Origin of the sequence: Serpentinimonas raichei, assembly GCF_000828895.1 — a bacterium.
In the GTDB taxonomy this organism is placed as follows: Bacteria; Pseudomonadota; Gammaproteobacteria; order Burkholderiales; family Burkholderiaceae_C; genus Serpentinimonas; species Serpentinimonas raichei.
Map to the genome: position 1 here is coordinate 1 of NZ_AP014568.1, position 110,434 is coordinate 110,434.

Sequence of the window (110,434 nt, forward strand, 5' to 3'; positions counted from 1 at the left end):
ATGTCCCTAGTCTTGATTCCGCCCGAAGTCTCGGAGCCTGCGGAGGCTTTGTGGTCGGCCTGTGTGCAGCGCCTGGCGCTCGAACTGCCGGCGCAGCAGTTCAACACCTGGATCCGCCCCTTGGCGGCCCAGGTGTCGCAGACGGCCGACTCGGTCACGCTGCTGTTGCCAAGCCGCTTCAAGCTCGACTGCATCCGCACCCAGTACGCTGCCCGCATCGCCGCTGCCTTGCAGGCGGTGGCCGGGCGGCCGGTGGCGCTCGAGCTGGTGCTGGCCAGCCGCCCAAGCGCGCGCGCCACCCTTGGCAAACCAGCGCCGGCCCGTGCCACACCGGCCGACGCGGCGGCGGATGCGCTCGGGCACGATGCCGAGGCTTGGACCATGGAGCCGGCTTCCAGTCCCGTAGCCGCCAGCGCCGCCACGGCCAAGCGGGTTGAGCCGCTGCATCGGCTCAACAGCGGGCTGACTTTTGCCACCTTGGTCGAGGGCACGGCCAACCGCATGGCGCGCGCGGCCGCCATGCACGTGGCGCACCATCCGGGCCAGCTCTACAACCCCTTGTTTATCTATGGTGGCGTGGGCTTGGGCAAAACGCACCTGATGCACGCCATCGGCAACCAGTTGCTGGCGGGGCGCTCAGCGGCCAAGGTGCTCTACGTCCACGCCGAACAGTTTGTGACGGACGTGGTCAAGTCGTACCAGCGCAAAACTTTTGATGAGTTCAAGGCGCGCTACCACTCGTTGGACTTGCTGCTGATCGACGATGTGCAGTTCTTTGCCAACAAAGAGCGCACGCAGGAGGAGTTTTTCAACGCCTTCGAGGCGCTGCTGGCCAAAAAAAGCCACATCGTCATGACCAGCGACACCTACCCCAAGGGGCTGGCCGACATCCACGAGCGGCTGGTGTCGCGCTTCGATGCCGGCCTGACGGTGGCCATCGAGCCGCCCGAGCTCGAAATGCGGGTGGCCATTCTGATCAGCAAGGCCGAGGCCGAAGCGGCGGCGTTGCCCGAGGATGTGGCCTTTTTCGTGGCCAAGAACGTGCGCTCCAACGTGCGCGAGCTCGAAGGGGCGCTGCGCAAAATTCTGGCCTACTCGCGCTTCAACCACAAAGAGATTTCGATCGCGTTGGCGCGCGAGGCGCTGCGCGACTTGCTCAGCATCCAGAACCGCCAGATCTCGGTCGAGAACATTCAGAAAACGGTGGCCGACTTTTACAAGATCAAGGTCGCCGACATGTACTCGCGCAAGCGGCCTGCCAACATCGCACGGCCACGCCAGATCGCCATGTTTCTGGCCAAGGAGCTGACGCAAAAGAGCCTGCCCGAAATCGGTGAGCTGTTTGGCGGGCGCGACCACACCACGGTGCTGCACGCGGTGCGCAAGATCGCCGCCGAGCGCCAGACCCTGAGCGAGCTCAACCAGCAGTTGCACGTGCTGGAGCAAACCCTCAAGGGCTAAACCCTTACCAAGGCCCACCGATGCCCAGCGCCGTGCCCTTTAAACCTGCAACAATTCAGCCGATGGCCTGTGGCCGGCTGCCTGAGCCGCCGCACGGCTTCACCCTTTAACTGAACTCGAACCGAAAGCCCGCCCATGATCGTTGTGCAATCGACCCAAGACAAGCTGTTGGCCGCCCTGCAGGCGGTGTCGGGCATTGTGGAGCGCCGCCACACCATGCCGGTGCTGGCCAATGTGCTGCTGCGCAAAGTCGGGGGCTTGGTGGAGCTGACCACCAGCGACCTCGAAATCCAGATTCGCACCCAGGCCGAGCTTGGGGGCGACGAGGGCGCCTTTGCCACCACGGTGGGCGCGCGCAAGCTGATCGACATTTTGCGCACCCTGCCGGCCGAACAAAAAGTCACGCTGGAGGCGCAGCAGTCCAAACTCATCCTAAAGGGCGGCAAATCACGCTTCACGCTGCAAACCCTGCCCGCCGAAGATTTTCCGCTGGTGCAGCAGGCCCCCAGCTTCGGCCCAACCTTCAGCGTGCCGCAAAAGGTGTTCAAGAGCTTGCTGGGCCAAGTCTCCTTTGCCATGGCGGTGCAAGACATCCGCTTCTACTTGAATGGCATTTTGTTCGTCGCCGAAGGCAAGACCCTGAGTCTGGTGGCCACCGACGGGCACCGGTTGGCCTTCTCCAGCGCCGCGCTCGAGGTCGAGGTGCCCAAACAAGAGGTGATCCTCCCACGCAAGACGGTGCTGGAGTTGCAGCGGCTGCTGTCGCAGGCCGAGGGCGAAGTCGAACTGCAATTTGCCTCCAACCAAGCCCGCTTCAGCTTTGGCGGCCTAGAGTTCATCAGCAAGCTGGTGGAGGGCAAGTTCCCGGACTACCACCGCGTCATCCCGCGCCAGCACCCGCACGTGCTGTTGCTGGGTCGCCAGCCGCTGCTGGCCGCGCTGCAACGCGCCGCCCTCATGACCAGCGACAAGTTCAAGGGTGTGCGCCTAAGCCTGGAGCCCGGTGTGTTGCGGCTGGTGGCGCACAACGCCGAGCAGGAAGAGGCGCTGGACGAGCTCGACATCGAGTACCAGGGGCCCATGATCGAGATGGGCTTCAACGTCACCTACCTGATCGAGGGCTTGAGCAACATGGGCCAGGAGATGGTGCGCTTGGAGCTGGCCGATAACAACGCCTCGGCGCTGTTGACCATTCCCGAACACGAGAGCTACAAATACGTGGTGATGCCGATGCGCATCTGAGCCCCACGCCGCCGGCTGCGCTTGCTGCGCCTTTTGACCCCCAGCGCCCGCCTTTGTGCGGGCGGTGCGTTTGATGAGAGTTGTGATCCATGAATTCCGAATTCCCCGCCTCCCTGCCGGATTCCGCTGAGCCGCCGTCGGTCGCCAGTGCCGCCGCCAGCGCCGCTGCCGCCAGTGCCGCCGTCAGTGCAGCCTATGGCGAGGGCTCGATCCAGATCCTCGAAGGGCTGGAGGCGGTGCGCAAGCGCCCGGGCATGTACATTGGCGACACCTCGGATGGCACCGGGCTGCACCACCTGGTGTTCGAGGTGGTGGACAACTCGATCGACGAGGCGCTGGCGGGTTATTGCGACGACATCGTCGTCACCATCCACAGCGACAACTCCATCAGCGTGACCGACAACGGGCGCGGCATCCCGACCGGGGTGAAGATGGACGACAAGCACGAGCCCAAGCGCAGCGCGGCCGAGATTGCGCTCACCGAATTGCACGCCGGCGGCAAGTTCAACCAAAACAGCTACAAGGTCTCGGGCGGCTTGCACGGAGTGGGGGTGAGCTGCGTCAACGCCCTGTCGCGCTGGCTGCGCCTGACGGTGCGCCGCGACGGCCGCGTACACCAGCTCGAATTTGCCCGCGGCGAGGTGCAGCAGCGCCTGGTCGAGCGCGTCGATGGGGTGGAGGTGTCGCCGATGCGCCTGGGTGGGGCCACAGAAAAGCGCGGCACCGAGGTGCACTTTTTGCCCGACTCCGAGATTTTTCAGCAAAACGCCGATTTTCACTACGAGATTTTGGCCAAGCGGCTGCGCGAGCTGAGCTTTCTCAACCACGGGGTGCGCATCCGCCTGCACGACGAGCGCAGCGGCAAGCAAGATGATTTTTCCGGCACCGGTGGCGTCAAGGGCTTTGTGGAGTTCATCAACGCCGGCAAAAAAGTGCTGCACCCCAACCCCTTTTACGCCACCGGCGCGCGCCCGGCCGAGAGCTACGGCGGCATCCCCGGCACCGAGATCGGGGTCGAGGTGGCGATGCAGTGGAACGAGAGCTACAACGAAAACGTGCTCTGCTTCACCAACAACATCCCACAGCGCGACGGCGGCGCGCACCTGACCGGGCTGCGCGCGGCCATGACGCGCGTGATCGGCAAGTACCTCGAACAAAACGAGGTGGCCAAAAAGGCCAAGGTCGAAGTCAGCGGCGACGACATGCGCGAGGGCCTGTGCTGCGTGCTCTCGGTCAAGGTGCCCGAGCCCAAGTTCAGCAGCCAGACCAAAGACAAGCTGGTGTCGAGCGAGGTGCGCGCCCCGGTCGAAGACATCGTCGCCAAGGCGCTGGCCGAGTACCTGGAAGAGCGCCCGCAAGACGCCAAGCTGCTGTGCGGCAAGATCGTGGATGCGGCGCGGGCGCGCGAGGCGGCGCGCAAGGCACGCGAACTCACAAGGCGCAAAGGCGTGCTCGACGGCCTGGGGCTGCCCGGCAAGCTGGCTGACTGCCAGGAAAAAGACCCGGCGCTGTGCGAAATCTACATCGTCGAGGGCGACAGCGCCGGCGGCAGCGCCAAGCAGGGGCGCGACCGCAAGTTTCAGGCCATTTTGCCCCTGCGCGGCAAAATCCTCAACGTCGAAAAAGCGCGCTACGAAAAGCTGCTTTCCAGCAACGAAATCCTCACGCTCATCACCGCGCTGGGCACCGGCATCGGCAAATCCAGCGCCGCCGACGAGTTCAATCCCAAGGCAAAGAGCGGATCCGACGATTTCAACATAGCCAAACTGCGCTACCACCGCGTCATCATCATGACCGACGCCGACGTCGATGGCGCGCACATCCGCACCCTGCTGCTGACCTTCTTTTACCGCCAGATGCCGGAGCTGGTCGAGCGCGGCCACATCTACATCGCGCAGCCGCCGCTGTACAAGGTCAAGTCGGGCAAGGAAGAGCTGTACCTGAAAGACGCCGCCGCGCTCGACGCCTTCCTGTTGCGCATCGCGCTGCGCGACGCAGCCATCCACACTGGCGGCGAGCAAGGGCGCACCCTAGAGGGCGACACGCTGGCCGAGCTGGCGCGCCGGCACCAGGTGGCCGAAGCGGTGATCGCGCGCCTGAGCGCCTTCATGGACGCCGAGGCCCTGCGCGCCATGGCCGACGGCGTGGCGCTGGCGCTCGACGACATGGAGCAAGCCAGCGCCAGCGCCGCCGCCCTGCAGACCGCTTTGCGCACCTTGAGCAGCACCGGGGTGCCGGCCGAAGTCACGGCCGAGTTCGATCTGCGCAGCGACAAACCGCTGCTGCGCATCAGCCGCCGCCACCACGGCAACGTGCGCAGCAGCGTGATCACGCAAGATTTTGTGCACGGAGCCGATTACGCCGCGCTGGCCGAAGCGGCGCAGACCTTTGCCGGCTTGCTGGCCGACGGGGCCACGGTGCGGCGCGGCGAAGGCGAGCGGCGCAAGGAAGAAAAAGTGACGGACTTTCGCATTGCCATGAGCTGGCTGCTGGCCGAGGCCGAGCGCGGCAGCGCGCGCCAGCGCTACAAAGGCCTGGGCGAGATGAACCCCGAGCAACTGTGGGAAACCACCATGGACCCGGCGGTGCGCCGCCTGCTGCAAGTGCGCATCGAAGACGCGATCGAAGCCGACCGCGTCTTTACCACCCTGATGGGCGACGAAGTCGAGCCGCGGCGCCAGTTCATCGAAAACAACGCCTTGCGCGCCAGCAACATCGACGTGTGAGGCAATTCAGTCTCCTGTGACGCCGGGCCCGGTGGCGCCGTCGAAGCCCAATTGGGCCAGCAGCGGCAGGTCGTCGGCGCTCTCGACCCCTTGGGCAATGACCGTGATGCCCAGCGCATGCGCCATGGTGCACAGCCCGCGCAAAAATTCTTGGTTGCCTGGGTTTTGGCCTATGCCGCGCACGAAGCTGGGGTGCACCTTGATGTAGTCCAGCCCCAAGCCGGCCAGTTTGCCGTTGCTGGCAAACTGCTGGCCAAAGTATTCGATCCCAACCCGGCAGCCCAGCACCTTGAGGCTGCGCACGAGGTCGCAAAAGGCATCGAACTGCTTGTACACCCCGTACTCCGGCACTTCAAACAAGAGCCGCGGGCACAGTGGTGCAAAGCCCTGCAGCAGTTGCACCAATTGGTTGCGAAAGCCAAAATCGGCAATTGTTTCGGCCGACAGGTTGACCGCCACATCGCCGCTGACTTGGCGCAGGTGTTCCAGCGCCAGTTGCACCACGCCCAAGTCGATGGGGGCGGTGAGGTTGAGGCTGGCGGCCATGGGCATGAAGTCGCCCGCGCTGAGCAACTGCCCTTCGCTGCCCAGCCGCAGGCGGATCATCCCCTCTTGGTGCAGGGGCTGCTTCGGGTCGCGTTGCACCACCGGGTAGAAAGCCAGGCTCAGCCGCCCGCCGTGCACCGCTTCGGTGAGCAGGGTGCGCCAGCGTTCGGCCGGCAGACTGAATTGACCCGCGTCTTCGCGTTCGTCGGCGTGCCAGCGGTTGGGGCCTTTGGTGCGCGCCAGCGCCAGCGCCTGATCGGCCCGCGTGAGCAAGTCGGGCAGGCTTTGCGGGCGCACATATCCCACCGCCGCCAAGTGGAACAGATCGGGGAACTCGGGTTCCCAGTCGGGCAGCCAGTTGCGCCACAGGCGCTCGTAGAGCAGTTGCGCGGCTTCGGTCGGTGAGGCCAGTGTCGGGCAGACGATGGCGAACTCGCCCCCCTTGATGCGTCCCGAGCGCTGGCCCGGATTTTCCTGGTCGCAGCCCTGCAACACGGAGCCGAGGGCACGCAGCAACTGGTCGGCGCGCTGGTGCCCAAACTTGGCGTTGAGCTCGTTGAGGTGGGCCAGCCGCACCAGCACCAAGGTGCCCGCAGAGCCGAACTGTTCGCCGCTGAGCGCCTCGCGCAGGTAGGACAAAAAGTGCTCCCGGTTCGCCAATCCGGTGACGGGATCGAGGTTGACGCGCTTGCTCAGAGCCTCGAGCCGGGTCGACTCGTCGGCAAACATGGCTTGGATGCGGCCGGCCATGTCGTTCATGGCGCGGCTGACGGCGCGCAGCTCGGGCGTGCGCGGTTCGGGTTGGGTCAGGAAGCGGCGCTCCGAGATGGCCTGCGCCTGCTGCACCACCGCCCCGAGTGGGCGCGTGATGACGCGCAGCGCGTAGCTCCCCAGCAGGCCGGTGAAGAGGGCGCCCAACACAAACCAGAGCAGCAAATCCAGCGTGCCTTGCCACAGATTTTTGTAGGCAAACTGCTCGTTGCTGGCCAGCACCACGGTGCCAAACTGGCGCCAGCCATCTTGCACCTGGGCCCGGCCCGGTTCGGCTTCGAGCGGAATCAGTTGCGCAAACCAGCTTGGCGCCCCCACCACCTCGCCTTCAAACACCCGTTCCACCAGGGTTTCGCCGGTGGGGCTGACGATGCGGATGAAGCGGTAGTGACCGGCGTCGAACTGGGCCGAGACCAGCAGCTCCACCGTCATCGGGTCTTTGTCGAGCTGCGTCAGGGCCAGCGCCAGCGAGGTGGCGTTGTCGATGTTCTTGATCTGCAACTGCTGCTGCAAGTAGGCGCGCGCCGACAGCACGTTGACGATCAGGCTGCCGCCAAAGGCGATCGCCATCACCACGATGATGGCCAACCAGAGTTGCTTGACTAATGACATGACGGTTCCCCTTGGGATGTAAACAGGAGCAGGCGGTGCTTCACAGCCCCTCCCTGGACATGCGCTCGAGCACATCGCGCCAGCGCGACAGGCGCGCCGTCGAACTGGCGACTTGTTGCGTCTGCCCGGCCACCCACAGCCCTTCGCTGTTGAAGCTAAACAAGGGCGTGAGATCGGGGCGGCTCGAAGCGGGCCGAACGCTGGTGATGAGATTGTCCAAGATCAGTGGCTCGGCGAGCGGCGTTTCAAAAAAGCCCAGCACCATGTGTGCCTCGGTCAGGGCGCCAGCGGTGCGCGCGCGCACGTAGATCAGGCGCATCTGCTCGTTGGGCACACCCAGCAGCAGCAACGTAACGTATTTGGCAATCGAGTAGTCTTCGCAGTCGCCGCTGGCACGGCCCATGAATTCCAGCGGTGTGGCCCAGTAATCGGCTTGGCCCCAGACCGTGGGGTCGAGCGCAAAAACGATGCGGCGATTAAAGAAATTGTTCACCATTTGCAACTGGCGCTCGACCGGTTGCGTGCGCGCTTGCTCCATCATGCTGCGCCAAGCGGCCACGGTTTGCGCGGCCTGCGGGCCGAAGCGCTCTTGAGCCAGGCGCTGCTTGAGATCCAGATTGGGACTGGCCCAGCCCAAGCCCAAGCCTGCCAACACCAGCGCCCACACCAGAGCCAAGAGGGGCAGTCCCAGTGTTAGGGGGGTGCGTGAAAAGCGCATGAGCCAGATGGGCACGGGTGGTGGTGGGCGGAAAGAAGGAGGGCAGTATGTGGTTTTTGTGCGGCAGTCTAAAATGATCGAAGCAATACTTGAGCGCGTCGGGCGAGAATTGCTTTAAGATGCGCCCCTAGCATAGCTCAAGTTGAGCTGGCTACCTTTGTTCAAGTAAGTCTTGTGTCCCGGAAAGTCCGGTGTACCAAAGAAAGGTCCCATCATGCAAACGTTCTCTCTCTCTGTGGTGGCGCTGGCCGCCTTGTTTGGTGTAGGCGGCCTGCAGGCCCAAGTGACGCCAGCTCAGCCTGCTCCCGCAGCACCGGCTGCTGCACCGGCCCCAGCGGCCACAGCCGCGGCGGCCCTGCCCGCACCCATGATCGAGGCCGTGCGCCAAGCCATCCTGAGCAACCCCGAGGTGCAGGCGCGCTGGTACAACTTCACCGCCTCCCAAGCCGAGCGCGACGCCGGCATGGCCGGCTGGCGGCCACAGGTGGATTTGAATTACGGCGTGGGCCGCGAAACCAACCGCGCACCAGGCAACAACACCGGCTGGTACACCCGGCACGGCGGCTCGCTCACGCTCAACCAGATGCTGTTCGACGGCGGCTTTACCCGCAACGAGGTGCAGCGGCTCGAATACGCCGAGTTGGTGCGCTACTACGAGCTGATGGAGGTGGTCGAGAGCGTGGCGCTGGAAGCGGCGCGCGCCTACGTCGATGTGGCGCGCTACTCGGCCCTGACCGAGGAGGCCAAGCAAAACTACGTCGAGCACCGCATTTTGTCGGGCCAGATCGAGGAGCGCGTCGGCGCGGGCGTGGGGCGGCGCGTCGATGCCGACCAATCGACTGGGCGCTTGGCGCTGGCCGAATCCAACCTGCTGACCGAAATCAGCAACCTGCACGATGTGAGCGCACGCTTCCAGCGCATCATGGGCACGCTGGCGCCCACAACCTTGCCACCGCTGCGCGAAGGGTTGCGTCTGCCGGGGGTGCCCGCCACCATGACCGACGCGCTGCGCCAGGGTCTACCCAACAGCCCGACCATCAATGCGGCGTTTGAGAATGTGCGCTCCAGTCGCAGCCAGATCGAAGCGCGTCAGTCCGCCTTCTGGCCGCGGGTGGATTTCCGCGTGCGCCAAAGCTGGGGCCGCGACCTCAACAACGTCCCCGGCCGCACCCGCGACACCGTGGCCGAGGTGGTGCTCAACTACAACCTGTACCGCGGTGGGGCCGATCAAGCGCGCGAACGCCAGGCGGTGGAGCAAAACGCCCAAGCGCGCCAGTTGCAAGAACTGGCCTGCCGCAACGTGCGTCAGACGCTCACCATCGCTTTCAACGATGTGCAGCGCCTGAACGAGCAACTGGGCTTTTTGAACCAGCACCGGCTCTCGACTGAGGTGGCGCGCGACGCCTACCGGCAGCAGTTCGACATCGGCCAGCGCACCCTGCTCGATTTGCTGGACTCACAAAACGAGTACTTCGAAGCCAGCCGCGCCTTCCTCAATGCGCAGTACAACCAGTTCTTGGCGCAGGCGCGCACGTTGGCGGCGATGGGCCAATTGACGGCCGCGCTGGGCGTGAACCGGCCCGACCAGCCGACGCTGGAGCAGCTCGGCCAAGACCGCGGTGCCCTGCCGCCCGAAGAACTCTGCCCCTTCGAGGCCCCGGCGCTGCTGGTGGTGGACAAGGCGCGCGCGGTGGCCGAGGCCCCGGTGCGGGCGCGGCCGGTGCTGCCGGCGGCTGCCCCGGCCGCCGCTGTCGCCCCCGCCGCGGTTCAGGCCCCAGCACCGGCTCCGGTTGCCGCACCAGCCCCGCAGCAAATCACGTTTGCCGCCGATGCGCTGTTCGACTTTGACCGCGCCGTGCTGCGCCCCGATGGCCGCCAGCGCCTCGACGAGGTGGTCGCGCGCATCCGCGCCATCAACCTCGACGTGGTGATCGCGGTTGGCCACACCGACAGCATGGGCAGCGAGGCGCACAACCAGCGCCTGTCGCTGCGCCGCGCCGAGGCGGTCAAAGCCTATCTGGTGAACCAGGGCGTGTCGGCCGAGCGCATTCGCACCGAAGGGCGCGGCGAGGCCCAGCCGGTGGCCAGCAACGACACGGCTCAAGGTCGGGCGCAAAACCGCCGGGTCGACATCACGGTGGTGGAGCAGCCGCGGCGCTGATTCTTGCTGTCTCAAACCCCGGCCGCGCTGGCCTGCAAGTCGGCGTGGTAGGAGCTGCGCACCAGCGGGCCGACGGCAGCGTGGTCAAAGCCCATGGCTTGGGCCTGCTGCTCGAACATTTTGAAGGTGTCGGGGTGCACGTAGCGGCGCACCGGCAGGTGGTGGCTGCTGGGCGCAAGGTACTGGCCGATGGTGAGCATGCTCACGCCGTGGGCGCGCAGGTCTTGCATCACGGCCAAAATTTCTTCATCGGTTTCGCCCAAACCCAGCATCAGCCCGCTTTTGGTGGGGATGTGCGGCTGGCGCGCCTTGAACTTTTGCAGCAACTGCAGGCTAAAGGCGTAGTCGCTGCCGGGGCGGGCTTCTTTGTAGAGGCGCGGCACGGTTTCCAGGTTGTGGTTCATCACATCGGGCGGGGCGGCGCACAAAATATCCAAGGCGCGCTCATCGCGACCGCGAAAATCGGGTACCAGCACCTCGATCTGGGTCTGGGGCGACAAGGCGCGCGTGCGCGCTATGCAGGCCACGAAATGCGCCGCGCCGCCATCGCGCAAGTCGTCGCGGTCCACGCTGGTGATCACCACGTATTTGAGCCCCAGCGCGGCGATGGTGCGCGCCAGCTTGTCGGGCTCCTCGGCGTCGAGGGGGTCTGGTCGGCCATGCCCGACGTCGCAAAAGGGGCAGCGCCGGGTGCACTTGTCGCCCATGATCATGAAGGTCGCGGTGCCCTTGCCAAAGCACTCGCCGATGTTGGGGCAGGAGGCCTCCTCGCACACCGTGACCAGCTTCTGGCTGCGCAACACCTCTTTGATTTCATAAAAGCGGCTGCCCGGCGCGGCGGCCTTGACGCGTATCCAGTCGGGTTTTTTCAGCACCTCGGCGGGCACGATTTTGATCGGGATGCGCGCCGTTTTGGCCTGGCTCTTTTGCTTGGCGCTGGCGTCGTAGGCGGCCGGGCTGGCGGCGGCGGGGTCGGTGCTGAGGGGGGTGGAGGTGTTCATGGGCGCATGTGAGGGGGTGCGGCGGAAAAGTGGGGCGGGGGGCTTTATTTGTACCCGAGCAAGTCCACCAGGTGGCGCAGCAGCAGCGGCTCCACCTCGGCCACCTCAACCGCTACCCCGATTGTAGATAGATCAACCGTTTGCAGCCCAGCGTAGCCGCAGGGGTTGATGCGGGCAAAGGGTTCCAGGTCCATCGCCACGTTCAAGGCCAGCCCGTGGTAGCTGCAGTGGCGGTGCACCTTGATGCCCAAGGCGGCGATCTTGCCCAAGCCCGCAAAGGGGTCGGAAGCCGGGCGTGGCCCGGTCAGGGCGGCGTGGTCAAAGGGGTCGGCTAGGCGCACATAAATACCCGGTGCGCCAGCGATGCGGTGCCCCGTGACACCCAACTGCGCCAGCGTGCGCAGCAGCGCCTCTTCGAGCCGGTGCACATACTGCTTCACGTACAAACCGGCGCGGCGCAAGTCCAGCAGCGGGTAGGCCACGAGCTGCCCCGGGCCGTGGTAGGTCACCTGGCCGCCGCGGTCGGACTGAAACACCGGGATGGCGCCCGGCTGCAGCAGGTGCGCGGCTTGGCCGGCCAGGCCTTGGGAGTAAACGGGGTGGTGCTGGCAGAGCCAGATTTCGTCGGCGCTATCGTGGCCGCGCTGCTGCGTGTAGGCGCGCATGGCCTCAAAGGTGGGCCCATAATCCACCTGCCCCAAGGGGCGCAGCAGCAAGCCGGGAAGTGCATCGGGCATTTAGAGCACCACTTTAACGAGTGGGTGTGCGCTCAGGGCGCGGTAGAGCGCGTCAAGCTGCTCGCGGTTGTGCACCTGCACCGTGAGCGTCAAACCGAGGTAGTTGCCAGCCTTGCTCGGGCGTTGCTCCAAGGTGGCCGGGTCTAGCGCTGGGTCGAACTGCTGTGCCAGTTGCAGCATGGCCTCGACGAAGCCGGGCACGTTGTGCCCCATCACCTTGATCGGGAACTGGCAGGGGTATTCAATCAGCGAGTCGGATGGGGTGGGCATGGCGGTATTATCGCGGCGCAGGACGGTGGGTGTGATGCGGGCGGGTGTGACTCAAACATGACGCTTGCGTGAAATGCGTGCAAAAAACGGGAAGGGCTGCGGGTTTCTACGTATAATGCGTTGGTTTTGAGGTTTCACCTGCGCGCAGCAATGCGGTGTTTTGGCGCCCCAAGTTTGTGCGCTGGCAGCTCGTCATCAATCAGTCGTTCGAGGTGTAGACCATGCCCCACTCTTTGCGCGAGCCCGCAAGTGAGCGTGAGCGCTCCAAGGGCCCTGATGCAGAAGCTGCGGCCGAGTCTGAAGATTTCAAGCCCCTCACGGCCGAACAGGCGCGTGAGTGGCGGTCGCGCCAGCCGCAGACTTCGGTCTGGAGCGTGGTGCGCTGGCAGGTGGTGTTGTTGTTGCTGGCGACTGCGCTGACGGTGCCGCTGGCCTTTGTTTTGGGACAGCCGGTTTGGGTGGCGTCGGTGTTTTACGGCGGGCTGTGTGTGCTGCTGCCCACGGCGCTGATGGCGTATGGCGTGACGGCCAGCCGCGGTGCGCGCAAGCGCGCCGCCCAGCCGGGGCAGGGGTCGGCTTTGTTGGCCGGAATGTTTTTTTGGGAGGGGGTCAAGCTCGCGCTAGCCATCGCCATGTTGGTGTTGGCGCCGCGCCTGATCCCTGATTTGAGCTGGCTCGGCTTGCTGCTGGGTTTGGTGTTAGTGCTGAAGGCGTATTGGGTGGCGCATTGGCTGAGAAATCAGCCGTCTGCCCAGTAAGAAAGTCGAACTTTTTGATCTAACGATTCAAACATGACAACAGAAATCCCTGGCCCAACGCCAAGTGAATACATAGTGCACCACTTGGGGCACTTGACCAGCGACAAGCAGACCGAGCTGGTCGATTTTTCGGTCGTCAATATCGACTTGGTGGGTGTGAGCATTTTGCTCGGTGCTTTGGTGTGTTGGGTCTTGCAACGCGTTGCCAAGCATGCCACCGCTGGTGTACCGGGGCGTTTCCAGGCCTTTTTCGAGCTGCTGGTTGAGATGGTGGACAATCAAGTCAAGGCCTTGATTCACAACCCGCAAAGCCGCAAAGTCATCGCTCCCATGGGGCTGGTGGTGTTTTGCTGGGTCTTCATGATGAACTTCATGGATCTGATCCCGGTTGATTTGTTTCCCTTCATCTGGGCTTACGGTATCCCATTTGTTCACGACCATACCGACGACGGCTTGCATGCTTTCTTTGGTATGCCTGATTACTTCAGTATTGTGCCTACGGCCGATATTTCAACAACCTTAGGTATCGCGTGCGCAGTTTTGCTCATGTGTTTGTATTACAATATCAAAATCAAGGGTTTGGGCGGATGGGCGCATGAGCTTGTTTCGGCACCATTTGGCACCAGCAAAAACCCTGTCGTTGCTGTGCTGATGGCGCTGATTAACTTTCCCATGCAGATTGTCGAATACATTGCCAAAACCGTTTCACACGGCATGCGGTTGTTCGGCAACCTCTTTGCCGGCGAGTTGATATTCATGTTGATTGCGCTACTGGGTGGCTACGCGGCACTGACTTTATTTGGCGGTGGGCTGTTCATTGCGCATTTGATTGCCGGATCTGCTTGGGCTATTTTCCACATTTTGATCATCACTTTGCAGGCATTCATTTTCATGACGTTGGCTATCATCTACCTTGGCCAGGCGCATGAGGCGCATTGAGCCTAGGGATGACAAGCACTTTTTTCTCCTCTCCTCTCCTCTCCTCTCCTCTCCTCTCCTCTCCTCTCCTCAACCTCGTTCTCAAATAAAGGAATCAACATGGAACTCACTCTTGGACTCGTCGCATTGGCTTGTGGCTTGATTGTCAGCGTTGGTGCAATTGGTGCATCAATTGGAATTGCTATTATGGGCGGCAAGTTTTTTGAGGCTGTGGCGCGACAACCCGAGTTGATGGGCGAACTGCAAACCAAGATGTTCGTTTTGGCTGGCATGATTGATGCCGCCTTTATTATTGGCGTTGCCATTGCCTTGCTGTTTGCATTCGCCAACCCCTTTGTGTTGGCTTAACGGTTGGCATTTGTGGGTGTGGAACCGCAGGCCACGGGACTGCGGTGAAAATAATGCAGTGCGCGCAAGCGCTTTCAACCCGGTAAACCACTGAAAGGCGTTGCAATGAATCTCAATGCAACCATGTTTGCTCAGGCGATCGTCTTTGCGATCTTGGTCTGGTTCACAATGAAGTACGTTTGGCCGCCTTTGGCCAAGGTGCTTGATGACCGTGCGCTTAAAATCGGCGAGGGCTTGGCCGCTGCCGAAAAAGCAAAGATCGAACTGACCATGGCCAGCAGGCGCGTCGAAGAAGAGCTGGGCAAGTCGCGCAGCGAGTCGGCCTCACGGCTGGCCGATGCCGAACGACGGGCGCAGCAGATCATCGAAGAGGCCAAGGCCCGAGCGACGGAGGAGGCGGTCAAAATTCGCGTCTCAGCCGAAACCGAGGCCGAGCAGTTTATCTTGAGGGCGCGTGAGCAGTTGCGCGAACAAGTGGCTGTGCTGGCGGTGCAGGGCGCGGAGCAAATCCTGCGCCGTGAAGTCAATGCCGGGGTGCACGCCGATTTGTTGGCACGCCTCAAGACCGAGCTTTGATCCGCTCTTAGAGGACAACATGGCCGAACTCGCTACCATTGCCCGCCCTTATTCATTGGCGCTGTACCAAGCTGCAGGGAATCAGGCCGAGAGCGCTGCGCAGTGGCTCGACGACCTGGCAGCCGTGGCTGCCAACCCGCTGTTGCTGGAGTGGGCCTCCAGCCCCAAAGTCACGGCCGAGCAGGTACTCGACTTAATCGTGGGCTTATTCGAAGAGCCATTACCGGAGCTGGGGCGCAACTTTTTGCGCACCGTGATCGACAACGGCCGTCTGGCTGTGTTGCCCGAAATGGCGCTGCAGTTGCGCCAGCGCATCCACGCAGAGCGCGGCCGAGCCGATGCCTTGGTGCGCAGCGCTTACCCGCTCGATGCCGTTGCCTTGGCCGAGTTGGGGCAGGCGTTGGAGCAACGATTTGGGCGTCCGCTGCAGCTGAAGGTTGAATTGCAGCCAGAACTGATTGGTGGGGTGCGGGTGTCGGTGGGAGACGAAGTGCTCGACCTCTCCGTCCGAGCCCGTCTGGATCAAATGAAGGTGGCGCTGACGGCCTGAAAGCCGCCCCTGCGCCCGCACACACATAAAAGGATAGCGTCATGCAGCTCAACCCCGCAGAGATTTCTGAACTGATCAAGTCGCGCATCGAAGGGCTGGTGGCCAGCACCGATGTGCGCAACCAAGGCACCGTGGTCTCGGTGACCGACGGCATTTGCCGCGTCCATGGCCTCTCGGACGTGATGCAAGGCGAAATGCTCGAATTCCCGCTCAATTCCGAAGGGCAGCCCACTTACGGTCTGGCACTCAACCTCGAGCGCGACTCGGTCGGTGCCGTGATTCTGGGTGCCTACGAACACCTGTGCGAAGGCGACACGGTCAAGTGCACCGGGCGCATTCTGGAGGTGCCGGTGGGTCCCGAGCTGATCGGCCGCGTGGTCAACACCTTGGGCGCCCCGATCGACGGCAAAGGCCCGATCAACGCCAAAATGACCGACGTGATCGAAAAAGTCGCTCCCGGCGTGATCGCGCGCAAATCAGTGGACCAGCCGGTGCAGACCGGGCTCAAGTCCATCGACTCGATGGTGCCCGTCGGCCGTGGCCAGCGCGAGCTGATCATCGGCGACCGCCAGACCGGCAAAACCGCGGTGGCCATCGACGCCATCATCAACCAAAAAGGTCAGAACATGACCTGCGTTTACGTCGCGATTGGCCAGAAGGCCTCGTCGATCAAGAACGTGGTGCGCGCGCTCGAGCAGGCCGGGGCCATGGACTACACCATCGTGGTGGCCGCTTCCGCCTCTGAATCTGCTGCCATGCAGTACCTCGCCCCCTACTCGGGCTGCACCATGGGCGAGTACTTCCGCGACCGCGGCCAAGACGCGCTCATCATTTACGACGACCTCTCCAAGCAAGCCGTGGCCTATCGCCAGGTTTCCTTGTTGCTGCGCCGCCCACCAGGCCGCGAAGCCTACCCCGGCGACGTGTTTTATCTGCACAGCCGCTTGCTCGAGCGCGCCGCGCGCGTCAACGCCGACTACGTGGAAGCCTTCACCAAGGGTGAAGTCAAGGGAAAGACCGGCTCGCTCACCGCGCTGCCGATCATCGAAACCCAGGCTGGCGACGTCTCGGCCTTCGTTCCGACCAACGTGATCTCGATCACCGACGGTCAGATCTTCCTGGAAACCAGCCTGTTCAACGCCGGCGTGCGCCCCGCCATCAACGCCGGTATCTCGGTCTCGCGTGTCGGTGGTGCGGCGCAGACCAAGCTGATCAAGGGCCTCTCGGGCGGTATCCGCACCGACTTGGCGCAGTACCGCGAGCTGGCCGCCTTTGCCCAGTTTGCCTCCGACCTCGACGAAGCCACGCGCAAGCAGCTCGACCGCGGTGCCCGCGTGACCGAACTGCTCAAGCAAAAGCAGTACAGCCCGCTTTCTATCGCGCTCATGGCCGCCACGCTGTACGCGGTCAACAAGGGCTTTGTTGATAACGTGGATGTGAAAAAAGTGTTGTCGTTCGAGGCGGGCCTGCACGGCTACCTGAAAGACAAACACGCTGCCTTGCTGGCCACACTCGAGAGCGAGAAGGCTTTGAGCAAAGAGTCCGAGGCCGAGCTCAGCCAGGCGATTGGCGCGTTCAAGCAGTCCGGCGCCTACTGATGCGCTGCGGCGCAACCCGATAAGGAGCATCAATGGCAGCCGGCAAGGAAATCCGCACCAAGATCAAATCGGTGGAAAACACCAAGAAGATCACCAAAGCCATGGAAATGGTGGCCGCCTCCAAAATGCGCAAGGCGCAAGAGCGCATGCGCATGGCGCGGCCCTACAGCGAGAAGGTGCGCCAGATCGCCGTCAACCTCGGACGTGTCAACCCAGAGTACGAGCACCCGTTCATGCTCACGCACCCCGAAGCCAAGGTGGCTGGCTTGGTTGTCATCACGACCGACAAGGGCCTGTGCGGCGGCATGAACACCAACGTGCTGCGCCTGGTGACCAACCAACTGCGTGAGGCGCAAAACCAAGGTTTGAGCACCGAGGTGGTGGCAATCGGCAACAAGGGGCTGGGTTTTATGAATCGCATCGGTGCCAAGGTGGTGTCGCATGCGACCGCTCTGGGCGACACGCCGCACCTGGAAAAGCTCATCGGCCCGGTCAAGGTGATGCTCGACGCCTATATGCAAGGGCGGCTGAGTTCGGTGCAACTGTGTTACACGCGCTTTATCAACACCATGCGCCAAGAAGCGGTGGTGCAGCAGTTGTTGCCCCTGAAAGCCGAGACGCTCGAAACCGGTGCCCCAGGCTATGACTGGGACTATCTCTACGAGCCCGACGCGCAGACCGTGATCGACGAATTGCTGGTGCGCTACATCGAGTCGCAGGTCTATCAGGCGGTGGCCGAGAACATGGCTTCCGAGCAGTCGGCGCGCATGGTGGCCATGAAGGCCGCGACCGACAACGCGGGCAGCGTGATCAGCGAACTCAAGCTGATATACAACAAAACACGCCAAGCCGGCATCACCAAAGAACTGTCGGAAATTGTTGCGGGTGCGGCGGCCGTTTGAGGCTGCCCTTCAAAGATTCAGAGCATTAAAAGGTATCCAACATGTCTCAAGCCAACGCAGAAGTGAACACCGCGGTACAGGGCAAGATTGTGCAGTGCATCGGCGCCGTGGTTGATGTGGAATTTCCGCGCAACCAAATGCCGCGCGTCTATGACGCACTCAAAATGGAAGGCACGGCGCTGACGCTGGAAGTGCAGCAGCAGCTCGGCGACGGCGTGGTGCGCACCATCGCGCTGGGTTCGTCCGACGGACTGCGCCGCGGCATGCGGGTGAGCAACACCCACGCCAACATCACGGTGCCGGTGGGCAAAGCCACCCTGGGCCGCATCATGGACGTGCTCGGCCAGCCGATCGACGAGCGCGGCCCGGTAGACCAAACCCTAACCGCCCCGATCCACCGCAAGGCCCCGGCCTACGACGAACTCTCGCCCTCGCAAGAGCTGCTGGAAACCGGCATCAAAGTGATCGACTTGGTCTGCCCCTTCGCCAAAGGCGGCAAGGTGGGTCTGTTCGGCGGTGCCGGTGTGGGCAAGACCGTGAACATGATGGAGCTCATCAACAACATCGCCAAGGCGCACAGCGGCCTGTCGGTGTTTGCTGGCGTGGGCGAGCGCACCCGCGAAGGCAACGACTTCTACCATGAGATGGCCGACTCCGGTGTGGTGAATCTCGAGAACCTGCCCGAATCTAAAGTGGCGATGGTCTATGGCCAGATGAACGAGCCGCCGGGCAACCGCCTGCGCGTGGCACTCACCGGCCTGACGATTGCCGAATCGTTCCGTGACGAAGGCCGTGACGTGCTGTTCTTCGTCGACAACATCTACCGCTACACCTTGGCCGGTACCGAGGTGTCGGCGCTGCTGGGCCGTATGCCCTCGGCGGTGGGCTACCAGCCCACGCTGGCCGAGGAAATGGGCCGCCTGCAAGAGCGCATCACCTCCACCAAGGTCGGTTCCATCACCTCGATTCAGGCCGTTTACGTGCCGGCCGACGACTTGACCGACCCCTCGCCCGCGACCACCTTCGCCCACTTGGACTCGACCGTGGTGCTGTCGCGCGACATCGCCTCGCTGGGCATTTACCCGGCCGTGGACCCGCTGGACTCCACCAGCCGCCAGCTCGACCCGCTGGTGGTGGGCGCCGAGCATTATGCGGTGGCGCGCGCCGTGCAGGGCACGCTGCAGCGCTACAAAGAGCTGCGCGACATCATCGCCATTCTGGGCATGGACGAACTGGCCCCGGAGGACAAACTGGCGGTGTCGCGGGCGCGCAAGATTCAGCGCTTCCTGTCGCAGCCTTTCCACGTGGCCGAGGTCTTCACCGGATCGCCCGGCAAGTACGTGCCGCTGTCGGAAACCATCCGCGGCTTCAAGATGATCAGCAGTGGCGAGTGCGACCACCTGCCCGAGCAGGCTTTTTATATGGTCGGCACCATCGACGAAGCCTTCGAAAAAGCCAAGAAAATGGCCTGATGCGCTGCGCTGCATGGCCTGCACCGGGGTCAGCTTGACGGGGTGCAGGCACGCAGCACCAAAGCCTAGACTTTAGCCAAGGAACACAGATGAACACGATACAAGTCGAGGTGGTCAGCGCCGAAGAGTCGATTTTCAGTGGGCCGGCCAAATTCATTTCGATACCGGGCGAAATGGGCGATATGGGCATCCTGCCCGGACATGCACCCTTGATCACGCGCATCAAACCCGGCGCGGTGCGGATCGAAAAGGCCGACGGCGATGAGGAATTCGTTTTCGTCGCCGGCGGCATCCTCGAGGTGCAGCCGCGCTTGGTCACGGTGTTGAGCGATACCGCGATCCGCGGCCACGACCTCGACGAAGCCAAGGCCAACGACGCGCGCAAGCACGCCGAAGAGGCGCTCAAAAACGCCAAGAGCGGCATCGATCTGGCCAAGGCCACGTCGGAGCTGGCCGTGATGGCGGCGCAGATCGCTGCGCTGCGCAAGTTCCGGCAAAAACGCTAAACCCAGCGCGGTCGCTGGCCAGCGGCTCGGTGATGGCTGCGGGCTGGACCTACCGTGCGCCGGTCTGGCTACCCGGCGGCCACGCGCAGACCCTTTGCACCGCCCTGTGGGGCCGCAGCCACCGCATCCCGCCGCTGAGCTTCAAGCGCCAGCGCTGGTTCACGCCCGACGACGATTTCATAGACGCCGACTGGTTGGAGCGATCACCCAGCCTAGGCCTTGGCGCGGTGCAAGAGCGGAATCGCGCAGCAGATGACTTCAAGCCTCCAAGCAGGGCAGACGGCACCACGCTGGTGCTGTTCCATGGCCTTGAGGGCAGTTCGCGCAGCCACTACGCCAAAACCTTTGCTGCCGAGGCGCAGCGCCGTGGTTGGGTCTTTGTGCTGCCGCACTTCCGGGGCTGCTCCGGCCCGATCAACCTGGCCCCGCGCGCCTACCACAGCGGGGACCACGAAGAAATAGCTTGGATGCTGCGGCGCGTACGCGAGCACGTAGGGCCCGATTGCCAGTTGTATGCGGTGGGGGTTTCGCTGGGCGGCAACGCGCTGCTGCGCTGGGCTCAAGAGGCGGACCACTCGGTGGCCGGCGTCGCAGCTCTGGCCACCGTATCGGCTCCGCTCGACTTGACCGCCGCCGGCAATGTGATCGACAGCGGGTTCAACCGCTGGATCTATGCACAGATGTTCCTGCGCACCATGAAACGCAAGGCGCGCAGCAAGGGGCAGCAATTTCCTGGGTTATTCGACTTGCAGCGCGCCTTGGCTGCACGCACTTTGCGTGCGTTTGACGACGCCTTCACCGCGCCATTGCACGGCTTTGCCGGGGTGGACGACTACTGGCAGCGCGCTTCAGCCAAGCCCAGATTGGCTGCCATTGAGTTGCCTACACTGCTGCTCAATGCCCGCAACGACCCCTTGGTGCCAGCAAGCAGCCTGCCCCAAGCGGGCGAGGCGGGCCCTGCCGCGGGCCCTGCCGTAACACTGTGGCAACCCGAATCGGGTGGGCATGTGGGTTTTCCGGGGGGCCTGCGCTGGGGGAACGGCGGTGCCCAATGGGATTTGCAAGCCATGCCTGCGGCCGTGTGCGCGTGGTTGGCGGCGCAGAGTGGCTAAGGTGCTAGTGGCACCGCAGCCGCGCACACCGTGCTGGAGCCGACGCTTATTGTGCTGCGGCTTGCGGAGCCAGCGGCTCGGGGAAATTGCCACCGCTCGCGTTGGCCAGATAGACCACGGCGCGCTTGATCTCAAAGTCGCTAAATGCGCCACCGCCTTGGGCGCCCATGGCCCCCTTGCCTTGCAAAGTGGAGGTGATCAGGCGCTCCAGACCGGCTCCGATGCGGGGTGCCCAAGCGGCAGTGTCGCCAAACTTGGGTGCGCCCACCACACCCGCTGCATGGCAGGCCATGCAGGCCGACATATAAACCTGTTGACCGGTTTGCAATTCTCGCGTGGCCTCACGCAGAGCGACCGTGCCTACGCGCTGAATGCGCTCGGCAAGGGCACGCTCTTGCTCGGCCACGTTGACGGGTGGTGCAAAGGGCTTTTGCAAAACCAGCACCACCAGCAGGGTGGTCACGATCAACGGGATGACCACAGCCAGCAGGATCAACCAGCGCTTGAGGTTGAAAGCAGAAAGGGCGCCAGCGGGGGAGGATTTTGCGTCACTCATGGGGGGCCTTTGGTAGCGGAAAACGGCTCAAAACCACAGGAGTCCATGTGAGTGGGCTCCGACCGGCTCCATTATAAGCGGCGACAAGCAGAAAAATTCACCTCTGTCGGCCGCGTGGCGCGGCAGCGTTATGATGCTGCAAGCGCATCCGCGCACGAAAGCCGCAACATGCCACTGGTCGTATTCAATCAAAAAGGTGGGGTGGGCAAGTCCACCATCGCGTGCAACCTGGCCGCCATCAGCGCCGCGCAGGGGCGGCGCACCTTGTTGATCGACCTCGACGTGCAGGGCAATTCGAGCCGCTACCTGCTCGGTGCCCAGCCCGCGACCCAAGCCGGTGGGGTGGCGGGTTTTTTCGAGCAGACGCTGAGCTACACCTTCAACCCCCTGCCGCCCACGCACTTCGTGCAGCGCACGCCTTTTGATGGGCTGGACCTGTTGGCCGCCAGCCCGACGCTGGATGAGTTGCAGCCCAAGTTGGAGGCGCGCCACAAGATCTACAAGCTGCGCGAGGCGCTGGCGCAACTGGGCCGCGAGTACCAGCAGATCTACCTCGACACCCCACCAGCGCTCAACTTCTACACCCGCTCCGCGCTCATGGGGGCCAGCGGCTGCCTGATTCCTTTCGATTGCGACGACTTCTCGCGCCAGGCGCTCTACACCCTGCTGGCCAATGTAGAAGAAATCCGCGCCGACCACAACGCGGCGTTGCAAGTTAAAGGCATCGTGGTGAACCAGTTCCAGCCGCGTGCCCGCCTGCCGCAGCAACTGGTGCAGGAGCTGATCGACGAAGGACTGCCGGTGTTGCAACCCTATCTGCAGGCTTCGGTCAAGGTGCGCGAGTCGCACCAGTTGGCGCGCCCGCTGATCCACCTAGAGCCCAAACACCCACTCACCCAGGCCCTGCTGGCGCTGCACCAGCGGCTGCTGTAGGCCCGAGCAGCGCGTGGCTGCCCCGCAGCGGGTGAGGCAGCGCCCCGGTTTATTCACGTTTTCCCTGTAACATGTTCAACTTTCGCGGATGAAAGTGCGGTCGCGCGCTTGCTACCATTCGCGCCTTTGCTTCTATAAGGTATTGAATATGTTGCTGCACATGGTTTTTTTCGTCGCCGGTCTGGTGGCGCTGGTCATGGGAGCCAGCGCGCTGGTGCGCGGGGCCTCCAAGCTGGCGCTGTCGGTGGGCATCTCGCCGTTGGTGGTGGGGCTGACCATCGTCGCCTTTGGCACCAGCGCGCCCGAAATGGCGGTCACGGTTGGGGCCACGCTGGAGGGGCAGTACGACATCGCGGTGGGCAACGTGATCGGCAGCAACATCTTCAACGTGCTGTTCATCCTCGGGGCCAGCGCACTGATCGTTCCGCTGGTGGTGCACACGCAGTTGATTCGCCAAGAGGTACCGATCATGATCGGGGCTTCGCTGCTGGTGCTGGCCTTCGGGATGGATGGGGCCATCAGTTGGATCGACGGCGCGATTTTGTTTGGCCTGTTGCTGACCTACACCGCCTTTCTGGTGATTCAGTCGCGCCGCGCCACGGCGGCCGAATCGGCCGAGTTCGACGCCGAACTCAAACCCGCCACGGCCGCCGAATGGGACGGCAAGCTGCCGGTGCAAATCGTGCTGATTGCCATCGGGCTGGTGCTGCTGGTGCTGGGTTCGGGCTGGCTGGTGGATTCGTCCATTGCTTTTGCGCGCTTCTTTGGCGTGAGCGAGCTGATCATTGGCCTGACCATCGTCGCCGCCGGCACTTCGATGCCAGAAGTGGCCACGTCCATCACCGCCGCCCTCAAGGGCGAGCGCGACATCGCGGTGGGCAACGTGGTGGGCAGCAACACCTTCAACCTGCTCGGGGTGGTGGGGCTGGGCGGCATGGTCTCGTTTGGCTCGGCCGGCTTGGTGGTCGCCGATGCCGTGCTGGCCTTCGACATCTGGATCATGCTGGCGGTGGCGCTGGCTTGCCTGCCGGTGTTTATCTCGGGGCGCGAGATCGCGCGCTGGGAAGGTGCGGTATTCCTAGGCTACTACGTGGCTTATGTGGCGTACCTGATTTTGGCGGCGCAACAGCACGCGGCCTTGCAGGGTTTTAGCATGGTGATGCTGGGCTTTGTGGTGCCGCTGACGATCGTCACGATGGTGGTGGTGATGCTGCGCCAGAAACCGCCGGCCAGCGCGGGTTGAGGCGCAAGGGGTGCGCCGCTTTGCGCAGGTTCAGGATAGGCTGAGGGGTGGCTGAACCCGCCCCGCGCCCCAGCGCCCTGAGCGGGCCGCAAAAAGCGCTGCGCAAGCTCGGCCTGCTGCGCGCGATCGACTTGGCGCTGCACCTGCCACTGCGCTACGAAGACCAAACCCGCATCACGCCCTTGGCGCAGGCGCAACCTGGGCAGGCGCTGCAGATCGAGGGCACGGTGTGCAGCACCGAGGTGCGCAGCGGTGGTAGGCGCCAGTTGCAGGTGCTGCTCGATGACGGCAGCGGCCGCTGCACCCTGTTGTTTTTCCATTTCAGCGGCGCGCAGCAAAAGGCGCTGGCTCCGGGTGTGCGCATCCGCGCCCGGGGCGAGCTGCGCAGCGGCCTGTTTGGCCCTACGCTCTTGCACCCGCAGTGGCAGCGCGCCGAAGGCGAGTTGCCGCAGACGCTCACCCCCGTCTATCCGGCCAGTGCCGGGCTGCCGCAAGCCTATCTGCGCCGCGCCGTTGTGGGAGCGCTGGAGCGCGCCGACCTGAGCGAGACCGTGCCCGCCTTGGCTTGGGCCGACTGCCCTGGGCTGCAGCCCGAGCCCGAGCGGCTTGCAGCAGCGCCGCAGGGCAGTTTGCGCGCGGCCTTGCACTGCCTGCACCAGCCGCCGCCCGGGGTGGCGCTGGACAGCCTGGAGCAGCGCACACACCCGGCTTGGGTGCGCCTGAAGGCCGAAGAACTGCTGGCGCAGCAACTGGCGCAGTGGCAGGCGCGGCGCGAGCGCATGTTGCGCCTGGCCCCGGCTTTGCCGCCGCGCCCAGAGGGTTTGGCGGCGCAATTGCAAGCCGCTTTGCCGTTTGCGCTCACAGCGGCCCAAGTCCGGGTGGGTGCCGAAATCGCCGCCGATCTGGCGCGCAGCACCCCCATGCACCGCCTACTGCAAGGCGATGTGGGCAGCGGCAAAACGGTGGTGGCGGCGCTGGCGGCGGCGCATGCCATCGACGCGGGCTGGCAGTGCGCCCTGATGGCGCCGACCGAAATTCTGGCCGAACAGCATTTTGGCAAACTGGTGGGCTGGCTGGCTCCGTTGCTGGCCCCGCAGGGCTTGTGCGTGGCCTGGCTCACCGGCAGCCAAGGCAAGGCAGAGCGCGCCGCCATGCTGGAGGCGGTGCAACGGGGCACGGCGGCGCTGGTGGTGGGGACACACGCCGTGATCGGCGAGCAGGTGCGCTTTGCGCGCCTGGGGCTGGCGCTGATCGACGAGCAACACCGCTTTGGCGTGGCGCAGCGGCTGGCCTTGCGCGAGAAAAACGCCGATTGCGAGCCGCACCTGCTGATGATGAGCGCGACCCCAATCCCGCGCACGCTGGCGATGAGCCATTTCGCCGACCTCGATGTCTCGACCCTAGACGAACTGCCGCCCGGGCGCAGCCCGATCCTGACCAAGCTGCTCGGCGCACATCGCCGCGACGAGTTGCTGGAGCGGCTGCGCGCGCAACTGGTGCAAGGGCGGCAAGCCTACTGGGTCTGCCCCCTGATCGAAGAAAGCGAAGCGCTCGATCTGCGCAACGCCCAGGCCACGGCAGCCGAACTGGAGGCGGCGCTGGCGGGCAGCAAAGGCCCCGACGGCGCGCCGCTGCAAGTCGGGCTGCTGCACGCGCGCCTGCCGGTGGCAGAAAAAAAAGCCGTGATGGCGCGCTTTTGCGCCGGGCAGATCGGGGTGCTGGTGAGCACCACGGTGATCGAGGTGGGGGTGGATGTGCCCAACGCCACGCTGATGGTGATCGAACACGCCGAGCGCTTTGGCCTGAGCCAGTTGCACCAGTTGCGCGGCCGTGTCGGGCGTGGGGCGGCGGCATCGGTGTGTGTGTTGTTGTACGCGCCAGGTGAAAACGGCCGCCTGAGCGAGACGGCGCTCCTGCGCCTGCGCGCACTGGCCGAAACCCACGATGGCTTCGAGATTGCCCGGCGCGACTTGGAGATTCGCGGCCCCGGCGAGTTTTTGGGCGCGCGCCAATCGGGCCTGCCGCTGCTGCGCTTTGCCGACCTGGCCCACGACGCGCCGCTGCTGGAATGGGCGCGCACCTGGGCCCCGCGCCTGCTGGCCGAGCAGCCGCAAGCGGCGCAGGCCCACATCGAGCGCTGGTTGGGGGCAAAATCGGACTTTCACAAGGCTTGAAGCCGGCACCGCCATGACCCTGACCGAACTCAAATACATCGTCGCCGTGGCGCGCGAGCGCCACTTTGGCCGGGCCGCCGAGGCGTGCCACGTCTCCCAACCCACGCTGAGCGTGGCGATCAAAAAACTCGAAGAAGAGCTCGAACTCAAATTGTTCGAGCGCAGCGCCAGCGAAGTGAGCGTGACGCCACTGGGTGCTGAGGTGGTGCGGCAAGCGCAGGTGGTGCTGGAGCAGGCCGCGCTCATCAAAGAAATTGCCCAGCGCGGCCAAGACCCGCTGGCGGGGCCGCTGCGCCTGGGCGTGATCTACACCATCGGGCCCTATCTGCTGCCCGATTTGGTGCGCCGCGTGATCGAGCGCACGCCGCAAATGCCGCTGCTGCTGCAAGAAAACCTCACCGCCAAGCTGCTGGAGCAGTTGCGCATCGGCGAGCTCGACGCCGCCATTCTGGCCGAGCCCTTCCCCGACACCAACCTGGCCATCGCGCCACTGTACGACGAGCCCTTTTGGGTGGCCTTGCCGGTGCAGCACCCGCTGGCGCAGCACAGCAGCGTGAGCGCCGAGCAACTCAAACAAGAGACCATGCTGCTGCTCGGGGCCGGGCACTGCTTTCGCGACCACGTGCTCGAAGTCTGCCCAGAGTTTGCGCGCTACGCCAGCAACGCCGAAGGCATACGGCGCAGCTTTGAGGGCTCCTCGCTGGAAACCATCAAGCACATGGTGGCCGCAGGCATGGGCATCACGCTGGTGCCGCGCCTGAGTGTGCCGGCGGCGGCGCTGGCGGCGCAGGCCGGGGCCCCGTTGCCGCCCGACGGGGCGCCCTATGTGCGCTACCTGCCCTTTGCCGGTGCACCGCCCACCCGGCGCGTGGTGCTGGCTTGGCGGCGCAGCTTCACCCGCTACGAGGCCATCGCTGCCTTGCGCAACGCCATTTACGCCTGTGCCTTGCCCGGGGTGCAGCGCCTGACCCCATGAACGCCGCCGCCCCGGGTGCGCCGGGCCGGCTGGCGCTGTACCTGGACTTGATTCGCTGGGACCGCCCGGCCGGCTGGCTGCTGCTGCTCTGGCCCAGCCTGTCGGCGCTGTGGCTGGCGGCCGAGGGCTGGCCGGGCTGGCACCTGCTGGCGGTGTTCGTGCTGGGCACGATTTTGATGCGCAGCGCGGGTTGTTGCAGCAACGACGTGGCGGACCGCGAATTCGATCGCCACGTGCGGCGCACCGCGCAGCGGCCCGTGACCAGTGGGCGCGTGCAGCCGCGCGAGGCGCTGCTGTTGGGGGCGGGCTTGGCTTTTGCGGCCTTTTTGTTGGTGCTCACGACCACGGCGGCCGCGGTGGCGTGGTCGGTGCCGGCGCTGCTGCTGGCGCTGGCCTACCCCTATGCCAAGCGCTTTTTTGCCATGCCGCAGGCGGTGCTGGGGGTGGCGTTCAGCTTCGGCATCCCGATCGCCTACGCGGCGGCGCAAGGCAGCGTGCCGGCTTTGGCCTGGGCGCTGCTGCTGGCCAACCTGTTCTGGGTGCTGGCCTACGACACCGAGTACGCGATGGTGGACCGCGACGACGACTTGCGCATCGGCATCAAAACCTCGGCCATCACGCTCGGGCGCTACGACGTGGCGGCGGTGGCCGCCTTTTACCTGCTGCACCTGCTGCTCTGGGGTGCGCTGCTGTGGCCGCAGGTGGGCGGGCTCTGGTTTGGGCTGGCGCTGGGCTTGGCGCTGGCGCAGGTGGGCTGGCACCTGGGGCTGATCCGCAAACGCAGCCGCGACGGCTGCTTTCGCGCCTTCAAGCTCAACCACTGGTTGGGCTTTACCCTGTTTGCCGGGGTGGCGCTGGAGTATGCGTTGCGCAGCGGGGGCTGACGCGGTTTCGCCGCAGCCCACTCAACTGGGTCAGACCCAAGCGCCGCCGGGCCGCCCCAAGGCGCTTGGCACCCCCTCGGGGGGCAGCGCAGGCGCAGCGCCAAGCGTGGGGGCTAGTTCCCAAACTCGTCGCCCATTTCGCGCGCGCGCCGGTGCGCCGCAGCGATCGCCGCCACGAAGGAGTCGGCCACTTGGGCCGCTTCCAGCGCACTCAGGGCGGCGTGGGTGGTGCCGCCTTTGGAGGTGACGCGCTGGCGCAGCACCTCGGGCGGCTCGCTGCTGCTTTGCGCCAGTTGCGCCGCGCCGACGAAGGTGCCGATCGCCAGCTCGGTGGCGGCTGCGGGGCTCAGACCCAGCTCGGTGCCGGCGCGGCGCATGGCTTCAAGAAAATAAAACACATAGGCCGGCCCGGAGCCCGACAGCGCCGTGACGGCGTCTAGGTCCGACTCTTGTGGCAGCCAGAGCGTGCGCCCGGTGCCCGCCAGCAGCGCCTGCACCTGCTCGCGCTCGGCCGCACTCACGCCCGCGCGAGCGTACAGGCCGGTCATGCCCAAGCCGACCAGCGCCGGGGTGTTGGGCATGGCGCGCACGATGCGCTCGCTGCCCAGCCAGCGCGCCATGCTCTCGGTGCGTATGCCTGCGGCCACACTCAGGTGCAGGGCATGGTCGGGCAGGTGCGCCGCAGACTCCAGCGCCGCTTGCTTGAAGACTTGGGGCTTGACGGCCCAGACCACCAGTGCCGTGGCTGGGGTGCCTGGCCGATCTGGGCTGGCTTGAGACGCCAAGGCGGCGCTGCGCGCCTCTGGGTAAACCGCCACGCCGGGGAACTGCTGCACCAAGCGCACTCGCTGTTCGTCCCAAGGTTCGACGATCTGCAGCGCGGCTGCGGGGTGGCCTTGGCGCAGCAGGCCGCCGACGATGGCGCTGGCCATGTTGCCGCCGCCGATGAAAGTGATGCGGCCCGGCGCACCGGGGCTGGGTGGCAGGCTGTCCAGGCTGGGTAGAGGGGCTGTGCTGGTGGAGCTTGAGGGGCTGTTCATGCCGCCATTGTCGCGCATGGTTAAAGGTGCAAGCGGGCGCAATCTCGTGTGCCATCCTGGTCGATCCGCCCTCGATTCAGCCCCACCCCCAGCCCCAGCCGCCATCAAGCCGCCATCAAGCCGCCACGGTCTGGCGCACCGCGTGTTCCCAGCGCGCCATTTTGGCGGCCGCCTCGTCGCGCGAAAGCGTGGGCAAGAAGCGGCGCTCACAACGCCACTGCTGCGCCAGATCGTCCAGCCCGTCATAGACCCCGGCATGCAGCCCGGCCAGCCAAGCGGCCCCAAGGGCGGTGGTCTCGGTCACGGCCGGGCGCAGCACCGGGATGCCCAACAGATCGGCCTGCATCTGCATCAGCAAATCGTTGACGCAGGCCCCGCCATCGACGCGCAGATCGCTCAGCGGCACCCCGCCGGCCGCCACCGCGTCGCGGCTCATGGCGTGCAGCAAGGCGGCACTCTGGAACGCGATGCTCTCCAGCGCGGCGCGCGCGATGTGCGCCATCGTGCTGCCGCGCGTCAGGCCGGTGATGCTGCCGCGCGCCTCGGGCTGCCAGTAGGGCGCGCCCAGCCCGGTAAAGGCCGGCACCAGCGTCACGCCGCCGGAATCGGGCACGCTGGCGGCCAGCGCCTGCACCTCGCTGCTGGAGTCGATGGCGCGCAGCCCATCGCGCAGCCACTGCACCACCGCGCCGCCCACAAACACGCTGCCTTCGAGCGCGTACTGAGGCGCGCCCGCCGCTTGGGCCACCGCGGTGCCGATCAGGCCGTGCTGGCTTTGCTGCATGCGCTCGCCCGTGTGCATGAGCAGGAAGCAGCCGGTGCCGTAGGTGTTTTTGGCCATGCCGGGCTGGAAACAGGCCTGGCCAAACAAGGCGCTTTGCTGGTCGCCTGCCACACCGGCGATGCGCACCGGGGCACCCAGCCACTCGGCGCTGGTGCGGCCATAGTCGGCGCTAGAAGGCCGCACTTCGGGCAGCAGCGCGTGCGGGATGTCGAACAGCGCCAGCAACTCCTCATCCCATAAGCGCGTGTGCAGATTCAGCAGCAGCGTGCGGGCGGCGTTGCTGCTGTCGGTGGCGTGCAGCGCGCCGCCCGTGAGTTGCCACAGCAACCACGAGTCGATGGTGCCAAAAGCCAGCTCGCCACGCTCGGCGCGCGCCCGTGCCCCCGGGGTGTGATCGAGCAGCCAGGCGATTTTGCTGGCCGAAAAATACGGGTCCAGCCGCAGCCCGGTCTGGGCCTGCACCCAGGGCTCGTGTCCGGCCGCTCGCAGCGCAGCGCAGGCGGCGCTGGTGCGCCGGTCTTGCCAAACGATGGCGCGCCCCAACGGCGCCCCGCTGCGCCGCTCCCACAGCAGCGTGGTCTCGCGCTGGTTGGTGATGCCGATGGCGGCAATCTGCTGCGCCTGCAAGCCGGCCAGGCTCAGGGCTTGGCGCGCAGTGGCCAGTTGCGTGGCCCAGATCTCGTGCGGGCAATGCTCGACCCAGCCCGGCTGCGGGTAGTGCTGCCGGATTTCCTGCTGCGCCTGCGCCAAGATGCAGCCTTGGCTGTCGAAAACGATGCTGCGCGAACTGGTGGTGCCCTGGTCCAGGGCCAGCAAATAAGCCATGTGTGCCTCTTGGGTGTCGTGTGTGGGCTGTGGGCCGGCATGGCGTTCATCCATTTGACGCAAACACCGGTGACAATCGTGACCATTGTGACCCGCAGGGCCAGGCTTGGCCAGTGGGTGGCCGTGCTGCCCAAAAGGGCACACACCCGCTTGCAGCCTAGCGCGCAGACCGGACGCGGCACTGTAACAGCCCACCTACCCCGCCTCACCCCTTGAACTCCTCTGCCCCTCTGACCCGCCAGCAGTCTCTGGAACAGTTGCAGCGCCCCCACTTGTGGGATTTGCTTGTCGTCGGCGGCGGAGCCACCGGCTTGGGCGTGGCGCTGGAGGCGGCGCAGCGCGGCTGGCGCGTGGCGCTGCTGGAATCGCACGACTTTGCCGGCGGCACCTCCTCGCGCTCGACCAAGCTGCTGCACGGCGGCGTGCGCTATCTGGCGCAAGGCAATCTGGCCCTGGTGCGCGAGGCGCTGGCCGAGCGCCAGGCGGTGCTGCACATCGCGCCGCATCTGGCGCAGCCGCTGCCCTTCGTGATGCCGTGCTACCGCCCCTGGCAAGCGCCTTTTTATGGGGCCGGGCTCAAGCTCTACGACTGGCTGGCGGGCAGCGCCGGCTTGGGCCGCACGCGCTGGCTGGGCCGCGAGCAGGCGCTTGCGGCGCTGCCGGGGGTGCAGGCCCAAGGGCTGCTGGGCGGCATCCAGTACTGGGATGCCCAGTTCGAAGACGCCCGGCTGGCGCTGGCGCTGGCGCGCAGCGCCGAAGCCGCCGGGGCGGTGTTGCTGAACTACGTGGAGGTGCAGCAGGTGCAGCGCGTTGCTGCCGCTGGTGCTGCGCAGGCCAACCAAGTGATGCAGGTGCAGGCGCTTGATCGCCACGGGGGAGGGCGGCTGCAACTGCAGGCGCGCTGCGTCGTCAATGCCACCGGGGTCTGGGTGGATGGGCTGCGCCAGACCCTGCAGCCCGAAGCCGCGCCACTGGTCCGGCCCAGCCAAGGGGTGCACCTGGTGGTGGCGCGCGATTTCCTGCCTAGGCAGCAGGCGCTGCTGGTGCCGCGCACCGCCGATGGCCGGGTCTTGTTCGCCGTGCCGTGGCTGGGCGCACTGGTGCTGGGCAGCACCGACACGCCGCGCGCCGATCTGCCACGCGAACCCGAGCCGTTCGAGGCCGAAATCGAATTCATCTTGCGCGAGGCTTCGTTGGCGCTGGCGCGTCCGGTGCGGCGCACCGATGTGAAGAGCGTCTGGGTCGGATTGCGGCCGCTGGTGGCGGCGGCGTCGGCCGGGGCCAACACCAAAACCCTGTCGCGCGAGCACCGCATCGTCGTCGATCGCTCAGGACTGGTCACAGTCACGGGGGGCAAGTGGACCACTTTCCGCGCCATGGCCAGCGATGTGCTGGCGCACTGCGTGGAGGCTGGCCTGCTGGCCCCGCGCCCCGCCTTGGCCAATCCGACTGCCCCCTTGTGCGGGGCCGTGGTTGCAGGAGCGGGTTCGGCTGCAACGCGGGTGCCGCAGCCCCTGCACCAGGCGCCGGGTTTGCATCTGTATGGCAACCACGCCGCCGCCGTGCAAGCCATGCCCGGTGCCGAGCGCATGCTGGGGCTGGGCCTGACCGAGGCCATGGTGCGCTACGCCGTGCGCCACGAGTGGGCGCTGACGGTAGAAGACGTGCTGGCGCGGCGCTGGCGCGCGCTGTTCCTAGACGCCGCCGCCGCCGAGGGCATGGCCGCAGCCGTGGCGCAAATCGTGCAAGACGAGCTGCAGCGCGCCGCTGCGCCCCACACCGACCCCGAATTGCCCGCCTTTGTGGCGCTGGCGCAACGCTACCAGCTGCAGTAGGGTGATGGCAGGGGGCAGCAAGGGGTGAGTCGAGCCCGGCCCCCAAAGCGCGGGCCCACCACAACAAAGTTCACATATTGCTTGACGGCCCTAGGTTCTTGTGTGACAATACGCGGCTTCGCTAGAAAAAAGCGAAGAATTCTTGCCCAGCGAAGCGGCTGCCTAGGTTTGGAAACTGGGGTGGTTGCAACGACGGGCCCAAGACTGATCGCCGCAGGCCGTTGGGGCCTTCGGGATTCAAGTTGGGACTTAAATCAAATGATCCAAACGCAATCTCGACTCGATGTTGCCGACAACACGGGTGCCAAGTCCGTGATGTGCATCAAGGTGCTCGGCGGCTCCAAGCGCCGTTACGCCAGTGTGGGCGACGTCATCAAAGTCAGCATCAAAGAAGCCGCGCCCCGTGGGCGCGTCAAAAAAGGCGAAATCTACAACGCCGTGGTGGTTCGCACCGCCAAAGGCTTGCGCCGCCCGGACGGGGCCTTGATCAAGTTCGACGGCAATGCCGCCGTGTTGCTCAACGCCAAGCTCGAGCCGATCGGCACCCGCATCTTCGGACCGGTGACGCGCGAGTTGCGCACCGAAAAGTTCATGAAGATCGTTTCGCTGGCCCCGGAAGTCCTGTAAGAGGTGTCGCAATGAACAAGATTCGCAAAGGCGACGAAGTCATCGTCATCGCTGGCCGAGACAAAGGCAAGCGCGGCAAAGTCACCCAGCGCGCGGACGAAACGCGGCTGCTGGTCGAGGGCGTGAACATCGTCAAGAAGCACGCCAAGCCCAACCCAATGAAGGGCATCACGGGCGGCATCATCGCCAAGACGATGTCGATCCATCAGTCCAACGTGGCCATTTTTAACCCAAGCACCGGCAAAGCCGACCGCGTGGGTATCAAGGTGCTCGAAGACGGCAACAAAGTGCGCGTCTTTAAGTCCAGTGGCGCAGAAATCAAGGCGGCCTGAACATGACACGCTTTCAACAAATCTTTCGCGAGAAAATCGCGCCGGCGCTGCAAGAGCAGTTTGGCTTCGAGTCCGTGATGCAGGTTCCGCGCATCACCAAGATCACCCTCAACATGGGTGTGGGCGAGGCCGTGGCCGACAAAAAGGTGCTGGAAAACGCCGTCGGCGACCTGACCAAGATCTCTGGCCAAAAGCCGGTTGTGACCCGGGCCCGCAAGGCCATCGCCGGCTTCAAAATCCGCGAAGGCCAGCCGATCGGCTGCATGGTCACGCTGCGCGGCGCCCGCATGTACGAATTCCTCGACCGCTTCGTCACCGTGGCGCTGCCACGGGTGCGCGACTTTCGTGGCATTTCGGGCAAGGCGTTCGACGGCCGGGGTAACTACAACATCGGCGTCAAAGAGCAGATCATTTTCCCGGAAATCGAATACGACAAGGTCGATGCCTTGCGTGGGCTGAACATCAGCATCACCACCACCGCCAAGAACGACGCCGAATGCAAGGCGTTGCTGGCCGGTTTCCGTTTCCCGTTCAAGAACTGAGGTGCTGCGTGGCCAAACAAGCTTTGCTCCAGCGTGAACTCAAGCGCGACCAATTGGTTGCCAAGTTTGCCAACAAGTACAACGAATTGAAGGCGATCTCCAAAGACGCCAAGCGCAGCGACGAAGAGCGCGACGCGGCCCGTCTGGCGCTGCAAAAACTGCCGCGCAATGCCAACCCAACGCGCCAGCGCAACCGCTGCGAAATCACCGGTCGTGCCCGTGGAACCTTCAAGCAGTTCGGCCTCGGCCGCATGAAGGTGCGCGAAATGGCGTTTGCCGGTGAAATCCCCGGCATCACCAAAGCCAGCTGGTAAGGCGTGAAGGAGTAAACATTATGAGCATGAGTGACCCGATCGCCGATATGCTGACGCGCATTCGCAATGCGCAGATGGTGGAAAAGCCCACCGTGGCCATGCCAGCCTCCAAAGTCAAGGCCGCCATTGCGCAGGTCTTGAAAGACGAAGGCTACATCGACGGCTTCCAAATCAAGAGCCAAGACGGTAAGAACGAGCTCGTCATCGGCCTCAAGTACTACGCCGGGCGCCCGGTGATCGAGCGCATCGAGCGCGTCAGCCGCCCAGGCTTGCGCATCTACAAAGGCAGCAAAGCCATACCACAAGTCATGAACGGGCTGGGTGTGGCGATCGTCACCACCCCGCAAGGCGTGATGACCGATCGCAAGGCGCGCGCTGTCGGTGTGGGTGGCGAAGTGTTGTGTTACGTCGCCTGATGCGAGAACGAAGGAGTATCTGAGATGTCTCGTGTAGGTAAATCACCGATCGCCATTCCGGCCGGGGTCGAAGTGGCGCTGCAGCCCGACGCCATCCGCGTCAAGGGCGCGCTGGGCGCACTGGCGTTGGCCCCCAACACCCAAGTCACGGTGCAGCAAGCCGATGGCAAGCTGACATTCGCTGCCGTGGGCGACAGCGCACAGGCCAAAGCCCTGTGCGGCACCATGCGCCAGTTGGTCAACAACATGGTGCTGGGCGTGAGCAAGGGTTTCGAGAAGAAGCTCTCGCTGGTGGGCGTGGGCTACAAAGCCGCCGCCAGCGGCAACAAGCTCAACCTGGCCGTGGGTTATTCGCACCCGGTCGATTTCGTGATGCCCGAAGGCGTTAGCGTGGCCACGCCGGCCGCAACCGAAATCGTCATCAAGGGCGCGGATCGCCAACGCGTGGGCCAGATCGCCGCCGAAATTCGCGCCGTGCGTCCGCCTGAGCCCTACAAAGGCAAGGGAATCCGCTACGCTGGCGAGAAGGTCGTCATCAAAGAGACCAAGAAGAAATAAGGACAGCGATCATGTTGACCAAAAAAGAACAGCGTTTGCGCCGTGCCCGCCAGACCCGCATCCGCATTGCCCAGCAAGGCGCCCTGCGCCTGAGCGTGAACCGCAGCAACCTGCACATCTATGCCAACGTCATCTCCGAGGACGGCGCACGTGTGCTGGTTTCGGCCTCGACGCTGGAAGCCGAAGTGCGGGCTCAACTCGCCGCAGCCAGCGGCAACGGGGGCAACAAGGCGGCGGCCGAACTGGTCGGCCAGCGCATTGCGGCCAAGGCCAAAGCCGCCGGGATCGAGAAAGTCGCTTTCGACCGCTCCGGTTTTGCCTACCACGGCCGTGTCAAAGCCCTTGCAGAAGCCGCGCGTGCCGCCGGCCTGCAATTCTGATTGGGGATGATCAAATGGCAAAGATGCTTGCGAATGTAAAAAGCGAGGCCAATGACGATGGCCTGCGCGAGAAGATGATTGCGGTCAACCGCGTCACCAAGGTGGTCAAAGGCGGGCGCATCATGAGCTTTGCCGCCCTGACCGTGGTCGGCGACGGCGATGGCCGCGTTGGCATGGGCAAAGGCAAGGCGCGTGAAGTGCCGGTGGCCGTGCAAAAAGCCATGGACGAGGCGCGCCGCAACCTGTTCAAGGTAGCGATCAAAAACGGCACCCTGCACCACGCGGTGCACGGCCAGCACGGCGCCTCCAGCGTCATGATGCTGCCGGCCAACAAGGGTACCGGCATCATCGCTGGCGGCCCCATGCGCGCCGTCTGCGAGGTTCTGGGTGTTACCGATGTGGTGGCCAAGAGCCACGGCTCGACCAACCCCTACAACCTGGTCCGCGCCACCCTCGACGCCCTGCAGCGCGCCATGACGCCCTACGAAGTGGCGGCCAAGCGCGGCAAGTCGGTCGAAGAAATTCTGGCCTAAAAGGGAAAACCCCCATGACTACCGCCAACACCCTCACCATCAAGCTGGTGCGCAGCCCAATCGGCTGCCGTGCAGACCACCGTGCTACCGTGCGCGGCTTGGGTCTGCGCAAAATCAACAGCGTCAGTGTGCTGCAAGACACCCCCGCGGTGCGTGGCATGATCAACAAGATCAGCTACCTGCTGCAAGTGATCTGAACGGATTTTGATTATGGAACTCAATACCCTCAAGCCCGCTGCGGGCTCCAAATCCGCTCGGCGCCGCGTCGGTCGGGGCATCGGCTCCGGCTTGGGCAAAACCGCCGGCCGAGGCCACAAAGGCCAAAAATCGCGCGCCGGTGGATACCACAAGGTCGGCTTTGAAGGCGGTCAGATGCCGCTGCAGCGCCGTTTGCCCAAGCGCGGCTTCAAATCGACCACGCTCAAGTTCAACGCCGAAGTCACGCTGAGCGATCTGCAGGCACTGGGTGCCGCGCAAGTCGATCTGCTGCTGCTCAAGCAAGCGGGCCTCGTGCCCGAATTGGCGCGCAAGGTCAAGGTCATCAAGACCGGTGAACTGACGCTGGCGGTGCAACTCAACCAGATCGGTGCCACAGCCGGCGCCAAGGCAGCCATCGAGGCCGCTGGCGGCTCGGTAGCGGCTTGACGCCTGATCGCCTGAACGCCTAAATGTTTACCAAGCACGGAACCTAGCTGTGGCCAACAACGCTGCCTCTCTCGCCAAAACCGGGAAGTACGCCGATTTGCGTCGGCGGCTGTTCTTTTTGCTGGGCGCACTGATCGTCTACCGCATCGGTGCGCACATTCCGGTGCCGGGCATCGACCCGGACCAACTGGCGCAGTTGTTCCAAGGCCAAGCGGGCAACATCCTGAACCTGTTCAACATGTTCACGGGTGGCTCGCTGCAGCGCTTTGCGGTGTTTGCGCTGGGCATCATGCCCTACATTTCGGCGGCGATCATCATCCAGTTGCTCACCTACGTGGTGCCGTCGCTGATCGCGCTGCGCAAGGAAGGCGAGGCCGGCAAACGCAAGATTACCCAGTACACGCGCTACAGCACGTTGGCGCTGGCGATTTTCCAATCCTTCGGCATCGCGCTGGCGCTTGAGGGCATGCCCGGCATGGTGGTCGATCCCGGTTGGGCCTTTCGCTTCACCGCTGTGGTGAGCCTGGTGGCGGGCACCATGTTCCTGATGTGGTTGGGTGAGCAGATCACCGAACGCGGTGTGGGCAACGGCATTTCGATGCTGATCTTTGCCGGCATCGTGGCCGGGTTGCCGAGCGCCATGGGCGGCTTGACCGAGTTGGTGCGAACCGGTGCAATGGGCATTTTGTCTGCCCTCTTCATTCTGTTGCTGGTGGTGGCGGTGACCTACTTCGTGGTCTTTGTGGAGCGTGGCCAGCGCAAGGTGCTGGTCAACTACGCCCGGCGCCAGGTGGGCAACAAGGTCTATGGAGGCCAGTCTTCGCACCTGCCGCTCAAGCTCAACATGGCCGGCGTGATTCCGCCCATCTTTGCTTCGTCCATCATCCTGTTGCCGGCCACTTTGGTGAGCTGGGTCAGCACCGGCGACGGCACAGCGTGGCTGCGCGATCTGGCGGGAGCGCTCTCACCGGGGCAGCCGATCTACATTGCCCTGTACGCGGCGGCGATCATCTTCTTTTGTTTCTTCTACACCGCGCTGGTATTCAACAGCCGCGAGACGGCAGACAACCTGAAGAAGAGCGGCGCCTTCATACCGGGCATCCGGCCGGGTGACCAAACGGCGCGCCACATCGACAAAATCTTGGGGCGTCTGACCCTGGTGGGGGCGCTCTACATCACTGCGGTGTGCCTGCTGCCCGAGTTCCTGATCCTGTACTACAACGTGCCGTTCTATTTTGGGGGCACCTCGTTGCTGATCATCGTCATCGTCACCATGGACTTCTGGACCCAGGTGCAAAACTACATGATGTCGGAGCAGTACGAGTCTTTGCTCAAGAAATCCAATTTCAAGGGCGCCCCCGGGGTCTGATATGTCCAAAGACGATGTGATTGAGATGCAAGGTGAGGTGGTGGAGAATTTGCCCAACGCCACCTTCCGCGTCAAACTGGAAAACGGCCACGTGGTGCTCGGGCATATTTCGGGCAAGATGCGCATGCACTACATCCGCATCCTGCCCGGTGACAAGGTCAAGGTGGAGCTCACGCCCTATGACCTGTCGCGTGCGCGCATCGTGTTTCGCAGCAAATGAGTTTTTTTCTGATTTTCGTTCTGGAGTAAGACATGAGAGTTTCGGCTTCGGTCAAAAAAATGTGCCGCAACTGCAAGATCATCCGTCGCCATGGAGTGGTGCGTGTCATCTGCACCGACCCGCGACACAAACAGCGTCAAGGCTGATTAAGTTTAGAGGACCATCATGGCACGTATTGCTGGCATCAACATTCCGCCGCACAAGCACGCCGAAATCGGCTTGACGGCAATCTTTGGCATCGGGCGCACCCGCGCACGTCAGATCTGCGAGGCTTGCGGCATTGATTACGCCAAAAAGATCAAAGAGCTGAGCGACGCCGAGCTCGAAAAAGTGCGTGAAGCGGTGAACGCTTTCACCATCGAAGGCGATTTGCGCCGCGAAACCACGATGAACATCAAGCGCTTGATGGACATCGGCTGCTACCGCGGTTTCCGCCATCGCCGCGGCCTGCCTGTGCGCGGTCAGCGCACCAAGACCAACGCCCGCACCCGCAAGGGTCCGCGCAAGGCCGCTCAGTCGCTGAAAAAATAATCCCCTACAAGGACAACCGCCATGGCCAAGCCCCAAGCCTCCAACGCCGCTGCACGCGTGCGCAAAAAAGTTCGCAAGAACATCTCCGACGGCATTGCACACGTGCACGCCTCGTTCAACAACACCATCATCACCATCACCGACCGCCAAGGCAATTCCTTGTCGTGGGCCTCGTCGGGTGGGCAAGGCTTCAAGGGTTCGCGCAAATCGACCCCTTTTGCCGCGCAGGTGGCGTCCGAGGTGGCTGGCCGCGCCGCCATCGAGCAGGGCATCAAAAACCTCGATGTCGAAATCAAGGGGCCTGGTCCAGGGCGCGAGTCTTCGGTTCGCGCCTTGGGTGCCTTGGGCATCCGCATCAACTCGATCGCTGACGTGACCCCGGTGCCGCACAACGGCTGCCGCCCGCAGAAGCGCCGTCGCATTTAATGGGTGCTTGACGCGGGTGATTGCCCAAAGCCTGTGGTCTGCTTGACTGCGGCTTAAGGCATGTGCTAGAATGTCAGGCTCTATTTTAGGGGCCACTGCAACGCGTTTGCGGTGGCATTTTCGTTTCAAGCCCACCGCCGTTGCCCTGTTTGGGGCCGGCTCCCGCCACAGTCTGCAAGGCTGCTGGTGGCAGATAGATCAAGGAAATCCACGTGGCACGTTACCTCGGCCCCAAGGCCAAACTTTCACGCCGTGAAGGCACCGACCTGTTGCTCAAGAGCGCGCGGCGCTCGATCAGCGACAAAGCCAAGTTCGACTCCAAGCCCGGCCAGCATGGCCGCACCTCGGGTCAGCGCACCTCCGATTTCGGCTTGCAGCTGCGCGAAAAGCAGAAGGTCAAGCGCATGTACGGGGTGTTGGAGCGCCAGTTCCGGCGCTACTTCGCTGAGGCCGACCGGCGCCGCGGCAACACCGGTGCCAACTTGCTGAGCCTGCTCGAGTCGCGCCTCGACAACGTGGTGTTTCGCATGGGCTTTGCCTCGACCCGCGCCGAAGCGCGCCAGTTGGTCTCGCACAAAGCGATTTTGATCAACGGCCAGAGCTGCAACATTCCGTCGGCGCTGGTGAAAGCCGGTGATGTGGTGGCGGTGCGCGAGAAGTCGCGTGCTCAAAACCGCATCAAAGAGGCGCTCGAGCTGGCCAAGCAGATCGGCTTCCCGGCATGGGTAGAGGTGGCGGTTGAAAAAGCCGAAGGCACCTTCAAGAAGTCCCCAGACCGCGACGAATTCGCCGCCGACATCAACGAATCGCTGATCGTCGAACTGTACTCGCGTTAAGCGGGTGCACAGGCAACCAAACGAGCCCGCTCGCCACCTTCAGGTGGCGGTCTGGATTTTGTGCTCCAGCAGCCTTATCGGTGTAACGAGCCGAGGGTATTGAAGGAAGTCCGAATGCTGAACAATCTGCTTAAACCCAAGAACATCCAAGTCGAGCAAATCGCCCCCAACCGGGCCGAAGTGACGCTCGAGCCCTTTGAGCGGGGCTATGGCCATACGCTGGGCAACGCCTTGCGCCGCGTATTGCTGTCTTCGATGGTGGGTCACGCCCCGACCGAAGTCACGATTTCGGGTGTCTTGCACGAGTTTTCCTCGATCGATGGCGTGCAGGAAGATGCCGTCAATCTGCTGCTCAACCTCAAAGGGGTGGTGTTTAAGCTGCATGGTCGTGACGAGGTGACGCTGAGCCTGCGCAAAGAGGTCGAGGGTTTGGTGACGGCGGCCGATATCCAGACGCCCCACGACGTGGAAATTCTCAATCCGCAACACGCCATCGCCACCTTGAGCGCCGGCGCCAAGCTCGATATGCAGATCAAGGTTGAAAAAGGGCGCGGCTACGTGCCCGGCAACCTGCGCCGTGGCGACGACAGCACGCGCTCCATCGGGCGCATATTGCTCGATGCCTCGTTCTCGCCGGTCACGCGCGTCAGCTACGCGGTCGAGAATGCGCGCGTCGAGCAGCGCACCGACTTGGACAAGCTGGTGCTCGACATCGAAACCAACGGCGCCGTGGCGCCCGAGGAGGCGGTGCGTGCAGCGGCCAGGATTTTGGTCGAGCAGTTGGCTGTGTTTGCGCAGCTCGAGGGTGCCGAGGCGTTTGACTTTGGCAGTTCGCCAGCGCGCAACACGCAGCAGTTCGATCCGATTTTGTTGCGCCCGGTCGATGAGCTCGAGCTCACGGTGCGTTCGGCCAATTGCCTCAAGGCCGAGAACATTTACTACATCGGTGACCTGATCCAGCGCACCGAAAACGAGCTGCTCAAAACCCCCAATTTGGGCCGCAAATCGCTCAATGAAATCAAGGAAGTGCTGGCTTCGCGCGGCTTGACGCTGGGCATGAAGCTGGAAAGTTGGCCGCCCGCTGGGCTGGACAAGCACTGAGCCTCTCATCCGCTCCATTCCGGCCCATCCCGGCCCGATCCCTTCAATCACATCGCCCATGACCCCTCGCAGTACCTGATCCGGCTGCGGGCATACCAGAAAGGAAATCACCATGCGTCACGGACACGGCCTTCGCAAACTCAACCGCACCACCAGCCACCGGCTGGCGATGCTGCGCAACATGATGAACTCGCTGCTCACGCACGAGGCGATTCAAACCACGCTGCCCAAGGCCAAGGAATTGCGCCGCGTGGTCGAACCCATGATCACCTTGGCCAAAGTGGCTACGGTGGCCAACCGCCGCTTGGCTTTTGACCGCTTGCGCGACCGCGACGTGGTGGTGAAGCTGTTTGACGTGCTCGGCCCGCGCTTCAACGCCCGCCCGGGTGGCTACACGCGCATCCTGAAAACCGGTTTCCGTGTGGGTGACAACGCCCCCATGGCCCTGATCGAGCTGGTTGATCGCGGCGACGCGGTGCCAGCCAAAGAAGATTCGGCCGCTGCTGACAAAACCCAGTAAGCGTGCTACAATAGCAGTCTTGACGCGGAGTGGAGCAGCCTGGTAGCTCGTTGGGCTCATAACCCAAAGGTCGCAAGTTCAAATCTTGCCTCCGCAACCAATTAAGAAAGCTTGGTGCTGTAGTGGCACCAAGCTTTTTTCTTGGCGTTTTGGATACGCCGCGCCGAGCTGTGGGGGCCACGACGCCTCACAACCCCAGTTCGGCGGCCAAGGTGTCCATGCGCTGGCGCACGGCGGGGTCCATTTGGATGGTGCGCCCCCACTCGCGCTGCGTCTCGCCGGGCCACTTGTGGGTGGCGTCCAGCCCCATTTTGCTGCCTAGGCCGCTGACCGGGGAAGCAAAATCCAAATAGTCGATCGGTGTGCGCTCGACCGTCATGCAGTCGCGCGCCGGGTCCATGCGCGTTGTGATGGCCCAGATCACTTCGCGCCAGTCGCGCACGTCGATGTCCTCATCGACCACGACGATGAACTTGGTGTACATGAACTGGCGCAGGTGGCTCCAGATGCCCATCATCACGCGCCGGGCGTGACCGGCGTAGGCTTTGCGGATCGAGACCACCGCCAGCCGGTAGCTGCAGCCCTCGGGCGGCAGGTAAAAGTCCACCACTTCGGGCAAGGCGCGCTGCAACAGCGGCACGAACAGTTCGTTGAGCGCCAGCCCGAGCACCGAGGGTTCGTCGGGCGGCTTGCCGGTGTAGGTGGAGTGGTAGATCGGGTTGCTGCGCTGCGTCAGGCGCTCGACCGTGAAGACCGGGAATTCAGCCTGCTCGTTGTAGTAGCCGGTGTGGTCGCCATAGGGGCCTTCGAGTGCGTGCTGCCAGCCGCTGGGGTGGCCGGGGTCGGGCAGGATATGGCCTTCGAGCACGATTTCGGCGTGCGCCGGCACCCGCAGCGGCACACCCAGCGCCGCCGCCACTTCGGTGCGCGCGCCGCGCAGCAAGCCGGCGAACTGGTATTCAGACAAGTTGTCGGGCACCGGCGTGACGGCACCCAGAATGGTGGCCGGATCGGCCCCGATCGCCACTGCCACCGGGAACGGCTGGCCCGGGTGCAGGCGGCAGTGGTCGCGAAAATCGAGCGCGCCGCCGCGGTGCGCCAGCCAGCGCATGATGAGCCGGTTGCGCCCCAGCAGTTGCTGGCGGTAAATGCCTAGGTTCTGGCGCGGCTTGTGCGGCCCTTGCGTGATCACCAGGCCCCAAGTGAGCAGGGGAGCGACGTCGTCGGGCCAGCAGTGCTGGATCGGCAACCGACCGAGGTCCACGTCCGGACCTTCGAACACCACCTCTTGGCAGGGTGGGCGGCGCACTTCGCTCGGACGCATGTGCCACAAGCGGCGCGCCAAATCCCCCAAGCCAGCGACCTCCTTCAAGTTCCGTGGCGCTTCAGGCTCTTTCAGGCGCGCCAACAACTCGCCAAAGCGGCGCAGCTCGGGCACCGAATCCACCCCCATCGCACGCGCTACCCGCTGCGGGGTGCCAAACAGGTTGCCCAGCACCGGCAGGCTGTAGCCGGTGGGGTGTTCGAACAGCAGCGCCGGGCCGGCAGCGCGCAGCACGCGCTCGCACAGGGCCGTCATTTCCAGCTTGGGCGAAACCGGGGCGGCGATGCGGCGCAACTCCCCGGCTGCCTCGAGTTGCTGCATGAAGTCGCGCAGGTCGCGGTAAGGCATGGCTCAAAGACCCTCTGCCAGCCCGGCCCAGCGCCGAGCCTGTGGCGCTGCCAAGTCCAGCAGATCGAGCACCCGCTCCAAGCTGCCATCGACCAGCTCTTCGATGCTGCGCGGGTGTTGGTAAAAAGCGGGCAGCGGCGGGCAGATGACGGCACCCATCTCGCTCAGGCGCACCATGTGGCGCAGGTGCCCCAGGTGCAGCGGCGACTCGCGCGCCAGCAGCAGCAGGGGCCGGCGCTCTTTGAGCATCACGTCGGCGGCGCGCACGATCAGGTTGTCGGCCAAGCTGAGCGCAATCGCCGCCAGCGTGCGCATCGAGCAGGGCGCCACCACCATGCCGTGGCAGCGAAAGGAGCCGCTGGCCACTGCGGCACCAATGTCGCCCACCTCGTGGCAATGGTGTGCCAGCGGGCGCAGCGCATCGGGCCCAAGGTCGAGCTCGTGGCGCAAGGTGCGCCAGCCGGCATCCGAGACGATCAGATGGGTCTCGACTTGAGCGTTGGCGTGCAGCGCTTGCAGCAGCCGCCAGCCATAGATGGCGCCGCTGGCCCCGGTGATGGCCAGCAGCACCCGGCGCGGCGGTGCCTCGGGCGCGCTCATGGCGCAGCGGCCTCACCCTGCGGCGCTTCGGCCATCAGACGCAGATCGCGGCGCACACGGTACAGCACCGCTTCGGCCTGCTCGGGGTCGAAATCCTGGTGTTTGTGCTTGCGCACACCGTAGATTTGCAGTTGGTGGTGCTGATCGGGAGCAATGCCGTGGCGCCTCAAGGTGTTTTGCACACAGGCCAACGGGCAGCCATCGAGGGCGATGATCGGTCGCCCGGAAAGCGCCAACTTCAGCAGCGAAGGCACATCACCGCCGACGCCGGCGATGCAAGACATTTCGGCCAGCCCCGCCCGGTCGATGCGCACTGCCACCTGGTTGGCCAGTTGGGCCGCGCTGGAGCAGCCCGAGCAGGTGTAGATGATGGGTTTGCGCGAACGCGGGCTGTTTTCCATGGGGATTCAGTTCGTGGGTCGGGTGAAGGGAAAACGGCGCTGCACGCGCTGCAACAGCGCCGGCGGGCTCCAGTCGGCCGGGTTGAAAACCGGCCATTCGAGCGCATCGAGCGCGTTTTTGATCACCAGACCGAGTTCGGTGTCGCCCTCCATGCGCAGGCGGCGGTTGAAAAACAGGGTGTCGGGGTCGTCGAGCCGCTGCGCCAGGCGCAGGAAGTCGTGCGCGTTGGCGCTCAGGGTCAGGTCGGGCACCCCGGCCGGGGTGCAGGGTTGAAACAGTCGGTCCTGCCAGCGCAGGTCGAACTGCAGCCCGGCGTCGCGCACGCCAATGCGGATGCGCTTGCCCTGCAGGCAGGCCGCCACATCGGGCGGCAACTGGCGCGCCAGCACCAGATTCAGCCCAGCCACCAGCAGCAGCGAGCCGGGGAAAGCGGGCAGGCGCGAGAGCACTACCGCCACCGGCGGCGGCAGGTCGTAGCGGTGTGCGGGTTGTTGCAGCAGGGTCATGGGGCTGGTGGGTGCTAAGGAGGTGTGGGTTTCAGGCAATGGCTAGGGCAGATTCGACACGCTCCTGCCCCGCTCGCCCGTGCCAGTAGCCATTGCAGTCTGGCTGCGGCAGCAAGGGCAACAGGTGCGCGCGCGCCTGCGCGCCCGAGAGCGCACCGCGGCGCACCGCGTCGTAGAGCCCGAGGATGGCTGCCGTGTGCTGCGCCTGCGGGCCGATGCGCGCCACCTGCACGCCGAGGGCGATCACTTCGTCCCAGGCGTCGATCAGGCTGTATACGCGCGCCGACTGGGTCTGGATGCCGTTGAGCACTAGGAATTCGGCCTGCTCGCGCGTGCGCAGCAGCAGGCCGTCGGGGTAGTCGAGGCAGCGAAACTGGCAGTCGTCCTTGGGCAGGCGGTGGTGCCGGGCGGTGAAGCAACGGGCCGAATAGGCCAGCGCCAGCCGGCCATGCACCAGCAACTCGGTTTGCAGCCCCGGCGGGCGCTGGCGCTGCAACAGCGCCAGATCGGTGCGGGGCAGCTCCAGCGGTGCCACCCAGCGCTGCGCCCCGAGCTCGTCCAGCCACTGCAGCGCCGGGCCGTTGTAGAGGTTGAGGTGCGGCCCGGCAACGAAGGGCTGGCGCGCTGCCGTCAGCACCCCGACCGCGCCCATGTCGTTGGCCTCGACCAGAAACTCTCCGTTGCTCACCACCTTGTGCATGGCGGCGACGTCCGAGCCCGATTCGAGCAGCACCTGGGTCGAGAGCAACACCGTTTTGCCGGCCGCTTGCAGCCGCCGCCCTAGGTCGATCCAGTCCGATAGACGCAACTCGTGGCGGCGCGAGCAGGTGACTTCGCCCAGATAGACCAGATCGACCGCGCTGGCGGCGATTTCTTCATAAAAATCGAACACCGCCAGCCGCGGCCAGTAATACGGCAGCGGGGCCAGGGCAAGCAGGATCGGGGCGGGCATGGCGCTCATTTCCAAGCGCGCTGGTAGGCGCCCAGGGTGTGTTGTTGGCCTTCGGCGACCTGGTCCAGCGCCGCCATCCACTCGCCGCGCGGGGTGTAGTGCTGTGGCTGCGCCTGGCAGGCGTCGATGGCGGCGCGCCATACGGCAGTGACTTGCGCCACATAGGCCGGGCTGCGCTGGCGGCCCTCGATCTTGATCGCGCGCACCCCCATCTGCAGCAGTTGCGGCAGCAGGCTCAGGGTGTTGAGGCTGGTCGGCTCTTCGATGGCGTAGTCGTTTTCCTGCTCGCCGACGTCGAAACGACCCTTGCACAGCGTCGGGTAACCGGCGTTTTCGTGCGCCGCAAAGCGGTCGATCAACACCCCGCCCAAGCGCGCCTCCAGCCCGCGCGGCGTCTCTTGCCAGCGCACCGCCTTGGCGGGCGAGCACACGCCGTGGGTGTTGGGCGCTTCGCCGGTGGCGTAGGAAGACAGAGCGCAGCGCCCCTCGACCATCACGCACAGGCTGCCAAAGCCGAACACCTCGATTTCGACCGGGGTGCGCTGCACCACCTGGCGCACCTGCTCCAGCGACAGCACACGCGGCAACACGGCGCGCACCACGCCAAACTGGCGCTGGTAAAAATTGATCGCTTCGTGGTTGGTTGCCGACCCCTGCACCGACAGATGCAGCCGCAAAGCCGGATGCTTGCGACACGCATAGCGCAGCAGGCCCGGGTCGGCCAAGATGACGGCATCGACGCCGAGCATCGCCGCCTGATCCAGCGCCTGTTGCCAGCGCTCGGGTTGCGCCGCCTGCGCGTAGGTGTTGATGGCCATGAATACTTGGCAGCCGCGCGCATGCGCATAAGCCACCCCAGCCGCCAGCGCGGTGGCGTCGAAGTTCAGGCCGGCGAAGTTGCGCGCATTGGTGGCGTCGCGCAGGCCCAAGTAGACCGCGTTGGCACCGTGGTTGACGGCTTCCTTGAGGGCGGGCAGGCTGCCAGCCGGGCAGATCAGATCCATCGGCGAATTATTCACCAAGGGTGCTGCAGCGGCAATAGTGCCAAAGGAGGGTAGCTCGATCAGGCGGGCGGGCCGGACACCTCGCGCAAACCGATCTGCTCCAGCACCGCTTCCAGATGCGCCACGCTGCGCTGCGGGTGCAGCAGCTTGTCAAGCCCAAACAGCCCGATGCGAAAGGTGCTCCAATCGGCCGGCTCGTCGCACATCAGCGGCACCCCGGCGGCGCTTTGCACGCCCAAAGCGAGGAATTTCTTGCCGTTTTGCAGCTCCGGATCGCGCGTGTAGCTCACCACCACCCCGGGGGCTTGGAAGCCCGCTGCCGCCACGCTGCGCAGACCACGGCGCTCGAACGCATGGCGCACCAAGCGGCCGAGTTCGAGCTGCTGCTGGTGCACCCAATCAAAACCGTGGCTGCGGGTTTCGAACATGGCGTCGCGCAAGCGCACCAAGGCGTCGGTCGGCATGGTGCTGTGGTAGGTGTGGCCGCCTTTTTCGTAAGCCTCCATCACCTGCAGCCATTTTTTGAGGTCGCAGGCAAAGCTGGAGCTGCGCGTGGCCTCGATGGCGTGGCGCGCGCGCTCGCTTAGCACCACCATGGCGCAGGCGGGCGAGCTGCTCCAGCCTTTTTGCGGTGCGCTGATCAGCACATCGACTTCGCAGGCGGGCATATCCACCCACACCGCACCCGAGGCGATGCAATCGAGCACGAACAGGCCGCCCACCTCGTGCACCGCTTGGCCCACCGCTTGCAGATAGGCGTCGGGCAGCCGCATGCCGGCGGCGGTTTCCACGTGCGGGGCAAACACCAGCGCCGGGCGCTCGCGTGCGATGGTTTCTAGCACCTGGTCGAGCGGGCACGGCACCCAAGGGGCCTCGGGGGCCTCACTCAAACGGCGCGCCTTGAGCACCTGCTCCTGCGCGGGAATGGCACCCATCTCGAAAATCTGCGACCAGCGGTAGCTGAACCAGCCGTTGCGCAGCACCAGCACCTTCTGCCCTGGGGCAAACTGGCGCGCCACCGCCTCCATGCCAAAGGTGCCGCTGCCGGGCACCAGCGCGGTGGCATGGCCGCGATAGACGGCTTTGAGCACGCCGGAGATGTCGCACATCACGTGCCGGAAGCGTTGCGACATGTGGTTGAGGGCGCGGTCGGTATAGACGACCGAGAATTCGAGCAGGCCGTCGGGGTCCACGTGGGGCAGCAGGGCAGGCATGGTGGGGGCTTTCTGGGGTTTGAGGGGCGGCAGATCGGCACCCGCAGCGCGTGCGCCAAGAATCAGCTTAGCATGCTTGGGGCAAGGCCTCGACGGCGGCGCGCACCACGCTCTGCACGTTTGGGTTGGCGGCAAAGCAGCGGCGCAGGTAGCTGGCATGGTTGCCGTCGCGGGCGGCGGTGCGCTCGATTTCGTCCAGGGCCGGCTCGCAGCGCAGCTCTTGGGCGTGCGTTTGCAGCAGGCGCAGGGTGGCGAGCACGTCTTCGCGGATGCTGATCGGCTCGAGCTCGTGGGGTTTGACGATCACCCCGTCGAGCCCGAAGCGGCAGGCCTGAAAACGGTTGTAGGTATAGACCAGATAGTCGCTCTCCTGCGGCGCCGGTTCGGTGCGCATGAGCAGATGCCGACACAGCGCCTGCAAGTAGCCAGCCAGCGCGGCGGCGCGCTCCACCGTCAGCGGGGTGTCGCACACGCGCAATTCGATGGTGCCGTATTCGGGCTTGGGCCGAATGTCCCAGTAAAAATCCTTCATCGACTTGACCACGCCGGTGCGCTCCATGTGCGTGAAGTAGCTCTGGCTAAACTGCTCCCAGTTCAGAATGAAAGGGGCGCGGCCACTAAGCGGAAAGGCGAACACCGAGTTCAGGCGCGCCGAATCGAACAGCGTGTCCACCCCCTGAGAAAAAGGCGAGGAGGCCGACAAGGCGATGAAATGCGGCACGTAGCGATTCAGCGCGTGCAGCAGGTACAAGGCTTCGTCGGCCGAGGCGCAGCCGATGTGGATGTGCTGCCCGAACACGGTGAACTGCTTGGCCAAGTAACCATACAGAACCGACAACTGCTCGAAGCGCGGCTTGGCAAAGATGCGCTGCTCGAACCAGCGCTGAAAAGGGTGCGTGCCACCGCCAGCCAAAGCGATGTTGAGCCGGTCGCAACCCTGCAGCAGGGTGTCGCGCATCTGGCGCAATTGGCCCAGCAAGGGCCCGTATTCGGTGTGCACCGATGTCGCGACCTCGACCATGCTTTGCGTCATCTCGGGCGTGAGGGTGCCGGGAAAGGGTTTGCGCGCCAGCAGGTGCAGCAGGTCGTCGGCGCTGCTGGAGAGGTCGTAGTCGAAGGTGTTGACCAGTTGCAGTTCCAGCTCCACCCCCATGCTGAGTGAGGCCGATTGCCCAAAGGCTTCAAGCGCCATGGTTGTCCTTTCTGGCGATGGCAGCGGGCGCACGCGCCGGGTGGGTGAAGTCGGTTTCACGCGCTGCCACCAGGCTCCATTGCGCCACCCAGGGGCCAAACAGGCCTTGCAGCACCGTCAGCGCCGCCATGGCGGCGAAGGCCGCAGAGGCGGGCTCGAAACCGTACAGGCGCGTCTGCTCCAGCAGCAGCACGATGAAGGGCGACATCGGCGTCAGCGCCAGCCCGCACCACAGGCCCTTGCGCCAACTGATGCCGCTCCAGTGCGCCAGCAACAGATTGCTCAGGGTTTTGGTCAGCAGGCGCAAGCCCAGCAGCACGGCGGCGATGGCCAGCGAGGTCCAGACGTCGGGCCAGTGGATGAGGGTGCCCACATAGACGAACAGAAACACCATCAGCAGTTCGCCGATCGAGCCAAAACCGCGTTGCGCCGTGCTGAGCTGGACCCGGCACTCGCGCGCGGCGATGCCAAACACCAGCGCCACCAGGATCGGCGACAACATCAGGCCGTAGGCGAGCGTGGTCAGCAGCAGAACGGTGAGGGAAAACACCACCGTCACGCTCTGGCTGTGCATGGCGAAATGGCGCAGCAGCCAAGGGATGGCCACCCCGGCGGCCGCGCCCAGCGCCGCCGACAGCCCCAAGGCATAGATGCTGCCAAAGGCCGCCGCCGTCCAATCGCCGCTGGCGCGCAAGTGCCACATGCCCAGCACCAGCTTGACCAAGAACACCGCCACCAGGCAGTTGATGGCGCACAGGTGCATGACGCGCTCGGTCACCGGGCCAGAGCTGCGCGTGTCGGCGGCCACGCGCACCAGCACGGCCGGCGAGACCGATACCGCCAGCGCCGCCAGAATCAGGCGCACCTCCAGGCTGAGCCCGAACCAGCCGCTGGCCCAAAAGGCTGCGCCGAAGGTCAGGGCCGATTCGAATAAGCCCAGCACCAGCACCCAAGGGTTGTGGCGGAACCAGCGCAGATTGATGCGGTAGCCGAGCTCGAACAGCACGATCGCCAAGGCCAAGTTGGCCAGAAACGACAGGCCAAAAGTGGCGGCGCCCATGCCAAACCAATCGGCCCACCCAACCAGCAGGCCGAGCGCGAAGTAACTGGTCACGCGCGGCACCCGCCACAGCGCAAACAGCCGCTCACCCAGAAACCAAGCCAGCAACAGCGTCAGCGGCCAAGCGCTGGAATGCAGTATTTGATAGATATCAATCGTCAAAACCAGATCCTGTATGCGGTCGTTCCAGTCTAGCAGACCGATGCGCATCCATCAAGCGGCTGGGTCTGGAGGGGCAAAGCGCTGTTTTAACTCGGGCAGGCCCAAGGTGTGCAGCAGCTCCAGCAGGCGCTGGCGTGCACGCGGCTGCGGCGTGCCGACCTTGCGCGCCAAGATCAGCTCGTTTTTCATCGAGTGCTCCCAGCCCACCAGCTCGGTCACGGTGACGGCGTAGCCGTGCGCCTCCAGTTGCAGGCAGCGCAGCACGTTGGTGATGTGGCTGCCAAACTCGCGCGTGTGCAGCGGGCGCTGCCAGAGCGCCGAAAGGGGCGTATGCGCCCAGCGGCTCCCCGCTTGCTCTGGCGCCTGCTCCCCTGGCGGCTGTGCCGCTTGCAGAGATTTGTGGCGGCGCAGCGCGGCAGCCACCTCGGCCTGGCAGCACGGCACCAGCACCAGGTGCTGCGCCTGGCGCGCCAGCGCGAAGGCGATGGCGTCGTCGGTGGCGGTGTCGCAGGCGTGCAGCGCCGTCACCAAGTCGGGCCGCAGCGCCAGCGCGGGGTGCTCGTGCGCCTGCTGCACCGTGGCGGCCAGAAATTCCATGCGCACAAAACCCAGCCGCTGCGCCAGCGCTTGGGCGCGCTGCACCAGTTCGGCACGGGCCTCGATGCCGATCACCCGGCCCGCGCTGCGCCCCTGCAAGAAGCGGTCGTAGAGCATGAAGCCCAAGTAGGACTTGCCCGCGCCGTGGTCCACCAGCGTCACGTCGCCGCGCTGCTGCAGCGCCTGTTGCAGCAGCGGCTCGATGAACTGCAGCAGGTGATTGATCTGCTTGAGCTTGCGCCGGCTGTCTTGGTTGAGGCGGCCCTCGCGCGTGAGGATGTGCAGCTCCTGCAGCAGCGCAAGCGACTGGCCGGGGTGCAGCTCCAGGTCGGCGGCGCTGTTGGGTGGGGATTTGGCGGCCACCTTCAAGCTTACCGACCCAGCTCGCGCCGCGCCGCCACCGCCTCCGCCAGGCCTTGCAGCAACTGCTGCGAATCGTCCCAGGCGATGCAGGCGTCGGTGATGCTCTGGCCGTATTCGAGCGCCTGCGCCGAGTCTTTGCCGGGGGTGAATTTTTGCGCCCCGGCCTTGAGGTGGCTCTCGACCATGACGCCCATGATGCTGCGCGAGCCAGCCGCGATCTGGCCCCCGATGTCGGCCGCCACCGCGATCTGGCGCTGGTGTTGCTTGCTGCTGTTGGCGTGGCTGCAATCCACCATCAGGCGCGCCGGGATCTGCGCCGCTTGCAATTCGGCGCTGGCGGCGGCCACGCTGGCGGCGTCGTAGTTGGGGGTTTTGCCGCCGCGCAGAATCAGGTGGCAGTCCGGGTTGCCCTTGGTCTGCACGATCGCCACCTGGCCGTTTTTGTGCACCGACAAAAAGTGGTGTCCGCGCGCCGCCGCCAAAATCGCGTCGCTCGCAATGCGGATGTTGCCATCGGTGCCGTTCTTGAAGCCGATCGGCGCACTCAGGCCCGAGGCCAGCTCGCGGTGCACCTGGCTCTCGGTGGTGCGCGCGCCAATGGCACCCCAACTGATCAGGTCGCCGATGTACTGCGGGCTGATCACATCCAAGAACTCGCTGCCTGCGGGCAGGCCGAGCCGGTTGATCTCGATCAGCAACTGGCGCGCAATGCGCAGCCCCTCGTCGATGCGAAAGCTGCCGTCGAGGTAGGGGTCGTTGATCAGGCCCTTCCAGCCCACGGTGGTGCGCGGTTTTTCGAAATACACCCGCATCACGATTTCTAGTGTGTCGCGGTGCTGCTCGCGCAGCGGCTGTAGGCGGCGCGCGTAGTCGAGCGCAGCGGCCGGGTCGTGGATCGAACACGGCCCGATCACCACCAGCAGCCGGTCGTCCTGCCCTTGCAGGATGCGGTGGATGTTGCGCCGGGTCTGGCCGATGAGTTGCTCCACCGCCGTGCCCCGGATCGGGAAAAAGCGGATCAGGTGTTCGGGGGGCGGCAGCACGGTGATGTCCTCGATGCGTTGGTCGTCGGTCTGACTGGTGCGGTCGATCGGGTGCGTGTGCCAGTAGTCGGCGGGGGCGGCGGCGTTGCTCATAGTCAAACTCCACAAGGGTTGGGCTGGGTACGAAAGGGGCGGGCTGGGCTTGGGATCGAGGCTTGCTTGCGGCACGGGCAAAAAAAAACCGCCGGAGGGTTCCGACGGTTCTTTGGGCGCCTGCGGCCTGCTTTAGGGGGCCACACTCATCGCTCTCTGCCGTCGGGTGACGCGTGAGAACCAAAAGCGGGCAAAATAAAAGCAGGCTGCTTGCATGGGCGACAATGTAGCACATTTGCAGCCAGCGCGGACTGCCGCAGCCCAAAACCAACTCCGGCCCCGCTGCCCCCACCCTGAGCCGCCACGCGCGGGCCCTAAAAGCGGGTAGAGTGTCAACCCTAATGAGACCGAGCCCCCCAGACACGGCCGCCGCGCCCATGACCGCCTCCGGCTCCGGCTCCAACCCACACGCCCCTGACGGGGCAAACCCAGCGGCGGCAACGGCCCACGCGGCCGGGCCGCCAGCACCCGGCCCCGAACGCCAAGCCGACTGGTCGGCCCTGCGCCGCCTGCTGCCCTATCTGTGGCAGTACCGCTGGCGCGTGGCGGCGGCGCTGGCCTTCATGGTGGCGGCCAAGCTGGCCACGGTCTCGGTGCCGCTGCTGCTCCGGGAGCTGGTGGACACCCTGGCCCCGCCCGGCGGCCCCAACCGCCTCGGTCTGCCCGAAGCCGGGGTGGCGCTGGTGGTGCTGCCGCTGGGGCTGCTGCTGGCCTACGGCGCGCTGCGTTTTTGCACCGCGCTCTTTACCGAGCTGCGCGAGCTCGTGTTTGCCAAGGCGACTGAAGGGGCCACGCGCGCCATCGCCTTGCAGGTGTTTGGCCATCTGCACGAGCTGAGCCTGCGCTTTCACTTGCAGCGCCAGACCGGCGGCCTGACGCGCGACATCGAGCGCGGCGTGCGCGGCGTGCAGTCGCTCATCTCCTACCTGCTCTACAGCATCGTGCCCACGATCCTGGAAGTCACGCTGGTGCTGCTCCTGCTGGGTTTGAAGTTCGACCTCTGGTTCGTCTGGATCACGCTGGCGGCGCTGGTGCTGTACGTGTTTTTCACGGTGCGCGTGACCCAGTGGCGCATGGAGCTGCGCCGCCACATGAACGAGGCCGAATCGCTCAGCCAGAGCCGCGCCATCGACTCGCTGCTCAATTACGAGACCGTCAAATACTTTGGCAACGAAGCCTACGAGGCGCAGCGCTACGACCAGGCGCTGGAGGGGCTGCGCCACGCGCGCCTGCGCACCCAATCCACCCTGTCGCTGCTCAACGCTGGGCAGCAGCTCATCATCGCGGTGGCGCTGGTGGCCATGCTGTGGCGCGCCACCGAAGGCTTGCTGGCTGGGCGCATGACGCTGGGTGACTTGGTGATGATCAACGCCTTCATGATCCAGCTCTACATCCCGCTCAATTTTCTGGGCGTGCTGTACCGCGAAATCCGCCAGGGCCTGATTGATTTGGAGCGCCTGTTCGAGCTGCTCGACAGCCAGCGCGAGATCGCCGACCGGCCCGACGCAGTCGAGCTGCGGCTGGCGCGCGCGCCCGAAATCCGCTTCGAGGACGTGCATTTTGGCTACGAGCCCGAGCGCGAGATTTTGCGCGGCCTGAGCTTTACCATCCCGGCCGGGCAGACGGTGGCGGTGGTGGGGCCTTCGGGGGCCGGCAAATCGACGTTGGCGCGGCTGCTGTTCCGCTTTTACGAGGTGGGGCAGCCGGGCCGGGCTGCGGCGGATGGCACGCCAGCGGCGGGTGGGCGCATCAGCCTCGACGGGCAAGACCTGCGCAGCTTTACCCAAGCCAGCCTGCGCCGCGCCATCGGCATCGTGCCGCAAGACACGGTGCTGTTCAACGACAGCATCGAATACAACATCCGCTACGGCCGCCCCGATGCCGGGCCCGAGGCGGCGCGGCAGGCCGCGCAAGCGGCGCACATCCACGATTTCATCACCGCGCTGCCGCAGGGCTACCAGACCCGGGTTGGCGAGCGCGGCCTCAAGCTCTCGGGCGGCGAGAAGCAGCGCGTGGCCATCGCCCGCACCCTGCTCAAAGACCCGCCGATCCTGATTTTCGACGAAGCCACCTCGGCGCTGGACTCGGCCAACGAGCGCGCCATCCAGGCCGAACTGCGCAGCGTGGCGCGCAACAAAACCACGCTGGTGATCGCGCACCGGCTCTCGACCGTGGTCGATGCGCACCAGATTCTGGTGCTGGACCAGGGCCGCATTGTCGAACGCGGCCGCCACGCCGAGTTGCTGGCGGCGGGTGGCCGCTACGCGCAGATGTGGGCGCTGCAGCACAATGGGGCTGGTGCGAGCAACCCCGCAGACCCGCATCCGCCCCCGCACGAGCCCGGAGACGAGCATGGACACCAAATGGCTTGAAGACTTCGTCAGCCTGGCCGAGACGCGCAGCTTCAGCCGCTCGGCCCAGTTGCGCCACGTCACGCAGCCGGCTTTTTCGCGCCGCATCCAGTCGCTCGAAGCCTGGGCCGGCACCGACCTAGTGGACCGCAGCGCCTACCCCACGCGCCTGACCGCCGCCGGCCAGACCCTGTACGAGCAGGCACTCGAATCGCTGCAACAACTGCATGCCACCCGCGCCCTGCTGCGCGGCCACGGCCCGGCCGAACCCGACACGCTCGACCTGGCGGTGCCGCACACGCTGGCCTTCACCTTTTTTCCGCTTTGGCTCTCGGGGCTGCGCAGCAGCCTAGGGCCGATCAAAAGCCGCCTGCACGCCTCCAACGTCCACGACGCCGTGCTGCGGCTGCAAGAGGGGCACTGCGACCTGCTCATGACCTACCACCACCCGGCGCACCCGATCGCGCTCGACGCGGCGCGTTTCGAGTGGCTGGCGCTGGGGCAAGAAGTGCTGATCCCGTGCGCGCGCGCCGACGCCACCGGTCAGCCGCTGCACCGCCTCGACGCCGCCGCCACACAGCCGGTGCCCTTTCTGGCCTACGCCAGCGGGGCCTACCTGCGCCGCGTGGTGGACTGGACCCTGCGCCAGGTGGAGCCGCCGATGCGCCTGCAGCCGATCTTCGAGACCGATATGTCGGAAAGCCTCAAGGCCATGGCCATCGAAGGCCACGGCGCCGCCTTCCTGCCACGACGCGCGGTCGGGCGCGCGCTGCGCGATGGTCGGCTGGTGCCGGCCCATGGGGGCGACGAAACGCTCTGCGCCACGCTCGAGATACGGCTCTACCGCGAGCGCCCGAGCGCGGGCACGGGGGCCGCATCGGGGACGCTCAAGGGCAAGGCGCTGGCGCGCCAGGTCTGGGAGCGGGTGGCGCAGCAGTGTGCCAGTGCCGCATGAGTGCGACAATCTCGGCACCATGAGCGACATCCCACACACCCTCACGATCACCCGCCCCGACGACTGGCACCTGCACCTGCGCGACGGCAGCGCCCTGCAAGCCGTGCTCGGGCATTCGGCGGCGCAATTTGCGCGCGCCATGATCATGCCCAACCTGAATCCGCCGGTGCGCACGCTCGACGACGCCAGCGCCTACCGCGAGCGCATTCTGGCCGCGCTGCCGCCGGGGTCGGATTTCCAGCCCTTGATGACGCTCTACCTCACCGACCACACCACGCCCGAGGAAATCGTGCGCGCCCAGGCCAGCGGCATCGTGCATGGGGTGGGCGAAGCCTTTTTGGCCGGTGCCACCACCAACTCGGCCTACGGGGTGAGCGACTTCGAGCGCTGCCACGAAGTCTTTGCCGCGATGCAGGAAGTCGGCCTGCCGCTGCTGCTGCACGGCGAGGTGACAGACCCGGCGGTGGATGTCTACGACCGTGAGCGCGTATTCATCGACCGGCACCTGGCCCCCATGGTCGCGCGCTACCCGCGCCTGAAAGTGGTGCTGGAGCACATCACCACGCGCGAGGCGGTTGAGTTCGTCAGCGCCGCGCCGGCCCAAGTGGCCGCCACCATCACCGCGCACCACCTGCTCTACAACCGCAACGCGCTCTTCACCGGCGGCTTGCGGCCACACTACTACTGCCTGCCGGTGCTCAAGCGCGAGCTGCACCGGCAAGCGCTGCTGCAGGCTGCCACCAGCGGCAACCCCAAATTCTTCCTCGGCACCGACAGCGCCCCGCACGCCGTGCTGCTCAAAGAGCACGCCAGCGGCTGCGCCGGTTGCTACACCGCCCACGCCGCGCTCGAGCTCTACGCCGAAGCCTTCGAGGCTGCCGGTGCGCTCGACAAATTGGAAGGTTTTGCCAGCTTTTACGGCCCAGACTTTTACAGCCTGCCGCGCAACCCCGGCCGCGTGACGCTGCAGCGCCAGAGCTGGACCGTGCCCGAGCGCTACCCCTTCGGGCAGGCCGACCTCAAGCCCTTGCGCGCTGGCGAGGCGCTGGGCTGGCGCATGGTCTAGGGCCAGACAGCGGATCGGATCGGCATGCTTAAGAAAAAAACAAATCTATGCTGTTTGATTTTTGAATTTACCTGAACTCACTGCCGGGTTACGCTGCGGTTTTACTTAACTGCAGCCGCACCTATCATGCAAAATCTGCTGGACCCGGCCATCCTGTTTTTTGTATTTGGCGTTTTTGTGGGGCTGGTGCGTTCCAACCTCGAAATCCCGCCGGCCATTTCCAAATTCCTCTCGCTCTATCTGCTGATGGCGATCGGGCTCAAGGGGGGCTTCGCCATGGCGGCCACGGGATTGACCTATGCCACCGCTGCGGCGCTGGGGGCGGCGGTGTTGATGGCCTTTCTGGTGCCCACGCTGGGCTACGCGCTGCTCAAAAACCGCGTCTCGCGCTTCGACGCCGCTGCCGTAGCGGCCTCTTACGGCTCGGTGAGCGCGGTCACCTTCGTGGCCGGCACCCAGTACCTCAAAAGCATTGGGATCGACTTTGGCGGCCACATGATGGTGGCGCTGGTGATCATGGAGTCGCCCGCCATCATCATGGCGGTGCTGCTGGCCAGCGCGGCGCGCCATGCCACGGCGCAACAGAGCGGCGCCATGGCGGGTGGCGGGCAGCGTGTTTCCGCCGCCGGTGTGCCGCCGCTGGGCAAAATCCTGCACGAATCCTTCACCGACGGCGCGCACCTGCTGTTGCTCGGTTCGCTGGCGATCGGCTTCTTGAGCGGCAGCGCCGGCGAGGCGATGATGAAGCCTTTCTCGGGCGACCTGTTCAAAGGCATGCTGGCCTTCTTCCTGCTCGACATGGGGCTGATGGTGGCACGCAACTTCCAGCAAGCGCGCAAGGCCCCGTTGGTGCTGATCGGCTACGCCAGCTTGGGGCCGGTGGCACACGCCAGCATCGCGCTCGGGTTGGCGTGGGTGCTCGGGCTGGGCTTGGGCGACACGGTCATGCTCATGATCCTATCGGCCAGTGCCTCCTACATCGTGGTGCCCGCGGTGTTGCGCTACGCCATCCCGGAGGCCAACCCGGCGCTCTACTTCGGCCTGAGCCTAGGCATCACCTTCCCGATCAACATCCTGATCGGCATCCCGCTCTACACCTTCATGGCGCAGCAGGTGATGGGCTGAGGGAGGGGCTGAGGGGATCAGCCGCACACCCCCACGTGCCCGCAGGCGGTGCAGTAGTCGCAGCCGTCGCGGCGGATCATGGCGTGGGCGCCGCACTCGGGGCATTTTTTGCCGGCCATCAGGCCCGGGCCAAGCACCGCAGCGGGAGCGGCCGTCGGGGCCGATTCCGGCTCGGGCAGGCCCAGGCTGAGCTGATCGGCGCTGAGGGCGCGTTGGGCGCGCAGCGCCAGAATGTTCTGGATCGCGTAGGCGATCGCCGCCACTTCCGAGTCGTGCCACAGCGGCACCTGGGTGCCGTCTTCCTTGACTTTGTGGCCGTGGCGCACCGGGCCACGGTCCCAAGCCACTTTGCGCATGTCGCTCAGGGCCCGCTCTAGGAAGCCGCCACGCGCCGCCAGCGACAGCAGCCGCATGCTGGCCGTGATCCACTGCTGCGATTCGCCGTATTGGCCCACCGGCATGAAGAACTCGATGGCGCGCTCCACATGGCCGGGGCCGTCGGGCCGGGGCAGCGGCAAAAAGGAGACGATCAGGTACACCCGCTTGTGGCCCTCGTGGGTCCAGTATTCGATTTTTTCAGCCACCGCGTCGAGCGCGCCTTTGGGGCGGCTCTCGATCACGCTGCGCATCGGGTCCGGGGCCGAGCCATTGCCGCTCGAAGCCGGGGCTGCGCTGGACGCTGCAGGGGCCGCTGCTTCTGGCATGGTTTCCAGCACCGCGCCCAGGATGCTGTTGGGCCGGTAGGTGGCCAGCCCCTTGAGGCCGGCGCGCCAAGCTTGCAGGTACAGGTCTTTGAAGTCGGCGTAGGGGTAATCGGCCGCCACGTTGACGGTTTTGGAAATCGCGGTGTCCACGTAGGGCTGCACCGCCTCCATCATGGCGATGTGGTCTTGGGCGCTCATTTCGAGCGCGCTGACGAAATAATCGGGCAGATTGCCGACGTCGTGGCCCAAGGCGCGGTACAGCCGCCAGGCGTGGTCTTGCACCTCGTACTGGCTGCGGCTGCCGTCGGCCTCGCGTTTTTTGCGCAGATAGGTCCAAGAAAAAGCCGGTTCGATGCCGTTGGAGGCGTTGTCGGCAAAGGCCAGGCTCACGGTGCCGGTGGGCGCGATCGACAGCAAGTGGCTGTTGCGGATGCCGTGGGCGCGGATGCTGGCCTGCAACTCGGGTGGCAGGCGGCTGGCGAAGGTGCCGGCCTCTAGGTAGCTGGCGGCGTCAAAGAGCGGAAAGGCACCTTTTTCGCGCGCCAGCTCGACCGAGGCGCGGTAGGCGGCGTCGCGCATGGTTTCGGCGATGCGTCGCGCCATTTCGCGCCCGGCGGCGCTGTCGTAACGCAGGCCGAGCAGCACCAGCGTGTCGCCTAGGCCGGTAAAACCCACGCCGATGCGCCGCTTGGCCTGCGACTCGCGGTGCTGCTGCGGCAGCGGCCAGTGGGTGAGTTCGAGCACGTTGTCGAGCGCGCGCACCTGCAGCGCCACGCTGTCGGCAAAGGCGGCGAAGTCGAACGCCGCCGCGCCGCCGTGGTTGAAGGGGTGGTGCACGAAGCGCGGCAGGATCACCGGCCCGAGGTCGCAGCAGCCGTAGGGCGGCAGCGGTTGTTCGCCACAGGGGTTGGTGGCGCAAATGGTTTCGAGCGCGCGCAGGTTGTTGTCGCGCTGGATTTGGTCCAGGAACAAAATGCCGGGTTCGGCAAAGTCGTAGGCCGAGCGCATGATGGCGTCCCACAGCGTGCGTGCGCGCGGGCGCTGATAGACCCACTGCCCGTCGGCGCGCTGCTTCGCCCCGGCGGCGATGTGCTCGGCGCCGGGGTGCGCCGGGTGCACCAGCTCCCACTCGCGGTCGTGCTGCACGGCATCGATGAAGGCGTCGCTCACTGCCACCGAGACGTTGAAATTGTTCCAGCGCCCGGGGCTGCGCTTGGCGGTGATGAATTCGAGCACATCGGGGTGGTCGATGCGCAGCACCCCCATCTGGGCCCCCCGGCGCGCCCCGGCGCTCTCGACGGTGGCGCAGGACTGGTCGAAGACATTGATGTAGCTGCACGGCCCGCTGGCGGTGGATGCCGTGCCCTTGACGCGCGCGCCCTTGGGCCGGATGCGGGAAAAATCGTAGCCCACACCGCCACCGCGGCGCATGGTTTCGGCGGCTTCGCGCAGCGCCTCGTAGATGCCGGGAAAGCCGGCCTCGTCCATGCCTTGGATGCAGTCGCCCACCGGCTGCACGAAGCAGTTGATGAGGGTGGCCTGGATGCCGCTGCCGGCCGCGCTCATGATGCGCCCGGCCCCAATGGCCCCAGCGGCCAGGTTGCGCCTGAAGCGCGCTTCCCACTGGGCGCGCTGCTCCGGTGCTTCCACGCTGGCCAGCGCACGCGCCAGGCGGTCGAACAGATCATCGGCGCTGCGCTCCTCGCCCTTGAGGTATTTTTCGCGCAGCACGTCGAGGCTGATGGGTTGCGGTGGGAGGTCGATCAGGGCTTGGGTTGCAGACAGCTCGCGGGGGTGGTTCATGTTGGATTGAGTTCGCTCTGCCAAGCGGCTTTGGGGTCGATGGGTACGCCTTCGCGCACGCCTTCGATCAGCCAGCGCATGAGGTCCAGCACTGGGCGAATCTGGTCGCCAAAGGGCAGTGGACCGGCACCGCGGAAAAACAGGCCGCGCTGGCTGTCGCCCTCAAGCGCATGGCCGAGCTGTTGGTCGATGCAGAATTGTCCCATATCGGCCTTGCCGTCGCGCAGGCCGCAGTGGGCCAGGCAGTCGAAGCCCATATTGCAATAGCCTTTGGCGTGCGCCACCGCTTTGAGCTTGGGCTCGACGCGCAGGTATTTGGCCAGCCAGTGGTTGCGCACCCCGCGCGCGGGCAGGCCGGCCACGCTGATGAACTCGGCCAGATCGCCGGGCCGCGCCCGCGCCAGGACTTGCTTGAAGCTGAGCGCGGCATCGCACTCTTGGGTTACGGCAAAGGCGGTGCCCAGTTGCACCGCGTCCGCCCCCAGCCCTTGCAGGCGCAGGATGTCGGCGCGCTCATAGACGCCACCGGCAGCGATCAGGGGCAGGGCGCGCTCGATCCCGGCCGAGCGCAAAAAGGCGCGCACGGCGGGCAGCACCTGCTCGAAGTCGAAGCGCGTGTCGTTCAGGTCGGCTACCTTGGCCGCGCCCAGGTGCCCACCGGCCCAGCGCGGGTGCTCGATCACGATGGCGTCGGGCAGGCGGCCTTTTTTCTCCCACTTGCGCACCAGCACCTGCACCCCGCGCGCGTCTGAGAGGATGGGAATGAGCGCGGTTTTGGGATGATCTTGCGCCAGCTCGGGCAAGTCCAGCGGCAGGCCAGCCCCCGCCACCAGCGCGTCGATGCCGCAGGCCAGCGCCTCGCGCACATGCGCCACGTAGGCGCTCAGGGCCTTCATCACGTTGAGGGCCAGCAGGCCGTGGCCTTGGGCGCGTGCGCGCGCCTGGCGGATTTCGCGCCGCAGCGCCTCTAGGTTGGCGGCGTCGATGAGGGCGCGCGACTTTGGGTCTTTCACGTCCAGGTGCTCGGTCTGCTCCATCAGGTCTGGGTGGTGGCGGCGCAGATCGACCGAGGACAGGGTGCCCACCGCCCCGAGCGCGGCCACACTGCCAGCCAAGCCCGAGGCCGACACCCCCACCCCCATGCCGCCTTGCACCACCGGCAACAGGGTGCGGCCAGCCAAGCGCAAAGGTTGCAGACCGCTTTCGGCGAGCCAGCTCGAAACGGAGGGGATGTGATTGAGTAGGCTCATCGGGAAACTCCGGGCCGCATGGTAGGAAGGCAGATAGCAAGGCGCTGCCGAGTCGCCTGCACGCTTTGCGTTGCCCCCATGTTACTGCACCCACGGCGTGGCCGCGGCTTCGTGCAGGCTCATGTTGCCCAAGATGGCCGGCTCTGCGAGCGCCCGTCAGCGCACGGTTCCTTGGGCAGTTTGAAGTAGCTCAGCACGGTTTCTCGGCACCGCGACGCCAGTAGTACCAGTAGTTCAGCGCGATACCGACGGCGTACAGGCCGGCAAAGAACCACAGCGCTGCGTTGGGGCTGCCGGTTATTGCGAACGAGTGGCCGAAGATGATCGGCACGAAAAATCCCAGCAGCAGCACCGACGCTGCGGCTGCGAAGCCCAACACCGGGCCACCTTGTTTGGGGTCAAAGCTCATGACGATCTGCTTGAACACGCTGGCGTTGCCGATACCCGCGCCAAGGAAAATGCCAAGCAGCAAGATGAAAAACAGCGTGAACTGATCACCCGAGGTCGGTGCGGTCAGGAAGGTAAGCCCAATGGCCGAGCTGCCCATCATCAGGAACACCAGCATCGTCATGTTTGATCCGCCCAACTTGTCGGACAGGACGCCGCCGATCGACCGGGCCAGTGCGCCCACCAGCGGGCCGATCCAGGCATAGGCCAGCGGGTCGGGGGCGTTGGGCAGTTGGCCGAATACCTCACTGATCAGCAACGGGGTCGAGGCAGCAAAGCCGGAGAAGGTGCCGAACGTGAAGGTGTAGAGGAGGGTCTGAATCCAGGTGTGTTTGAGCTTGACGATTTGGAACTGTTCCACGAAGGAGCCGCGCAAGGGGTGGTTCTTCATGCCAAAGAGCACCAGCACGGCTGTAATCAGCGTCGGGATCAGCCAGATATAGACTGCGTTTTGCGGGTACATCTGGATTTCGCGCACGGCTGCTTGGGTGTGCGGGTCGGTAACCTTAAAGACCAGCGCGTCGCCAGCAATCGCGCCGAATAGGCCGACGCTGACGGCCATGGGCACGAGGAACTGTGCGGTCGATACCCCCAAGTTGCCAAAGCCGACGGTGAAGCCCAGCGCGGTGCCGCCGATGCGCTTGGGGAACCACAGGCTGATGTTGGCCGCAGTGGACGACATCTGCCCGCCTGCGCACAAGCCGGCGACGCCGGACCAGAACAGCAGCGTCGCGAACGACGTGGTCGGATCCTGCACCGCATGACCGATGCCAAAGATCGGGATCAGCAGCGCCAGCGTGAAGATGAAGGTGGTCCACATGCCTCCGATCTTGAGCACCAGGAAGGTGTGCGGGAAGCGCGCCAGCGCACCCATCAGCAGCGCCATCGCTGGCAGCCAGAAGCGCTGGTCGACGGTGAGTTCAAAACCCAAGCCCGGCAGACGCACCACCAGCGCGCTCCAAGTAAACCAGACTGCGAAAGCCAAGTGCAACGCAAGAGCGGCGATGATCAGGGTGCGGATCGCTTGCCACTTGTGGCAGGCCCAAAAAACGGGGTCTTCAGGCCGCCACTCGGCGACGTCGGTCCATGCAGTCGGCTTCTGCGGGGCACCGGGTCGGTGGTTCATGCACTCTCCTGCTTGGTCTCGGGCTGGGTGCAGAGCCTGCGCATCCGCTTGCTGGCCACATGCTGCCGTGGGCGCTGCGGCTGCTGCGCTGGTATGGGCGTCCGCGCTTGGACGGGCGGCCGGGTTGAGCGGCCGTCCCATCCAAGCCCAAACGCCTTCAGCCAGAGGGCCTCAAGCCTTGGGCGGCCCGTAGTAGCTTTTTTTTGCCGCAGCCTCGTCTTGCAGCAGGCGCGCGCCGGCCACCACTTGGGGCGCTAGGCCGTGGGCGCCGGCTTCGATGTGCGCCAGCAGCGCCGCGCGCATGCGCGGCTCCCAGTAGCTACGCAGGTGGTTGCGCACGCCCTCGGCGGCGCGCTCGGGCGGGTAGGGGGCAAAGAAATCGCCGATCTGCCCGGCCATGGTCAGCAGGCGCTCGAGCTCCATCACGGCCGGCTCGGCGCTGGGTGGGGCGTGGAGGTGCGCGGGGCTGCTCATGCCAGCACCTCGCTGGCTTGGGTGCTGGCAGCGCTCACGCCCGCCGGCGCGGCGACGCGCAGCACCTCGACCGCCGTGACCTTGTACTCGGGGCAGTTGGTGGCCCAGTCGGAGCGGTCTGAGGTGAGCGCGTTGACGCGCGACTCGGCGTGGTGGAAGGTGGTATAGACCACGCCCGGGTTGACGCGCTGCGAATACACCGCCTTGAGCTGCGTGCTGCCAAAGCGGCTGCTCACTTGCACCTGCTCGCCGTCGCGGATGCCGCGCGCGATGGCGTCGGCGGCGCTGATTTCGAGCACGTCTTCGGGGTGCCATTGGCTGTTGGCGCTGCGCCGGGTCTGGGTGCCGGCGTTGTATTGCGTGAGGATGCGGCCGGTGGTGAGCAGCAGCGGGTAGCGCTCGCTGCTGCGCTCGGTGGTGGGCACGTAGCCGGTGAGCATGAAGGTGCCCAAGCCGTTGGCGCGCGGGAAGCGCTCGAGGTGCAGCACCTCGGTGCCCTCGGGCGCCTTGGCATCGACCGGCCACTGCGCCGAGCCGACGCGCTCGAGCAGCTCGAACGACAGGCCGCTGTAGGCGGGGGTGAGGCTTGCCAGCTCCAGCAGCACCTCGCCGGCGTCGCGGTACTGGGTGGCGTAGCCCATGGCGTTCATCAGCCGCACCACGACCTCCCAGTCTTGCAGGCCGGCCAGCGGCGGCACCACCTGGCGCACCCGACTGACGCGGCGCTCGGCGTTGGTGAAGGTGCCGTCTTTTTCGAGCGCGGAGCTGCCCGGCAGCAGCACGTGCGCGTACTTTGAGGTTTCGTTGCGGTACAGGTCTTGCAGCACCACAAACTCCATGTTGCGCATGGCGGCGATGACGTGGTTCTGGTTCGGGTCGCTCTGCACCGGGTCTTCGCCCATGATGAACATGCCGCGAAAGTCGCCGCCCACGGCGGCGTCAAACATATTGGGCAGGCGCAGACCCGGCTCGGGGTCTAGGGCCACGCCCCAACCGGCTTCGAAGCTGGCGCGCACCTCGGGGTCGGAGACGAAGCGATAGCCCGAATAGACGTGTGGCCAGCTGCCCAAGCAGCTGCCGCCCTGCACGTTGCCCTGCCCGCGCAAGGGGTTGACGCCCACGCCTTCGCGGCCCAGCATGCCGCAGGCCAGCGCCAGGTTGCCCAAGCACATGACGCCGGTCGAGCCTTGCGAATGCTCGGTCACGCCCAGGCCGTAGTAGATGGCCGAGTTGGGGCCGGCGGCATAGCGCCGCGCCAGCGTGCGGATGGCCTCGGGGTCGAGCCCGGCCTCGGGGCCGGCGACTTCGGGGGCGTAGCGCGGGTCGGATACCAGCGCCTGCCAGCGCTCGAACTCGGGCCACTCGCAGCGCTCGCGCACAAAGGCTTCGCGGTACAGGCCTTCGGTCACGATCACGTGCGCCACGCTGTTGAGCACAAGCACATTGGTGCCCGGGCGCAGCGCCAGATGCACCGTGGCCTGGCAGTGCGGCGACGACACGGTTTCGGTGCGCCGCGGGTCGATCACCAGCAGCGTGGCGCCTTGGCGCACGCGGCGCTTGAGCAGCGAGCCAAACACCGGGTGCCCCTCGGTGGGGTTGGCTCCCACCACCAAAATCACGTCGGCTTGCAAGATCGAGTCGAAATGCTGGCTGGCCGCGCCCGCGCCGATGGTGGCCGAGAGGCCAAACTGGGTCGGGGAGTGGCAGATGCGCGCGCAGTTGTCGATGTTGTTGTTGCCAAACACGGCCCGCGCCAGTTTTTGCGTCAGGTAGATTTCTTCGTTGGTGCAGCGCGAGCTCGAGACCGCGCCGATCGAGCGCACACCGTGGCGCTGCTGCACGCCGCGCAGGCCCTGGGCCGTAAAGGCAATCGCCTCGTCCCAAGACGCCTCGCGCCACGGCTGGTCGATCGAATCGCGGATCAGCGGGGTGCGCACCCGGTCGGGCGCGTGGTAATAGTCGTAGGCGAAGCGGCCCTTGACGCAACTGTGGCCGTGGTTGGACTTGCCCTCTTTCCAGGGCAGCATGCGCACGATGCGCCCGGCTCGGGTTTGCGCTTCCAGGCCGCAGCCCACGCCGCAGTAGGCGCAGACGGTGACGACGCTGCGTTCAGGTTGCAGTGGCAGTGGCATGATCGTAGGCTCCATCAAAAAGGCTTTTTTCAACCAGCGCCTGGCTCGGGCAGCTTTGCACGCAGGCCCCGCAACTGACGCAGTTGGACTCGAAAAACGGCTGGTTCTGGCCCGCCACCACCTGGGTCTCGAAGCCGCGCCCCTGCAGCGCCAGCGCGAACGTGCCCTGGATCTCTTCACAGGCGCGCACGCAGCGGCTGCAGACGATGCACTTGGCCGGGTCGAACACGAAGTAGGGGTTGGACTGATCGACCGGGGCCTGGGCGTGGCTGGCACCGGCCGACCCATAGGGGTGGCTGTGCACCCCGACTTGCTCCAGCGTTTGGTGAAACTCGCTCCAGCCGCCTTGCACCTCGTCGGCCGGAAAGTCGGACAAATACAGCTCCAGCACGCCCCGGCGCAGCGCCTGCAGCTTGGGCGAGGCGGTGCGCACCACCATGCCCGCTTCGACCGGGGTGGTGCAACTGGCCGGATAGCCGCGCTTGCCGTCGATCTCGACCAGGCAGACCCGGCAACTGCCAAAGGGTTCGAGCGTGTCGCAGGCGCACAGCTTGGGCACCTGGCACCCGGCTTGGGTGGCCGCCAGCAGCACCGAGCTGCCGGCGGGTACCGTCACCGGCACCCCGTCGATCTGCAGCGCCACCGGCGGGCCGTCGCGTGGCGGCGTGCCATAGTCGATATCGGCTTTGAGTTGACGCAGTTCACTCCACATCAGATGTCTCCTTGGCTGGGTCGGGACGGGGCAGGCCGAAATCGGCCGGGAAGAGCCGGATCGCCGAACGCACCGGGTACGGGGTCATGCCACCCAGCGCGCACAAAGAGGCGTGCTCCATGACTTCGCACAGCGCCTCCAGTTCGGCCGCGCGCTCTGGCTGGCCGGGCTCGCGCTGCATGCGCTCGATCAGTTCGCGCCCGCGCACGGCGCCGATGCGGCACGGCGTGCACTTGCCGCAGCTCTCGATGGCGGTGAAATGCATGGCGTAGCGCGCCAGCTCAGCCATGTCGGCGCGGTCGTCAAAGACCACGATGCCGCCATGCCCGACCATGGCCTGGTGCTGCGCCAGCGTCTCGTACTCCAGCGGCAGGTCGAGTTGGGCCGCGCTCAGATAAGCCCCGAGCGGGCCGCCGATCTGCACCGCTTTCACCGGCCGGCCGCTGGCGGTGCCGCCGCCAAAGTCTTCGATCAGCTCGCGCAGGCTCACGCCAAAGGCTTTCTCGACCAGCCCCGGCGTGCGCAGGTTGCCCGCGAGCTGGATCGGCAGCGTGCCGCGCGAGCGCCCGGCCCCGTAGTCGGCGTAAAACGCCGCCCCGCGCGCAAAAATCACGGGCACGGTGGCCAAGGAAACCACGTTGTGCACCAAGGTGGGCTGGCCAAACAGGCCGCGCACGGCGGGCAGCGGCGGGCGTGCCCGCACCAAGCCGCGCTTGCCTTCCAGGCTTTCGAGCAGGGCGCTCTCTTCGCCGCAAATGTAGGCCCCGGCCCCGACGCGCAACTCGATGTCGAAGGCCAAGTCGCTACCCGCTACCCGCTCGCCCAGCCAGCCGGCTTGGCGCGCCCGCTCCAGCGCCTGCCCCATGATGGCGATGGCCTGCGGGTACTCCGAGCGCAGGTAGATGTAGCCCCGGCTGGCTCCGACCGCGTAAGCGGCGATCGCCATGCCCTCGATCAACTGGTACGGGTCACCCTCCATCGCCATGCGGTCGGAGTAGGTGCCGGAGTCGCCCTCGTCGGCGTTGCAGACCACGTATTTGGGCGCCGCCGATTGGTCGGCCACGGTGCGCCATTTGATGCCGGCGGGGAATGCAGCCCCACCGCGCCCGCGCAACCCGGATTGTGCGATTTCGTCGACGCAGCCGGCCGGGCCCAGCTCAAAGGCGCGCCGCAGGCCAGCCCAACCGCCATGCTCGGCGTAGTCGTCCAGGCTGAGCGGGTCGGTCAGGCCAGCGCGGGCAAAGGTCAGGCGCTCTTGGCGGCGCAACCAGTCGAGTTGATCGACCAGCCCGATGCAGCTCGGGTGCGCCCCGCCATGCAGCAGGCCGGCCTCGAACAGGGCCGGCACCTGATCGGCGCTGACGCGGGCGTAGCCCACGCGCCCGGCCGGGGTGGCCACTTCGAGCAGCGGCTCCTGCCAGAACAGGCCGCGGCTGCTGTTGCGCACCAGCCGGATCGGGGCGCCCCGGCGCAGGGCGTGGAACTGCAAGGCGGCGGCGAGCTGGTCGGCGCCGAGCGCTTGCGCCACCGAATCGTTGGGCACGTACAGGGTGGTGCTCATGCGCGCAGCTCCTCGGTTTGCTGGATCAGGGCCTCGGCTTGCGCCAGCCCGACCCGGGCATGCAGTTGCCCGTCGAGCATCAGCGCCGGTGAGGCCGCGCACAGCCCGAGGCAATAGACCGATTCGAGCGCCCAGGTGCCGTCGGCACGCGGTTGGTCGAGCGTGCAACCCAGCCGTTGCTCCAGCCCGGCGGTGAGTTCCCGGCTGCCCATGGCCTGACACGACTCGGCTTGGCAGACGCGCAACCGGTGCTGCGCCGGCGGTTGGCTGCGAAAATCGTGATAGAAGCTGATGACGCCGTGCACCTCGGCGCGCGAGAGCCCCAAGGCACGCGCGATGCGCGGCACGGTGCTGGAGGGCACGTAACCGAAGGCGGCTTGCACCTCGTGCAGCAGCGGCAGCAGGCCGCCGGGCACCTTGCGCCAGCGCTCGAGCAGCGGAGTCAGCTTGTCGGGCGCCGCTTGGTCGGGATGGGGTGCGGCTGGCGCGGCCGCGGGGCTTGGTAGGGTGCTCATGCGTCTCCTTGGGCTAGTTGTCGATGGGGGCGGTGAGGGAGGTGTAAATGGGTTCGAGCGCGGCGATGCGCCCGGCCGCGCTGTAGGCGGTGAACGAGCGGCCACGGGCAAAGCCGATCAGGGTCTGGCCGCACTGGTTGGCCAAGCTGACGCCGAGCTTGGTGGGTGCCGACACCGCCACCAGCACCGTGATGCCAAAGGTGGCGGCCTTTTGCACCATCTCGAAACTGGCGCGGCTGCTCACCAGGGCAAAGCCGCTGGCCGGGTCGGTGCCGCGCGCGGCCAGGGCGCCGATGAGTTTGTCCAGCGCGTTGTGGCGCCCCACGTCTTCGCGCACGCAGCAGATGCGGCCGTCAGGCTGGCACCAGGCGGCGGCATGCGTGGCCCCGGTGCGGTTGCGCAGCGCTTGCAGCGGCTCCAGCTCGGTCAGCGCGCGCTCGATGGCCTCGGTACCCAAGCGCGGGCCGCGACCGCGCAAATCGGGCAGCGGCCGCAGCACGCCGGGCAGGCTTTCGGTGCCGCACAGGCCGCAGCCGCTGCGCCCCACCAGGTTGCGCTGGCGCAGCGCCAGCAAAGGCTCCAGCGCCGGTGTGGCGATCTCGATCGCCAAGCGCGCACTGCTGCTGCCCACCCAGGTCTGCACGGATTCGTATTGATCCTGCCGTGCAATGCCTTCGCTGAGGGTGAAGCCGAGCGCCAGATCGTCTAGGTCGGCCGGGCTGGCCATCATCACCGCGAAAGGCGTGGCGTTGTATTCGATGGCCACGGGGATTTCCTCGGCCAGTTCGTCCAGCGCAGCCCGGCGCGTGCCGTCGCGCCAACACCAGACCGGTTGAGTGCTTGCACTAGAATAGCTCATGGGGGAAACCCTAATTAACGCATTCAAAAACCAAAGCTTGTATTCGCGGATTTTATCCAATAAAAAAACCTGCCGTGTTGTGTGTCTTTTGTAGGGTCGCGAAAGCGTCAACAAGATTGGCTTGCAGTGCGGATGCAAATGACCTGGAAGTCGCGAAAAATTCAGAAAAAGCTTATATAGTTCTTTTCTGAGAACTTTAGTTCCGATTAAATAGATTGGGACTTTCCCTAGTGTGTTTTTGATGCTTCTAGGGCATATACTCGCACGTCCGCAGGGCAAGCCCAGCGGCGCGTTTAAGCTCTGGTCTTGCTGATCCATCCACTTGGCGCTGTTCGGGTTAAGTGTTGATGGGTGCTTGATGAATACCAGCAAGTCCCTGAATCACAAGGTTTTTTTCAATCAGATGTGGTAGGCGAACTGAGGGGCATCAGCTCACTTGTCCATGCCTAACCTGAACAGCGCCATCCACTTGAGGAGACACAATGAAATCCAACGCCTCCCCGGCCCCCACCTGGCTGGGAATCGATCTGGTCAAAAACCGCTGGATCTTTCCCTTGTTGGGCGCGCTCACCACCTTGATCGGTGGCGCCGCCTATGCCTTTAGCGTGTTTGTGCGCCCGCTCGAAGCCGAATTCGGCTGGACCCGCGCCGAAACCGTTGCCGCCTTTTCCACCGCCATGTTCGTGTTTGGCATTCTGATGTTCGTCGGCGGTTATTTCGTGGACAAATACGGCCCAAAAATCGTGTTCTTTGTGGGCGCGGCCTTTTTGGCCACGTCGCAGATTCTTTCGGCGCAAATCGACACCGTGGTTGAACTGGTGCTGACCTTTGGCGTGGTCGGCGGCATCGGTTTGGGCCTGACTTACACCGCGGCCACGGTGGCGGTGAGCTCGCGCTGGTTCCCGGACAAAAAGGGCACGGCGATCGGCTTTGCGGTGCTGGGTTTTGGTTTGGGGGCGGCGGTGGCGGGGCCGGTCTGGACCGCCAGCATCGCCGCCATCGGCTGGCGTGAAACCTATATGTGGACTGGGGCCGTGTTTGCAATCGGTCTATTCATCATCGGCACGGTACTGCGCTTTCCACCCGCCGACTGGCATTTCGTGCCCGGCCGCGGCTGGGAGCCCATGGACGATGCCACCGCCGCTGCCGCCCGTGGCAAAAACGAGGTCGCCATCAACCCGAACGACCTAACCTTCGCCGAGGCCGCACGCACACCGCAGATGTGGCTCACCGGAGCCATGTTCTTCCTGAGCATCTTTGGTGGCCTGATGGCGGTTTCGCAACTGGCGGCCTTTGCCCGCGACGCCCAGCCGACCGGCATCGGCATGGCCGCCGCCGCCGCCGGCTTGGTGGTGATGACCATGGCCATCTTCAATGGCGCGGGGCGCCCGACTTGGGGCGCCATCTCCGACATCATCGGCATCCGCAACGCCTACATGATCGTGATCTGCCTCATGATCGCCGCCATGCTGACCCTGAGCATCGCCGCCACGCCGACCGTGATGTTCGTGGCTGCTGGGCTCACCGGCTTTGCCTTTGGCGGCATACTGGCCCTGAACCCGATCCTGACCACGGCCTTCTTTGGCTCCACCTACGTCGCGCGCATCTACGGCTTGGTGTATTTGATCGGCTTTGGCGGCGGCGGCTTCTTCGGGCCGATGGTGGGCGGCATGGTGCGCACCCAAACCGGCAGCTACGACATGGCCTTCCTGAGCGCGGCCGCCACCGCCACCGTGGCGCTGATACTGGCCTACTTCTTGGTGCCCAAGAGCGGGCAGGAGCACCTCAAGCGCCCGGGCCCAGCAGCGGTGCCGCCGACCACAGTCGCTGCCTAAAGGCGTCGTCCGTTTACACTCCTACGGGGCGCATCCGGCGTGGCCGCACAGGCTGCGCCGGGTGCTGCCCGTCTGAGGCCACACCATTCATCGGCGGCCTATTGATCAACAGTCTTGTGGCGTGGCGCTGAATATGGACGTTTTGCTTGGTTTTTTTCATACTTTCCTGACCCAGTTTCAAACGCCCACGCTGGCGTTTTTGTTGGGTGGGATGTTGGCTGCTGCGCTGGGCAGCAAGCTCGATATACCGGATGCGATTTACCGCTTCTGCGTTTTCATGCTTTTGATGCGCATCGGTATTCAAGGCGGCATGGAGATTCGCGAAGGCGATATCGGGGCCATGCTGCTGCCGGCATTGTTCAGTGCCGTAATCGGCATGACGATTGTGGTATTGGGCTGGTTGACCTTGGCGCGCTTGCGCGGCGTGCGCATGGACGATGCGCTGGCCACGGCCGGTTTGTTTGGTGCTGTCAGTGCCTCGACCATGGCAGCCGGCATGTTCATGCTGGAAGACGAAGGCATATTTTTTGAGGCTTGGGTGCCCGCTTTGTATCCCTTCATGGATATTCCGGCCTTGGTGTTGGCGATTGTGTTGGCCAACCTGTATCTGAGCAAAAAGAATGGCGGTTCTGGTCAGCGGGTAGCGATCTGGCCCATCGTCAAGGAAAGCCTGCAAGGGCCGGCGCTGTCGGCCATGTTGCTGGGTTTGGCGATTGGCCTGTTCACGCGCCCCGAAGTGGTATTTGAAGGATTTTACGATTTGCTGTTCCGTGGCCTGCTGACGGTGCTGATGGTGACCATGGGCATCGAGGCCTGGCAGCGCTTGAGCGAATTGCGCAAGGTGGCGCATTGGTACATTGCCTACGCCTTTGTCATGCCCATCGTGCACGGCTTGATTGGCTTTGGCTTGGGCTATATTGCGCACCTGCTGGCGGGCTTTAGCCCCGGTGGCGTGATTTTACTGGCGATCATCGCCGCCTCGAGTTCCGACATTTCCGGCCCGCCCACGCTGCGTGCTGGCATTCCGACGGCCAATCCTTCGTCCTACATAGGCTCATCGACCGGGGTCGGCACGCCAGTGGCGATTGCCATCTGCATTCCGCTGTTCTTGATCCTGGGTCAAGCGGTTTTTGATCTATGATTCAACCCACTGATCGGGGTGTAAAAATGATGAACAAAGCCAAAAAAGTGGTGGTGGTCACCGAGAAAATCTTGCTCGGGAAAATCGTCGATTTGATACTGGCGGCCGGTGCGACCGGCTACACCGCAGTACTGGCCAGCGGTCAGGGCGGCCGGGGGGTGCGCACCGATGCCTTGACCGGGCACGGTGATATTTTTAGCAACATCAGGATTGAAGTCATCACCGTGAGCGACGAAGTGGCGCAAAAAATCATCGACCAGGTGATTGCGAAGTATTTCAACAACTATTCCGGCATCGCTTACATAGAAGATGTTTGGGTGGCCAGGAGGGATCATTTCTGAGCTTGAAGGTACGGTTTTTTGCTTTCACAGGGTGCGCATCCGCTCCTTGTTTCGTGCGCTGGTGTGGGCGGTTGGCTGCACCGCTGTGGTGGGCAAACGCTAGAACTTATGCAGGATCATCCCGTTTTAGATCGTGGGCAGTGGGCTCAGGCCCTGATACAAGGGCGGCACAGCACCTCGCCGCGGCGCTTGGGCGCGCCGGGGCCCGATGCGGCGCAGCAGCAGCTCATACTGGCCGCTGCGGGGGCTGCGCCCGATCACGGCCGCATCCTGCCTTGGCGCCTGATCGAGGTGCCGCTGGACCAGCGCGCGCGCTTGGGGGCAGCCTTTGCCGAGGCCTTGCTGGAGCGCGACCCGCAAGCCACGGCCGAGCAACTGGCGCAGGCGGCCGAGAAAGCGCAGCGCGCGCCTTGGCTGTTGCTGGCGCTGCTGCGTTTGGGGCACGCTGGGGCTGTGGGGGCCGAAATCCCAGAGCACGAGCGGCTGCTGGCCACTGGGGCGGCGCTGCAAAACATGCTGCTGCAAGCCAGTTCCTTGGGCTTGGGCTCCAGCCTGACCAGCGGCCAGGCGCTGCAGTCGGGCCCGCTGCGGCGTCTGTTTGGCTTGGCTGAAGAAGAAAAGGCGCTGTGTTTTGTCAACTTCGGCCATGTGGCGCAGCCGCGTGCGGTGCGACAGCGGCCCGCAGTGGCCGATTACTTTAGTCGCTGGGCTCCTGAACCGGGTCGGGAGTCACCATGACGGCGCCCACGCTTGGCCTGGCCGAGCCGGTGACGGCCTTGGTGCTGGCGGGCGGGCGCGGCAGCCGCATGGGCGGAGTGGACAAGGGCTTGCTGCGTGTGCAAGGGGCCCCGCTGGTGCAGTGGGCGCTGCAGCGGCTGCGCGCCCAAGCCGGAGTGGCCCCGGTTGAAATGGCCATCAACGCCAACCGCCAATTGGCCGACTATGCCGCCTTTGGGGTGCCGGTGTGGCCCGACCCGGTGCCGGGTTTTGTCGGCCCCTTGGCCGGTTTTGCGGCTGGTTTGCAGCACTGCCGCACACCCTTGCTGCTGACGGTGCCCTGCGATGTGCCGCAGTTCCCGCTCGATCTGCTGCTGCGTTTGCGCCAGGCCCTGCGGCAAGAGCAGGCCGACCTGGCGCTCGCGGCGGCGCCGGACGAGGCCGGGGCGACGCGCTGGCAACCGGTTTTTTGTTTGCTGCGCACCGGACTGCGCCAGAGCCTGCTCGACTCCCTCGAACAGGGCGAATGCAAGGTGCAGCATTGGGCGCGCAAGCACCGTTGCGCCGTGGTGAACTTCGATGCCGCCACCGACGACCCGCTGGCCTTTCGCAACCTCAATACGCCCGAGCAGGTGCGCGCCTTGGAGGCAGAGCGGGCTGATTAGCGGATCGGCAGCGCCTGTTCGCGCACCCGTTCTTCGACGTGGCGCAGCCGCGCATCGATGATCGACTGTTCGATGTGATCGACCGCGCCCGCCGTCTGCCCCAACTGGCGCGCCGCGCGCAGCCGCTCCAGCGCGCCGGGGGCGTCGAGCTGGGCCAGCCGCGCCTCGGCCTCGGCGCGGGCGGCGCGCACCGGCTGCTGCTGCGCCAGATGCAGCCCGGCCAGCGTTTGCCACGCCAAGGCGTCGCCGGGGTGCAGGCTGGTGCGCGCTTGCAGGCGCGCGATGGCCAGCCGCTGCAGTTCGGGGCCGTGCTGCAAGCTGGCTTGGGCCGCCAGCAGCAGCGCGGCGCGGCGCTCCGATTGCAGGGCCGCCGCCAGCAGATCGTTTAGCGCCTGCTGTTGCGCCAAGGGCAGCGCCTGCGGCGGCAGCAGCAGCAACAGCTCCAGGTGCAGCCAGCGCAGTTGCTCCTGGGTGGCGGGGTCGGCTGGCTCGTGCGCTTGCAGTTGGCGCAAGCCCTGCAAGGCCAGCGCCGGCTCGCGCAGCCGCGCGGCGGCCAGGGTGGCGGCGTAGAGCCGGCCCAGTTCCTCCGGCCCGGGGGCGCGGCCCACGGCTGGCGTGGCAGGCGCACCGGCGGCCGGGCGCAGCGTGGCGGCCAAGGCTTGCAGCCGATCGCTGCCGGTTTCGGACAACACGCGCGCCCGCGCCGCCATCAGCGCGTGCACCGGCGCCGGAATCGGGCTTTGGGCCTGGCGCAGCGGCTCCAGTTCGTAAAGCCGCGCCTGCATGTCGGCGCTGCGCTCGGCCGTCATGGGGTGGGTGCGCAGGTAGGGGAAAGAGCCGCCGTCGTTGAGCCGCGCTGCGGCTTGCAGCTTGTCGAACAGGGTGACGAAACCCCGGCCGTCGAAACCGGCCTCGGTCATGATACCCAGCCCAACCCGGTCCGCTTCGCGCTCCATGTCGCGCGAGAAATTGAGCTGCCCTTGCAGCGCCAGCGCCTGCCCGCCCATCACGGCGGCGCTGGCCACGTCGGCGTTGCGCGAGGCATTGGCCGCCAGCGCGCCCAAGATCATGGCCCCGATCACCCACGGCGTTTGCTGCTGGCGGCGCTCGAACAGCCGTGCGATGTGGCGCTGCGACACGTGCGCCAGCTCGTGCGCCAGCACGGCGGCGATTTCGTCGGCGCTGGTGCTGATGGCCAACAGCCCCAGGTGCAGGCCCAGATAGCCGCCCGGCAGGGCAAAGGCGTTCACGCTGCGGTCGCGGCTGAGCAGCAGCTCCCAGGCAAAGCGCTCAGCCAGTTCGGGTGACACGTCGCCACGGCGCTGCGCCGCCTGCATCAGTGGCTGCCAGATGGTTTGCAGGTAGTCGTGCAGCAGCGGGTCGTCGAGGTAGTCGGGGCTGCGAAAGAGCGAGCGCGCGATCTCGTCGCCCAAGCGCCGCTCTTGCGCCAGCGAGAGCGCGCTGGCGTCGCCCAAGGCGGGCAGATGGGGGGTGGCCGCCGCCGCGGGTTGCGCTGCCATGGGCGCGAGCAGCGTGGTCAAGCCCAAAGCCAGCAGCCAAGGCCGACAGCGGTGCAACAGTTTCGATCTCATGCCCGTATGATGCCAGCTTGGCGGAAAAATTGCGTTCGCCTTCGCTCCCTTGATCCCACACCACCCCTGCTCCCAAAATGCCCGATCAGCTCACCCATTTCGACGCCCAAGGCCAGGCCCACATGGTCGATGTGGGCGACAAGGCCGCCACGCGCCGCTTGGCGGTGGCCGAGGGCCTGATCCGGCTCGAAGCGGCCACCTTGAGGCTGATCGAGGACGGCAGTGCCAAAAAAGGCGATGTGCTGGGGGTGGCGCGGCTGGCCGGCATCATGGCGGCCAAAAAAACCAGCGAGCTGATCCCGCTCTGTCACCCGGTGGCCCTGACCCGGGTGGCGTTGGAGTTTGAGTTGCTGCCCGACCCGCCCGCCGTGCGCTGCACCGCCAGCGCCGAGACGGTGGGGCCGACCGGGGTCGAGATGGAAGCCCTGACTGCCGTGCAAGTGGCCTTGCTCACGATTTATGACATGTGCAAGGCGGTGGACCGGGGCATGGAGATCACCGGGGTGCGGCTGCTGCAAAAAGAAGGCGGGCGCTCGGGCAGTTACCGCCACCCCAGCGCCCCTTAATCCAGCCCCTGCCCAGCCGCGGCCCAACGCTTTAGCGTCCGGGCTCGTCGTCCTCGTCGGCCCCGTTGGCCAGCAAGTCGGCAGGGGCGCCAGCGGGCAGGTCTTCCACGCCGCGCAGTTTGCGCTCGATGGCGCGTGTGCGCACCCCAATGTCGCCGAACTTTCGGGAGGCGGCGTCGATGGACTTGTGGGTGGCATCGACGATTTCGCCAAATTTTTTGAACTCGGTTTTGACCGCCGACAAAATGAGCCAGACCTCGGACGAGCGCTTCTCGATCGCCAGCGTGCGAAAGCCCAGCCGCAGGCTGTTGAGCATGGCCGCCAGCGTGGTGGGGCCGGCGACCACGATGCGCCAGTCGTTTTGCAGCGCCTCGATCATGCCGGGCAAGCGGCAGACTTCGGCAAACAGGCCCTCGGTGGGCAGAAACAACACCGCAAAGTCGGTGGTGTGCGGCGGGCTCAGGTATTTGCTGGCGATTTTGCGCGCCTCCAGCCGGATCGAGGCCTCGAAGGCGGCGCTGGCCGATTGAATCAGGGCCTTGTCGGCGTTCTCGTGCGCGTCTAGCAGGCGCTGGTAGTGCTCGACCGGGTATTTGGCGTCGATCGGCAGCCAGACCGGTTGCTCGTCGGTCTTGCCCGGCATTTTGATGGCGAATTCGACCAGTTCGTTGCTGCCCGGCACCGTCTTGACGTTTTGCGCGTACTGATCGGGGGTGAGCAGGCCTTCGATCAGGGCCCCGAGCTGCACCTCGCCCCAGGTGCCGCGGCTGCGCACATTGCTCATGACGCGCTTGAGGTCGCCCACGCTGCCGGCCAGCAGCTTCATCTCGCCCAGGCCGTTATGCACCTGCTCCAGCCGCTCGCTCACCAGTTTGAACGATTCGCCCAGCCGCTGCTCCAGCGTGGCGTGCAGCTTTTCGTCCACCGTCAGGCGCATTTGTTCGAGCCGGGCGCCGTTGTCGGCCTGGATGGCGGCCAGCCGCTCGTTGAGGGCGGCGCGCAACTGCTCGGCGTGTTGCAGGTTGTCGGCCGCCAGTTGCGTCAGGCTGCGGCCCAGTTCGTGGCGCAGCGCCAGCAGCGCCTCGCCGGTTTCGCGCCGGCCGTGCCGGGCTTCCTCCACCGTTTTGGCCAGTTGTTCGTCGAGGCGCTGGCGCGCCGCCTCCTGCGCCAGCGCCGAACTGGCGCTGAAGGCCTGGATGTGCAGCTCGATGCGGGCGCAGGCGGCTTCGCTGCGCGCGCTGGCCTGGGTCAGCGCCAGCAGCGATTGTTCGAGCGCGCTCAGGCGCAGCAGCAGCTCGGGCGCGGCCTCGGGGCGCGGGCGGCGCAGCAACAGCACCAGTTGCAGCGCCAGCGTGCCCAGCAGACCCAGGGCCAGCAGCGCCAGCAACCAGTCGTTCATGATGGGGCCGGGTGCCTCAGTAGCTGTACACGCCGCGCCCGCTCTTGCGGCCCAGGCGGCCGGCGGCGACCAGCTCCTTGAGCAGCGGGCAGGGGCGGTATTTGCTGTCGTTGAACTCGCTCACAAAGACGTTCATCACCGCCAGGCAGACGTCGAGCCCGATCAGGTCGGCCAGCGCCAGCGGGCCGATCGGGTGGTTGCAGCCCAGCTTCATGCCGGCGTCGATGTCTTCGGCGCTGGCCAGCCCTTCGGCGAGCACGAAAAAAGCCTCGTTGATCATCGGGATCAGCACCCGGTTGACGACGAAGCCGGGCGCGTTCTTGACCGTGATCGGCGTCTTGCCCAGCTTGAGCGCCAGCGCCTGCACTGCGGCATGGGTGGCGTCGCTGGTTTGCAGGCCGCGGATCAGTTCGACCAGCGCCATCATCGGCACCGGGTTGAAGAAGTGCATGCCGATGAAGCGCTCCGGCCGCCCGCTCAGCGCCGCCAACTGGGTGATGCTGATCGAACTGGTGTTGGTGGCGACCACGGCCTCGGGCGCCAGCAGGGCGTCGAGCTGGCGCAGGATTTTGATTTTGAGTTCGAGGTTTTCGGTGGCGGCCTCGATCACCAGTTGCGCCCCTTGCAGCGCGGCGGTGTCGGTGCCGACCTGGATGCGCGCCAGCGCGGCGTCTTTGTCGGCGGCGCTGATTTTGTCCTTCTTGAGCAGGCGCTCCAGGCTGCCGGTGACGGCGGCCAAGCCCTTTTGCACCGCGGCTTCGCTGATGTCAACCAGCACGACCGATACGCCGTTGAGTGCGCAGACCTGCGCGATGCCGTGGCCCATGGTGCCCGCGCCGACGATGCCGACGGTTTGGATTTCGCTCATGAAAACTCTCCTGAAGTGGGGGGGTGATGGCGGATGAGGCAATAGGGTCATTATGCCTTTGGCCAGTGACCGCGAAAAAAAACCCCGAGGCCGTGAAGCGCTCGGGGTTTTAGGCTCCGCCGACGTGGGCCGGATCGAGTCCGGCTTAGGCGGGCGGCAGGCCTGGATCGGCCTCGATCAGGCGGCCGATTTGCTGGAGCGGGCAGCCGGTTTGGCGCTGCTCACGGCGGTGCTGGTGACGGCGTTGAAGTTGGCTTCGGCCAGCTCGCTGGCTTGCTTGACGGCTTTTTGCACCGATTCCATGGCGGCGCTGGCGGTGGACACGGCGCTTTTCACAGCAGCCACGGCCGACTCAGAGCCTTGGGGCGCGTTTTTCACGGCGCTGTCCACGGCGGCGACGAACTGCTTTTGGGCATCCGATGCTTGCGCTTCGGCTACTTTGCTCAGCTCGGCACCCATGCCGGTGGCGATGTCGTACAGGTGGCGGCTGTAGGAGGCGGCTTTCTCGGCCATCGGCTGCAGGGCGGCGCTTTGCAGGGCGACCACGTCTTGCAGGTCTTTGGCGCCCAGCACGGCTTGGGCGTGGCTGGCGGTTTCGGACAGCGAAGCGCGGGCGGCTTGCAGGTTCAGTTCGTTCAGGCGCTCGACGCTGGCCAGCGCCTTGGAGCTCAGATCGAACAGGGTGGAGACTTGGGCTTTTTGGGCGGCGAGGATTTGTTCAACGGTCAACATGGCAAGGTTCCTTAGAAGGGTGAAGGCAAAAAACTGACAGTTCGAAAACTGTAGCGCGCGTTTGCGTCAAAACCGTGTCAGCCCGGTTATGCTGCGCTGCAACATGGTTCCAAGTATAGGGTGCTTTGCGCGATTTGCAAGTGTTTTTTGTTGCGGTGCAGCAAAAATCCCACAAAAACCCGGCGCAGGCCGGGGCGTGCCGTTGCTGCTATGTTTGGAACTCTGGCCGCCACCGGTATCGAATGGCTGGCCTCTTTCAATCTCGGTTCCATTCATACACAGGAAATTCATGCTCTACGCTGCCCTCAAAACCATCCACCTGCTCGCGGTCATCGTCTGGCTGGGCGGCATGGTCTTTGCCCTGTTCTTTCTGCGCCCGGCTGCGGCGTCGCTCGATCCCGCGGTGCGCCTGCCGCTGCTGCACGATGTGTTTGGGCGCTTTTTCAAGGCCATTTTGGCGGTCTCGCTGATCACCTTGTTCACCGGTCTGTGGATGATCGGCAACGTGGCGCGGGCAGTCGCCGAGGGCGGCGGCGGCTTCACCATGCCGCTGGATTGGAAAGTCATGTCCACCTTGGGCGTGCTGATGGTCCTGATTTTTGGCCACGTCCGCTTTGCTCTGTACAAGCGCTGCGACAAGGCGGTGCAAGCCAAGGACTGGCCAGCGGCTGGGGCGGTGATGGAAAAAATCCGGCTCTGGGTGCTGGTCAACCTGGCGCTGGGCGTGTTCATCGTCGCCTTTACCTTGCTCACCTGAGCCCGGAATAGGGCCCCCACCCAAGGCCCACTCCCGTGGTGGCCGCTGCCTAGTGCCCCGATTGCGGCCCTTGCAGCGGCAGATCGAGGTGGCGCAGGTCCGAGTCTTCGGGGTGCACCACGATCGAGAAGCCGAGCTTGCGCCCGAGCGCCAACATGCCGGAGTTTTCGCGCAGCACCGCCCCCACGATGCGCTGGGTGCCGTTGGCGCGCAGGTAGCGGATCAGCTTGTCCATCAAAATCCAGCCCAGCCGGTGCCCCTTCATGTCGGAACGCACCAGCACGCCGAATTCGGCCTCGATGTTGTCCGGGTCGCCGAGGCCGCGCACGTCGCCGATCATTTCCTCGCTGCCGTCGGGCAGGGGCAGGGTGGCGATGAAGGCCATTTCGCGCTCGTAGTCGATCTGCGTCATGCGCGCCAGTTCGCTGTGCTCGAAGCTGCGCCGGCTGTAGAACAGGCGCAGGCGGATGTCTTCGGGGTCGAGTTGGGCAAAAAAGCTGTCCAGCAGCGCCTCGTCTTCGGGGCGGATGGGGCGCAGCGTCAGGGTGCGGCCGTCGGCAAAGGGCAGGGTCTCGATCAGCTCCAGCGGGTAGGGCCGGATGGCGAACTGCGCCGCCCCGCCTGGGCGCAGGCCGCTCAGGCGCAGCCGCGCATCGAGCACCAGCGCGCCCTCGGGGTTGAGCAGCAGCGGGTTGATGTCGAGCTCAGCGATTTCGGGCACCTCGGCCAGCAGTTGCGACACCGCCACCAGCGCATCGACCAGCGCCTCTTGGTTGGCGGCCGGCACGTTGCGGTAGCCTTGCAGCAGCTTGGCAACCCGGGTGCGCTCGACCAGCGAGCGCGCCAGCTTGCCGTTGAGCGGCGGCAGCGCCACGGCGCGGTCCGCCAGCACCTCGACCGCCACCCCGCCCTGCCCAAACAGGATCACTGGCCCAAACAGCGGGTCCACGCGCGAGCCAATGATGAGCTCGTGTGCGTGGGCCCGCCGCGCCATGGGTTGCACGGTAAAGCCTTCGATGCGCGCTTGCGGTTGCAGGTGCGCCACGCGTTCCAGCATGGAGCGCGCCGCCTGCTCGACTTCGGCGGCGTTGTGCAAGTCCAGCCGCACCCCGCCCACGTCGGATTTGTGCGTGATGTCGTGCGAGAGGATTTTGAGCACCACCGGGTAGCCCAGCGTTTCGGCGGCATAGACGGCGGCTTGCGCCTCGGGCGGCACCACGCGGGTGGGCGTGACCGGCAAGCCGGCGCGTTTGAGCAGTTCTTTGGTTTCGGGCTCGGTGAGCCACTCGCGCCCGTCGGCCAGCACGAACTCGACCAGTTCGCGGATGCCGGGCAAGTCCATGCGGCTGTGCAGCGGCGCAGCGGGCGGGGTCTCCATCAGGTCGATCTGGTGGTGCCGGTGCAGGCGCAGCGAGGCAAAGGCGCGCACCGCGTCTTCCGGGGTGTCGTAATCGGGGATGCCGGCAGCACGAAACAGCGCACTGGCCGCGGCCACGGCTTGGGTGCCGAGCCAGCAGCCCAGCACGCGCACCGGCTTTTCGCTCGCCAGCGGCAGCAGCGCCTGCGCGATCTCGAGGCTGGGCACGTGGCCGGTGGGGGCGTGCAGCAGCAGCACCGCGCAGTCGCGCTCGCGCAGCAAAATGCGCAGGGCGTCGAGGTAGCGCTGCGGCGGCGCGTCGCCACCGATGTCGACCGGGTTGGCGCGCGACCAGCCGGCGGGCAGCACCGCGTCGAGCTCGGCGATGCGCTCGGCGCTCAGGCGCGCCAGCCGCACGCGGGCGTAGTCGGCGGCGTCGGCGGCCAGTACCCCGGCCCCGCCGCCGTTGGTGAGCACGATCAGCGCTTCGCTGCGGTTGTCACGAAAGCGCGCCAGCAGTTCGGCGGCCATGAACAGGTGTTGCAAGCGAAACACACGCAACATGCCGGCGCGCGACACGGCGGCGTCAAAAACGCGGTCGCTGCCCGCCAGCGCGGCGCTGTGGGTGGAGGCGGCCTGCTGGCCCTGGCCCGAGCGCCCGCCCTTGACCACGATCAGCGGCTTGTTGCGCGCCGCCACGCGTGCGGCCGACAAAAACTTGCGCGGCTCGTCCAGCGTTTCGACGTAGAGCATGATGGCGCGCGTGCGCGCATCGCTGGCCAGGTAGTCGAGCACATCGGCAAAATCGACGTCGGCGTGCTCACCCAGCGAGATGAAGTGCGAAAAGCCGATCTGGCGCGAGCTGGCCCAGTCCATCATGGCTGTGACCAAGGCCGCCGACTGCGACACAAACGCCACCGAACCGGGCTGCGCGCTCACCTGCGCCAGGCTGGTGTTGAGCCCCAGGTGCGGCACCAGCAGGCCGGTGCAGTCGGGGCCCAAAATGCGCAGCGCATAGGGGCGCGCCGCCGCCAACATGGCCTGTGTTTGATCATCACTCAAGCCTGCGCTCACCACCACCGCCGCCTTGCAGCCGCGTGCCCCCAAAGCGCCGACCAAGCCCGGCACAGTGGCGGCCGGGGTGCAGATCACGGCCAGATCGGGCGCTTGCGGCAGCTCGGCCACGCTGTGCCAGACCTTGTGCTCGCCCAACTGGCGCAGGCGCGGGTTGACGGCGTAGAGCGTGCCCTTGAACTCGGCCGCCAGTCGGTTCCAGATGGCGGTGCCGTCGCGTTGCGGCCGGTCCGAGGCCCCAAACACCGCGACGCTGCGCGGGGCCAACAAAGCGTGCAAATGGCGGGTCATCATGGTTGTTTGCGCGGTGGCATCCAGGCGATTAGGGCGGAGCGCATGGCTTCTTCGACGCTCATGTCGATCGGCGTGAGCCATGCGCGCGGGACGAACACAGTGTAGCCGCCGATCATGTAGCCCATGGGCAGATAGACGGCCACCCGATCACCCTGTGTGAAGCCCAGCGGCAGGCCCTCTACGTGGCTGCGCGTGATCAGCCCGACCACTTCCAGCGGTTGCTCGGGCCAGCGCAGCAGCACCACCTGCTGCGTGGCTTCGCCCGGGCTTTGCGGCGAAAAATAATCGGCAAAGCTCTTGAGCGAGTTGTAGATGCTGCGCACCACCGGCGTGTTGGTAAAGGGCAGTTCGACCCAGTTGAACAGGCGCGAGGTGTCTTGGCGCGAAATCAGGTAGCCGGTCAGGATGATGATGCCGATCGCCACCAGCAACCCCAAGCCGGGGATGTAGAGGCTGCCCAGCAGCGGGCGGATCAGGTAGGAGGCCAGCGATTCCGACCACGTCACCAAGGCAAACAGCAGATAGACCGTGAGCAGCAGCGGCAAAATGGTGATCAGGCCGCGCAGGAAGTATTGCGACAGGCGCTTGGCGAGGGCAGGCAGGCGGGTGGAATCCATGGGTGGCGCTCGGTTGAATGCTGCAAGCGTGACAGTTTCCTGCAGCTCTGCCAATTGTGCGCGATGATCGGGGGCGGCGGCGAGCGGACGCGCTGCAGGTGTTGGGCTGGCAACGGGTTGGCTGGCCAAGAAAGGGGATATGGGCAAATTGTTGGATGGATTGGCGTGGTTGCTGGGCGCACTGCTGCGCCTGGCGCTGTGGGTGCTCCTGCTCGGGTTTGGGCTGCTGCTGCTGGTGGTGGCGCTGCCTTTGCTGCTGCTGGGTGCCTTGTGGGCTTTGCTGCGCGGCCGGCGCGTGGCGGTGCCGCTGGCGGCCGAGCTGCTGCGCCGCCGGGCCCAGCAGCACATGCGCGGGCGCGGCTGGGGCGGTGGCGGCGGGCGTGGCGGTGCGAGCAAGGGCCGCGTCGACGAGGTGGTCGATGTGGAGGCGCGCGAAGTCAGCGAGGCGGCGCCGCGCCCGGATGCGGAGCGCCCAAGCCCGGAGCGCCCAGACCAGACGCCGCCGCGTTAGCGCGGCTGGCTAGCGCGGCTGGCGCTGCAAGGCCGCCGCGTACAGCGCGTTGCGCGGTGCGCCGCTGATTTCGGCGCACAGGCGCACGGCGGTTTTTAGGGGCAGCTCGGGCAGCAGCAAATCGAGCACGCGCAGCGCCTCGGCCTCGGGGCCGCTGTCGGGTCCGGCGGGCGCAGCGGCCTCGGGCGGGTGCAGCAGCAAGGCAAACTCGCCGCGCAGGCGCTGCGCCTTGGCATCCAGCCAAGCGGGCAGTTCGGCGCAGGGCAGGGTGGCCACTTCCTCAAACTGCTTGGTGAGTTCGCGCCCCACCGTGAGGCGGCGCGGACCCAGCGCCGCCAGCTCGCGCGCCAGCGCCGGCAGGCGGTGCGGGGCCTCCAGCAGCACGCAGGCCTGGGGCTGCTGCGCCAGCCGGCGCAGCGCCTGCTCGCGCGCCGCCCCTTTGGCGGGCAAAAAACCGACGAAGGCAAAACCCGGCGCCGCTTCGGGCCCGACCCAGCCCGCCACGCTGAGCAAGGCGGTCAGGCTGCTGGCACCGGGCAGCGGCACGCAGCGCAGGCCCGCGCTGGCCACCGCTTGGCACAGGCGCGCGCCGGGGTCGCTGATGCCGGGGGTGCCGGCGTCGCTCACATAGGCGATGCGCTCGCCCGCTTGCAGCCGCGCCACCACGGCGGCGGCGGCTTCGCGTTCGTTGTGCTGGTGCAAGGCCAGCAAGGGGCGCTCGATGCCATAGGCGCGCAGCAGCGCGCCGCTGTGGCGCGTGTCTTCGCAAGCCACGGCATCGACTTGTTGCAGCAGGTGCAGCGCGCGCAGCGTGATGTCGGCCAAGTTGCCGATCGGTGTCGCCACCAGATACAGCGCGCCAGCCGGATAATGCTGCGCACCAGCCACGGCCTGGGCGGCTTGCAGGGCCAAAGCACCCAAAGGGTTGATTGTGAGCATGAACGAAGAAAAAAAACCGACCACCACACCGACCAAAGCTGCGGCGTCCAAGGCCGCGCCAGCCGCCAAGGCACAAGCCCAGAGCAGCAAGGCACAAGGCGACGCCGCCGAGGCGCAGGCCTTGGCCTACCTGCAGCGCCAAGGCCTGCGGCTGGTGTGGCGCAATTTTCGCACGCCGGGGCGCGGCGGCGGCGAGATTGACCTGATCCTGCGCGAGCCCGATGGCACGCTGGTGTTCGTGGAAGTGCGCCAGCGCCGCCGCAGCAGCCACGGCGGGGCGGCGGCATCGGTGTCGGCGCTCAAGCAGCGGCGCTTGCTGTTTGCGGCGCGGCACTATTTGCTGCGGCTGGAACAGGTGCCGCCGTGCCGCTTCGACGTGCTGGCGCTGCAGGGCGCGGGCGAGTCGCTGCAAATCGAATGGCTGCGCGCCGCCTTCTGCGCCGACGGATTTTGACGCTCCCCCCCCGCACGGGTATCATTGCCGCCCACGTGAGCACGCATCGGGCGCGCAAGGAGTTTGGTAATGGTTACACGCATGTTTTCCGGCCACGGCCGTCTGTTGGCGCTGTCGGCGCTGGCGCTGGCGGCTGGCATGGGCCTGTCGGCCTGCGCGCCGCTGATCGCGGGCGGGGCCGTGGCCACCACGGTGCTGGTCGCTACCGACCGCCGCACCTCGGGCGCCATGGTCGAAGACCAGGGCATCGAGATGCGCGCTGCCAACCGCCTGCGCGCCGAGTTGGGCAACCGCGGCCGCGTCAACGTGACCAGCTACAACCGGCGTGTGCTCATCACCGGCGAAGTGGCCAGCGAGACCGATCGCGCACTGGCGCTGCGCATCGTGGGCGCGGTAGAAAACGTGCAGGGGGTGGTCGATGAGCTGGCGGTGACGGGTACACCCTCGCTCACCGCGCGCGCAGCCGACCGGCTGGTGAGCGCGCGCGTGCGCGCCGGCCTGATCGACGCGCCCGACCTTTCATCCAACGCCTTTTTGATCGTCACCGAGCGCGGCACCGTGTATCTGATGGGCCGCGTGACGCCGCGCGAAGCCGACCGCGCCACCGAAATCGCACGCCGCACTTCGGGCGTGCAGCGCGTGGTGCGGGTGTTCGAACTCATCACCGAAGAAGAGCTGGCGCGCATCGCGCCACCCCCGGCGCCGGCCCCGGCCAGAGCGGCACCAACCCCCAACTAACGCGGCCTAGCGCAGCCGCCGCACCAGGCTGGAGGTGTCCCAGCGGCCGCCGCCCATGCGCTGCACATCTGCGTAAAACTGGTCCACCAGCGCCGTTACGGGCAGCGCGGCCCCGTTGCGCCGCGCCTCGGCCAGCACCAAGCCGAGGTCTTTGCGCATCCAGTCCACCGCAAAGCCAAAATCGAAGCGATCCGCCACCATGGTCGGGCCGCGCTGCTGCATCTGCCAGCTCTGCGCCGCCCCTTGGCCGATCACCTCCAGCACCTGCCCCATGTCGAGCCCGGCGCGCTGACCAAAAGCCACCGCCTCGCTCAGGCCCTGCAGCAGCCCGGCGATGCAGATCTGGTTCACCATTTTGGTGAGCTGCCCGGCCCCGCTGGGCCCCATCAGCGTCACGGCGCGGGCATAGGCCTGCAGCGTGGGGCGTGCGCGCTCGAAGGCCTGGTGCGCGCCGCCGCACATGAGCGTGAGCTGCCCGTTTTGCGCCCCCACCTCGCCGCCCGAGACTGGGGCATCGAGAAAATGCAGCCCCTGGGCGCGGGCGCAGGCATCGAGCTCGCGCGCCAACTCCACCGAGGCCGTGCTGTGGTCCACCAGCAGCGCACCCGCCGCCAAGCCCGCCAGGGCGCCGTGCTCGCCCAGCAGCACGGCGCGCACGTCGGCGTCGTTGCCCACGCAGCACAGCACCAGTTCGGCCCCTTGCGCCGCCAGGCGCGGCGTGGGCTGGCTGCTGCCGCCAAACTCGGCCACCCAGGCCTGCGCCTTGGCCGGGTTGCGGTTGTAAACGGTGACGCGGTGCCCGGCGCGCGCCAAGTGGCCAGCCATGGGAAAGCCCATCGCCCCTAGGCCGATGAAGGCCAGCTTGGTGGGCGCTGCAGCAGCGTAGGATTTGGGGTTCAGGCTGGGCATGGCGAGAGATTTTTAAACGATGTGCAAGTGTTCGGTGCCCGCTGCGAGGTCGGTGTTGCGGGCGCGCTGGCTGTGCAGCTTGATGCGCAGCTTGAGGTCGTTTTGCGAGTCGGCGTTGCGGATGGCGTCCTCGAAGCTGATCAGGTTGGCCTCGAAGGCGTCGAACAACGATTGATCGAAGGTCTGCATCCCGCTCTCGCGGCTCTTGCGCATGGTCTCTTTGAGCTCATTGATCTCGCCCTTCATGATCTGGTCCGCGATCAAGCCACTGTGCAGCAGGATTTCCACCACCGCGTGGCGGCCCTTGCCGTCTTGGCGCGGCAGCAGACGCTGCGCCACCATGCCGCGCACGTTGAGCGACACGTCTTTGAGGATCTGCATGTGCACTTCGTCGGGGAAGAAGTTGATGATGCGCTCCATCGCCTGGTTGGCGCTGTTGGCGTGCAGCGTGGCCAGGCACAAATGCCCGGTTTCCGAGAAGGAAATGGCGTGCTGCATAGTTTCCCGGTCGCGGATTTCGCCCATCAAAATCACGTTCGGGGCCTGGCGCAGCGAGTTTTTCAGGGCAATGCCCCAGTCGTCGGTGTCCAGCCCCACCTCGCGCTGGGTCACGATGCAGTTCTTGTGCTGGTGCACAAACTCCACCGGGTCTTCGATGGTCACGATGTGGTCGTGCGTGTGCTCGTTGCGCCAGTCCACCATGGCCGCCAGCGTGGTCGATTTGCCGGAACCGGTGCCGCCCACCAGGATGCAGATGCCGCGCTTGGCCAAGGCCAGGTTCTTGAGCACCTGCGGCAGACCCAGCTCGTCGATGGTCGGAATTTTGGCCGGAATGGTGCGCATCACCAGCCCCACCTTGCCCATTTGCACAAAGGCGTTGACGCGAAAGCGCCCGATGCCACCGGGCGAGATGGCGAAGTTGCACTCCATGCTGCGCTCGAACTCGGCCGACTGCTTGTCGTTCATGATGGCGCGCGCCAGCGCCTGCGTGTGCTGTCCGCTGAGCGGCTGCGGCGAGACCTTGGTGATCTTGCCATCGACCTTGATCGCGGGCGGGAAGTCGGCGGTGAGAAACAAGTCGCTGCCGCTGCGGCTCACCATGAGCCGCAGCAGGTCGTTGACAAATTGGCTGGCTTGATCGCGTTCCATGCGGTTCCTTTGGCTGGTGCGAGCGGGTCCGGTTTCAACCGGGGAAGTTTTCGGGGATTTTGGCTTTGGCGCGCGCCTCGGCCACGTGCACGCGGTTGCCGCGCACCAGGTTCATCAGGCTCTGATCCAGCGTCTGCATGCCAAAGCCATTGCCGGTCTGAATCGCCGAATACATCTGCGCCACCTTGTTTTCGCGGATCAGGTTGCGGATCGCCGGGGTGCCGATCATGATCTCGTGCGCCGCCACGCGGCCATTGCCATCGGCGGTCTTGAGCAGGGACTGCGAGATCACCGCCACCAGCGATTCCGACAGCATGGCGCGCACCATCTCTTTTTCTTCGGGCGGAAACACATCGACGATGCGGTCGATGGTCTTGGCGGCGCTGGAGGTGTGCAATGTGCCAAAAACCAGGTGCCCGGTCTCGGCCGCAGTCATGGCCAGGCGGATGGTTTCTAGGTCGCGCATCTCACCCACCAGCACCACGTCTGGGTCTTCGCGCAGGGCCGAGCGCAGGGCGGCGGCAAAGCTGTGCGTCATGGTGCTGACTTCGCGCTGGTTGATCAGGCTTTTCTTGGACTCGTGCACGAACTCGATCGGGTCTTCGATGGTCAGGATGTGGCCATAGTCGTTCTCGTTGCGGTGGTTCACCAGCGCCGCCAGGGTGGTGGATTTGCCGGAGCCGGTCGGGCCGGTGACCAGCACCAAACCACGCGGCTTGAGCGCGAGATCGGCAAAAATTTTGGGGCAATTGAGGTCTTCGAGCGTGAGGATTTTGGACGGAATGGTGCGAAACACCGCCGCCGCACCGCGCTTTTGGTTGAAGGCGTTGACGCGAAAGCGCGCCAAGCCATCGATCTCGAACGAAAAATCGACTTCCAAGAATTCCTCGTAGTGCTTGCGCTGCGAGTCGGTCATGATGTCGTAGACCATGGTGTGCACCTGCTTGTGCTGCAGCGGCTCGACGTTGAGGCGCCGCACGTCGCCGTGCACCCGTATCATCGGTGGCAGGCCGGCCGAGAGGTGCAGGTCCGAGGCTTTGTTTTTGTGGCTGAAAGCCAGCAACTGGGTGATGTCCATCGACTCGTCCAAATTTGATACGACCGCTGCATTATGACAACGATTGACGACCGGCTGCGGCAGGTGCGCGCGCGCATCGCCTCGGCCTGTGCCCGGCATGGGCGCGACCCGGCCGAGGTGCACCTGCTGGCGGTGAGCAAAACCTGGGGCCCGGATGCGGTCTGGCAAGCCTGGCAGGCCGGGCAGCGCGAATTTGGCGAGAACTACGTGCAAGAAGGCGTAGAGAAAATCAGCGCGCTGCGCGCCCTTGGGGCCAGCGACCTGGTGTGGCACTTCATCGGGCCGCTGCAGAGCAACAAAACGCGCGCCGTGGCCGAGCATTTCGACTGGGTACACGGCATCGACCGGTTCAAAATCGCCCAGCGCCTAAGCGAGCAGCGCCCGCCGGGGCTGGGGCCGCTGCAGGTGTGCATCCAGGTGAACTTGGATGGCGGGGCCAACAAGGCCGGCGTGCCCGCGGCCGAAGCGCTGGCGCTGGCGCAGCAGGTGGCAGCGCTGCCGCGCCTGCAACTGCGTGGCCTGATGTGCATCCCCGAACCCGCGCCAAACTTTGCCGCCGCCTGCCGCGTGTTTGGGCAACTGGCGGCGCTGCGGGGGCAGTTGCAGGCGCCCTTGTCGGGCTTGGCGCTCGACACCCTGTCGATGGGCATGAGCGACGACCTCGAGGCGGCCATCGCCAGCGGCAGCACGCTGCTGCGGGTGGGGAGCGCGATTTTCGGGCCGCGTGCCTACGCGTCGGGCAAGGAGAAGTAAAAGCTGCTGCCCTGATCGGGTACGCCCTCGGCCCAGATGCGCCCACCGTGGCGCTCGACAATGCGCCGGCACAGCGCCAGCCCAATGCCCACGCCCTCGAAATCGCGCGCCCGGTGCAGGCGCTGGAACACGCCAAACAGGCGCTCGGCGCGTTGCGGATCGAAGCCCACGCCGTTGTCTTGCACCCAAAACACCGTCTCGGGCGAGCCATTGGGGCTGTGTTGCGCGCGCCAGCCGATGCGAATTTCGGCCACGGGGCGCGGTCGGCTGTACTTGAGCGCGTTCGACAAAAGGTTGTCCCACACCTGGCTGAGCAGCCGCGCATCGCCCTGCACAGGGGGCAAATCGGGTGGCAGTTGCCAGCACAGGCACTCGCTCGGGCGTTGCAGCGCAGGGTCGTGCTGCAGCCGGTTCAGGCTGGAACGCAGCAAATCGCCCATGGCCACGGGGTGCCGCTGCAGCGCCGCCCGGCCCAGGCGCGAAAAGGCCAGCAAGCCGTCGATGAGCTGACTCATGTGCTCGGCGGCGCCGCCGATGGTCTCGAGGTGCCGCTGCGCCTCTGGCCCGAGCTCGGGCCCCAGGTCTTCGCGCAGCAGCTCCAGGTAGCTGCCGATGTGGCGCAGCGGCGCGCGCAGGTCGTGCGAAACCGAGGCGGTAAAGGCCTCTAGGTCGTGGTTGATTTCCAGCAACTGGCGCGTGCGCTCTTGCACCCGGACTTCGAGCGCGGCGTTGAGGTGTTCCAGCAGCTCGAGCAGCCGCTTGGTCTCGGTGTTGTCGCGCATCAGGCAGGCGTAGCCGTGCGTCTGGCCGCTGTGCGGGTCGTGCAAGGCGGTGAGCAGCGTGTGCGCCCACAGCAGGCTGCCGTCGGCGCGCCGCTGCCAGCCCGGGGTCTCGCTCTGCCCCAGCAGGGCGGCGCGCTCCAGCCCCAGCGCCAAGGGGTCGGGTGCGCTGGGGTCGGGCTCTGTGCCCGGGGTCGGGCTCTGTGTCTGGTGTGGGGCTGCGGGCTGCGCGCTGGCCGGCTCGCGCACCGGGGTGAAGCGCGCCACGCTCTGGCCCAGCATCTGCTCGGCGCGAAAGCCCAGCAAGCGCTCGGCGCTCGGCGTCCAGTCGCACACCCGCCCCTCGGCGTCGAGGAAGAAAATGGCGGCGTCGCGCAGGCTCTCGGCCAGCAGTTGCCAGTGTGCGCCGGGGCTGTGCGGGTCGTAGGCGTGCTGGGCAATAGGCCCGGGCAGGCCGTGCTGCGCCGATGGGGGCTGGACTGCGTCACGATCAAGTCGGTCGTGTGCCTGGTAGTCGCCGGGGTCGTCTAGGCCCTGTAGGCCCTGTGTTGAGTCTGTCGTGGGCGCGTCGTCGGCAACCCGGCCCAGCTCATCGTAGAGGCTGGTAAAAAAAGAGGGCGGCAGCTTGTCCTCGAAGGCGGCGGGCGTCATGATCGGACTGTAGCCGATCCGGCCAGCTCGCTCACAGGCGCATCCTTGGCGGACAAGCGCGCGCTTTAAGGGTTTTAAACAAAGGTCGTGGCCGAAACCCCGAAGCGCTGGCTCAGCGCCCGCACTTGCCGAATGTTCAGCTCGCGTTTGCCGGTCAGGATTTCAGAGACCACGCCTTGGCTACCGATCTCGGCAAGTTCGCTTTGCTTGAGGCCGTGCTGCTCCATCAGGAATTTCAGGGCTTGCACGCCGGTGGTCTCGGGCAGGGGGTGATGCGCAGCCTCGTAGTCCTCGATCAGGTCGCCCACGATTTCAACCAGATCCATGGCGGGATGGTTTTCGTCGCCTTGCGTTTCATCCAGCAGGGCATCAAGCATTGCGCTCATCCGTGCGTAGTGTGCTTCATCCCGGATGGGGGCGATGTTGGTGGTGGTGCGGAACTGCTCCCAGGCCGGGAGCAGGTGCTTGATGTCGATATGTGCATTCATGAGGTGCTGCTCCTTGAAACTGCGCGATCAGGCGCCGGTTTTCCAGGCTCCTTTGTCGTAATCCCGGTGCGTGAGCACCGCCTTGATGTAAACAATCTGCTTCTCAAATCGGATGTATGCGATCAGGCGGTATTTGTTGCCGCCGATATCAAACACCACCAACGGGCCCACCTTGTCCACCGCGTTGAAGGCGGCTTTGAGCTCAGCCCAGTTGGCAAACCGGTTTTTTTCAATCACCCGCCGCCACCCCTGCAAGGGGGCTTCGGCCTGAGGATGCTCGGCAGCGAAGGCCCGCAAGGCACTGTTGCTGATGATTTTCATGGTGGCATTATATCTCATATTGAGATCGACGCAAGTCGGCCACGCCAAATCTGCAAGCCAGCAGCGCGTAAAAACCGCTACAGCCGGGGTTGAGCAGGCCTTTGGGGTCGAAGGCGCGCTTGACGCCAAACAGCTCACAGCGGCGCAGTTTGGCTCTGCGTCACATTTTGTTCATGCGCGCGCATCCAGTGCCCGCATCACGGCTCGGGCAAAAGCGGTGAAGTCTTGCAGGTGGTGTTGAGCGATGGCATGCACGATGTGCCAGTTGATGGCATCGTAGTTGTGCATGGCCAAATTTCTGAACCCGACGGCTTTTTTCAGTTGATCGGCCAGTTGTGCATCGACCACACCCGCTTGCGCCAGCAGGTCAAATGTTTGTCCCATCGTGGCGGGTGGGGGCAGTTCGCTGGCGGCGATGAAGTGCGCCCCGATGTCCACGCAGAGCTGCACGGCGCGGCTCAGGTTGAGGGATACGATGTCTTGCAGGTCAAAATCGGTTGCTAGCGTGGTGGCGTCGGCGGGGCAGCGTGTGTGCACGCGGTGCAGGCAGCGGCGCAGCGATTCCAGCTTTTGTTCCACTATTTCCCGATCCATGCGAGCCGCCTTTCTTGCAGTATTCGATTTTGCAGGGGCAAGAAGTCGGCCTCATCAGTCAGGTGCCGGCTGATCAATAGTCCGTGTGCCGCAACGCTACCGAGCACTCGACGGCCGTGCCGGACGATCTGGCCAAGCAGGGGCTGGCCGACGGTATGCAAGTCTATGAGGTCAACGGGGCGCCCAGTGCGGGTGGCCAAGGCGCAGACCAAGGCCATTTTCTGCTCGGCGCTCAGGGCGTGGCGGGCGGCCACGGCAATGTCAAGATCGCTGCTTGGTGTGGCGCGGCCTTGCGCGACCGAGCCGAACACGATGGCCAGCAACAGCCCAGGAAACCCGTCGAGCACGGCGCGCAAGCTGGCGTCGGAATCGCTCGTGGCGGTGGGTTGCAAGGTGGGTGCTTTGGTCATGGCGGCGGTTCAAAAAATTCCTGCGGTCAAAAACGCTCCAGCTCCGGAAACGCCAGCCGGCCGCCGCGCACCAGCATCTTGCCGTACTCGGCGCAGCGGTGCAGGGTTGGGATCACCTTGCCGGGGTTGAGCAGGCCTTTGGGGTCGAAGGCGCGTTTCACGCCCAGCATCTGCTCGCGCTCCTCGGGGCTGAACTGCACGCACATCGAGCTGAGCTTTTCCACGCCCACGCCGTGCTCGCCGGTGATGGTGCCGCCCATGGCGACGCTGGTTTCCAGAATGTCGGCGCCAAACAGCTCGCAGCGGCGCAGTTGGTCCGGGTCGCTGGCGTCGAACAAAATCAGCGGGTGCAGGTTGCCGTCGCCGGCGTGGAACACATTGGCGCAGCGCAGACCGTACTTTTGCTCCATGGCCTGGATCGCCAGCAGGATGTCGGCCAGGCGCTTGCGCGGAATGGTGCTGTCCATGCACATGTAGTCGGGGCTGATGCGCCCCGAGGCCGGGAAGGCGTTTTTGCGCCCGCTCCAAAAGCGCAGCCGCTCGGCCTCGCTCTGGCTCACGGCAATCGCGCGCGCGCCGCACTCGCGCAGCACCGCGCTCATGCGGCCGATTTCTTCTTCCACTTCTTCGGGCGTGCCGTCGCTCTCGCACAGCAGGATGGCGGCGGCGTCGAGGTCGTAGCCGGCGTGCACGAAATCTTCCACGGCAGCGGTCATGGGCTTGTCCATCATCTCCAGCCCGGCCGGGATGATGCCCGCTGCAATCACACCCGCCACCGCGTCGCCGGCCTGGCGCACGTCGTCGAAGCTGGCCATGATGCAGCGCGCCAGTTGCGGGCGCGGCGTCAGGCGCAGGGTGATTTCGCTCACCACCGCCAGCATGCCCTCGCTGCCCACCAGCAGCGCCAGCAAGTCCAGCCCCGGGCTGTCGAAGGCGCTGCCGCCCAAGCGCAGTGGCTCACCGGCCATGGTGAAGCCATCGACTTGCAGCACGTTGTGCAGCGTCAGGCCGTACTTGAGGCAGTGCACCCCGCCCGAGTTTTCGGCCACGTTGCCGCCGATGGTGCAGGCGATCTGGCTGCTCGGGTCGGGCGCGTAATACAAGCCGTGGGCGGCGGCGGCCTCACTCACCGCCAGGTTGCGCACCCCGGACTGCACCACGGCGGTTTGCGCCAGCGGGTCGATGCGCAGGATGCGGTTGAACTTGGCCAGGCTCAGCGTCACGCCCAAGGCGTGCGGCATGGCCCCGCCCGACAGGCCGGTGCCGGCCCCACGCGCCACCACCGGCACCTCGAGCAAATGGCAAGTGCGCAGCACCGCCTGCACCTGCTCAAAGGTTTCGGGCAGCGCCACCGCCAGCGGGCGCTCGCGGTAGGCCGTCAGGCCGTCGCACTCGTAGGGGGTGGTGTCTTCCAGGGTGTGCAGCAGGGCGTGGCCGGGCAGCACCGCGGCCAGTGCGCGCACCACTTCGGCTTGGCGCTGGGCGCGCTGGGCAGCGGGGCCGCTGCTGGCAGGCTGGGGCGGTTGGCTTAAGGCAAGGGCGGTATTCATGCCGCCGCAGTGTAGGGCATGGGGCCCAAGTCGGGTGTGAAAAAATTGGGCCTAGGGATTGAAGCCGCCACCGGGTCGAAAGCCGTGGCAGGGCCTTGAAATTTTCATCATGGGCCGCTATCTTGTGTGGGCGGCCGCAAAGGGTTTGCGGCGCCTTGAGTCCCACACACTGCATTGGCAAGCAAAGGAGTGCACACATCATGTACCACCTCATTCCCCGTGGCAGCCTGTTCGACGACTTTTTCAAGGACATGGCGTCTCCCGGCTTTTTCATCAAACCGCTGCACGGCGACGCGCTGCCGCAGTCGATCAAGGTCGATGTGAGCGAAACGCCCGTGGCCTACCAGGTGCAGGCCGAAATCCCCGGTGTGGCGCGCGAAGACGTCCACGTCACCATCGACGGCAGCATCGTGAGCCTGCGCGCTGAAATCAAGCAGCAAGACCGCCAGACCTCCGACGACAAGCTGCTGCGCAGCGAACGCTACTACGGCTCGGTGGCGCGCAGCTTCCAGTTGCCGCTCGAGATCGACGAGGCCGAGGCCAAAGCCAAGTACGACAACGGCGTGCTCACGCTCACACTGCCCAAGAAGCGCGGCCGCAGCGGCCAGCGGCTGGCGATCGAGTGAGGGAGCGGCCTCCCTCACCCCAGCGCTCCATGGTGCTGGTGCGCCAGCACCGGCACCTCCAGCAAGTGGCAGGTGCGCAACACTGCCTGCACCTGCGCAAATGCCATCGCGGGCGCCTGCGGCTGTGTGGGTTTTGAGCAACATTTGAAGCCGCGCAATTTTATCTGTCTGGCGCAGCCATGCGGCCAAGCTGCTATGTATACTGTCATCGTGCGTGGCACAAACGGTGTTATGCTTCTTTGCGTCATTGGTTCTAGATATTTTTTTGGAGGAAACCTCATGAAACTTAAACCCACACTGGCTGCCTTGTTCGCAGCCGCGCTCATCACTTCCCCCGTGCTGGCCCAAACGCCTGCTCCGGTTGCTGCGCCTGCACCGGCTGGTGCTGCAGCGGCAGGGGCCGGGGCAGTGGGCGGCGTTGCCACCACCACCTTGGTGCTGGGTGCAGTGGCTGCTGCGGTGGTGGTTTCCGCCATTGCCGGTGATGGCACGGTGGCCACGGTAGCCACTCAGTAACCCGGCTCAACCCCAGCCTGCTTGTGCGCAGCGCAGATCGCAGGCTGGCTAGGGTGTTTCCTTTGGCTTTGCTGTGGCCCGCAGTGGTGGCCGCAGCGCTTGTGCTTTCCGGGTGCGCCACTCCTACCGCGCCCACCGTTCGTGTGGTGGGTTCTCTGCTCAGCCCTTTGTGGACCGGGTCACCCCAAGCCGCCGCTTTTGCTGCGCGGCTCAACCCTGCGCTCACCTACCTCTACTTGGCCGAAGACGGTCACGCGCCGGTCTTTTTGGCTTTGGGTTACATAGAGCCCAGCCAGCCATCCACTTTGGTTTGGTATTCGGCCGCGCAAGAGGTGTTGCGCACTCAAGGCGGCCGCCTCGTGGGCCTTACCGAGCAGTCTGCCAGCTCGGCCCGGTTGCGCTTCGATCAGGGCATTCCAGTTTGGCCCACTGCAACTGCCGGCCCGACCACCTACACCCGCTCATGGGATTTTCCCAATCGCTACCGCTTTGGCCTGCCCGATCAGGTGCAGTTGCACCCGCGCGGCTGGCAGCAAGTGCCGCCTGCCTTGCTGCGCCATGTGCGCTCCCAGCTCCAAAGCAGCGCCTACGCTCAGTGGCAGTGGTTTGAGGAAACCTCCACCCTCATGCCGCCTGCTTGGTTCGCCGTGGCTGCGCTAGCCGGGCAGCAGCAGGTGGTGTACTCCTACCAGTGCCTGTCGGCCGAGCGCTGCTTTCATCTGGCGCCTTGGCCCCTTGCACTCACCCCGCTTCCATGAGCTTGCGCATACATCCCTTGGCGCTGGCTTTGCTCAGCGTTTTTGCTGTCATGTCGGTCGAGGGTGCAGGGGCAGCCGAGCGCGCCCTAGGGCCCGAACCGGCGCCGGGCGAGCGCCTCAGTGCTTGGGCCTTGCGTGTGCATGGCCCGCTGGCCGACACCACAGCCTTGCACTGGCACGCCCAAAGCGAGCGCCAGCCGCAGCACCTGTTGCGCGAGGCGGTGCTGGCCGGCCTCGAATCGGCGCGGCAGCGCGGTGATTTAAGTGCCCAAGCACACGAAACCTTGAGCGCTTGGTTGTTGGCCCTGCCGGTTACCGGGCGCCTCACGCTGGCCACGCACGACCCCCGGGCCCTGCAAGTCATGCCCGAGAGCGACCCGCAAGCCGGGCCCGGCCACAGTTTTGTGCACTTTGCGCGCCCCACCCAGGTGGTGGTGCTCAATTCCTCTGGCCTGCCCTGCCTGCTGCGGCACCAGCCAGGTGCTTGGGCACAAGACTATCTGCAAGCCTGCGCCCGGCTCCACGCCGCACACAGCCCGCCCGTGGATACGGTGTGGGTGGCGCAGGCCGACGGGCGGGTGCAAAGCTTTGGCGTAGCCCCTTGGAACCTCAGCCCCCAGTACCAGCCCAGCCCAGGTGCTTGGATCTGGGCACCCGAGCGCAACTCGGGCCTTGGCCCCGAACTCTCGTCCAACTTGGCGCGCTTGCTGGCCACCCAGGCACCGCCCGACGCCCACCCCGCTTTACAAGGCCACAGCACACCCGCCGCCGCCGTGGCCTTGGCGCAACCCAATCTGCACCACGAGCCGCGTGGCCCCGTGCTCACCGGCAACGACTGGGGCGAACTGGGCCTGCTGCAAACCCCCAGTGCCCGCATGGGGCCGGCCGGCACCGTGCGCACCAGCATCAGCCAGGTGCAGCCCTACACCCGCCTCAACTTCATGCTGCAGCCGCTCGATTGGCTCCAGTTTGGCTTTCGCTACACCGATATTGGCAACCGCCTCTACGGCCCGGCCATCGCGGGCGATCAGTCGCTCAAAGACAAATCCATCGATCTCAAGTTGCGTTTAAGCCCCGAAAGCGCCACCTGGCCCGCCATCGCCCTGGGCGTGCGCGACATCGGCGGCACCGGCCTGTTTGCCAGCGAATACCTGGTGGCCAGCAAGCGCTGGGGCAACTGGGATGCCTCCCTCGGCCTGGGTTGGGGCAATATGGGCAGCCGCGGCAACGTGAGCAACCCCTTGCGTTTGTTGGGTAGCCGCTTCGAGCAGCGCGCCGCCGCCGACGTGGGCCAGGGCGGCGATTTCAACCTCAACAAGCTGTTTACCGGACCCGCCGCCGTGTTTGGTGGCGTGCAGTGGGCCTCACCCAGCAGCCCGTGGGTGTTCAAGGCCGAGCTCGACGGCAACAGCTACCAGGCCGAGCCGCTGGACAACGCGCAGCCGGTCGATTCCCCTATCAATTTGGGCGTGGTGTACCGCTGGGGCCCCACGGTCGAGCTGGCGCTCTCGTGGCAGCGCGGCAACCGGGTGGCGTTTGGCCTCACGCTGCAAGGCAACCTAGGCCAGGCCTACGTGCCCAAACTGCTCGACCCGGTCTTGCCCGCCTTGCGCACCCAAATGCCGGCCGCCTTGCCCGCTGCGGGTTGGGCCGATGTGGCCAGCGAAATCAACCGCTTCACCAGTTGGCAAGTGCAGTCGGTCAAGCAAACGCACGACCAAGCCTTGGTGGTGGCCGAGATCGATCCGTCGCCGTACCTGGAGCAGCGCATCGAGCGCGCCATCCGCGTCATGCACGCGCTGGCCCCGGCCTCTGTGCGCAGCTTCAGGCTGCAGCTCACACGGCACGCCCTGCCCTTGTCGGAGCTGCACATCGACCGCACCGAATGGCTGCTGCAGCAAACCCAAGCGCTGCCCCCTTCGCAGGCGCTGGTGGCGCAGCAGCCGCACAACTTGGCCTTTGCCCCGATTGAGCAAAGCAGTGCACCGCCGGATCACTGGCAGGCCAATCCGCCCCGTTTTAGCGCCCAATGGGCACCCACGTTTAGCCAGATCATCGGCGGCCCCGATGGCTTCTTGCTGTACCAGTTGGGTGTGGGGGCCGATGCCCAGTGGCGCTTGACGCAGCGCACTTGGGTGAGCGGCAATGCGCACCTGCGCCTGATCGACAACTTTGACCGCTTCAACTTCCCGGGCCACAGCGCGCTGCCTCGGGTGCGCACCTACATCCGCGAATACGTCACCAGCAGCCGCTTGACGCTGCCGCGCTTGCAGCTCACCCACGCCCGGCACCTCGGGGGCAACCACTACGCCAGCGTGTATGCGGGGCTGCTCGAAAGCATGTACGGCGGTGTGGGGGCCGAGTGGCTGTACCGGCCCTTCGGGCGCTCGTGGTCCTTCGGGGTGGACATCAACCACGTGCAGCAGCGCGGCTTTAGGCAAGATTTTTCGTTTCGCGATTACCGCGTCACCACCGGCCACGCCACCCTCAATTGGGACACCGGCTGGAACGACGTGCACGTCAAAATCCAAGCCGGGCGCTACCTGGCGGGTGACCACGGAGCCACGCTCGACATCAGCCGCACCTTTCGCAACGGCACCTCCATTGGGGCCTGGGCCACCCTCACCGACGTGCCCTTTGCCGTTTTTGGCGAGGGCAGCTTCGACAAAGGCATCTACATCCGCATCCCCTTCGATGCCATGTTGCCCATCTCCACCTCCGGCGTGGCCAACTTGAGCTGGCAGCCCCTCACGCGCGACGGTGGGGCGCGCCTCAACCGTTCCGACACACTCTTTGACCTCACCCAAGCGCGCAGCGGTCGGGCCCTGTTTTGGCGTCCGGCCGCGCCCCAGCCGCGGCGCAGCGCCGAGCGCACCGCGTATGTGCTGCAAGAGCCCACGCCGCAGCCCTTTGACGACCCGCTCTCCAGTGCCGGCCAGCTATTCGATCAAGTGGGTGCCGTACCCACCCAAACATGGCTGTGGGCTGGGGCGGCGGTGTTGGGCAGCGCCTTGCTCGACCGCAGCGCCGACCGCTGGGCCGCACGCAACCAAGGCGGCAACTGGGATCGGCTAGGGGATGTGGGCAATGCGCTGCCATTGGCTTTCACCGCCGGCTCGGCCCTGTTGGCCACCGGCGTGGCAGGCCCCGCCGCTTCTGGCACCGCGCAAACGGCCCTGCTGGCCGGTGCCGGTGCGTTGGGGGCGAGCATGGTAGTGCGCACCCTGGCGGGCCGCAGCCGGCCGCTGCAAGGGCAAGGCAGCAGCCAATTCGAAGGCCCGGGTTCGGGTTCACACCGCTCCAGCTTCACCTCCAACCACACCGCGCTGGCTTTTGCCCTGGTCACCCCCTTTGCGCGCCAGCACCAAATGCCCTGGCTCTATGGGCTGGCGGCAGCCACGGCGCTGGGGCGGGTGCAGCAGCGCGAGCACTGGCTGTCCGACACCGTGGGCGGTGCCCTGCTGGGTTATGGCATTGGCACCCTGCTGTCGCTGCAGCAAGAAAACCCCGAGCGCGGCCCGCGTGTGCGCCTGACCGCACACTCGATACATGCCGACTGGAGCTTTTGAAGCCGCCCCCAAGCTGTTTACAATCCGCACAACTGTTTTCCTAGGGATGTCCATGAAATTTGCCAAGCGCCTAAGCCATAAGTGTGCCCAGTTCGTCTGTGCCGTGGTTTTAGGAGCATCAGTGGGTGCTGCCAGTGCCCAAGTGGTGGGTGCGCCGGCACCCGTCGGCGGTTTCGGTGCGGCACCCGCTGCTTCTGCTGGCTCTGCCGTTCTGGGTATGCCGGCCGGGATGTTGGCATTGCCGGGCTTGCCAACCCAAGCAGGTGGGGCAACACCTGGCACACTAGGCGCTGGTACGGGGCTGCAGCCAGCCGCTGCAGCAGCCAATGCTCCCAGCCCAACACCTCAAGAGTTGACTGCAGGCCCCAGCCGGCCAGCGCTTGCAACCGTGGTTGCGCCCACGCAGTTTCAAAGCTTTGTGCAGCAAAGCACCGGTCAGTTGTTGCCCATTTTTGGGGCCCAGCTCTTTGCGCAGCCGCAGACCTTTGCCCCCATCAGCAACATTGCCGTGCCCGGCAGCTATGTATTGGGCCCCGGCGACACCGTTCAGCTCAATGTGTGGGGCTTGGCCGACTTTGCGGCCGCGCTCACCATCGACCGCCATGGCCAGGTGCAGGTGCCCCGGGCCGGCCCACTCACGCTGGCCGGCGTGCGCGCCGAGCAGCTAGAGGGCGTATTGCGCAACCACCTGGGCCGCGTGCTGGTCAATTTCGAGCTTTCGGCCACCGTGGCCAACTTGCGCAGCATCCAAGTGTATGTGGTGGGGCAGGCCAGCCGTCCTGGTACCTACACCATCTCCAGCCTCAGCACCCTCATCAACGCCCTCTTTGCCAGTGGCGGACCCAGCGCCAACGGCTCCATGCGCGCCATCGAACTGCGCCGCGCCAACCGCACCGTCACCACGCTCGACCTATACCGTTTCATCGCCCTAGGCGACAAGTCGCAAGACGTGCTGCTGCAGCCCGGCGACGTCATCGTCATCCCACCAGTAGGCCCACAGGTGGCGGTCACCGGTGCATTTGATCAAGCCGCGCTGTACGAGCTCAAACCCGGCGCAACCATCTCCGATGTGCTCGCCCCCGGTGGTGGGGTGCCGGTGCTGGCAGCCACCCAAATGGCCTTGCTGGAGCGCATCGATCCACAAGCCATCCCAGCGCGCCAAGTGGCCCAGCTGGCGCTCGACGCCGCCGGCCTGCGCACCGTGCTGCGCGATGGCGACATCCTAACCCTGCTCTCCATCAGCCCAGAGTTTGCCAACGCTGTCACGCTGCAAGGTGCGGTGGCAGCGCCCCTGCGCCACCCGTGGACGCCGGGCATGCGCCTGTCACAGCTCATCCCGCAGACCGAGGCGCTTATCCAGGCCAACTTCTTTCAGCGCCAAAACCAATTGGTGCAACTGATTGGCGGGCCGCAAGGGGGCGCGCAAGCCCTGCAGCGCCATTTCCAGATCAACGCCGAAGCCATCAACTGGGACTACGCCGTCATCGAGCGGCTCAACCGCCAAACCCTGCAGCGCCAGCTCATCCCCTTCAACCTGGGCCGTTTGGTGCTGCAGCGCGACGCCACCCAAGACCTCGAACTCCAGCCTGGCGATGTGGTCACCATTTTCACCCTCAGCGACTTGCAAGCCCCGCTGCAGCGCCAAGAGCGCGTGGTGCGCATCGAAGGCGAGGTGGCGGTGCCCGGTGTTTATGTGGCCCTGCCCGGCGAAACGCTGCCCCAGCTCATCCGCCGCATTGGCGGGCTTACCCCGCACGCCTATGTGTTTGGCACCCACTTGGCGCGCGAATCGGTGCGGCGCCAGCAGCAGCAAAACCTTGACCAACTCATTGCCCGCCTCGAATCTGGCTTGCAAGCCCAATCTGCGCAACAAGTTGCCGCGTTGCAAGGTGGAGCCGATGCAGCCCGCGCCAGCATCTTGATCGAAGCCCAGCGCGAAGCGCAGCGCCAGCAGGTGCAGCGCCTGCGCACCATGCGCAGCAACGGCCGCGTGGCGCTCGAAATCGACCCACGCGACACCAGCTTGGCGGCCCTGCCCAACTTGCCGCTGGAAAACGGCGACCACATCGTGGTGCCCAGCGTGCCCGGCTTCGTGTCTGCCTTTGGCGCGGTCAACAACGAAAACACCTTCATCTTCAGGCCCGGCCGCACCGTGGGCGATGTGTTTCGCTTGGCCGGCCTCACGGCCGAAGCCGACGCCTCGCAAGCCTTTGTGCTGCGCGCCGATGGCACCATCTTGGCCAGTGCAGACCAGGGCGGCTGGTTTGGGGGCGGGCTAGAGGCTGTGGCGCTCATGCCCGGCGACACCGTGGTGGTGCCGCAGCGCGAAGTGCGCGAAACCGGCTGGAACCTGTTCTTGCGCAACGCACGCGACATCACCCAGGTGCTGGCCAACCTCGGCTTGGGGCTCGCCGCCCTGCGCACCCTCTAAGCAGACCAGTGCAGTCCATGAACCCGCAAGCCAGCCCCAGCCAGCCCAACGGCACCCCAGATGAGGACGAAATCTCTCTGCTCGATCTGTTCGCCACCATCGCCGCCAACCTCAAGCTGCTCATCATTGCCCCCTTGCTGGTGGGCTTTGCGGTGCTGGGCATCAGTTTTTTGATGACGCCCATCTACACCGCGCAAACCAAGTTTTTACCGCCCATGCAGCAGCAAAGCGCCGCCGCGGCTATGCTGCAGCAGCTCGGTGGGCTGGCGGGTTTGGCCGGTGCAGCGGGGGGCATTGCCGACCCGGCCGATCAGTTTGTGGCGTTTTTGGGCAGCCGCTCGGTTCAAGACAGCCTAGTCGAGCGCTTTGCCCTCATGGAGCGCTACGAAAGCCGCAACCGCGAGGCAGCCGCCCGCTCTTTGGGCGAGCGCACCCGCATCAGCAGCGGCCGCGACGGCTTAATTACCATCGCATTCGACGACCCCGACCCCGCCTTCGCCGCCCAAGTGGCCAACGCCTACGTAGAAGAGCTAGGCCAGCTAGTAGGCCGCTTGGCGCTTACCGAGGCCCAGCACCGGCGCAAGTTTTTTGAGCAGCATTTGGTCAAGGTCAGTGCCGACCTGCAAGAGGCCGAGCAAGCCCTAATGGCCACGGGTGTGAATGTGCGGGCACTCAACATTCAGCCCGGTGCCGCCTTGCAAGCCGTGGCCCTGCTGCGCGCCCAGGTTACCGCACAAGAGGTGCAAGTGGCCAGCATGCGCACCCACCTCAGCGAAGCCGCCCCCGAGCTGCGCCAAGCCATGGCTACATTGGGTGCCCTGAGGGGGCAGCTAAACCGGCTCGATGCGCAAGAACGGGCCACCCCCAACACAGCGGCCGGCACCAACCCAAACAACCCCGGCTACTTTGCGCGCTTGCGCGAGTTCACGCTGCAGCAAACCCTGTTCGAGCTCATGGTCAAGCAATACGAAATGGCCCGGGTGGACGAATCGCGCGAAGGCGCCAGCATTCAAGTGCTCGACATCGCCCAAGCCCCCGAGCAGCGCTCCAGCCCGCGGCGCGCCATCATGGCCACCATAGCCTCACTGGCTACGGGTTTTGCTTTGCTGTTGTTTGTATTTGTGCGCGAAGCCGTGCGCAATGCGGGTAATGACCCCGAAAGCTCGGCCAAAATGGCCAAGATACGGCGCAGTTTGGGTTTGCCTGCTTAGTTGTCGGCAGGCAGGGGAAACCCAACCCTTACCCCAACGCCTTTTTCAGCCACTCGGCAAAAGCCGCGCACTCCCAGCGCTCCATGGTGCCGGTGCGCCAGCACAGGTAGTGCGCGTGCGGGCTGGGCACCGGGGTGCGAAAGGGCTCGGTTTCGCCCAAGCGCACCAGCGAGCCATTTTCCAGCCACGGCGCGCCCAAGCGCAGCCGCACCAGCGCCACGCCCATGCCGGCGGCGGCACCGTCGCACATGAGACCGATGTCGTTGAACTGCGAGCCTTCACTGGGTTCGGGCCAGTCCAGGTGCTGGGCTGCAAACCAGGTGCGCCACGGCTCCAGCGGGCTGCGCAGCAGCGGCACGCCTTCGAGGTCTGACGCGGCCTCGAACGGGCCGTGTTCGCGCAGGAACGCGGGTGAGGCCAGCGGCAGCACGGCGTCTTTGACCAGGCAGATGTGCTCCACATCGGCGTAGCGCCCGGTGCCAAAGCGGATGGTGAGGTCGGCGTCTTCGGCCACCACGTCGAGCAGCGGAATGCTCACTTGCAGCGTGAGGTCGATCTCGGGGTAGGCTTGCGCAAACTGCTGCAGGCGTGGCTTCACCAGCGAGCGCGCAAAGGTGGGCGTGACCGCCAGCCGCAGCTTGCGCCGTCCGGGGCTGGGCTGGTGGCTGGGAAAGCGCTGCAGCGCCAGCAGCCCCTCGCGCACATGGGCCAGGTATTCGCTGCCCTCGGTGGTGAGCGAAAAATCGGCCCGGCCAAATAGTTTCACGCCCAGCACCAGTTCGAGCTGCTTGACGCGGTGGCTGACGGCGCTGGGGGTGACGCACAGCTCTTCGGCCGCCTGCGTGACGCTGCGCAGCCGCGCCAGCGCCTCGAAGGTGAGCAGGCACTGGATGGGGGGGATGCGAACGGCCATGGACAGACGCCTTTTATAAAGCCAAGGCCCAAGGGTTGAGCGTTTGGGCGCCGGTGGGCTCGAAGTCGGCCAGGTTGCGGGTGACCACCACCAAGCCGTGCACCAGCGCGGTGGCGGCGATGAGCCCGTCGCGCACGGGGCGGGAGTCGGGCACGTGGAGCCGGGCGCTGCGCAGCGCCACGGCGGCATCGACGACCAAAATGCGGCCACTGAAAGCGGGCAAGACTTGCGTGTTCAGCCAAGCCCGCAGCGTGGCCCCTTGCGCGGCATCGCGGCGTTCGGCCAGCAGCACGCCAATTTCCAACTCTTGCACTGAAATCACCGACAGGTACAAGTCGGCGGCATCGACACGGTCGGCCCAAGCCGCCACCCCCGCATCGGCCTTGCCGAGGCGGATTTTGCGCAATTCAGACAGCACATTCGTGTCGAGCAAATACATGGGCTGCGCTCAGGTGAACGCCGCCGCTTGGGCCAGGTCGCGCTGCGGCTGCAACTCAAGCTCTGGCACTTCGGGGCCGGGCATGGCGAGCAGATCGGCGATTTTGCTGCGCTCACCCGTGAGCTTTTTGTATTCATCAAACGACAGCAGGACGTGCGCGGGCCGCCCGCGGTCGGTGATGAAAACGGGGCCCTGCAAAGCCGCTTTCTTGGCCTTGCCGGCGTCTTGGTTGAACTCGCGGCTGGAAAAGGTGGTGACGGTCATGGCACACCTCGGGGGTTTGTAGCAACGTACCCATTTTAGCTCAGCGAAACACCACGGTCTTGTGGCCGTTGAGCAGCACCCGGTGTTCGCTGTGCCACTTGACGGCGCGCGCCAGCACCGCGCATTCGGTGTCGTGCCCGCTGGCGGCCAGGTCTTCCACGCTCAGGCTGTGGTCCACCCGGGCCACGTCTTGCTCGATGATCGGGCCTTCGTCGAGCGCGGCGGTCACGTAATGCGCCGTGGCCCCGATCAACTTCACGCCGCGTTGGTGCGCCTGGTGGTAGGGTTTGGCGCCCTTGAAGCTGGGCAAAAAGCTGTGGTGGATGTTGATGGCGCGCCCGGCCAGTTGCTCGCACATGCCGTCCGAGAGGATTTGCATATAGCGCGCCAGCACCACCAGCTCGGCCTGCTCTTGCGCGATCAGTTCGAGCTGGCGCGCCTCCACCTCGGCCTTGTGGCCGGGGCGCAGCGGCAGGTGCTGGAAGGGGATGTTGTAGCTGGCGGCGAGCTGGTAGAAATCGCGGTGGTTGCTGACGATGGCGCGGATATCGAGCCGCAGCAGGCCCGATTTCCAGCGAAACAGCAGGTCATTTAGGCAATGGCCCTGCTGGCTGACGAAGATCACGCAGCGCATCGGTTCGTGCCAGGCGTGCAAGCCCCAGCGCATCTGGTGCGCCTGCGCCAGCGCCTGCACCTGCTGGCGCAATTCGGGCTCGCTCACGCACTCGCAGACGAACTGCACGCGCATGAAAAACAAGCCGGTGGCGTGGTCGTTGAACTGCGCCGCTTCTTCGATGTTGCCGCCGTGTTGCAGCAAAAAACCCGAGACCGCATGGACGATGCCGGGTTTGTCCGGGCACGAGAGCGTGAGCACATAAGTCGCATTCATGCGGCGATTGTCGCTGAACGGGGGGCGGTGGCTTGCTTGCGCGGGTGCGTGGCACCAGCAAGTGGCTCCTGAAGCGGCTGATGCCACCGGAGCGCGGATAATTGGCCCCCAAGGCAGCGCCCATGCTGCAGACAACGGAGTTTGAGGATGGATTTTGCGCTCGACGTGGTGGTGTTGGCTGCCGGCAAAGGCACGCGCATGAAAAGCCGCTGGCCCAAGGTGCTGCAGCGCCTCGGGGGCCAGCCCCTGCTGGCGCATGTGCTGCAGCAGGCGGCGCAACTGCAGGCGCGGCAAGCGGTGGTGGTGACCGGGCACGAGGCCGAGCAGGTGGAAGCGGCGCTGGCCGACTGGGGCGCGGCGCTGCCGCTGGCGCTGCGCTGCGTGCGCCAACAGCCCCAACTGGGCACTGGCCACGCGGTGCAGCAGGCGCTGCCGCTGTTGCCCGACGACGGGGTGACGCTGGTGCTCTCGGGCGATGTGCCCCTGACCGAGGCCGCCACGCTGCGCGCGCTGCTGGCGCTGTGCGCGGGCCAGCAACTGGCGCTGCTGACGCTGCGCCTGCCCGACCCGAGCGGCTACGGCCGGATCGAACGGGCCGCCGACGGCAGCGTGCAAGCCATCGTCGAGCACAAAGACGCCAGCGCGGCGCAATTGGCCATAGACGAAATCTACAGCGGCATCATGGCCGCCCCGACGCGGCTGCTGCGCCCCTGGCTGGCGCAACTGGACAACCGCAATGCCCAAGGCGAGTACTACCTGACCGACGTGGTGCGCCACGCGCGCGCAGCGGGCTGCCCGGTGCAGGCGCACCGCATAGACGACGCGCTGCAGGTGGCGGGCGTGAACAGCCCGGCGCAACTGGCCGAGCTCGAACGCGCCTTGCAGCGCCGCCACGCCGAGCACCTAATGGCCCAAGGCGTGCGCCTAGCCGACCCGGCGCGGCTGGACGTGCGCGGCCGCCTGCATTGCGGGCAAGATGTGGAGATCGACATCAACTGCGTGTTCGAGGGCGAGGTGCACCTGGGCGACGGGGTGCGCATCGGGGCGAACTGCGTGATTGCCCAGGCCCGCATAGCAGCCGGGGCGCAGATTCTGCCCTTTAGCCACATCGACGGCCAGCGCGACCCGGTGCAGGTGGGGGCTGGTGCGCAAGTGGGGCCTTTTGCCCGCCTGCGCCCCGGCACCCGGCTCGGGCCCGAGGTGCACATCGGCAACTTTGTCGAAGTCAAAAACTCGACCCTCGCCGCCGGTGCCAAGGCCAATCACTTAGCCTACTTGGGCGATGCCACGGTGGGCGAGCGCGTGAACTACGGCGCGGGCAGCATCACCGCCAATTACGATGGCGCGGCCAAGCACCGCAGCGTGATCGAAGCCGACGTGCACGTGGGCAGCAACTGCGTGTTGGTGGCGCCCATCACCTTGGGCGCGGGCGGCACCATAGGGGCCGGATCGACCCTGACCAAAAGCACCCCGCCAGGCGCGCTCACGGTGGCGCGCGGCAAGCAGATCAGCCTGCCGGGCTGGCAGCGGCCCAAGAAGGGCAAGGGCTGAGGCGGGTGCAGCCAGGGAGGCTCTGCAGCTATTGGGCAGAGGGCGGGGCGCAAGCTGGCTGGGGTGCCGCTTCGAGTTCACAAACGCGGTCGAAAATGAGGGTTGCGCATTGGACGCAGTGGGCTTGCACGGTGCGCCAATCGTGCCAGCGCGGATCGAGGTTTTTGTACTCGGCCAGTTCGGTTTGCTCTAGGTCGTAGGGCAGGGCGTGAGCCAATTGGACTTGCAGTTGTTGCAGCGCCGACTCGCCGCTGGCCTGCGGATAGAGTCGGTCGAAGGCTTGCAGCGCAAGGGCTGCGTTTGAAGCGCCCATGTGCTCGGCCAAGGCCACGAAATCGAGATAGTCGCGGGTGGCGTTGCGTTTGAGGATCAGCAAGCCTTTGATGCGCAAAATCTCGGCAGGGGTCGGCAAGGTGATGCGTTGGCCGTGGTAGTCGAGTGCCGTGGTCTCGAGCGGCTGCTCGCGGATGAGTTGGCGCACACCGGTTTCGATGCCATCGAGGCTGCCCAAAATTTGCACCGGGCGCTGCACCCGAGCGGTTTTCCAGCCCGCAACCGACTCCAATTCTTGCAGCACGGCATCGAAACGGTGACGCAGATCGCCCAATACATGCCCGGCATCGCGCGAGAAGCGATGCTGGGCATGGAGGGCGGCTGCGGTGCCCCCCACCAGCACCGCTTCGGGCAGCAGGTGTTGCAGCCGGGCTGCGGCCGACAGCACCAGTTCCCAATCAGGCAGAGGCGCGGTGCTGCTGGGCATAGTGGCGCCAAAAGTGGTAGCGCTGGGCGTAGGGGTCGGCGGTGCGGGCCTGGCAGACCCGTTCGATTTTGTCCAGCAGGACGGGATCGGATAAAGCCGCCTGCCGCAATTCGGCCCAGTCGCCCCAGCGCCCACGCGCAATGGCATCATCGATGGCGGCCAAGGTGTAGCGCTGGTGGTTGAGGTGGCGGTGCAGCATGGCTCACCAGCCCCAGAGCAGCTCGCTGGCCACCCAGGCGTTGCCGCGGCCGTCGGGGCGCTGCACCTGCACCCAGTCGCCTTGGCGGCGCACGGTGCGCAAAATGTCGCCATAGACGGCGGTGTGCACCACGCGGTGCTGGGTGCCGGGGCCGGCGCGCAGGTTGGCGCGCGGGCTGCGCACGATGTGGTGCGGGGTGTCGCCCACCACGCGGCGCGCCACCCAGCCTTGGTCGCCTTCGAAGTCTTGCACGCGCAGCCAGTCGCCACGGCGCTCGAGCACCTGCAGCGGGTAGCCCTGCGACAGGCGCCAGAGCACTTCGGCGTTGGCGCTGGGGGCGGCGCGCATGTTGATGGTCGGGTTGCGCGCGCTCACCAAGTCTTGCGCCCACGCCGGAGCCAGCGCGGCCAGCCCAAGGGCGGCGGCAAGAAACAAAAGGCGGATGTGGGCCAGCCAGGGCATGCGTAAAACTCCTTGAAACAAAGATGGGTGTGAAGACTTGGGTGGACTGCAAAGCGCGCCCTAGGGTTCCCGGGTCGCTGCTTGCGCTGCAATGTGGGCGCTGCGCGCCGCATTTGCCGTTAGCATCGCGATTTCCCATTCTATTCTCAAGCAAGGTTATTCCCTATGTGTGGCATCGTGGCAGCGGTTTCGGGTGGCAATGTGTTGCCGCATTTGGTTCAGGGTTTACAGCGGCTGGAGTACCGCGGCTACGACTCGTGCGGCGTGGCGCTGCACGCGGCGGGCGGCCTGCAGCGCAGCCGCAGCACCGCGCGTGTGGCCGAACTGCGCGCCCAGGTGCAAGCCGATGGCTTGAGCGCTGGCACCGGCATCGCCCACACGCGCTGGGCCACCCACGGCGCGCCGGCCGAGCACAACGCGCACCCGCACTTCAGCCACGGCCCCGGCCCGCTGGATGCCGCCGCGCAGCGCCCAGCCCGGGTCGCGCTGGTGCACAACGGCATCATCGAAAACCACGAAGAACTGCGCGCCGAGCTGCAGGCCCAGGGCTACGCCTTTGCCAGCCAGACCGACACCGAGGTGATCGTGCATCTGGTCGATGCGCTCTACCAGGGCGACTTGCTGGCCGCCGTGCGCGCGGCGCTGGCGCGGCTGCACGGCGCCTACGCGATTGCGGTGCTGCACGCCGCCGAGCCGCAGCGTGTGGTGGGCGCGCGCGCCGGCTCGCCGCTGGTGCTGGGGGTGGGCGGTGGTGAGACTGAGGGCGGCACCACGCAGCCGCAGCAGCCGCACTACCTCGCCAGCGACGCCATGGCGCTGGCCGGCGTGACCGATCAGATCGTCTATCTGGCCGAAGGCGATGTGGTCGATCTGCAGTTGGGGCGCTATCGGATTTTTGACCGCAGCGGCCAGCCGCTCGCTGCCGCCGAGCGCCCGCTGCGCACGGTGCAGGCGCACACCGGCGCGGCCGAGCTCGGGCCCTATCGGCACTACATGCACAAAGAGATTTTTGAGCAGCCGC

General features: G+C 65.7%; 112 protein-coding genes and 1 tRNA gene (1 of these 113 cut by a window edge). 62 read left to right on the forward strand and 51 right to left on the reverse strand.

The features are described from left to right. The 3 genes from dnaA (at nt 1) to gyrB (ending at nt 5,429) form a co-directional block, all read left to right on the forward strand. Nucleotides 1-1,461: a chromosomal replication initiator protein DnaA gene (gene dnaA, locus SRAA_RS00005; protein ID WP_045530138.1), complete on the forward strand. Its 1,461-nt coding sequence runs from the start codon at nt 1-3 to the stop codon at nt 1,459-1,461. A 135-nt stretch (nt 1,462-1,596) separates the two neighbouring features. After that, complete coding sequence (dnaN, locus tag SRAA_RS00010; RefSeq protein ID WP_045530140.1) at nt 1,597-2,703, forward strand: DNA polymerase III subunit beta; 1,107 nt, start codon at nt 1,597-1,599, stop codon at nt 2,701-2,703. Between the two features lie 89 nt (nt 2,704-2,792). Beyond that, nucleotides 2,793-5,429, forward strand: a complete 2,637-nt coding sequence (gene gyrB / locus SRAA_RS00015; protein WP_045530142.1) for a DNA topoisomerase (ATP-hydrolyzing) subunit B — start codon at nt 2,793-2,795, stop codon at nt 5,427-5,429. Nucleotides 5,430-5,435: 6 nt separating this feature from the next. Here the strand turns inward: gyrB and SRAA_RS00020 are convergent, their stop codons facing one another. Both SRAA_RS00020 and SRAA_RS00025 read right to left on the reverse strand, forming a co-directional pair. After that, complete coding sequence (locus tag SRAA_RS00020) at nt 5,436-7,358, reverse strand: EAL domain-containing protein (RefSeq protein ID WP_029463012.1); 1,923 nt, start codon at nt 7,356-7,358, stop codon at nt 5,436-5,438. 40 nt (nt 7,359-7,398) lie between these two features. Further along, nucleotides 7,399-8,025 carry a transglutaminase-like cysteine peptidase gene (locus SRAA_RS00025; protein WP_231849369.1) on the reverse strand — a complete coding sequence of 209 codons (627 nt, stop codon included), beginning with the start codon at nt 8,023-8,025 and terminating at the stop codon, nt 7,399-7,401. 265 nt (nt 8,026-8,290) lie between these two features. Between SRAA_RS00025 and SRAA_RS00030 the strand changes: the two genes are divergently transcribed. Next, a complete protein-coding gene (locus tag SRAA_RS00030; RefSeq protein ID WP_082039814.1) occupies nt 8,291-10,237 on the forward strand; it encodes a TolC family outer membrane protein in 1,947 nt (648 codons plus the stop codon). An 11-nt stretch (nt 10,238-10,248) separates the two neighbouring features. On the opposite strand, the gene lipA is transcribed toward SRAA_RS00030, so the two are convergent. The 3 genes from lipA to SRAA_RS00045 are packed head-to-tail and all read right to left on the reverse strand — an operon-like array spanning nt 10,249 to nt 12,245. Continuing rightward, nucleotides 10,249-11,238, reverse strand: a complete 990-nt coding sequence (lipA, locus tag SRAA_RS00035; RefSeq protein ID WP_029463009.1) for a lipoyl synthase — start codon at nt 11,236-11,238, stop codon at nt 10,249-10,251. Between the two features lie 44 nt (nt 11,239-11,282). Then, a complete protein-coding gene (gene lipB, locus SRAA_RS00040) occupies nt 11,283-11,975 on the reverse strand; it encodes a lipoyl(octanoyl) transferase LipB (RefSeq protein ID WP_045476942.1) in 693 nt (230 codons plus the stop codon). Beyond that, on the reverse strand, nt 11,976-12,245 hold the full coding sequence (locus SRAA_RS00045) for an HP0495 family protein (protein WP_029463007.1): 270 nt from the start codon (nt 12,243-12,245) through the stop codon (nt 11,976-11,978). It abuts the gene before it with no gap. 221 nt (nt 12,246-12,466) lie between these two features. Here SRAA_RS00045 and SRAA_RS00050 point away from each other — a divergent pair, with 221 nt between their 5' ends. From SRAA_RS00050 to SRAA_RS00095, 10 genes are all read left to right on the forward strand, one after another. Then, nucleotides 12,467-13,003, forward strand: coding sequence for an ATP synthase subunit I (locus tag SRAA_RS00050; protein WP_029463006.1), 537 nt, complete (start codon nt 12,467-12,469; stop codon nt 13,001-13,003). A 33-nt stretch (nt 13,004-13,036) separates the two neighbouring features. After that, nucleotides 13,037-13,942, forward strand: a complete 906-nt coding sequence (gene atpB, locus SRAA_RS00055) for a F0F1 ATP synthase subunit A (protein WP_029463005.1) — start codon at nt 13,037-13,039, stop codon at nt 13,940-13,942. A gap of 99 nt (nt 13,943-14,041) precedes the next feature. Continuing rightward, complete coding sequence (gene atpE / locus SRAA_RS00060) at nt 14,042-14,290, forward strand: F0F1 ATP synthase subunit C (RefSeq protein WP_029463004.1); 249 nt, start codon at nt 14,042-14,044, stop codon at nt 14,288-14,290. 105 nt (nt 14,291-14,395) lie between these two features. After that, nucleotides 14,396-14,866 carry a F0F1 ATP synthase subunit B gene (locus SRAA_RS00065; RefSeq protein ID WP_029463003.1) on the forward strand — a complete coding sequence of 157 codons (471 nt, stop codon included), beginning with the start codon at nt 14,396-14,398 and terminating at the stop codon, nt 14,864-14,866. A 19-nt stretch (nt 14,867-14,885) separates the two neighbouring features. Then, nucleotides 14,886-15,416, forward strand: coding sequence for a F0F1 ATP synthase subunit delta (locus tag SRAA_RS00070; protein WP_029463002.1), 531 nt, complete (start codon nt 14,886-14,888; stop codon nt 15,414-15,416). Between the two features lie 41 nt (nt 15,417-15,457). Beyond that, complete coding sequence (atpA, locus tag SRAA_RS00075) at nt 15,458-17,014, forward strand: F0F1 ATP synthase subunit alpha (protein ID WP_029463001.1); 1,557 nt, start codon at nt 15,458-15,460, stop codon at nt 17,012-17,014. Between the two features lie 32 nt (nt 17,015-17,046). Continuing rightward, a complete protein-coding gene (gene atpG, locus SRAA_RS00080; protein WP_029463000.1) occupies nt 17,047-17,916 on the forward strand; it encodes a F0F1 ATP synthase subunit gamma in 870 nt (289 codons plus the stop codon). Between the two features lie 41 nt (nt 17,917-17,957). Continuing rightward, nucleotides 17,958-19,388 carry a F0F1 ATP synthase subunit beta gene (gene atpD, locus SRAA_RS00085; protein WP_045530144.1) on the forward strand — a complete coding sequence of 477 codons (1,431 nt, stop codon included), beginning with the start codon at nt 17,958-17,960 and terminating at the stop codon, nt 19,386-19,388. Between the two features lie 89 nt (nt 19,389-19,477). Beyond that, the gene (locus SRAA_RS00090; RefSeq protein ID WP_045530146.1) at nt 19,478-19,894 is read left to right on the forward strand and encodes a F0F1 ATP synthase subunit epsilon; all 417 of its coding nucleotides are present in this window, start codon (nt 19,478-19,480) and stop codon (nt 19,892-19,894) included. 32 nt (nt 19,895-19,926) lie between these two features. Continuing rightward, the gene (locus SRAA_RS00095; protein WP_045530148.1) at nt 19,927-21,006 is read left to right on the forward strand and encodes a YheT family hydrolase; all 1,080 of its coding nucleotides are present in this window, start codon (nt 19,927-19,929) and stop codon (nt 21,004-21,006) included. Nucleotides 21,007-21,052: 46 nt separating this feature from the next. Here the strand turns inward: SRAA_RS00095 and SRAA_RS00100 are convergent, their stop codons facing one another. Next, a complete protein-coding gene (locus SRAA_RS00100) occupies nt 21,053-21,562 on the reverse strand; it encodes a c-type cytochrome (RefSeq protein WP_045530150.1) in 510 nt (169 codons plus the stop codon). A 168-nt stretch (nt 21,563-21,730) separates the two neighbouring features. Between SRAA_RS00100 and SRAA_RS00105 the strand changes: the two genes are divergently transcribed. From SRAA_RS00105 to ubiA, 5 genes are all read left to right on the forward strand, one after another. Beyond that, nucleotides 21,731-22,495 carry a ParA family protein gene (locus SRAA_RS00105; protein ID WP_045532954.1) on the forward strand — a complete coding sequence of 255 codons (765 nt, stop codon included), beginning with the start codon at nt 21,731-21,733 and terminating at the stop codon, nt 22,493-22,495. Between the two features lie 148 nt (nt 22,496-22,643). After that, entirely contained in the window at nt 22,644-23,738 is a 1,095-nt protein-coding gene (locus SRAA_RS00110) for a calcium/sodium antiporter (RefSeq protein WP_045530152.1), read from the forward strand. A 47-nt stretch (nt 23,739-23,785) separates the two neighbouring features. After that, the gene (recG, locus tag SRAA_RS00115; protein ID WP_045530154.1) at nt 23,786-25,912 is read left to right on the forward strand and encodes an ATP-dependent DNA helicase RecG; all 2,127 of its coding nucleotides are present in this window, start codon (nt 23,786-23,788) and stop codon (nt 25,910-25,912) included. Nucleotides 25,913-25,925: 13 nt separating this feature from the next. Continuing rightward, entirely contained in the window at nt 25,926-26,888 is a 963-nt protein-coding gene (locus SRAA_RS00120; protein WP_045530156.1) for a hydrogen peroxide-inducible genes activator, read from the forward strand. After that, the gene (gene ubiA, locus SRAA_RS00125) at nt 26,885-27,772 is read left to right on the forward strand and encodes a 4-hydroxybenzoate octaprenyltransferase (RefSeq protein WP_045530158.1); all 888 of its coding nucleotides are present in this window, start codon (nt 26,885-26,887) and stop codon (nt 27,770-27,772) included. The genes SRAA_RS00120 and ubiA overlap by 4 nt, the downstream gene beginning before the upstream one ends. A 113-nt stretch (nt 27,773-27,885) precedes the next feature. Here ubiA and proC read toward each other — a convergent pair whose 3' ends face one another. Together proC and glpK are read right to left on the reverse strand one after the other, a co-directional pair. Beyond that, complete coding sequence (gene proC, locus SRAA_RS00130; protein WP_082040060.1) at nt 27,886-28,812, reverse strand: pyrroline-5-carboxylate reductase; 927 nt, start codon at nt 28,810-28,812, stop codon at nt 27,886-27,888. Nucleotides 28,813-28,927: 115 nt separating this feature from the next. Then, entirely contained in the window at nt 28,928-30,421 is a 1,494-nt protein-coding gene (gene glpK / locus SRAA_RS00135; RefSeq protein ID WP_045532957.1) for a glycerol kinase GlpK, read from the reverse strand. Between the two features lie 212 nt (nt 30,422-30,633). On the opposite strand from glpK, the gene SRAA_RS00140 reads away from it, so the two are divergent. The 20 genes from SRAA_RS00140 to SRAA_RS00230 all read left to right on the forward strand — a co-directional run bounded on the left by SRAA_RS00140 (nt 30,634) and on the right by SRAA_RS00230 (nt 41,706). After that, a complete protein-coding gene (locus SRAA_RS00140; RefSeq protein ID WP_045530160.1) occupies nt 30,634-32,256 on the forward strand; it encodes a glycerol-3-phosphate dehydrogenase/oxidase in 1,623 nt (540 codons plus the stop codon). Nucleotides 32,257-32,514: 258 nt separating this feature from the next. Next, nucleotides 32,515-32,883, forward strand: coding sequence for a 50S ribosomal protein L14 (gene rplN / locus SRAA_RS00145; protein WP_029461320.1), 369 nt, complete (start codon nt 32,515-32,517; stop codon nt 32,881-32,883). Nucleotides 32,884-32,894: 11 nt separating this feature from the next. After that, nucleotides 32,895-33,215, forward strand: a complete 321-nt coding sequence (rplX, locus tag SRAA_RS00150; protein WP_045530161.1) for a 50S ribosomal protein L24 — start codon at nt 32,895-32,897, stop codon at nt 33,213-33,215. Nucleotides 33,216-33,217: 2 nt separating this feature from the next. After that, complete coding sequence (rplE, locus tag SRAA_RS00155) at nt 33,218-33,757, forward strand: 50S ribosomal protein L5 (protein ID WP_045530162.1); 540 nt, start codon at nt 33,218-33,220, stop codon at nt 33,755-33,757. An 8-nt stretch (nt 33,758-33,765) separates the two neighbouring features. Further along, a complete protein-coding gene (gene rpsN, locus SRAA_RS00160; protein WP_029461323.1) occupies nt 33,766-34,071 on the forward strand; it encodes a 30S ribosomal protein S14 in 306 nt (101 codons plus the stop codon). Nucleotides 34,072-34,091: 20 nt separating this feature from the next. Next, a complete protein-coding gene (gene rpsH, locus SRAA_RS00165) occupies nt 34,092-34,487 on the forward strand; it encodes a 30S ribosomal protein S8 (RefSeq protein WP_029461324.1) in 396 nt (131 codons plus the stop codon). Nucleotides 34,488-34,511: 24 nt separating this feature from the next. Continuing rightward, complete coding sequence (gene rplF / locus SRAA_RS00170) at nt 34,512-35,045, forward strand: 50S ribosomal protein L6 (RefSeq protein WP_045530163.1); 534 nt, start codon at nt 34,512-34,514, stop codon at nt 35,043-35,045. A gap of 11 nt (nt 35,046-35,056) precedes the next feature. Beyond that, a complete protein-coding gene (gene rplR / locus SRAA_RS00175; protein WP_034109552.1) occupies nt 35,057-35,425 on the forward strand; it encodes a 50S ribosomal protein L18 in 369 nt (122 codons plus the stop codon). 14 nt (nt 35,426-35,439) lie between these two features. Next, the gene (gene rpsE / locus SRAA_RS00180) at nt 35,440-35,958 is read left to right on the forward strand and encodes a 30S ribosomal protein S5 (protein WP_029461327.1); all 519 of its coding nucleotides are present in this window, start codon (nt 35,440-35,442) and stop codon (nt 35,956-35,958) included. Between the two features lie 14 nt (nt 35,959-35,972). Next, nucleotides 35,973-36,155 (forward strand): 50S ribosomal protein L30, encoded by a 183-nt coding sequence (gene rpmD / locus SRAA_RS00185; RefSeq protein WP_034109554.1) that lies wholly within the window; start codon nt 35,973-35,975, stop codon nt 36,153-36,155. 13 nt (nt 36,156-36,168) lie between these two features. Then, the gene (rplO, locus tag SRAA_RS00190; protein ID WP_045530165.1) at nt 36,169-36,603 is read left to right on the forward strand and encodes a 50S ribosomal protein L15; all 435 of its coding nucleotides are present in this window, start codon (nt 36,169-36,171) and stop codon (nt 36,601-36,603) included. A gap of 49 nt (nt 36,604-36,652) precedes the next feature. After that, complete coding sequence (gene secY / locus SRAA_RS00195; RefSeq protein WP_045530167.1) at nt 36,653-37,972, forward strand: preprotein translocase subunit SecY; 1,320 nt, start codon at nt 36,653-36,655, stop codon at nt 37,970-37,972. Nucleotide 37,973: 1 nt separating this feature from the next. Continuing rightward, nucleotides 37,974-38,192, forward strand: coding sequence for a translation initiation factor IF-1 (gene infA / locus SRAA_RS00200; RefSeq protein WP_045530169.1), 219 nt, complete (start codon nt 37,974-37,976; stop codon nt 38,190-38,192). Nucleotides 38,193-38,224: 32 nt separating this feature from the next. Continuing rightward, a complete protein-coding gene (gene rpmJ, locus SRAA_RS12120; RefSeq protein WP_072242940.1) occupies nt 38,225-38,338 on the forward strand; it encodes a 50S ribosomal protein L36 in 114 nt (37 codons plus the stop codon). A gap of 19 nt (nt 38,339-38,357) precedes the next feature. Then, nucleotides 38,358-38,723: a 30S ribosomal protein S13 gene (gene rpsM / locus SRAA_RS00205; RefSeq protein WP_029461332.1), complete on the forward strand. Its 366-nt coding sequence runs from the start codon at nt 38,358-38,360 to the stop codon at nt 38,721-38,723. Between the two features lie 21 nt (nt 38,724-38,744). Continuing rightward, nucleotides 38,745-39,149, forward strand: a complete 405-nt coding sequence (rpsK, locus tag SRAA_RS00210; RefSeq protein ID WP_029461333.1) for a 30S ribosomal protein S11 — start codon at nt 38,745-38,747, stop codon at nt 39,147-39,149. 212 nt (nt 39,150-39,361) lie between these two features. Next, entirely contained in the window at nt 39,362-39,985 is a 624-nt protein-coding gene (rpsD, locus tag SRAA_RS00215; protein WP_045530173.1) for a 30S ribosomal protein S4, read from the forward strand. A 114-nt stretch (nt 39,986-40,099) separates the two neighbouring features. Then, the gene (locus SRAA_RS00220) at nt 40,100-41,086 is read left to right on the forward strand and encodes a DNA-directed RNA polymerase subunit alpha (protein ID WP_045530177.1); all 987 of its coding nucleotides are present in this window, start codon (nt 40,100-40,102) and stop codon (nt 41,084-41,086) included. A 112-nt stretch (nt 41,087-41,198) separates the two neighbouring features. Further along, nucleotides 41,199-41,606 (forward strand): 50S ribosomal protein L17, encoded by a 408-nt coding sequence (gene rplQ, locus SRAA_RS00225; RefSeq protein ID WP_045530179.1) that lies wholly within the window; start codon nt 41,199-41,201, stop codon nt 41,604-41,606. 23 nt (nt 41,607-41,629) lie between these two features. Next, nucleotides 41,630-41,706 (forward strand) — tRNA-Met (locus SRAA_RS00230). Between the two features lie 87 nt (nt 41,707-41,793). Here SRAA_RS00230 and ubiD read toward each other — a convergent pair. The 11 genes from ubiD to SRAA_RS00285 all read right to left on the reverse strand — a co-directional run bounded on the left by ubiD (nt 41,794) and on the right by SRAA_RS00285 (nt 52,466). After that, on the reverse strand, nt 41,794-43,278 hold the full coding sequence (gene ubiD, locus SRAA_RS00235; RefSeq protein WP_045530183.1) for a 4-hydroxy-3-polyprenylbenzoate decarboxylase: 1,485 nt from the start codon (nt 43,276-43,278) through the stop codon (nt 41,794-41,796). A gap of 3 nt (nt 43,279-43,281) precedes the next feature. Beyond that, a complete protein-coding gene (locus SRAA_RS00240) occupies nt 43,282-43,878 on the reverse strand; it encodes a UbiX family flavin prenyltransferase (RefSeq protein ID WP_045530185.1) in 597 nt (198 codons plus the stop codon). Next, nucleotides 43,875-44,279 carry a putative zinc-binding protein gene (locus tag SRAA_RS00245; RefSeq protein WP_045530187.1) on the reverse strand — a complete coding sequence of 135 codons (405 nt, stop codon included), beginning with the start codon at nt 44,277-44,279 and terminating at the stop codon, nt 43,875-43,877. The genes SRAA_RS00240 and SRAA_RS00245 overlap by 4 nt, the downstream gene beginning before the upstream one ends. Nucleotides 44,280-44,285: 6 nt before the next feature. Continuing rightward, a complete protein-coding gene (gene ubiT / locus SRAA_RS00250; protein WP_045530189.1) occupies nt 44,286-44,786 on the reverse strand; it encodes a ubiquinone anaerobic biosynthesis accessory factor UbiT in 501 nt (166 codons plus the stop codon). 31 nt (nt 44,787-44,817) lie between these two features. After that, nucleotides 44,818-45,738: a U32 family peptidase gene (locus SRAA_RS00255; protein ID WP_231849295.1), complete on the reverse strand. Its 921-nt coding sequence runs from the start codon at nt 45,736-45,738 to the stop codon at nt 44,818-44,820. Nucleotides 45,739-45,743: 5 nt separating this feature from the next. After that, a complete protein-coding gene (gene ubiU, locus SRAA_RS00260; protein ID WP_045530191.1) occupies nt 45,744-46,742 on the reverse strand; it encodes a ubiquinone anaerobic biosynthesis protein UbiU in 999 nt (332 codons plus the stop codon). 59 nt (nt 46,743-46,801) lie between these two features. Continuing rightward, nucleotides 46,802-47,956 (reverse strand): pyridoxal-phosphate-dependent aminotransferase family protein, encoded by a 1,155-nt coding sequence (locus SRAA_RS00265; RefSeq protein ID WP_045530193.1) that lies wholly within the window; start codon nt 47,954-47,956, stop codon nt 46,802-46,804. Between the two features lie 67 nt (nt 47,957-48,023). Further along, nucleotides 48,024-49,148: a YbdK family carboxylate-amine ligase gene (locus SRAA_RS00270; protein ID WP_045530195.1), complete on the reverse strand. Its 1,125-nt coding sequence runs from the start codon at nt 49,146-49,148 to the stop codon at nt 48,024-48,026. Next, entirely contained in the window at nt 49,138-50,370 is a 1,233-nt protein-coding gene (locus SRAA_RS00275) for a cation:proton antiporter (RefSeq protein ID WP_171820202.1), read from the reverse strand. Before SRAA_RS00275 ends, SRAA_RS00270 begins: the two co-directional genes overlap by 11 nt. A gap of 51 nt (nt 50,371-50,421) precedes the next feature. Beyond that, nucleotides 50,422-51,336 (reverse strand): class I SAM-dependent methyltransferase, encoded by a 915-nt coding sequence (locus SRAA_RS00280; protein WP_082039815.1) that lies wholly within the window; start codon nt 51,334-51,336, stop codon nt 50,422-50,424. A gap of 2 nt (nt 51,337-51,338) precedes the next feature. Continuing rightward, complete coding sequence (locus SRAA_RS00285; RefSeq protein ID WP_045530197.1) at nt 51,339-52,466, reverse strand: 3-deoxy-7-phosphoheptulonate synthase; 1,128 nt, start codon at nt 52,464-52,466, stop codon at nt 51,339-51,341. A 377-nt stretch (nt 52,467-52,843) separates the two neighbouring features. Here SRAA_RS00285 and SRAA_RS00290 point away from each other — a divergent pair, with 377 nt between their 5' ends. The 4 genes from SRAA_RS00290 to SRAA_RS00305 all read left to right on the forward strand — a co-directional run bounded on the left by SRAA_RS00290 (nt 52,844) and on the right by SRAA_RS00305 (nt 57,963). Continuing rightward, on the forward strand, nt 52,844-54,838 hold the full coding sequence (locus tag SRAA_RS00290; protein ID WP_045530199.1) for an ABCB family ABC transporter ATP-binding protein/permease: 1,995 nt from the start codon (nt 52,844-52,846) through the stop codon (nt 54,836-54,838). Further along, nucleotides 54,819-55,772, forward strand: coding sequence for a LysR substrate-binding domain-containing protein (locus SRAA_RS00295; RefSeq protein ID WP_045530201.1), 954 nt, complete (start codon nt 54,819-54,821; stop codon nt 55,770-55,772). The genes SRAA_RS00290 and SRAA_RS00295 overlap by 20 nt, the downstream gene beginning before the upstream one ends. A 19-nt stretch (nt 55,773-55,791) precedes the next feature. Then, nucleotides 55,792-56,838 carry a dihydroorotase gene (gene pyrC / locus SRAA_RS00300; protein WP_045530203.1) on the forward strand — a complete coding sequence of 349 codons (1,047 nt, stop codon included), beginning with the start codon at nt 55,792-55,794 and terminating at the stop codon, nt 56,836-56,838. Nucleotides 56,839-56,964: 126 nt separating this feature from the next. Further along, the gene (locus SRAA_RS00305; protein WP_045530205.1) at nt 56,965-57,963 is read left to right on the forward strand and encodes a sodium-dependent bicarbonate transport family permease; all 999 of its coding nucleotides are present in this window, start codon (nt 56,965-56,967) and stop codon (nt 57,961-57,963) included. A 17-nt stretch (nt 57,964-57,980) separates the two neighbouring features. Here SRAA_RS00305 and SRAA_RS00310 read toward each other — a convergent pair whose 3' ends face one another. From SRAA_RS00310 to fdhD, 9 genes are all read right to left on the reverse strand, one after another. Further along, on the reverse strand, nt 57,981-60,470 hold the full coding sequence (locus tag SRAA_RS00310; protein WP_045530207.1) for an adenosylcobalamin-dependent ribonucleoside-diphosphate reductase: 2,490 nt from the start codon (nt 60,468-60,470) through the stop codon (nt 57,981-57,983). After that, nucleotides 60,467-61,720 (reverse strand): NAD(P)H-dependent flavin oxidoreductase, encoded by a 1,254-nt coding sequence (locus tag SRAA_RS00315; protein WP_045530212.1) that lies wholly within the window; start codon nt 61,718-61,720, stop codon nt 60,467-60,469. Before SRAA_RS00315 ends, SRAA_RS00310 begins: the two co-directional genes overlap by 4 nt. A gap of 190 nt (nt 61,721-61,910) precedes the next feature. Beyond that, nucleotides 61,911-63,434, reverse strand: a complete 1,524-nt coding sequence (locus SRAA_RS00320) for an MFS transporter (protein WP_082039816.1) — start codon at nt 63,432-63,434, stop codon at nt 61,911-61,913. A 30-nt stretch (nt 63,435-63,464) separates the two neighbouring features. Continuing rightward, the gene (locus tag SRAA_RS00325) at nt 63,465-63,767 is read right to left on the reverse strand and encodes a formate dehydrogenase subunit delta (protein ID WP_034111576.1); all 303 of its coding nucleotides are present in this window, start codon (nt 63,765-63,767) and stop codon (nt 63,465-63,467) included. Continuing rightward, complete coding sequence (gene fdhF, locus SRAA_RS00330) at nt 63,764-65,899, reverse strand: formate dehydrogenase subunit alpha (protein WP_052467418.1); 2,136 nt, start codon at nt 65,897-65,899, stop codon at nt 63,764-63,766. The genes SRAA_RS00325 and fdhF overlap by 4 nt, the downstream gene beginning before the upstream one ends. Then, nucleotides 65,877-66,611 (reverse strand): 2Fe-2S iron-sulfur cluster-binding protein, encoded by a 735-nt coding sequence (locus SRAA_RS11965; RefSeq protein ID WP_082039817.1) that lies wholly within the window; start codon nt 66,609-66,611, stop codon nt 65,877-65,879. Before SRAA_RS11965 ends, fdhF begins: the two co-directional genes overlap by 23 nt. Next, nucleotides 66,601-68,172, reverse strand: coding sequence for a formate dehydrogenase beta subunit (locus SRAA_RS00335; protein WP_045530216.1), 1,572 nt, complete (start codon nt 68,170-68,172; stop codon nt 66,601-66,603). Before SRAA_RS00335 ends, SRAA_RS11965 begins: the two co-directional genes overlap by 11 nt. Beyond that, the gene (locus tag SRAA_RS00340; RefSeq protein WP_082039818.1) at nt 68,169-68,687 is read right to left on the reverse strand and encodes a formate dehydrogenase subunit gamma; all 519 of its coding nucleotides are present in this window, start codon (nt 68,685-68,687) and stop codon (nt 68,169-68,171) included. The genes SRAA_RS00335 and SRAA_RS00340 overlap by 4 nt, the downstream gene beginning before the upstream one ends. Before the next feature lie 13 nt (nt 68,688-68,700). Then, nucleotides 68,701-69,546, reverse strand: coding sequence for a formate dehydrogenase accessory sulfurtransferase FdhD (fdhD, locus tag SRAA_RS00345; RefSeq protein WP_045530218.1), 846 nt, complete (start codon nt 69,544-69,546; stop codon nt 68,701-68,703). Nucleotides 69,547-70,028: 482 nt separating this feature from the next. Here fdhD and SRAA_RS00350 point away from each other — a divergent pair, with 482 nt between their 5' ends. The 5 genes from SRAA_RS00350 (at nt 70,029) to mobA (ending at nt 74,245) form a co-directional block, all read left to right on the forward strand. Continuing rightward, complete coding sequence (locus tag SRAA_RS00350) at nt 70,029-71,381, forward strand: MFS transporter (RefSeq protein ID WP_045530220.1); 1,353 nt, start codon at nt 70,029-70,031, stop codon at nt 71,379-71,381. A gap of 133 nt (nt 71,382-71,514) precedes the next feature. Next, nucleotides 71,515-72,522, forward strand: a complete 1,008-nt coding sequence (locus SRAA_RS00355) for a sodium-dependent bicarbonate transport family permease (RefSeq protein ID WP_045530222.1) — start codon at nt 71,515-71,517, stop codon at nt 72,520-72,522. A 26-nt stretch (nt 72,523-72,548) separates the two neighbouring features. After that, nucleotides 72,549-72,863 (forward strand): P-II family nitrogen regulator, encoded by a 315-nt coding sequence (locus SRAA_RS00360; RefSeq protein WP_045530224.1) that lies wholly within the window; start codon nt 72,549-72,551, stop codon nt 72,861-72,863. Nucleotides 72,864-72,971: 108 nt separating this feature from the next. Beyond that, complete coding sequence (locus SRAA_RS00365) at nt 72,972-73,601, forward strand: nitroreductase family protein (RefSeq protein ID WP_045530226.1); 630 nt, start codon at nt 72,972-72,974, stop codon at nt 73,599-73,601. Continuing rightward, complete coding sequence (gene mobA / locus SRAA_RS00370) at nt 73,598-74,245, forward strand: molybdenum cofactor guanylyltransferase MobA (protein WP_045530227.1); 648 nt, start codon at nt 73,598-73,600, stop codon at nt 74,243-74,245. Before SRAA_RS00365 ends, mobA begins: the two co-directional genes overlap by 4 nt. On the opposite strand, the gene SRAA_RS00375 is transcribed toward mobA, so the two are convergent. Next, nucleotides 74,242-75,837, reverse strand: a complete 1,596-nt coding sequence (locus SRAA_RS00375; protein ID WP_045530228.1) for a M48 family metalloprotease — start codon at nt 75,835-75,837, stop codon at nt 74,242-74,244. The two genes, mobA and SRAA_RS00375, sit on opposite strands and share 4 nt — an antisense overlap. Nucleotides 75,838-75,914: 77 nt before the next feature. Here SRAA_RS00375 and moaC point away from each other — a divergent pair, with 77 nt between their 5' ends. Further along, nucleotides 75,915-76,403, forward strand: a complete 489-nt coding sequence (gene moaC, locus SRAA_RS00380; RefSeq protein WP_045530229.1) for a cyclic pyranopterin monophosphate synthase MoaC — start codon at nt 75,915-75,917, stop codon at nt 76,401-76,403. Between the two features lie 31 nt (nt 76,404-76,434). On the opposite strand, the gene SRAA_RS00385 is transcribed toward moaC, so the two are convergent. From SRAA_RS00385 to SRAA_RS00395, 3 genes are all read right to left on the reverse strand, one after another. Further along, nucleotides 76,435-77,802, reverse strand: a complete 1,368-nt coding sequence (locus tag SRAA_RS00385; RefSeq protein WP_045530231.1) for a DNA recombination protein RmuC — start codon at nt 77,800-77,802, stop codon at nt 76,435-76,437. Between the two features lie 16 nt (nt 77,803-77,818). Then, nucleotides 77,819-78,670 carry a 3-hydroxybutyryl-CoA dehydrogenase gene (locus SRAA_RS00390; RefSeq protein ID WP_045530233.1) on the reverse strand — a complete coding sequence of 284 codons (852 nt, stop codon included), beginning with the start codon at nt 78,668-78,670 and terminating at the stop codon, nt 77,819-77,821. Nucleotides 78,671-78,847: 177 nt separating this feature from the next. After that, entirely contained in the window at nt 78,848-79,402 is a 555-nt protein-coding gene (locus tag SRAA_RS00395; RefSeq protein WP_045530235.1) for a phasin family protein, read from the reverse strand. A 289-nt stretch (nt 79,403-79,691) separates the two neighbouring features. Between SRAA_RS00395 and SRAA_RS00400 the strand changes: the two genes are divergently transcribed. Beyond that, a complete protein-coding gene (locus SRAA_RS00400; RefSeq protein WP_045530236.1) occupies nt 79,692-80,159 on the forward strand; it encodes a CopD family protein in 468 nt (155 codons plus the stop codon). Nucleotides 80,160-80,208: 49 nt separating this feature from the next. Here the strand turns inward: SRAA_RS00400 and SRAA_RS00405 are convergent, their stop codons facing one another. Next, complete coding sequence (locus SRAA_RS00405) at nt 80,209-82,884, reverse strand: bifunctional acetate--CoA ligase family protein/GNAT family N-acetyltransferase (protein WP_045530238.1); 2,676 nt, start codon at nt 82,882-82,884, stop codon at nt 80,209-80,211. After that, entirely contained in the window at nt 82,881-83,501 is a 621-nt protein-coding gene (locus SRAA_RS00410; RefSeq protein ID WP_045530240.1) for a DUF502 domain-containing protein, read from the reverse strand. The genes SRAA_RS00405 and SRAA_RS00410 overlap by 4 nt, the downstream gene beginning before the upstream one ends. Before the next feature lie 139 nt (nt 83,502-83,640). Between SRAA_RS00410 and SRAA_RS00415 the strand changes: the two genes are divergently transcribed. Further along, the gene (locus SRAA_RS00415; protein WP_045530245.1) at nt 83,641-84,012 is read left to right on the forward strand and encodes a hypothetical protein; all 372 of its coding nucleotides are present in this window, start codon (nt 83,641-83,643) and stop codon (nt 84,010-84,012) included. 9 nt (nt 84,013-84,021) lie between these two features. On the opposite strand, the gene rsmI is transcribed toward SRAA_RS00415, so the two are convergent. Beyond that, on the reverse strand, nt 84,022-84,951 hold the full coding sequence (gene rsmI, locus SRAA_RS00420) for a 16S rRNA (cytidine(1402)-2'-O)-methyltransferase (RefSeq protein ID WP_045530247.1): 930 nt from the start codon (nt 84,949-84,951) through the stop codon (nt 84,022-84,024). Here rsmI and SRAA_RS00425 point away from each other — a divergent pair. Then, a complete protein-coding gene (locus tag SRAA_RS00425) occupies nt 84,950-85,405 on the forward strand; it encodes a YraN family protein (RefSeq protein ID WP_045530249.1) in 456 nt (151 codons plus the stop codon). The genes rsmI and SRAA_RS00425 overlap by 2 nt on opposite strands. Before the next feature lie 69 nt (nt 85,406-85,474). Then, nucleotides 85,475-86,143, forward strand: a complete 669-nt coding sequence (locus SRAA_RS00430) for a BON domain-containing protein (RefSeq protein WP_045530251.1) — start codon at nt 85,475-85,477, stop codon at nt 86,141-86,143. Between the two features lie 6 nt (nt 86,144-86,149). Here SRAA_RS00430 and SRAA_RS00435 read toward each other — a convergent pair whose 3' ends face one another. Genes SRAA_RS00435 through SRAA_RS00445 form a run of 3 tightly spaced genes read right to left on the reverse strand, consistent with a single transcriptional unit; the run spans nt 86,150 to nt 89,279 of the window. Beyond that, nucleotides 86,150-87,052: an NAD(P)-dependent oxidoreductase gene (locus SRAA_RS00435; RefSeq protein ID WP_045530253.1), complete on the reverse strand. Its 903-nt coding sequence runs from the start codon at nt 87,050-87,052 to the stop codon at nt 86,150-86,152. 12 nt (nt 87,053-87,064) lie between these two features. Then, nucleotides 87,065-88,201 carry a PilT/PilU family type 4a pilus ATPase gene (locus SRAA_RS00440; protein ID WP_045530255.1) on the reverse strand — a complete coding sequence of 379 codons (1,137 nt, stop codon included), beginning with the start codon at nt 88,199-88,201 and terminating at the stop codon, nt 87,065-87,067. A 34-nt stretch (nt 88,202-88,235) separates the two neighbouring features. Continuing rightward, complete coding sequence (locus SRAA_RS00445) at nt 88,236-89,279, reverse strand: type IV pilus twitching motility protein PilT (protein WP_045530257.1); 1,044 nt, start codon at nt 89,277-89,279, stop codon at nt 88,236-88,238. Nucleotides 89,280-89,312: 33 nt separating this feature from the next. On the opposite strand from SRAA_RS00445, the gene SRAA_RS00450 reads away from it, so the two are divergent. After that, the gene (locus SRAA_RS00450; RefSeq protein WP_045530259.1) at nt 89,313-90,032 is read left to right on the forward strand and encodes a YggS family pyridoxal phosphate-dependent enzyme; all 720 of its coding nucleotides are present in this window, start codon (nt 89,313-89,315) and stop codon (nt 90,030-90,032) included. On the opposite strand, the gene SRAA_RS11970 is transcribed toward SRAA_RS00450, so the two are convergent. The 6 genes from SRAA_RS11970 to SRAA_RS00480 form a co-directional block, all read right to left on the reverse strand. Continuing rightward, nucleotides 90,008-91,462 (reverse strand): PAS domain-containing sensor histidine kinase, encoded by a 1,455-nt coding sequence (locus SRAA_RS11970; protein WP_052467419.1) that lies wholly within the window; start codon nt 91,460-91,462, stop codon nt 90,008-90,010. The two genes, SRAA_RS00450 and SRAA_RS11970, sit on opposite strands and share 25 nt — an antisense overlap. Nucleotides 91,463-91,536: 74 nt before the next feature. Continuing rightward, nucleotides 91,537-91,950, reverse strand: coding sequence for a helix-turn-helix domain-containing protein (locus SRAA_RS00460; protein ID WP_034109967.1), 414 nt, complete (start codon nt 91,948-91,950; stop codon nt 91,537-91,539). 27 nt (nt 91,951-91,977) lie between these two features. Next, the gene (locus SRAA_RS00465; protein WP_045530262.1) at nt 91,978-92,271 is read right to left on the reverse strand and encodes a type II toxin-antitoxin system HigB family toxin; all 294 of its coding nucleotides are present in this window, start codon (nt 92,269-92,271) and stop codon (nt 91,978-91,980) included. A 171-nt stretch (nt 92,272-92,442) separates the two neighbouring features. Next, complete coding sequence (hepT, locus tag SRAA_RS00470; RefSeq protein WP_034109969.1) at nt 92,443-92,865, reverse strand: type VII toxin-antitoxin system HepT family RNase toxin; 423 nt, start codon at nt 92,863-92,865, stop codon at nt 92,443-92,445. Further along, nucleotides 92,850-93,275 (reverse strand): type VII toxin-antitoxin system MntA family adenylyltransferase antitoxin, encoded by a 426-nt coding sequence (gene mntA / locus SRAA_RS00475; RefSeq protein WP_045530265.1) that lies wholly within the window; start codon nt 93,273-93,275, stop codon nt 92,850-92,852. The genes hepT and mntA overlap by 16 nt, the downstream gene beginning before the upstream one ends. A gap of 26 nt (nt 93,276-93,301) precedes the next feature. Further along, nucleotides 93,302-94,825 (reverse strand): FAD-linked oxidase C-terminal domain-containing protein, encoded by a 1,524-nt coding sequence (locus tag SRAA_RS00480; RefSeq protein ID WP_045530267.1) that lies wholly within the window; start codon nt 94,823-94,825, stop codon nt 93,302-93,304. Nucleotides 94,826-95,025: 200 nt separating this feature from the next. On the opposite strand from SRAA_RS00480, the gene SRAA_RS00485 reads away from it, so the two are divergent. The 6 genes from SRAA_RS00485 (at nt 95,026) to SRAA_RS00510 (ending at nt 103,936) form a co-directional block, all read left to right on the forward strand. After that, nucleotides 95,026-95,451, forward strand: coding sequence for an Hsp20/alpha crystallin family protein (locus SRAA_RS00485; protein ID WP_045530269.1), 426 nt, complete (start codon nt 95,026-95,028; stop codon nt 95,449-95,451). 279 nt (nt 95,452-95,730) lie between these two features. Then, the gene (locus SRAA_RS00490) at nt 95,731-95,967 is read left to right on the forward strand and encodes a hypothetical protein (protein WP_034109975.1); all 237 of its coding nucleotides are present in this window, start codon (nt 95,731-95,733) and stop codon (nt 95,965-95,967) included. Between the two features lie 167 nt (nt 95,968-96,134). Next, entirely contained in the window at nt 96,135-96,725 is a 591-nt protein-coding gene (locus SRAA_RS00495; RefSeq protein WP_171820204.1) for a hypothetical protein, read from the forward strand. After that, complete coding sequence (locus SRAA_RS00500; protein WP_052467420.1) at nt 96,722-100,294, forward strand: YjbH domain-containing protein; 3,573 nt, start codon at nt 96,722-96,724, stop codon at nt 100,292-100,294. Before SRAA_RS00495 ends, SRAA_RS00500 begins: the two co-directional genes overlap by 4 nt. 388 nt (nt 100,295-100,682) lie before the next feature. After that, nucleotides 100,683-102,725, forward strand: a complete 2,043-nt coding sequence (locus SRAA_RS00505; RefSeq protein ID WP_231849296.1) for a polysaccharide biosynthesis/export family protein — start codon at nt 100,683-100,685, stop codon at nt 102,723-102,725. Between the two features lie 17 nt (nt 102,726-102,742). After that, nucleotides 102,743-103,936 (forward strand): Wzz/FepE/Etk N-terminal domain-containing protein, encoded by a 1,194-nt coding sequence (locus SRAA_RS00510; protein WP_045530275.1) that lies wholly within the window; start codon nt 102,743-102,745, stop codon nt 103,934-103,936. Between the two features lie 28 nt (nt 103,937-103,964). On the opposite strand, the gene SRAA_RS00515 is transcribed toward SRAA_RS00510, so the two are convergent. From SRAA_RS00515 to purU, 4 genes are read right to left on the reverse strand one after another with little or no spacing between them, the layout of a single operon-like run. Continuing rightward, nucleotides 103,965-104,849: a LysR substrate-binding domain-containing protein gene (locus SRAA_RS00515; protein ID WP_045530277.1), complete on the reverse strand. Its 885-nt coding sequence runs from the start codon at nt 104,847-104,849 to the stop codon at nt 103,965-103,967. Nucleotides 104,850-104,862: 13 nt separating this feature from the next. Further along, nucleotides 104,863-105,288: a type II toxin-antitoxin system VapC family toxin gene (locus tag SRAA_RS00520; RefSeq protein ID WP_045530279.1), complete on the reverse strand. Its 426-nt coding sequence runs from the start codon at nt 105,286-105,288 to the stop codon at nt 104,863-104,865. A gap of 9 nt (nt 105,289-105,297) precedes the next feature. Further along, entirely contained in the window at nt 105,298-105,552 is a 255-nt protein-coding gene (locus SRAA_RS00525; RefSeq protein WP_045530281.1) for a type II toxin-antitoxin system Phd/YefM family antitoxin, read from the reverse strand. Nucleotides 105,553-105,592: 40 nt separating this feature from the next. After that, nucleotides 105,593-106,441, reverse strand: coding sequence for a formyltetrahydrofolate deformylase (purU, locus tag SRAA_RS00530; RefSeq protein ID WP_045530283.1), 849 nt, complete (start codon nt 106,439-106,441; stop codon nt 105,593-105,595). A gap of 147 nt (nt 106,442-106,588) precedes the next feature. On the opposite strand from purU, the gene glmU reads away from it, so the two are divergent. After that, nucleotides 106,589-107,992, forward strand: a complete 1,404-nt coding sequence (glmU, locus tag SRAA_RS00535) for a bifunctional UDP-N-acetylglucosamine diphosphorylase/glucosamine-1-phosphate N-acetyltransferase GlmU (RefSeq protein WP_045530286.1) — start codon at nt 106,589-106,591, stop codon at nt 107,990-107,992. A 28-nt stretch (nt 107,993-108,020) separates the two neighbouring features. Here glmU and SRAA_RS00540 read toward each other — a convergent pair whose 3' ends face one another. From SRAA_RS00540 to SRAA_RS00550, 3 genes are read right to left on the reverse strand one after another with little or no spacing between them, the layout of a single operon-like run. Continuing rightward, nucleotides 108,021-108,752, reverse strand: coding sequence for a nucleotidyl transferase AbiEii/AbiGii toxin family protein (locus SRAA_RS00540; RefSeq protein ID WP_045530288.1), 732 nt, complete (start codon nt 108,750-108,752; stop codon nt 108,021-108,023). Then, nucleotides 108,724-108,951, reverse strand: a complete 228-nt coding sequence (locus SRAA_RS00545; protein ID WP_045530292.1) for a hypothetical protein — start codon at nt 108,949-108,951, stop codon at nt 108,724-108,726. The genes SRAA_RS00540 and SRAA_RS00545 overlap by 29 nt, the downstream gene beginning before the upstream one ends. Before the next feature lie 3 nt (nt 108,952-108,954). After that, complete coding sequence (locus tag SRAA_RS00550) at nt 108,955-109,413, reverse strand: SH3 domain-containing protein (protein ID WP_045530293.1); 459 nt, start codon at nt 109,411-109,413, stop codon at nt 108,955-108,957. Nucleotides 109,414-109,578: 165 nt separating this feature from the next. Between SRAA_RS00550 and glmS the strand changes: the two genes are divergently transcribed. Further along, nucleotides 109,579-110,434, forward strand: the 5' portion of a protein-coding gene (gene glmS, locus SRAA_RS00555; RefSeq protein ID WP_045530295.1) for a glutamine--fructose-6-phosphate transaminase (isomerizing). 1,058 nt of this gene lie beyond the right edge of the window; the window shows 856 of its 1,914 coding nt (coding positions 1-856); the start codon lies at nt 109,579-109,581; the stop codon falls past the right edge of the window.

Coding starts and splice junctions, on each gene's coding strand:
- SRAA_RS00400 (WP_045530236.1), top strand. CDS start 79,692: ATGCTCTACGCTGCCCTCAAAACCATCCACCTGCTCGCGGTCATCGTC.
- SRAA_RS00435 (WP_045530253.1), bottom strand. CDS start 87,052: ATGCCCAGCCTGAACCCCAAATCCTACGCTGCTGCAGCGCCCACCAAG.
- SRAA_RS00105 (WP_045532954.1), top strand. CDS start 21,731: ATGCCACTGGTCGTATTCAATCAAAAAGGTGGGGTGGGCAAGTCCACC.
- SRAA_RS00240 (WP_045530185.1), bottom strand. CDS start 43,878: ATGAGCGCGCCCGAGGCACCGCCGCGCCGGGTGCTGCTGGCCATCACC.
- SRAA_RS00360 (WP_045530224.1), top strand. CDS start 72,549: ATGATGAACAAAGCCAAAAAAGTGGTGGTGGTCACCGAGAAAATCTTG.
- ubiD (WP_045530183.1), bottom strand. CDS start 43,278: ATGCCTTACCGCGACCTGCGCGACTTCATGCAGCAACTCGAGGCAGCC.
- glpK (WP_045532957.1), bottom strand. CDS start 30,421: ATGGCTTATTTGCTGGCCCTGGACCAGGGCACCACCAGTTCGCGCAGC.
- fdhF (WP_052467418.1), bottom strand. CDS start 65,899: ATGCCACTGCCACTGCAACCTGAACGCAGCGTCGTCACCGTCTGCGCC.
- rplX (WP_045530161.1), top strand. CDS start 32,895: ATGAACAAGATTCGCAAAGGCGACGAAGTCATCGTCATCGCTGGCCGA.
- SRAA_RS00030 (WP_082039814.1), top strand. CDS start 8,291: ATGCAAACGTTCTCTCTCTCTGTGGTGGCGCTGGCCGCCTTGTTTGGT.
- SRAA_RS00020 (WP_029463012.1), bottom strand. CDS start 7,358: ATGTCATTAGTCAAGCAACTCTGGTTGGCCATCATCGTGGTGATGGCG.
- mntA (WP_045530265.1), bottom strand. CDS start 93,275: ATGACCAAAGCACCCACCTTGCAACCCACCGCCACGAGCGATTCCGAC.
- SRAA_RS00395 (WP_045530235.1), bottom strand. CDS start 79,402: ATGTTGACCGTTGAACAAATCCTCGCCGCCCAAAAAGCCCAAGTCTCC.
- SRAA_RS00450 (WP_045530259.1), top strand. CDS start 89,313: ATGACAACGATTGACGACCGGCTGCGGCAGGTGCGCGCGCGCATCGCC.
- lipB (WP_045476942.1), bottom strand. CDS start 11,975: ATGCCCGATGCACTTCCCGGCTTGCTGCTGCGCCCCTTGGGGCAGGTG.
- SRAA_RS00120 (WP_045530156.1), top strand. CDS start 25,926: ATGACCCTGACCGAACTCAAATACATCGTCGCCGTGGCGCGCGAGCGC.
- SRAA_RS00325 (WP_034111576.1), bottom strand. CDS start 63,767: ATGAGCAGCCCCGCGCACCTCCACGCCCCACCCAGCGCCGAGCCGGCC.
- SRAA_RS00305 (WP_045530205.1), top strand. CDS start 56,965: ATGCAAAATCTGCTGGACCCGGCCATCCTGTTTTTTGTATTTGGCGTT.
- ubiU (WP_045530191.1), bottom strand. CDS start 46,742: ATGGATCTGATCTGCCCGGCTGGCAGCCTGCCCGCCCTCAAGGAAGCC.
- SRAA_RS00265 (WP_045530193.1), bottom strand. CDS start 47,956: ATGCCTGCCCTGCTGCCCCACGTGGACCCCGACGGCCTGCTCGAATTC.
- SRAA_RS00480 (WP_045530267.1), bottom strand. CDS start 94,825: ATGAATACCGCCCTTGCCTTAAGCCAACCGCCCCAGCCTGCCAGCAGC.
- lipA (WP_029463009.1), bottom strand. CDS start 11,238: ATGAACACCTCCACCCCCCTCAGCACCGACCCCGCCGCCGCCAGCCCG.
- infA (WP_045530169.1), top strand. CDS start 37,974: ATGTCCAAAGACGATGTGATTGAGATGCAAGGTGAGGTGGTGGAGAAT.
- rpmJ (WP_072242940.1), top strand. CDS start 38,225: ATGAGAGTTTCGGCTTCGGTCAAAAAAATGTGCCGCAACTGCAAGATC.
- SRAA_RS00355 (WP_045530222.1), top strand. CDS start 71,515: ATGGACGTTTTGCTTGGTTTTTTTCATACTTTCCTGACCCAGTTTCAA.
- SRAA_RS00095 (WP_045530148.1), top strand. CDS start 19,927: ATGGCTGCGGGCTGGACCTACCGTGCGCCGGTCTGGCTACCCGGCGGC.
- rplE (WP_045530162.1), top strand. CDS start 33,218: ATGACACGCTTTCAACAAATCTTTCGCGAGAAAATCGCGCCGGCGCTG.
- SRAA_RS00550 (WP_045530293.1), bottom strand. CDS start 109,413: ATGCCCTGGCTGGCCCACATCCGCCTTTTGTTTCTTGCCGCCGCCCTT.
- SRAA_RS00390 (WP_045530233.1), bottom strand. CDS start 78,670: ATGAGCGAAATCCAAACCGTCGGCATCGTCGGCGCGGGCACCATGGGC.
- SRAA_RS00320 (WP_082039816.1), bottom strand. CDS start 63,434: ATGGGACGGCCGCTCAACCCGGCCGCCCGTCCAAGCGCGGACGCCCAT.
- SRAA_RS00520 (WP_045530279.1), bottom strand. CDS start 105,288: ATGTATTTGCTCGACACGAATGTGCTGTCTGAATTGCGCAAAATCCGC.
- pyrC (WP_045530203.1), top strand. CDS start 55,792: ATGAGCGACATCCCACACACCCTCACGATCACCCGCCCCGACGACTGG.
- SRAA_RS00310 (WP_045530207.1), bottom strand. CDS start 60,470: ATGAACCACCCCCGCGAGCTGTCTGCAACCCAAGCCCTGATCGACCTC.
- SRAA_RS00485 (WP_045530269.1), top strand. CDS start 95,026: ATGTACCACCTCATTCCCCGTGGCAGCCTGTTCGACGACTTTTTCAAG.
- SRAA_RS00430 (WP_045530251.1), top strand. CDS start 85,475: ATGGTTACACGCATGTTTTCCGGCCACGGCCGTCTGTTGGCGCTGTCG.
- proC (WP_082040060.1), bottom strand. CDS start 28,812: ATGAACAGCCCCTCAAGCTCCACCAGCACAGCCCCTCTACCCAGCCTG.
- SRAA_RS11965 (WP_082039817.1), bottom strand. CDS start 66,611: ATGTGGAGTGAACTGCGTCAACTCAAAGCCGATATCGACTATGGCACG.
- SRAA_RS00385 (WP_045530231.1), bottom strand. CDS start 77,802: ATGAACGACTGGTTGCTGGCGCTGCTGGCCCTGGGTCTGCTGGGCACG.
- rplQ (WP_045530179.1), top strand. CDS start 41,199: ATGCGTCACGGACACGGCCTTCGCAAACTCAACCGCACCACCAGCCAC.
- SRAA_RS00460 (WP_034109967.1), bottom strand. CDS start 91,950: ATGAATGCACATATCGACATCAAGCACCTGCTCCCGGCCTGGGAGCAG.
- SRAA_RS00440 (WP_045530255.1), bottom strand. CDS start 88,201: ATGGAACGCGATCAAGCCAGCCAATTTGTCAACGACCTGCTGCGGCTC.
- ubiT (WP_045530189.1), bottom strand. CDS start 44,786: ATGACCCTGCTGCAACAACCCGCACACCGCTACGACCTGCCGCCGCCG.
- SRAA_RS00110 (WP_045530152.1), top strand. CDS start 22,644: ATGTTGCTGCACATGGTTTTTTTCGTCGCCGGTCTGGTGGCGCTGGTC.
- mobA (WP_045530227.1), top strand. CDS start 73,598: ATGACGGCGCCCACGCTTGGCCTGGCCGAGCCGGTGACGGCCTTGGTG.
- SRAA_RS00295 (WP_045530201.1), top strand. CDS start 54,819: ATGGACACCAAATGGCTTGAAGACTTCGTCAGCCTGGCCGAGACGCGC.
- SRAA_RS00220 (WP_045530177.1), top strand. CDS start 40,100: ATGCTGAACAATCTGCTTAAACCCAAGAACATCCAAGTCGAGCAAATC.
- rplR (WP_034109552.1), top strand. CDS start 35,057: ATGTTGACCAAAAAAGAACAGCGTTTGCGCCGTGCCCGCCAGACCCGC.
- atpE (WP_029463004.1), top strand. CDS start 14,042: ATGGAACTCACTCTTGGACTCGTCGCATTGGCTTGTGGCTTGATTGTC.
- rpsM (WP_029461332.1), top strand. CDS start 38,358: ATGGCACGTATTGCTGGCATCAACATTCCGCCGCACAAGCACGCCGAA.
- atpB (WP_029463005.1), top strand. CDS start 13,037: ATGACAACAGAAATCCCTGGCCCAACGCCAAGTGAATACATAGTGCAC.
- SRAA_RS00315 (WP_045530212.1), bottom strand. CDS start 61,720: ATGAGCCTACTCAATCACATCCCCTCCGTTTCGAGCTGGCTCGCCGAA.
- SRAA_RS00375 (WP_045530228.1), bottom strand. CDS start 75,837: ATGAGATCGAAACTGTTGCACCGCTGTCGGCCTTGGCTGCTGGCTTTG.
- SRAA_RS00415 (WP_045530245.1), top strand. CDS start 83,641: ATGGGCAAATTGTTGGATGGATTGGCGTGGTTGCTGGGCGCACTGCTG.
- glmU (WP_045530286.1), top strand. CDS start 106,589: ATGGATTTTGCGCTCGACGTGGTGGTGTTGGCTGCCGGCAAAGGCACG.
- SRAA_RS00405 (WP_045530238.1), bottom strand. CDS start 82,884: ATGATGACCCGCCATTTGCACGCTTTGTTGGCCCCGCGCAGCGTCGCG.
- SRAA_RS00290 (WP_045530199.1), top strand. CDS start 52,844: ATGACCGCCTCCGGCTCCGGCTCCAACCCACACGCCCCTGACGGGGCA.
- rplN (WP_029461320.1), top strand. CDS start 32,515: ATGATCCAAACGCAATCTCGACTCGATGTTGCCGACAACACGGGTGCC.
- SRAA_RS00545 (WP_045530292.1), bottom strand. CDS start 108,951: ATGCTGCACCGCCACCTCAACCACCAGCGCTACACCTTGGCCGCCATC.
- atpA (WP_029463001.1), top strand. CDS start 15,458: ATGCAGCTCAACCCCGCAGAGATTTCTGAACTGATCAAGTCGCGCATC.
- SRAA_RS11970 (WP_052467419.1), bottom strand. CDS start 91,462: ATGACGCCCGCCGCCTTCGAGGACAAGCTGCCGCCCTCTTTTTTTACC.
- SRAA_RS00065 (WP_029463003.1), top strand. CDS start 14,396: ATGAATCTCAATGCAACCATGTTTGCTCAGGCGATCGTCTTTGCGATC.
- rpmD (WP_034109554.1), top strand. CDS start 35,973: ATGACTACCGCCAACACCCTCACCATCAAGCTGGTGCGCAGCCCAATC.
- SRAA_RS00515 (WP_045530277.1), bottom strand. CDS start 104,849: ATGGCCGTTCGCATCCCCCCCATCCAGTGCCTGCTCACCTTCGAGGCG.
- SRAA_RS00255 (WP_231849295.1), bottom strand. CDS start 45,738: ATGCCCGCCCCGATCCTGCTTGCCCTGGCCCCGCTGCCGTATTACTGG.
- rplF (WP_045530163.1), top strand. CDS start 34,512: ATGTCTCGTGTAGGTAAATCACCGATCGCCATTCCGGCCGGGGTCGAA.
- purU (WP_045530283.1), bottom strand. CDS start 106,441: ATGAATGCGACTTATGTGCTCACGCTCTCGTGCCCGGACAAACCCGGC.
- SRAA_RS00445 (WP_045530257.1), bottom strand. CDS start 89,279: ATGGACATCACCCAGTTGCTGGCTTTCAGCCACAAAAACAAAGCCTCG.
- rpsE (WP_029461327.1), top strand. CDS start 35,440: ATGGCAAAGATGCTTGCGAATGTAAAAAGCGAGGCCAATGACGATGGC.
- SRAA_RS00500 (WP_052467420.1), top strand. CDS start 96,722: ATGAGCTTGCGCATACATCCCTTGGCGCTGGCTTTGCTCAGCGTTTTT.
- SRAA_RS00540 (WP_045530288.1), bottom strand. CDS start 108,752: ATGCCCAGCAGCACCGCGCCTCTGCCTGATTGGGAACTGGTGCTGTCG.
- SRAA_RS00350 (WP_045530220.1), top strand. CDS start 70,029: ATGAAATCCAACGCCTCCCCGGCCCCCACCTGGCTGGGAATCGATCTG.
- gyrB (WP_045530142.1), top strand. CDS start 2,793: ATGAATTCCGAATTCCCCGCCTCCCTGCCGGATTCCGCTGAGCCGCCG.
- SRAA_RS00090 (WP_045530146.1), top strand. CDS start 19,478: ATGAACACGATACAAGTCGAGGTGGTCAGCGCCGAAGAGTCGATTTTC.
- moaC (WP_045530229.1), top strand. CDS start 75,915: ATGCCCGATCAGCTCACCCATTTCGACGCCCAAGGCCAGGCCCACATG.
- SRAA_RS00050 (WP_029463006.1), top strand. CDS start 12,467: ATGCCCCACTCTTTGCGCGAGCCCGCAAGTGAGCGTGAGCGCTCCAAG.
- SRAA_RS00465 (WP_045530262.1), bottom strand. CDS start 92,271: ATGAAAATCATCAGCAACAGTGCCTTGCGGGCCTTCGCTGCCGAGCAT.
- SRAA_RS00245 (WP_045530187.1), bottom strand. CDS start 44,279: ATGGAAAACAGCCCGCGTTCGCGCAAACCCATCATCTACACCTGCTCG.
- atpD (WP_045530144.1), top strand. CDS start 17,958: ATGTCTCAAGCCAACGCAGAAGTGAACACCGCGGTACAGGGCAAGATT.
- rpsK (WP_029461333.1), top strand. CDS start 38,745: ATGGCCAAGCCCCAAGCCTCCAACGCCGCTGCACGCGTGCGCAAAAAA.
- SRAA_RS00100 (WP_045530150.1), bottom strand. CDS start 21,562: ATGAGTGACGCAAAATCCTCCCCCGCTGGCGCCCTTTCTGCTTTCAAC.
- hepT (WP_034109969.1), bottom strand. CDS start 92,865: ATGGATCGGGAAATAGTGGAACAAAAGCTGGAATCGCTGCGCCGCTGC.
- fdhD (WP_045530218.1), bottom strand. CDS start 69,546: ATGAGCTATTCTAGTGCAAGCACTCAACCGGTCTGGTGTTGGCGCGAC.
- SRAA_RS00365 (WP_045530226.1), top strand. CDS start 72,972: ATGCAGGATCATCCCGTTTTAGATCGTGGGCAGTGGGCTCAGGCCCTG.
- SRAA_RS00410 (WP_045530240.1), bottom strand. CDS start 83,501: ATGGATTCCACCCGCCTGCCTGCCCTCGCCAAGCGCCTGTCGCAATAC.
- SRAA_RS00285 (WP_045530197.1), bottom strand. CDS start 52,466: ATGAGCAACGCCGCCGCCCCCGCCGACTACTGGCACACGCACCCGATC.
- SRAA_RS00270 (WP_045530195.1), bottom strand. CDS start 49,148: ATGGCGCTTGAAGCCTTTGGGCAATCGGCCTCACTCAGCATGGGGGTG.
- SRAA_RS00525 (WP_045530281.1), bottom strand. CDS start 105,552: ATGACCGTCACCACCTTTTCCAGCCGCGAGTTCAACCAAGACGCCGGC.
- rsmI (WP_045530247.1), bottom strand. CDS start 84,951: ATGCTCACAATCAACCCTTTGGGTGCTTTGGCCCTGCAAGCCGCCCAG.
- SRAA_RS00510 (WP_045530275.1), top strand. CDS start 102,743: ATGAACCCGCAAGCCAGCCCCAGCCAGCCCAACGGCACCCCAGATGAG.
- SRAA_RS00425 (WP_045530249.1), top strand. CDS start 84,950: ATGAACGAAGAAAAAAAACCGACCACCACACCGACCAAAGCTGCGGCG.
- rplO (WP_045530165.1), top strand. CDS start 36,169: ATGGAACTCAATACCCTCAAGCCCGCTGCGGGCTCCAAATCCGCTCGG.
- SRAA_RS00045 (WP_029463007.1), bottom strand. CDS start 12,245: ATGCCCACCCCATCCGACTCGCTGATTGAATACCCCTGCCAGTTCCCG.
- dnaA (WP_045530138.1), top strand. CDS start 1: ATGTCCCTAGTCTTGATTCCGCCCGAAGTCTCGGAGCCTGCGGAGGCT.
- atpG (WP_029463000.1), top strand. CDS start 17,047: ATGGCAGCCGGCAAGGAAATCCGCACCAAGATCAAATCGGTGGAAAAC.
- SRAA_RS00070 (WP_029463002.1), top strand. CDS start 14,886: ATGGCCGAACTCGCTACCATTGCCCGCCCTTATTCATTGGCGCTGTAC.
- SRAA_RS00335 (WP_045530216.1), bottom strand. CDS start 68,172: ATGAGCACCACCCTGTACGTGCCCAACGATTCGGTGGCGCAAGCGCTC.
- dnaN (WP_045530140.1), top strand. CDS start 1,597: ATGATCGTTGTGCAATCGACCCAAGACAAGCTGTTGGCCGCCCTGCAG.
- SRAA_RS00340 (WP_082039818.1), bottom strand. CDS start 68,687: ATGAGCACCCTACCAAGCCCCGCGGCCGCGCCAGCCGCACCCCATCCC.
- ubiA (WP_045530158.1), top strand. CDS start 26,885: ATGAACGCCGCCGCCCCGGGTGCGCCGGGCCGGCTGGCGCTGTACCTG.
- SRAA_RS00490 (WP_034109975.1), top strand. CDS start 95,731: ATGAAACTTAAACCCACACTGGCTGCCTTGTTCGCAGCCGCGCTCATC.
- rpsH (WP_029461324.1), top strand. CDS start 34,092: ATGAGCATGAGTGACCCGATCGCCGATATGCTGACGCGCATTCGCAAT.